Annotated in this window: 75 protein-coding genes, 10 tRNA genes, 1 other RNA gene and 1 riboswitch (1 of these 87 cut by a window edge); of the genes, 42 read left to right on the top strand and 44 right to left on the bottom strand. The window is 71.9% G+C overall.

The window, feature by feature from the left end:
• The coding region (locus tag ACFY0K_RS32050; protein ID WP_390642727.1) for a hypothetical protein at nt 1–213 on the top strand (213 nt) is incomplete at its 5' end.
• A gap of 320 nt (nt 214–533) precedes the next feature.
• Here the strand turns inward: ACFY0K_RS32050 and ACFY0K_RS32045 are convergent.
• Entirely contained in the window at nt 534–1,082 is a 549-nt protein-coding gene (locus ACFY0K_RS32045; protein ID WP_351960247.1) for a MarR family transcriptional regulator, read from the bottom strand.
• A gap of 153 nt (nt 1,083–1,235) precedes the next feature.
• On the opposite strand from ACFY0K_RS32045, the gene ACFY0K_RS32040 reads away from it, so the two are divergent.
• Nucleotides 1,236–2,510: an MFS transporter gene (locus ACFY0K_RS32040; protein ID WP_390642739.1), complete on the top strand. Its 1,275-nt coding sequence runs from the start codon at nt 1,236–1,238 to the stop codon at nt 2,508–2,510.
• 206 nt (nt 2,511–2,716) lie between these two features.
• Here the strand turns inward: ACFY0K_RS32040 and ACFY0K_RS32035 are convergent, their stop codons facing one another.
• Nucleotides 2,717–4,363, bottom strand: a complete 1,647-nt coding sequence (locus tag ACFY0K_RS32035) for a SpoIIE family protein phosphatase (protein WP_390642726.1) — start codon at nt 4,361–4,363, stop codon at nt 2,717–2,719.
• Nucleotides 4,364–4,555: 192 nt separating this feature from the next.
• The gene (locus ACFY0K_RS32030; protein ID WP_390642725.1) at nt 4,556–5,935 is read right to left on the bottom strand and encodes an NAD(P)/FAD-dependent oxidoreductase; all 1,380 of its coding nucleotides are present in this window, start codon (nt 5,933–5,935) and stop codon (nt 4,556–4,558) included.
• Between the two features lie 401 nt (nt 5,936–6,336).
• Between ACFY0K_RS32030 and ACFY0K_RS32025 the strand changes: the two genes are divergently transcribed.
• Nucleotides 6,337–7,119, top strand: a complete 783-nt coding sequence (locus tag ACFY0K_RS32025; protein ID WP_390642724.1) for a TetR/AcrR family transcriptional regulator — start codon at nt 6,337–6,339, stop codon at nt 7,117–7,119.
• 402 nt (nt 7,120–7,521) lie between these two features.
• Nucleotides 7,522–9,384 (top strand): sigma-70 family RNA polymerase sigma factor, encoded by a 1,863-nt coding sequence (locus ACFY0K_RS32020; RefSeq protein ID WP_390642723.1) that lies wholly within the window; start codon nt 7,522–7,524, stop codon nt 9,382–9,384.
• Here ACFY0K_RS32020 and ACFY0K_RS32015 read toward each other — a convergent pair.
• Nucleotides 9,371–12,667: a BTAD domain-containing putative transcriptional regulator gene (locus ACFY0K_RS32015; RefSeq protein WP_390642722.1), complete on the bottom strand. Its 3,297-nt coding sequence runs from the start codon at nt 12,665–12,667 to the stop codon at nt 9,371–9,373. The genes ACFY0K_RS32020 and ACFY0K_RS32015 overlap by 14 nt on opposite strands.
• Nucleotides 12,668–13,170: 503 nt before the next feature.
• Complete coding sequence (locus tag ACFY0K_RS32010; protein WP_390642721.1) at nt 13,171–15,249, bottom strand: asparagine synthase-related protein; 2,079 nt, start codon at nt 15,247–15,249, stop codon at nt 13,171–13,173.
• 748 nt (nt 15,250–15,997) lie between these two features.
• Here ACFY0K_RS32010 and ACFY0K_RS32005 point away from each other — a divergent pair.
• The 4 genes from ACFY0K_RS32005 (at nt 15,998) to ACFY0K_RS31990 (ending at nt 21,121) form a co-directional block, all read left to right on the top strand.
• The gene (locus ACFY0K_RS32005; RefSeq protein ID WP_093501181.1) at nt 15,998–17,422 is read left to right on the top strand and encodes an MFS transporter; all 1,425 of its coding nucleotides are present in this window, start codon (nt 15,998–16,000) and stop codon (nt 17,420–17,422) included.
• 172 nt (nt 17,423–17,594) lie between these two features.
• Nucleotides 17,595–18,824 carry an L-2-hydroxyglutarate oxidase gene (gene lhgO, locus ACFY0K_RS32000; RefSeq protein ID WP_390642738.1) on the top strand — a complete coding sequence of 410 codons (1,230 nt, stop codon included), beginning with the start codon at nt 17,595–17,597 and terminating at the stop codon, nt 18,822–18,824.
• A gap of 43 nt (nt 18,825–18,867) precedes the next feature.
• The gene (gene trmB / locus ACFY0K_RS31995) at nt 18,868–19,764 is read left to right on the top strand and encodes a tRNA (guanosine(46)-N7)-methyltransferase TrmB (RefSeq protein ID WP_390642720.1); all 897 of its coding nucleotides are present in this window, start codon (nt 18,868–18,870) and stop codon (nt 19,762–19,764) included.
• Between the two features lie 10 nt (nt 19,765–19,774).
• Nucleotides 19,775–21,121 carry a PrsW family intramembrane metalloprotease gene (locus tag ACFY0K_RS31990; protein WP_390642719.1) on the top strand — a complete coding sequence of 449 codons (1,347 nt, stop codon included), beginning with the start codon at nt 19,775–19,777 and terminating at the stop codon, nt 21,119–21,121.
• 112 nt (nt 21,122–21,233) lie between these two features.
• On the opposite strand, the gene ACFY0K_RS31985 is transcribed toward ACFY0K_RS31990, so the two are convergent.
• The 6 genes from ACFY0K_RS31985 to ACFY0K_RS31960 all read right to left on the bottom strand — a co-directional run bounded on the left by ACFY0K_RS31985 (nt 21,234) and on the right by ACFY0K_RS31960 (nt 27,198).
• Nucleotides 21,234–22,178 (bottom strand): aldo/keto reductase, encoded by a 945-nt coding sequence (locus ACFY0K_RS31985; RefSeq protein WP_390642718.1) that lies wholly within the window; start codon nt 22,176–22,178, stop codon nt 21,234–21,236.
• Between the two features lie 153 nt (nt 22,179–22,331).
• A complete protein-coding gene (locus ACFY0K_RS31980) occupies nt 22,332–23,369 on the bottom strand; it encodes a M23 family metallopeptidase (protein ID WP_390642717.1) in 1,038 nt (345 codons plus the stop codon).
• 7 nt (nt 23,370–23,376) lie between these two features.
• Nucleotides 23,377–23,537: riboswitch (cyclic di-AMP (ydaO/yuaA leader) on the bottom strand.
• Between the two features lie 250 nt (nt 23,538–23,787).
• Nucleotides 23,788–24,906, bottom strand: a complete 1,119-nt coding sequence (locus tag ACFY0K_RS31975) for a PP2C family protein-serine/threonine phosphatase (RefSeq protein WP_390642716.1) — start codon at nt 24,904–24,906, stop codon at nt 23,788–23,790.
• 267 nt (nt 24,907–25,173) lie between these two features.
• A tRNA-Met gene (locus tag ACFY0K_RS31970) sits at nt 25,174–25,247 on the bottom strand.
• Nucleotides 25,248–25,317: 70 nt separating this feature from the next.
• On the bottom strand, nt 25,318–26,112 hold the full coding sequence (locus ACFY0K_RS31965) for an MBL fold metallo-hydrolase (protein WP_390642715.1): 795 nt from the start codon (nt 26,110–26,112) through the stop codon (nt 25,318–25,320).
• Between the two features lie 60 nt (nt 26,113–26,172).
• Nucleotides 26,173–27,198 carry a nuclear transport factor 2 family protein gene (locus ACFY0K_RS31960; protein WP_390642714.1) on the bottom strand — a complete coding sequence of 342 codons (1,026 nt, stop codon included), beginning with the start codon at nt 27,196–27,198 and terminating at the stop codon, nt 26,173–26,175.
• A 149-nt stretch (nt 27,199–27,347) separates the two neighbouring features.
• On the opposite strand from ACFY0K_RS31960, the gene ACFY0K_RS31955 reads away from it, so the two are divergent.
• Complete coding sequence (locus ACFY0K_RS31955) at nt 27,348–28,382, top strand: helix-turn-helix domain-containing protein (RefSeq protein WP_390642713.1); 1,035 nt, start codon at nt 27,348–27,350, stop codon at nt 28,380–28,382.
• A gap of 66 nt (nt 28,383–28,448) precedes the next feature.
• On the opposite strand, the gene ACFY0K_RS31950 is transcribed toward ACFY0K_RS31955, so the two are convergent.
• Complete coding sequence (locus tag ACFY0K_RS31950) at nt 28,449–29,579, bottom strand: dihydrofolate reductase family protein (protein WP_390642712.1); 1,131 nt, start codon at nt 29,577–29,579, stop codon at nt 28,449–28,451.
• 113 nt (nt 29,580–29,692) lie between these two features.
• On the opposite strand from ACFY0K_RS31950, the gene ACFY0K_RS31945 reads away from it, so the two are divergent.
• The 4 genes from ACFY0K_RS31945 to ACFY0K_RS31930 all read left to right on the top strand — a co-directional run bounded on the left by ACFY0K_RS31945 (nt 29,693) and on the right by ACFY0K_RS31930 (nt 32,407).
• The gene (locus ACFY0K_RS31945; protein WP_390642711.1) at nt 29,693–30,220 is read left to right on the top strand and encodes a MarR family winged helix-turn-helix transcriptional regulator; all 528 of its coding nucleotides are present in this window, start codon (nt 29,693–29,695) and stop codon (nt 30,218–30,220) included.
• A gap of 136 nt (nt 30,221–30,356) precedes the next feature.
• On the top strand, nt 30,357–30,998 hold the full coding sequence (gene ribA, locus ACFY0K_RS31940) for a GTP cyclohydrolase II (RefSeq protein WP_390642710.1): 642 nt from the start codon (nt 30,357–30,359) through the stop codon (nt 30,996–30,998).
• 56 nt (nt 30,999–31,054) lie between these two features.
• The gene (locus tag ACFY0K_RS31935; RefSeq protein WP_390642709.1) at nt 31,055–31,471 is read left to right on the top strand and encodes an O-methyltransferase; all 417 of its coding nucleotides are present in this window, start codon (nt 31,055–31,057) and stop codon (nt 31,469–31,471) included.
• A gap of 360 nt (nt 31,472–31,831) precedes the next feature.
• Nucleotides 31,832–32,407, top strand: a complete 576-nt coding sequence (locus ACFY0K_RS31930) for a hypothetical protein (RefSeq protein WP_390642708.1) — start codon at nt 31,832–31,834, stop codon at nt 32,405–32,407.
• 15 nt (nt 32,408–32,422) lie between these two features.
• On the opposite strand, the gene ACFY0K_RS31925 is transcribed toward ACFY0K_RS31930, so the two are convergent.
• A complete protein-coding gene (locus ACFY0K_RS31925) occupies nt 32,423–33,799 on the bottom strand; it encodes an FAD-dependent oxidoreductase (protein WP_390642707.1) in 1,377 nt (458 codons plus the stop codon).
• A gap of 236 nt (nt 33,800–34,035) precedes the next feature.
• On the opposite strand from ACFY0K_RS31925, the gene ACFY0K_RS31920 reads away from it, so the two are divergent.
• A complete protein-coding gene (locus ACFY0K_RS31920) occupies nt 34,036–34,434 on the top strand; it encodes an ArsR/SmtB family transcription factor (RefSeq protein WP_390642706.1) in 399 nt (132 codons plus the stop codon).
• A gap of 140 nt (nt 34,435–34,574) precedes the next feature.
• On the opposite strand, the gene ACFY0K_RS31915 is transcribed toward ACFY0K_RS31920, so the two are convergent.
• On the bottom strand, nt 34,575–35,357 hold the full coding sequence (locus ACFY0K_RS31915) for an aquaporin (protein WP_390642705.1): 783 nt from the start codon (nt 35,355–35,357) through the stop codon (nt 34,575–34,577).
• A complete protein-coding gene (locus tag ACFY0K_RS31910) occupies nt 35,354–35,662 on the bottom strand; it encodes an ArsR/SmtB family transcription factor (protein ID WP_390642704.1) in 309 nt (102 codons plus the stop codon). Before ACFY0K_RS31910 ends, ACFY0K_RS31915 begins: the two co-directional genes overlap by 4 nt.
• 88 nt (nt 35,663–35,750) lie before the next feature.
• On the opposite strand from ACFY0K_RS31910, the gene ACFY0K_RS31905 reads away from it, so the two are divergent.
• Complete coding sequence (locus tag ACFY0K_RS31905; protein ID WP_390642703.1) at nt 35,751–36,164, top strand: arsenate reductase ArsC; 414 nt, start codon at nt 35,751–35,753, stop codon at nt 36,162–36,164.
• A 129-nt stretch (nt 36,165–36,293) separates the two neighbouring features.
• Here ACFY0K_RS31905 and ACFY0K_RS31900 read toward each other — a convergent pair whose 3' ends face one another.
• The 6 genes from ACFY0K_RS31900 to ACFY0K_RS31875 form a co-directional block, all read right to left on the bottom strand.
• Nucleotides 36,294–37,361, bottom strand: a complete 1,068-nt coding sequence (locus tag ACFY0K_RS31900; protein ID WP_390642702.1) for an STAS domain-containing protein — start codon at nt 37,359–37,361, stop codon at nt 36,294–36,296.
• 356 nt (nt 37,362–37,717) lie between these two features.
• Nucleotides 37,718–37,790, bottom strand: a tRNA-Lys gene (locus ACFY0K_RS31895).
• A 109-nt stretch (nt 37,791–37,899) separates the two neighbouring features.
• Nucleotides 37,900–39,438 carry an amino acid permease gene (locus ACFY0K_RS31890; protein ID WP_390642701.1) on the bottom strand — a complete coding sequence of 513 codons (1,539 nt, stop codon included), beginning with the start codon at nt 39,436–39,438 and terminating at the stop codon, nt 37,900–37,902.
• Between the two features lie 48 nt (nt 39,439–39,486).
• Nucleotides 39,487–42,609 carry an FG-GAP-like repeat-containing protein gene (locus ACFY0K_RS31885; protein WP_390642700.1) on the bottom strand — a complete coding sequence of 1,041 codons (3,123 nt, stop codon included), beginning with the start codon at nt 42,607–42,609 and terminating at the stop codon, nt 39,487–39,489.
• Between the two features lie 205 nt (nt 42,610–42,814).
• Entirely contained in the window at nt 42,815–44,998 is a 2,184-nt protein-coding gene (locus ACFY0K_RS31880) for a DEAD/DEAH box helicase (protein ID WP_390642699.1), read from the bottom strand.
• Nucleotides 44,999–45,556: 558 nt separating this feature from the next.
• Nucleotides 45,557–46,081: a hypothetical protein gene (locus ACFY0K_RS31875; protein WP_390642737.1), complete on the bottom strand. Its 525-nt coding sequence runs from the start codon at nt 46,079–46,081 to the stop codon at nt 45,557–45,559.
• A 139-nt stretch (nt 46,082–46,220) separates the two neighbouring features.
• Between ACFY0K_RS31875 and ACFY0K_RS31870 the strand changes: the two genes are divergently transcribed.
• Nucleotides 46,221–46,832 carry a hypothetical protein gene (locus ACFY0K_RS31870; RefSeq protein WP_390642698.1) on the top strand — a complete coding sequence of 204 codons (612 nt, stop codon included), beginning with the start codon at nt 46,221–46,223 and terminating at the stop codon, nt 46,830–46,832.
• Here ACFY0K_RS31870 and ACFY0K_RS31865 read toward each other — a convergent pair.
• Nucleotides 46,820–47,749: a hypothetical protein gene (locus ACFY0K_RS31865; protein WP_390642697.1), complete on the bottom strand. Its 930-nt coding sequence runs from the start codon at nt 47,747–47,749 to the stop codon at nt 46,820–46,822. The genes ACFY0K_RS31870 and ACFY0K_RS31865 overlap by 13 nt on opposite strands.
• 141 nt (nt 47,750–47,890) lie before the next feature.
• Here ACFY0K_RS31865 and ACFY0K_RS31860 point away from each other — a divergent pair, with 141 nt between their 5' ends.
• The 5 genes from ACFY0K_RS31860 to ACFY0K_RS31840 all read left to right on the top strand — a co-directional run bounded on the left by ACFY0K_RS31860 (nt 47,891) and on the right by ACFY0K_RS31840 (nt 50,225).
• Entirely contained in the window at nt 47,891–48,241 is a 351-nt protein-coding gene (locus ACFY0K_RS31860) for a metallopeptidase family protein (protein ID WP_352361908.1), read from the top strand.
• A 75-nt stretch (nt 48,242–48,316) separates the two neighbouring features.
• Complete coding sequence (locus ACFY0K_RS31855; RefSeq protein WP_390642696.1) at nt 48,317–49,861, top strand: metallophosphoesterase; 1,545 nt, start codon at nt 48,317–48,319, stop codon at nt 49,859–49,861.
• Between the two features lie 81 nt (nt 49,862–49,942).
• Nucleotides 49,943–50,015, top strand: a tRNA-Glu gene (locus ACFY0K_RS31850).
• A gap of 37 nt (nt 50,016–50,052) precedes the next feature.
• A tRNA-Asp gene (locus tag ACFY0K_RS31845) sits at nt 50,053–50,127 on the top strand.
• A 24-nt stretch (nt 50,128–50,151) separates the two neighbouring features.
• Nucleotides 50,152–50,225, top strand: a tRNA-Phe gene (locus ACFY0K_RS31840).
• Nucleotides 50,226–50,263: 38 nt separating this feature from the next.
• On the opposite strand, the gene ACFY0K_RS31835 is transcribed toward ACFY0K_RS31840, so the two are convergent.
• The gene (locus ACFY0K_RS31835; RefSeq protein ID WP_390642695.1) at nt 50,264–50,746 is read right to left on the bottom strand and encodes a PH domain-containing protein; all 483 of its coding nucleotides are present in this window, start codon (nt 50,744–50,746) and stop codon (nt 50,264–50,266) included.
• Between the two features lie 184 nt (nt 50,747–50,930).
• Here ACFY0K_RS31835 and ACFY0K_RS31830 point away from each other — a divergent pair, with 184 nt between their 5' ends.
• The 6 genes from ACFY0K_RS31830 to ACFY0K_RS31805 all read left to right on the top strand — a co-directional run bounded on the left by ACFY0K_RS31830 (nt 50,931) and on the right by ACFY0K_RS31805 (nt 59,432).
• Complete coding sequence (locus ACFY0K_RS31830) at nt 50,931–53,804, top strand: PKD domain-containing protein (protein WP_390642694.1); 2,874 nt, start codon at nt 50,931–50,933, stop codon at nt 53,802–53,804.
• An 18-nt stretch (nt 53,805–53,822) separates the two neighbouring features.
• Nucleotides 53,823–54,020 carry a DivIVA domain-containing protein gene (locus ACFY0K_RS31825; protein WP_390642693.1) on the top strand — a complete coding sequence of 66 codons (198 nt, stop codon included), beginning with the start codon at nt 53,823–53,825 and terminating at the stop codon, nt 54,018–54,020.
• Between the two features lie 68 nt (nt 54,021–54,088).
• Nucleotides 54,089–54,376 carry a hypothetical protein gene (locus ACFY0K_RS31820; protein ID WP_390642692.1) on the top strand — a complete coding sequence of 96 codons (288 nt, stop codon included), beginning with the start codon at nt 54,089–54,091 and terminating at the stop codon, nt 54,374–54,376.
• Nucleotides 54,377–54,643: 267 nt separating this feature from the next.
• Nucleotides 54,644–58,588 (top strand): ATP-dependent RNA helicase HrpA, encoded by a 3,945-nt coding sequence (hrpA, locus tag ACFY0K_RS31815; protein WP_390642691.1) that lies wholly within the window; start codon nt 54,644–54,646, stop codon nt 58,586–58,588.
• Nucleotides 58,589–58,682: 94 nt separating this feature from the next.
• A tRNA-Asp gene (locus ACFY0K_RS31810) sits at nt 58,683–58,757 on the top strand.
• A gap of 483 nt (nt 58,758–59,240) precedes the next feature.
• On the top strand, nt 59,241–59,432 hold the full coding sequence (locus tag ACFY0K_RS31805) for a DUF6274 family protein (protein ID WP_390642690.1): 192 nt from the start codon (nt 59,241–59,243) through the stop codon (nt 59,430–59,432).
• 501 nt (nt 59,433–59,933) lie between these two features.
• On the opposite strand, the gene bldC is transcribed toward ACFY0K_RS31805, so the two are convergent.
• On the bottom strand, nt 59,934–60,140 hold the full coding sequence (gene bldC / locus ACFY0K_RS31800; RefSeq protein ID WP_003949541.1) for a developmental transcriptional regulator BldC: 207 nt from the start codon (nt 60,138–60,140) through the stop codon (nt 59,934–59,936).
• A gap of 679 nt (nt 60,141–60,819) precedes the next feature.
• Nucleotides 60,820–61,662, bottom strand: coding sequence for a hypothetical protein (locus ACFY0K_RS31795; protein ID WP_390642689.1), 843 nt, complete (start codon nt 61,660–61,662; stop codon nt 60,820–60,822).
• Nucleotides 61,663–61,927: 265 nt separating this feature from the next.
• On the opposite strand from ACFY0K_RS31795, the gene ACFY0K_RS31790 reads away from it, so the two are divergent.
• Both ACFY0K_RS31790 and ACFY0K_RS31785 read left to right on the top strand, forming a co-directional pair.
• Nucleotides 61,928–63,019 (top strand): Leu/Phe/Val dehydrogenase, encoded by a 1,092-nt coding sequence (locus ACFY0K_RS31790; protein ID WP_390642688.1) that lies wholly within the window; start codon nt 61,928–61,930, stop codon nt 63,017–63,019.
• Nucleotides 63,020–63,319: 300 nt separating this feature from the next.
• Nucleotides 63,320–63,583 (top strand): DUF3073 domain-containing protein, encoded by a 264-nt coding sequence (locus tag ACFY0K_RS31785; RefSeq protein ID WP_046733692.1) that lies wholly within the window; start codon nt 63,320–63,322, stop codon nt 63,581–63,583.
• Between the two features lie 123 nt (nt 63,584–63,706).
• Here the strand turns inward: ACFY0K_RS31785 and purM are convergent, their stop codons facing one another.
• From purM to ACFY0K_RS31765, 4 genes are all read right to left on the bottom strand, one after another.
• Nucleotides 63,707–64,777, bottom strand: a complete 1,071-nt coding sequence (gene purM, locus ACFY0K_RS31780; protein ID WP_390642687.1) for a phosphoribosylformylglycinamidine cyclo-ligase — start codon at nt 64,775–64,777, stop codon at nt 63,707–63,709.
• Nucleotides 64,778–64,811: 34 nt separating this feature from the next.
• Nucleotides 64,812–66,341: an amidophosphoribosyltransferase gene (purF, locus tag ACFY0K_RS31775; RefSeq protein ID WP_390642686.1), complete on the bottom strand. Its 1,530-nt coding sequence runs from the start codon at nt 66,339–66,341 to the stop codon at nt 64,812–64,814.
• 231 nt (nt 66,342–66,572) lie between these two features.
• Entirely contained in the window at nt 66,573–66,902 is a 330-nt protein-coding gene (locus tag ACFY0K_RS31770) for an META domain-containing protein (protein WP_390642685.1), read from the bottom strand.
• A gap of 168 nt (nt 66,903–67,070) precedes the next feature.
• Nucleotides 67,071–67,868, bottom strand: coding sequence for a sterol carrier family protein (locus ACFY0K_RS31765; RefSeq protein ID WP_390642684.1), 798 nt, complete (start codon nt 67,866–67,868; stop codon nt 67,071–67,073).
• A 92-nt stretch (nt 67,869–67,960) separates the two neighbouring features.
• On the opposite strand from ACFY0K_RS31765, the gene ACFY0K_RS31760 reads away from it, so the two are divergent.
• Entirely contained in the window at nt 67,961–68,164 is a 204-nt protein-coding gene (locus ACFY0K_RS31760; protein WP_093501116.1) for a helix-turn-helix domain-containing protein, read from the top strand.
• A gap of 7 nt (nt 68,165–68,171) precedes the next feature.
• Entirely contained in the window at nt 68,172–68,636 is a 465-nt protein-coding gene (locus ACFY0K_RS31755; RefSeq protein ID WP_390642683.1) for a Clp protease N-terminal domain-containing protein, read from the top strand.
• Between the two features lie 23 nt (nt 68,637–68,659).
• Here ACFY0K_RS31755 and ACFY0K_RS31750 read toward each other — a convergent pair whose 3' ends face one another.
• Entirely contained in the window at nt 68,660–69,172 is a 513-nt protein-coding gene (locus ACFY0K_RS31750) for a GNAT family N-acetyltransferase (RefSeq protein WP_390642682.1), read from the bottom strand.
• 155 nt (nt 69,173–69,327) lie between these two features.
• Between ACFY0K_RS31750 and ACFY0K_RS31745 the strand changes: the two genes are divergently transcribed.
• A complete protein-coding gene (locus ACFY0K_RS31745) occupies nt 69,328–69,912 on the top strand; it encodes a Uma2 family endonuclease (RefSeq protein ID WP_390642736.1) in 585 nt (194 codons plus the stop codon).
• Nucleotides 69,913–69,972: 60 nt separating this feature from the next.
• Here the strand turns inward: ACFY0K_RS31745 and purL are convergent, their stop codons facing one another.
• From purL to purS, 3 genes are read right to left on the bottom strand one after another with little or no spacing between them, the layout of a single operon-like run.
• A complete protein-coding gene (purL, locus tag ACFY0K_RS31740) occupies nt 69,973–72,231 on the bottom strand; it encodes a phosphoribosylformylglycinamidine synthase subunit PurL (RefSeq protein ID WP_352361874.1) in 2,259 nt (752 codons plus the stop codon).
• Nucleotides 72,228–72,908 carry a phosphoribosylformylglycinamidine synthase subunit PurQ gene (purQ, locus tag ACFY0K_RS31735; protein WP_390642681.1) on the bottom strand — a complete coding sequence of 227 codons (681 nt, stop codon included), beginning with the start codon at nt 72,906–72,908 and terminating at the stop codon, nt 72,228–72,230. The genes purL and purQ overlap by 4 nt, the downstream gene beginning before the upstream one ends.
• The gene (gene purS / locus ACFY0K_RS31730) at nt 72,905–73,168 is read right to left on the bottom strand and encodes a phosphoribosylformylglycinamidine synthase subunit PurS (RefSeq protein ID WP_351706465.1); all 264 of its coding nucleotides are present in this window, start codon (nt 73,166–73,168) and stop codon (nt 72,905–72,907) included. Before purS ends, purQ begins: the two co-directional genes overlap by 4 nt.
• A gap of 384 nt (nt 73,169–73,552) precedes the next feature.
• Here purS and ACFY0K_RS31725 point away from each other — a divergent pair, with 384 nt between their 5' ends.
• The 8 genes from ACFY0K_RS31725 (at nt 73,553) to ACFY0K_RS31690 (ending at nt 78,047) form a co-directional block, all read left to right on the top strand.
• Nucleotides 73,553–73,870, top strand: coding sequence for an Lsr2 family protein (locus ACFY0K_RS31725; RefSeq protein WP_189262718.1), 318 nt, complete (start codon nt 73,553–73,555; stop codon nt 73,868–73,870).
• 136 nt (nt 73,871–74,006) lie between these two features.
• Nucleotides 74,007–74,078: transfer RNA gene (locus tag ACFY0K_RS31720), tRNA-Gly, on the top strand.
• Nucleotides 74,079–74,158: 80 nt separating this feature from the next.
• Nucleotides 74,159–74,234, top strand: a tRNA-Gly gene (locus ACFY0K_RS31715).
• Between the two features lie 144 nt (nt 74,235–74,378).
• The gene (locus ACFY0K_RS31710; protein ID WP_390642680.1) at nt 74,379–75,302 is read left to right on the top strand and encodes an ABC transporter ATP-binding protein; all 924 of its coding nucleotides are present in this window, start codon (nt 74,379–74,381) and stop codon (nt 75,300–75,302) included.
• Nucleotides 75,299–76,060 carry an ABC transporter permease gene (locus tag ACFY0K_RS31705; RefSeq protein ID WP_390642679.1) on the top strand — a complete coding sequence of 254 codons (762 nt, stop codon included), beginning with the start codon at nt 75,299–75,301 and terminating at the stop codon, nt 76,058–76,060. Before ACFY0K_RS31710 ends, ACFY0K_RS31705 begins: the two co-directional genes overlap by 4 nt.
• Nucleotides 76,061–76,084: 24 nt before the next feature.
• Nucleotides 76,085–77,341: a sensor histidine kinase gene (locus ACFY0K_RS31700; protein WP_390642678.1), complete on the top strand. Its 1,257-nt coding sequence runs from the start codon at nt 76,085–76,087 to the stop codon at nt 77,339–77,341.
• Nucleotides 77,338–77,952, top strand: a complete 615-nt coding sequence (locus ACFY0K_RS31695; RefSeq protein WP_351960320.1) for a response regulator transcription factor — start codon at nt 77,338–77,340, stop codon at nt 77,950–77,952. The genes ACFY0K_RS31700 and ACFY0K_RS31695 overlap by 4 nt, the downstream gene beginning before the upstream one ends.
• Nucleotides 77,953–77,974: 22 nt before the next feature.
• Nucleotides 77,975–78,047: transfer RNA gene (locus tag ACFY0K_RS31690), tRNA-Gly, on the top strand.
• Between the two features lie 96 nt (nt 78,048–78,143).
• On the opposite strand, the gene ACFY0K_RS31685 is transcribed toward ACFY0K_RS31690, so the two are convergent.
• From ACFY0K_RS31685 to ffs, 6 genes are all read right to left on the bottom strand, one after another.
• Nucleotides 78,144–79,043, bottom strand: coding sequence for a phosphoribosylaminoimidazolesuccinocarboxamide synthase (locus tag ACFY0K_RS31685; protein ID WP_390642677.1), 900 nt, complete (start codon nt 79,041–79,043; stop codon nt 78,144–78,146).
• A 106-nt stretch (nt 79,044–79,149) separates the two neighbouring features.
• Nucleotides 79,150–80,646, bottom strand: a complete 1,497-nt coding sequence (locus ACFY0K_RS31680) for a N,N-dimethylformamidase beta subunit family domain-containing protein (RefSeq protein ID WP_390642676.1) — start codon at nt 80,644–80,646, stop codon at nt 79,150–79,152.
• 284 nt (nt 80,647–80,930) lie between these two features.
• On the bottom strand, nt 80,931–82,832 hold the full coding sequence (locus tag ACFY0K_RS31675) for a hypothetical protein (RefSeq protein WP_390642675.1): 1,902 nt from the start codon (nt 82,830–82,832) through the stop codon (nt 80,931–80,933).
• A gap of 277 nt (nt 82,833–83,109) precedes the next feature.
• Nucleotides 83,110–84,366, bottom strand: a complete 1,257-nt coding sequence (gene purD / locus ACFY0K_RS31670; protein WP_390642674.1) for a phosphoribosylamine--glycine ligase — start codon at nt 84,364–84,366, stop codon at nt 83,110–83,112.
• A gap of 770 nt (nt 84,367–85,136) precedes the next feature.
• Nucleotides 85,137–87,260, bottom strand: a complete 2,124-nt coding sequence (locus ACFY0K_RS31665) for a DNA polymerase III subunit gamma and tau (RefSeq protein WP_390642673.1) — start codon at nt 87,258–87,260, stop codon at nt 85,137–85,139.
• 45 nt (nt 87,261–87,305) lie between these two features.
• Nucleotides 87,306–87,404: signal recognition particle sRNA small type (gene ffs, locus ACFY0K_RS31660), an RNA gene on the bottom strand.
• A 72-nt stretch (nt 87,405–87,476) separates the two neighbouring features.
• Between ffs and ACFY0K_RS31655 the strand changes: the two genes are divergently transcribed.
• Nucleotides 87,477–87,564 (top strand) — tRNA-Ser (locus tag ACFY0K_RS31655).
• 130 nt (nt 87,565–87,694) lie between these two features.
• Here ACFY0K_RS31655 and ACFY0K_RS31650 read toward each other — a convergent pair.
• On the bottom strand, nt 87,695–88,492 hold the full coding sequence (locus tag ACFY0K_RS31650; protein ID WP_390642672.1) for a hypothetical protein: 798 nt from the start codon (nt 88,490–88,492) through the stop codon (nt 87,695–87,697).
• Between the two features lie 276 nt (nt 88,493–88,768).
• Between ACFY0K_RS31650 and ACFY0K_RS31645 the strand changes: the two genes are divergently transcribed.
• Entirely contained in the window at nt 88,769–89,278 is a 510-nt protein-coding gene (locus tag ACFY0K_RS31645; RefSeq protein ID WP_351960332.1) for a DinB family protein, read from the top strand.
• 92 nt (nt 89,279–89,370) lie between these two features.
• On the opposite strand, the gene ACFY0K_RS31640 is transcribed toward ACFY0K_RS31645, so the two are convergent.
• From ACFY0K_RS31640 to ACFY0K_RS31625, 4 genes are all read right to left on the bottom strand, one after another.
• A complete protein-coding gene (locus ACFY0K_RS31640; protein ID WP_390642671.1) occupies nt 89,371–89,850 on the bottom strand; it encodes a general stress protein in 480 nt (159 codons plus the stop codon).
• Nucleotides 89,851–90,023: 173 nt separating this feature from the next.
• The gene (locus tag ACFY0K_RS31635) at nt 90,024–91,907 is read right to left on the bottom strand and encodes a copper resistance protein CopC (RefSeq protein ID WP_390642670.1); all 1,884 of its coding nucleotides are present in this window, start codon (nt 91,905–91,907) and stop codon (nt 90,024–90,026) included.
• 154 nt (nt 91,908–92,061) lie between these two features.
• Nucleotides 92,062–92,829 carry an SDR family NAD(P)-dependent oxidoreductase gene (locus ACFY0K_RS31630; RefSeq protein WP_390642669.1) on the bottom strand — a complete coding sequence of 256 codons (768 nt, stop codon included), beginning with the start codon at nt 92,827–92,829 and terminating at the stop codon, nt 92,062–92,064.
• Nucleotides 92,826–92,869, bottom strand: the 3' portion of a protein-coding gene (locus ACFY0K_RS31625) for a cupin domain-containing protein (RefSeq protein WP_351960402.1). Its footprint extends 451 nt past the window's final position; only the last 44 of its 495 coding nucleotides appear in the window; its start codon lies beyond the right edge, outside the window; the stop codon is at nt 92,826–92,828. Before ACFY0K_RS31625 ends, ACFY0K_RS31630 begins: the two co-directional genes overlap by 4 nt.

Here is a 92,869-nt window from a genome sequence, read left to right as displayed (position 1 = left end):
GCGTTGACTTTTGGCACGCTGTTGAGTTCTCAAGGAACGGTCGCTTCCTTTGTACTCACCCTCTCGGGCTTTCCTCCGGGCTTCCCTTCGGTCTTGCGTTTCCGACTCTATCAGATCTTTTCTCGACCCGATTTCCTCGGTGCTTTCCAGGTTCCCGCTCTCGCGTTTCCCTTTCCGGCGGTTCCGACTCTATCAGATCCTTTCGGCGTCTGATTCCCAGTCAGCGGGTGTCGCCTTCGCGGCTGTTGGGCCGTTCCGACGTCTCAAACCCTAGCGGATCCGCTCCGCGATTCCCAATCGGGCCTTGTGGTCCGACCGGGCACCACTGAGACCCGATATCGAATTGAATTCGGGCACGCCGAAATCAACCCGGTCGGGAGATCGTGCTGGTGGTTTGGGTGCCGCTCATGCGGCGGAGGTGCTGTCGCAGAACCGTTACGGCTCCGCGGCAACCCGAAGAACATTACGGGTCGTCCAGGGGGCTGTCAACCCTCCCCTGTCAAGATTTTTTCCGGGACCCGCGCGCCGCGACATCAGTCCAGGTCGGTGAGCCGGCCGCCGGCGTCGGGCTGGGCGTGCTCCACGCGGCGAAGCAGCCGGGTGAGGACCTCGCCGAGCACCGCACGCTCCGCCGGGGAGAGGTCCTGGAGCAGATCCTCCTCGAAGACGGAGGCGAGACGCATGGCCTCCAGCCACTTCTCGCGCCCTTCGGGGGTCAGCTCGACGATCACCCGGACACGGTTGCACTCGTCCCTCTCCCGGGTGACGAGGCCTTCGGCGACCATCCGGTCGATGCGGTGGGTCATCGCGGCGGGGGTGAGGCCGAGGCGCTTGGCCAGTTCGCTGGGGCCCATGCGGTAGGGGACCCCGGAGAGGACGAGGGCCTTCAGGACCTCCCACTCCGCGTTGCTGATGCCGAGGGCGCCGGTCTGCCGGCCGTAGGCGACGTTCATGCGGCGGTTGAGCCGGGACAGCGCCGAGACGATCTTCTCGACCTGGGGGTCGAGGTCCTGGAACTCGCGCTGGTAGGCGGCGATCTGCTCGTCGAGCGTCGGCTCGCCGGCGCCGGTGGTGTCGGCCATGGTCCGAAGTATCGCACGGACACGCTTGGCGTTGAAGTCCTTCACGATGTAGTCTTTAGCTTCGAACTTTAGCTTCGAACTTTAGCTTCAAAGTCTTCAGACTTCAGCAGTCCGTCGACTGACGACCTGAGAGAGGTGAACGTGACCAGGGCGATGGGCGCAGCGATGCGCCGGATCCACGTGGGCAACGCACTCAGCGCGTTCGGGCTCGGCTTCACCGTCCCCTACCTGTACGTCTATGTGGCGCAGGTGCGGGGACTCGGAGCCATGACGGCGGGTGTCGTGCTCGCCGTCTTCGCCGTGGCCGCACTGATAGTGCTGCCGTTCGCCGGCCGGGCGATCGTGCGGCGCGGCCCACTGCCGGTCCTTCTCACCGCCCTGGTGACAGCCGCTGTGGGTGCGCTGAGCCTGGGGCTGGCGGGGAGCGGTCCGGCGGTGCTGGCCGCCGCGGCGCTGCTCGGGGCCGGGCAGGCCGTGATGCAGCCGGCGCTGGCGACGATGATCGTGGACTGCTCGACTGCGGAGACCCGGTCCCGGGCCTTCGCGACGCAGTTCTTCCTGCAGAACCTGGGGCTGGGCGTCGGTGGCCTCATAGGCGGCCACCTCGTCGACACGACCCGGGTCTCCTCCTTCACCCTGCTCTTCGCGATCGAGGCGGCGATGTTCCTGCTGCTGATCGTCGTGATGGCGACGGTGCGGCTGCCGCACTCGCCGCGCATCGCGGACGCGCCGGCCGCGTCCTCGGCGAAGGGCAGCTGGAGGCAGCTGCTCGGGAACCGGGCGATGGTGCAGCTGTCCGTGCTCGGTTTCGTGCTGTTCTTCGCGTGCTACGGACAGTTCGAGTCGGGCCTGAGCGCGTACGGCGTGGAGGCGGCGGGGATATCCACGTCCGCGCTGGGCACCGCGCTGGCCGCCAACACGCTGATGATCGTCGTCGCGCAGTTCGCCGTGCTCAGGTTCGTCGAGCGTCGGCGGCGGTCGCGGGTGATCGCCGGGGTCGGGCTGATCTGGGCCGTCGCGTGGGCCGCGGCCGGGTACGCGGGGCTGGGGCACGGCAGCCAGGAGATGGCGACGGCCGCGTTCGTGTCTACGTACGCGCTGTTCGGGCTGGGTGAGGCGATGCTGTCGCCGACGGTGGCTCCGCTGGTCGCCGACCTGGCGCCGGAGGGGATGGCCGGGCAGTACAACTCGGCGTTCGCGCTGGTCAAGCAGCTGGCGCTGGCGGTCGGGCCGGCGGTGGGCGGGCCGCTGGGGGCCTCGCTGCCCGCGCCGTACGTCGTGACGTTCCTGCTGTTCTCGCTGGGGATCAGTGTCCTGGCGGTCCGGCTCGGCAAGCGGCTGACCGACGTCCAGGACCGGCCTTGGCTGGCCGCGAGGAGCAGGGTCGTGGCCCGGGGCGGGGCGACTGCGGAGTCCGTGTCCGCGTAGTGGCGGGCTGGGGGCGGGGGGTGTCACCTACGGCGCTGGCACGGTGCCGCTGCGCCCACCCGTGCCGCCCTGCGGCACGCCTGCCCGCAGCTGTGTATGCAGGACGCGGCGGGACAGCGCCCCTTTAAGGGCGCGTGGAACTGCGCGAGCAACCCCCACCCGCCTGCAGCCGAGACACAACAGCCGCACCCCCTACGGCGCTCCCGCTACCCCTTCGGCAGAACGAACTCGCACCACACCGCCTTCCCACCCCCGGGCGTCCTCCGTGACCCCCACCCCGAGGCGATCGTCGCCACGATGGCGATGCCCCGCCCCGACTCGTCGCCCGGTTCCGCGCGGCGGCGGCGCGGGAGATGGTCGTCGCCGTCCGTGACCTCGATGATCAGCCGGCGGTCGGTGCGGCGGAGCCGCAACCGCATGGGCGGGGTGCCGTGCTGGAGGGAGTTGGCGACGAGTTCGCTCGTGGCGAGGACGCCCAGGTCGTGGAGGTCGGCCGGGAAGCGCCAGCTGGTCAGCACGCCGGAGGCGAACGCACGGGCGCGTGGCGCCGCCTCGATGCCGCCGAGGAGTTCCAGCGCGGCGTTGCGGAACAGGTCGCTGTCCGGGCCCGTACGGGCCGGGTGCTGGAGGACGAGGACGGCGACGTCGTCGTCGTGGTCGGCCGTGACGCCGGCCGAGCGGACCAGACGGTCGCAGATGACCTGGGGGGTGCCGGTGGCGCCCGCCAGTGCGTGCTCCAGGGCCGCGATGCCCTGATCGAGGTCCTCGTCGCGGCGCTCCACCAGGCCGTCCGTGTAGAGGACGGCCGTCGAGCCGGGACTCAGCGGCACCGAGGCGGACGCGTGGACCCAGCCGCCGGTGCCGAGCGGCGGCCCCGTCGGTTCCTCCGTGCGCAGCACGCTGCCGTGCTCGTCGCGGACGAGGATGGGGAGGTGCCCGGCGGAGGCGTAGACCAGGCGCCCCTCGTTGGGGTCGTGGACGGCGTAGACGCAGGTGGCGATCTGGTTGGGGTCGATCTCGGTGGCGAGGCCGTCGAGGAGCTGGAGGACCTCGTGCGGGGGGAGGTCCAGGCGGGCGTAGGCGCGGACCGCCGTACGGAGCTGGCCCATGACGGCCGCCGCGCGGACACCGCGGCCCATGACGTCGCCGATGACGAGGGCGGTGCGGCCGCCGCCGAGGGTGATGACGTCGTACCAGTCGCCGCCGACCGCGGCCTCCGTGCCGCCGGGCTGGTAGGTCGCGGCGATCCGGAGGTCGTCGGGCTGTTCCAGTTCCTGCGGGAGCAGCGAGCGCTGCAGGGTCACGGCCGTCTCGCGCTGACGGCGTTCGCTGGCGCGCAGCCGCTCCGCCGCCTCGGCGTGGTCGGTGACGTCGGTGGCGAAGAGGAGGACGCCACCGTCGCGGTCGCCGTTCTCGGCGACCGGGGTGCAGGTGAACGTGTAGGTGCGGCCGTCGAGCGCCTTGCGGGACTTGAGGGTGCGGGGCTTGCCGCTGCGCAGGACCTGGTCGAGGAGGGGGAGGAGGCCGAGTTCCGCGAGTTCGGGCAGGGCCTCGCGGGCGGGGGCGCCCGGGGGGCGTGCGCCGAAGGCCGTCGTGTAGGCGTCGTTGACGTACGCGATGTGGTGGTCGGGGCCGTGGACGAGGGCGACCAGGGCCGGGACGTGGTCGAGGACGCCGCGGGCGGGCAGTTCGTCGACCGCGGGCACGCAGGGCGAGTCGTCGGTCAGTTGTTCGGCGCGGGCCGCGGGTACGGAGCCTTCCCCTCGTCGGTCCGGGGAGACCGCGTGCTCGGTCCGCGCTGCGGCGCGGCGCTGCGTTCCGGGGAGCCGGGCGCTCCAGCGCGTGAAGTTCACGAAACCTTGCCTCGTGTCGTCGTCTCCGGCCGGCTCGGGGAGCGGCCGGGGGCCGGGGGAGGTCCCCCGGTGCAGTTCTGGGGAGAAGCTGGGGATGAGCCTTGTGCTCGGTCGGGGGGCAGTCTGGCAGGGTGGCCGTCGGCGACGACATCCGTCAGACGCCGGGGCGGTCCGTGGAGTTCCTGAGTTCCGTCAGGACGACCCGTTCGAGTCGTCTGAGGGACTGTGAGGAGGCTTTCCACCGGCCGCGAGTTCGAACTCCGCTCGGGGATGTTCGAGTGATCCGAGCGAGACGATCTCCCGTTTGAAGAGCCCGGAGAGGGTCCATTCGGCGAGGACGCGGGCCTTGCGGTTGACGGTGGGCACCCTGCTCAGGTGGTAGACGCGGTGCATGAACCAGGCAGGGTAGCCCTTCAGCCTGCGCCCGTAGACCTGGGCGACGCCCTGGTGGAAACCGAGCGAGGCGACCGAGCCGGCGTACTTGTGGGCGTACGTGTCGAGGGGTTCGCCGCGCAGCGCGTGGACGATGTTGTCGCCGAGGACCCGGGCCTGGCGGACCGCGTGCTGGGCGTTGGGGGCGGTCTCGGTGCCGGGTTCGGCGGCGGTGACGTCGGGGACGGCGGCGGCGTCGCCCGCGGCCCATGCGTGGTCCACGCCGTCGATGGTCAGCTCGGCGGTGCATTTCAGCCGTCCGCGCGGGGTGCGCGGCAGGTCGGTGGCGGCGACCAGGGGGTGCGGTTTGACGCCGGCCGTCCAGACGACGGTGCGGGTCGGGAAGCGCTGGCCGTCACTGAGGACGGCGACGCGGTCCGCGCAGGACTCCAGGCGGGTGCCGAGCAGTACCTGGATGTTGCGGCGGCGCAGTTCGGTGACGGTGTACCGGCCCAGCTCGGGGCCGACCTCGGGGAGGATCCGGTCGGTGGCCTCGACGAGGATCCATTTCATGTCCTCGGGCTGGACGTTGTGGTAGTACCGCGCGGCGTAGCGGGCCATGTCCTCCAGTTCGCCGAGGGCTTCCACGCCCGCGTAGCCGCCGCCGACGAAGACGAAGGTGAGCGCCGCGTCGCGGATCGCGGGGTCGCGGGTGGAGGAGGCGATGTCCATCTGCTCGATGACGTGGTTGCGCAGGCCGATGGCCTCCTCGACGGTCTTGAAGCCGATGCCGTGCTCGGCGAGACCGGGGATGGGCAGCGTGCGCGCGATCGAGCCGGGCGCGAGGACCAGTTCGTCGTACTCCAGGAAAGTGGCGCCTTTTCGCTCCTCGGCGGTGGCGAGGGTGGCCACTTCGGCGGTGCGCTTGGCGTGTTCGATCGCGGTCACCTCGCCGATGACGACGTGGCACCGGTCCAGGACGCGCCGCAGGGGTACGACGACATGACGAGGGGAAATCGAACCCGCGGCCGCTTCGGGAAGGAACGGCTGGTACGTCATGTAGGGATCGGGGGTGACGACAGTGATGTCGACCTCCCCCCGGCTGAGCTCACGCTTCAGCCTCCGCTGCAGCCGCAGGGCCGTGTACATCCCGACGTAGCCGCCGCCGACAACGAGAATGCGCGCACGTTCCTTCACCATCCCATGACGCACCCGTGACTGTTGTTTGTCCACAGCCCCGGCAATTTGTGTGACCGGCGGGCCGCTTTCCGGGGCGCCGGGCGCGCGCCCCGGGCCGGACGAAAGGGACCAGGTCAGCGGGGGCGGGCAGGGGGGAACGAAGGCACCGAACCCGGAGGTATGCGACCCGTACTCCGATCGGGGGGCGCACCGTGCGGAACGTCCCCCTTCTGAATTGACAGCCTCTCAACTATGTTCGTGTGTCGACGGGGTGCAGAGGATGTGGTCGAACGGGTCGCGACGGGCGGTCCGCCCGGCCCGCGGTCCATGGATCGCATGGACCGGCCGTGGTTCCGCTCGCTCCGGCTTTCAGTGACGGGGAGAGTCTCCGGGGGGAGACGTCGTTAACCGGGGGAACACAGATGCATATTCAGGACACACATTGGTCATCGGCGTCCGCTCTTGCGGCCGGTGGCGGAACGGTGAGCGCGGCGGCGGGCAACGGACGCGGTGACGGGCCGCGGACGACGCCGCTGCGGGTGGACGCACAGCGCAATCTGGAGCACGTGCTGCGTGCGGCACGCGAGGTCTTCGGCGAGCTGGGGTACGGCGCGCCGATGGAGGACGTGGCACGGCGCGCGCGGGTCGGGGTCGGCACCGTGTACCGGCGTTTCCCGAGCAAGGACGTGCTGGTACGGCGGATAGCCGAGGAAGAGACCTCCCGGCTGACCGACCAGGCGCGGGCCGCGCTCGGGCAGGAGGACGAGCCGTGGTCGGCACTGTCGCGCTTCCTGCGGACGTCGGTGGCGTCGGGCGCGGGTCGGTTGCTGCCGCCGCAGGTGCTGCGGGTCGGGGTGCCGGAGGAGGTCGGCGGCGGTGCCGTGGCCGGGGCCGATGAGGCTCGGGTGCCGCAGCAGCGGACGCAGCCGGGTACCGGTGCCGGGGAGTTGCGGCTGGTGCCGGAGGAGCGGGAGCCGGTGGGCGACGTCGCCGACGACGCGGGGGCGGCCGCGCTGCTCGACGTCGTGGGGCGGCTGGTGGAACGGGCGCGGGCGGCGGGTGAGTTGCGGCCGGACGTCTCCGTGTCCGACGTGCTGCTGGTGATCGCCACGGCGGCGCCGTCCCTGCCGGATGCTGCGCAGCAGGCGGCGGCTTCGGCTCGGTTGCTGGAGATTCTGCTGGAGGGACTGCGGTCCCGAACCTGACGGCGTCCTTACCTGGCCGGTGGGTGACCTTCGCGGAAGCCTGTGCCGTGCGCCGACCATGGGCGGGTGCGGGTGCGTTGTGGCTTGTCGCGCAGTTCCCCGCGCCCCTTACGGGGCGCTGCCGTCCCGGTGGCAGTGAGGGTGGCCTGCGGTGCTCGCGGGAGCGCGGAAGCGTGTGCCGTGCGCTGACCGTGGGCGGGTGCGGGTGCGTTGTGGCTTGTCGCGCAGTTCCTCCCCCAGCCTTCGGCCGGGGGCACCCCCAGCGCCCCTTACGGGGCGCTGCGGTCCCGGTGTTTCCCCTTCCGGGTGACCGTTTCGTCACTCGGGGTCCTCGGCAAAAGACGGTGTGGCAGTCTGAGCCGGTGATTCGGTCGGTCGGGCAGGCATCGGGGGCGTTCCGCGATGAGCGTTGACGGGTGGGACGAGTCCGTCGGTGAGGAGACGGCCTCGCCGCAGGTGCCCAGCCAGGGCGGGCGCGCCTCGGTGCCGCCGGCCGGTGAACCGCCGGAAGGGAACGTTCCGGCACAGCGCGGCGGGAGCGTGCCGCCGCGCCGGAAGCTTCCGCATCCCGACAGCCAGTTGATCGAGCGCATGCGGGCCGGCGACGACTCGGCGTACGAGGAGCTGTACCGGCGGCACGCGGACGCCGTGCGGCGCTACGCGCGCACCTGCTGCCGGGACGGGCACACCGCCGACGACCTGACCGCCGAGGTGTTCGCCCGCATGCTGCAGGCGGTGCGTGGCGGGTCGGGGCCCGAGTACGCCGTGCGCGCGTACCTGCTCACCTCCGTACGCCGGGTCGCCGCACAGTGGACCAAGTCGGCCCGGCGTGAGCAACTCGTCGACGATTTCGCACTGTTCGCGGCACAGGCCGGGCGCGGCCCCGAGGTGCCGGACGCCGACACACTGAACCTCGGCGCGGATGTGCGCGCGATGCACGAGGCCGAGCAGTCGATGGCGATGCAGGCCTTCCGTTCGCTGCCGGAGCGCTGGCAGGCCGTGCTGTGGCACACCGAGGTCGAGGACGAGTCGCCGAGCGAGGTGGCCGTCCTCTTCGGGCTGGACGCCAACGGCACCCGGGTCCTTGCCAGCCGGGCCCGGGAGGGCCTCAAGCAGGCCTACCTCCAGGCCCATGTGAGCGCCGCCCTCATCGACGACGAGGAGTGCGCCCGCTACGCCGACCAGCTCGGCGGCTACGCCCGCCGCAAACTGCGGGTCCGCGCCGAACGGGGCCTGCGCAAGCACCTGGAGGAGTGCGCCAGGTGCCGGCTGGCCGCCGCCCAGATCGAGGAGGTCGCGAGCGGGATCCCGGCCGTCGTACCGGTCGCGGTCATCGGCTGGTTCGGGGCCGCCGGGTACGCCAAAGCGCTCGGGATCATCGCCGGGGGCGCAGGCGTGGGGGCCGCGGGCGCGGCCGCCGCGGCGGGCGGTTCGTCCGGCGGGGCGGGCGGCGGTGCCGGGGGCGCCGCGGCCTCGGAGGGGCTCGCGGGGCCCGTGAAGGCCGGTATCGCCGCCGGAGTGGTCGCGACGGCCATCGCCGTGGTGGCCCTCGCCCTGGCGAACGACGGCCATCCGGTCAAGGAGGCCGCCAGACCCGCCCCCTCCGCGCCGGCCGTGCGGCCCGAGACCCCGACCCCCACCCCCACACCCACCCCGCCGACGAGGAAACCCGAGCCCGAGCCGGTCGTCCTCGCCCCCGAACCGGCCCCGACGCCGACCCCGAGCCCGCGCCCCGCCCCCAGCCCGAAGCCGACCCCCACCCCGACACCCACACCCACCCCGCCGGAACCGACCCCCACCCCCACGCCGACGCCCACTCCGCCGCCCGCCCCGGCCGTCTACCAGTGGAGCGAGCTGCGCTTCGACGTCACCGGCGACGGCACCCGGCCGGAGATGCGGCTCGGCGACAGCAGCTGGGTGTGGCAACGGTACGGCGTGACGGTCGCCGGCAAGGAGTACGGCCACGGAGTCACCGTGCACGGCCGGTCCTCCGTCACCATCGACCTCAACCGGCAGTGCAGCGCCTACGACGCGATGGCCGGCGTCGACGACATGACCCTCGGCCTCGGCAAGGTCACCTTCGCCGTCTACGCGGACGGGGTGCGGCTGTGGCAGTCCGGGGTGGTCGAGGGCGGACAGGCCGCCGTACCCGTCCACGTGGACCTGACCGGGCACCGGACCGTGCGGCTGGTGGTCGAACCGCGGACCGCCTTCGACACGGTGGCGCTCGCCGACTGGGCCGAGTCGACGTTCACGTGCCGGTAGCGGCCGTCGGGGTTCTGCCCAGTTCGCGCAGCGCGTCCTCCTCGGTGAGGGAGGCACCGCGCGAGCGCTCGGCCGCGTAGCGCTGCGGGGTCAGCGAGGCGCGGGCGGCCGCGTCGACCTCCTCGGCGCGGGTGCGCTCCGGCTCGGGACGGACGTTCCCGGCACGCCAGTGCTCGGCGGCGGCGTACAGCCGTACCGCGCCCGCCAGGTCGCCGAGCCGGGCCAGCAGGTCGGCGCCGGTGTCCACCAGCGCCGCAGTGATCACCTCGGCGCACCGGTACGCCACCGCCTCACGCAGCCCTTCGGCCACGATCGGCAGCCCGCTCGCGGGGCCGTGCTCCAGGGCCGTGAGCATGGCCTCGACGGAGCGGATCGCGGCCGTGAACTGTGGTGGTGCGGAGCCGGCCGACGTGGCGGCGCGGGCCGTCTCGTAGTACTCGCGCGCCCGGGGCAGGTCCCCGTCGTGCTGGGCCAGGAGCGCCCGCAGCAGCGCCACGTACGCCTTCGACTCCGCCACCGCGTACCGGTCGGAGGCCTCGCCCGCCTGGTCCAGGACGGCCTGGGCACCCACCAGGTCGCCGGAGCGGAAGGCGATCTCGGCGAGCCGCGCGAGCAGGAACGGCGTCTCCGCGTACGCGCCCACCTCGTGGGCGAGGCGCAGCGCCTCCCGGTACTCGGCCTCCGCCGCCACGAACCGGCCGCGCGCCATGTCCGCCTCGCCGGCCGCGCTGCACACCTGGGCCCCCATCCAGCGGTCCCCGACCCGCCGGCTCAGGACGCGCAGCTCGGCCAGGTCCTCGTCGACGCCCCGCAGGTTGCCGGGCGAGTCGACCATGATGTGGGTCCGGTACATCAGGCTGACGCCGACCTCCCAGTCACCGCCGTACATCCGGCAGTTGGCGATCACCGCCGACATGTCCGGGCTGATGTCCACGGCGGAGCCGCCCATGGTCCACGCGGTGAGCGGCCAGATGAGGCCCGGCATCCGGGCGGCCCGGGGACCGCCCGCCTCGAAGGCGGCCCGGACGAGCGCGACGTAGCGCGGAGTCCGCTCGTCCGCCGCCAGGTCCGACGGGCCGGACTCGGACGCCAGGAACAGGTCGAGCAGCCTGAGGTCCATGCGCAGCTCGTACAGCGGGTGCCCGGCCTCGGCGCCGGGGGCGGCCAGGAGGGCGCCCACGGGGTCCGCCGCGGCGGCGAGAGCGCGCAGTTCGTCCGGGCCGGCGTCCTCGGGCAGGGCGTCCCGGGCGACGCCGAGGCGCAGCACCGCGCGTACCGAGGCGGTCGCCTCCTGGCGGTAGTTGCGCAGCCACCAGAACCAGCCGACGGCGAGGACGATCCGGCCCGCCCGCACCTCGTCGCCCGCGTGGACCGCCCGGTCGAGGGCGGCGCGGATGTTGTCGAGGTCGGCCTCCAGGCGGCGGATCCAGGGAAGCTGCTCCCCGGAGCGCAGTCTCGGCTCCGCCTCCTCGACGAGCGCGCACACCCACGCGCCGTGCCGTTGCTCGGCCGCCGCCCGCTGCCCGGGGACCTCGGCGGCGCGCTCGACGGCGTACTCGTGGATGGTCTCCAGCATGCGATAACGCATGCCGGCGGTGCCGTCCGTGCCGTCCGGGGTGGCGATGATCAGGGACTTGTCCACGAGCGCGCCGAGGAGGTCGGCGGCCGGTCCGGTGCAGACCGCCTCCGCCGCGGTGAGGTCCCAGCCGCCGGCGAAGACGGACACCTCGCGCAGCATCGTCCGCTCCCGTTCGTCGAGCAGGTCCCAGGACCAGTCGACGACGGCGCGCAGGGTCTGCTGGCGGGGCAGGACCGTGCGGCTGCCGGCGGTGAGCAGGCGGAAGCGGTCGTCGAGCCGGTCGGCGATCTGGCGGGGCGTCAGCAGCCGGAGCCGGGCCGCCGCGAGCTCGATCGCGAGGGGCAGACCGTCCAGGCGCCGGCAGATCTCGTCGACGGCCGCCGGGTCGCCCGGCGCGGCACCGGTCCCCGTCCCCGGGCGGACGGCGGCGGCGCGCTCCTCGAAGAGGCGGTGTGCCTGCTCGGGGGCGAGGGGTTCGACCGGGCGCACCGACTCGCCGGGGACGCCCAGGGGTTCACGGCTGGTGGCGAGGACCGTGAGGCCGGGGCAGTGGGTGAGCAGGGTTTCGGCGAGGGCGGCCGCTGCTTCGATGACGTGTTCGCAGTTGTCAAGGATCAGGAGTTGGCTGCGCTGGGCGCAGTACTCGACGAGCAGAGCCGTGGGGTCGGTCTGTACGGTCGCCAGCTCGTTGGTCATGAGCACGGTCTCGCGCAGACCGAGCGCGCTGACCACCGCGCCTGGCACCGCCTCGGGCCGGTCGAGCGGGGCGAGCTCGACGAGCCACGCCTGCGGGAGTCCGGCGGCGGCCTCCTCGGCGAGACGGGTCTTTCCGGAGCCGCCCGGTCCGGTGAGGGTGACGAGACGGGCCCTGTGCAATTCGGAACGAATGGCTTCGAGTTCGGGTTCCCGGCCCACGAAAGAGGTAAGGCGCGGACGGAGGTTGCCGGTGCGGGGCGGGGGTGCCTGCAGCGGGGTTGGTTCCTGCGTGAGCAAGGACGCGTGCAGGGCCTGGAGTTCCGGGCCGGGGTCGGTGCCGAGGCCTTCGGCGAGGGTGCGGCGGGCGGTCTCGTACGCGGCGAGGGCGTCCGCCGGGCGGCCGGTGTCGCGCAGGGCGCGGATGAGCAGGGCGTGCAGCGGCTCGTCGTACGGGTGGGCCGTGGTGAGCTCGGTCAGCTCCGGTACGGCGTCCGCGGCCCGGCCCAGGCGGAGGGCGGCTTCGGCACGGGCGCGGGTGGCCTCCAGCCGGAGCGCGTCCGGGCGGGCGGCGGCCGTGGCGCGGTCGGGGAGGTCGGCGAGGGCGGGGCCGTGCCAGAGGGCGAGGGCGTCGGTGAGCACGCGGTGGGCCGTCGCCGGGTTGCCGGCGGCCAGGGCGTCGGTGCCCTCGCGGACCTGCCGCTGGAAGACGTGCAGGTCGATGTCGTCCTCGGTCGCCGCCAGGCGGTAGCCGCCGGGGGCCGAGACGATGCTGTCCCTGCCGAGGACCCTGCGGAGCCGGCCGACGAGGGCCTGGAGGGCGGCCGGGGCGTCCTGGGGCGGGTCGTCGTCCGCCGCCCAGATCTCCCCGATGAGGGTCTCGGGGGTGAGGGTGCGGGCGGGGTGGAGGGCGAGGACGGTGAGCAGCGCGCGGAGGCGGGGGCCGCCTAGGGGTATGGGGGTGCCCTGGTCGTCGCTGGCTCGGGCCACGCCCAGGATTCGGTACCGCACCGGGTCATTGTCGCCGGGGGCGCGGTGAGCGGCACGGGGTTTCAGCGCCGGGAGTTTCATGGTGCCCGGGGTGGGTGCTGGGGGCGTATCGCTTACCGGCGCTGGCAGGGTGCCGCCGCGCCCACCCGTGCCGCCCCAGCGGCACGACTGCCCGCAGCTATGTAGGACGACGCGGCTGGGGGTCCCCCGGCCAAAGGCTGGGGGAGGAACTGCGCGACCAGCCACGACGGGCTCGCGGTCGCGCCACCGCACAAGCCCCTACGGCCGTGTGCGGCACGACTGCCCGCAGCTATGTGGCCTCGTAAAAGCCGGCACGACTGCCCGCAGCTATGTCTATGCGCGACTGCAGCGCCCCGTAAGGGGCGCTGGGGGTACCCCCGGCCGAAGGCTGGGGGAGGAACTGCGCGAGCAGCCCCCACCGGCCCGCGGCCGAAGCACAAGGGTCCCAACCCGATGCGGGGCCCGGGGGCGGCAGCCCCCGGATACGGCGGCCCCCGGCAGGGTCACGCCCCCGACGCCAGCGCCCCCCGCATCGGCCGTATCCCCGCAGGGACCGCACGCGCGCGTGCCGGCGTCCCCGTCCAGCACGTGCCGCGGCGGGAGAGGAGCCGGCGCAGCCACAGCTCCAGGGAGACCAGGTCGGCCAGCCCGTCCAGCGGCAGCGGCTCCCCCGCGGCCGCCGCGCGGAGCGCCTTGCGGACCACCCGCGCCTCCACCAGCCCCGCCTGCGCGAGCAGCGGTGTCGCGAAGAGGGAGATCAGGTCGTCGGCCGCCACGCGCAGCCCGGTGCGGGTGGCGGCCGCCGAGGAGGCGTGGGAGGGGGCGCCCCAGCCCGGCGGGAGGTCGGTGACCCCGGCGCCCTCCAGGACCCGGCGGAGGATCGCGGCGCGGGCGCCCGGCTGGACCCGCAGCGCTTCGGGGAGGTCGCGGCAGGCGCGGACCACCTGGTTGTCCAGGAAGGGGGTGTGGAGGCGCTGGGAGCGGATCTCGGCGGCCTGTTCCAGGACGCGGATGTCGGCCGCGTGGCGGGCCAGCACCGCACGCGCGCGGTAGTCCCCGGGGCGCTGCCCGGGGCCGACGCCGGAGCGGTTCGCCGAACCCTGGAGCAGAACCGATACTTCAGCCAGCGCCTCACCGGTCAGCCAGCGCGCCGCCGGGCCCGGTCTCGCCCAGGTGAGCGCCGCGAGGGACGCGCCCACCGCGCCTCCGGGGTCCTCGAAGCGGCGCCGCAGCAGGCGCTCGGCGAGGGACTCGACGCCCGCGCGGTACGGCGTGCGCGCCAGGCGGCGGGCCGCGCTGTACACGCGCGCGGGGACCATCACCGAGCCGTCGGCCTTGGCGAGCGCGGCGACCGGGCGGACGAGGTGACGGCGCTTGCGGTCCATCAGCAGGTCGGCGAGGCGCGCGGGGTGGGCGTCGAGGACCTGGCGGGCGCCGTAGCCGGTGAAGTGGTCGGCGCTGCCGGCGGCGAGCCGGGCGCGGTGCCGGGCCGCCGAGATCAGGGACGGCCCCGGTTCGTCGGTGAGGGGGCCGTCGAGGTCGGCGTACGGCAGCACCTCCTCGCCGCCGGTGACCACCACGTGGTGCAGGCGGGGGTTGGCGGCGAGGACGCCGGCGCGTTCGAGTTCGGCCTCGCGGCCGCCCACCGCCAGGTCGTTGAAGGTGACGGCGAGGAGGCGCTCGCCGGCGCCCGTGCCGTGGCCGAGGACCGTGCCGGGCATGCCGGGCAGGCCCGCGGCCAGCAGGGCCAGCGTCCCCGACGCCGGGCCGCCGGAGAGATCGGCGCCGATGCCAGGGACCGGCATCCCGCGCGCCGCGCGACGCTCCGCGGGGCCCATGCCGGGTACCGGACCAGGGTCGATGTCCGGGACGTGCCGGGGCGCCGACAGCCGCGCGCGTACCGCTTCTACGAGCGCGTCCCGTACGGCGTCCACCGCGCGGTCGGGGTCGGCGGAGGGTGCCGCGACCGCGAGCGAGGCGACCTGCTCGTACCCGGCGACCTCGCGCGCCCCGGTGCGCAGGATCAGCGCATGCCCCGGCGGAATGCGCCGCACGCCCTCGTACGGGGTCGAGTCGTGCAGCGCGGCCGGTACGTCAGGGACGGCGAGGAGGGCCGCGAGGTGGCCGTAGTCGAGGTTGGCCTCGATGAGGTCGGCGAGCGGGAGCGCGGCCGTGGCGTAGGCCGTCCCGCCTGCCCAGGGGCTGTAGAAGACCGGGCGGGCGCCCGCGAGGTCGCCGCAGACGGTGACCCGGCGGCCGACCTGGACGACCGCGGTGTAGCTGCCGGGCCAGGCGGTCAGATGCCGGAGTGCGCCCCCGCGCGCCGTGAAGAGGCCGAGGCGAAGTTCCTCGTCGGTGGCGCCGCAGGTGCCGAGGACGGCGATGCGGTTCTGCGCGTCGGCCTTGATGACGCGGACCTCGTCGGGGCGCCAGTCGCCGACGGCCCAGAGCGGGTCGGGGTCGCCCCACAGGAGCTGGGAGCCGACGGGGTGAACGGTCTCGCCGTCGTACCCCATGGCGCCGGCGGAGCCGATCGTGGCGGCACCGGAGATGGTGCTGCTCCATCCCACCAACCACCGCATCGACGCCTCCACAGGCTGTGGACAACCATGCACGGTACGAACCGGGTCCCCATGCTGCCATGAAGGGCGCGGTCAGGAGGGGCGGTGGGGCCGCCTTTGATCCCTGGAAGATTTCACGGAGTTGCCGTGGAGTTGCCGCAGGACCGGCCACGCGCGCGTGCCGCGGGAGAGCCGGGGCGGGAGCCGGCCGCCGTACGATACCGGGCGACCGCGACGCGAATGCGCCCCCTGTACGCTCCCCACGAACGCCGTTCGCGCCCTCAATTGCCGTGGTAGGAGCGTTGAGTCGCCGAAAACGGTGGGGGCGATTTTCGGCCAAATCAGAGACGGCCACGCGGACTTGCACACGCTCCGTACATGCTTTGCGCATCACACGCGCGCGTGCCCGGACGCGCACAGTCCGGGAGGCGGGCATCGCCTCCCGGACCGGTCCGCCACCCGCGGGGATGAAGGTGGCGGTGTCCCCCAGCCCACTGGATCCAGTACAGCGGGCCGACCCACGCATCAGCCATGGAACCGCTCCCCAGTTGGCCGGAGAAGAGCGCACGGACAGGCGCACGGCCACACGGCGGGGGCACGACGCGACAGGCCGAGCACGGTGCGTATATGGGCCGCACTCGCGTACGGACCACAATCCCGCCATCCGGAACAATGCCCCTTAACGCTTGGGATGCGGCGAACTACGCTGGGTTTACGAATGCCGCGTGGTTATGCCAGCGCGGCAGCCGTCTGTGTCGAGGGGTGGCGCATGTCCAGGGAGCAACGCGGGCCGAACGAAAAGCTCGGCGCCGTTCTCGCCCTCGCGGGAATCAGCAACGCAGGACTCGCGCGACGCGTCAACGATCTTGGCGCTCAACGCGGGTTGACTCTTCGCTACGACAAGACGTCGGTGGCGCGCTGGGTGTCGAAGGGCATGGTGCCGCAGGGCGCCGCGCCACACCTCATCGCCGCCGCGATAGGCCAGAAGCTCGGCCGCCCGGTGCCGCTCCACGAGATCGGCCTGGCGGACGCGGATCCCGCCCCCGAAGTGGGTCTCGCCTTCCCCAGGGACGTCGGCCAGGCGGTGCGGTCGGCGACGGAGCTGTACCGCCTCGACCTCGCCGGCCGCCGGGCCGGTTCCGGCGGCATCTGGCAGTCACTGGCCGGTTCGTTCGCAGTGAGCGCATACGCAACGCCCGCCTCGCGCTGGCTGATAACCCCCGCCGACAGCTCGGTCGCGCGCGAGGCGAACGCCGTGGACGGTTCGGGCGCACCGCTCAAAGTCGGCCACAGCGACGTGCAGAAGCTGCGGGAGGCCGCCGAGGACGCCAGACGCTGGGACTCCAAGTACGGCGGCGGTGACTGGCGGTCGTCGATGGTGCCGGAGTGTTTACGGGTGGAGGCGGCACCACTGCTGCTCGGCGCGTACTCCGACGAGGTCGGGCGGGCGCTGTTCGGGGCGAGTGCCGAACTGACGCGGCTTGCCGGGTGGATGGCCTTCGACACCGGACAGCAGGAGGCCGCGCAGCGGTACTACATCCAGGCGCTGCGGCTCGCCCGCGCGGCGGCCGACGTGCCGCTCGGCGGGTACGTCCTGGCATCGATGTCCCTGCAGGCCACGTACCGCGGCTTCGGTGACGAGGGCGTCGACCTCGCGCAGGCCGCCGTGGAGCGCAACCGGGGGCTGGCGACCGCGCGGACCATGAGCTTCTTCCGGCTGGTCGAGGCGCGGGCACACGCGCGTGCGGGGGACGCGCAGGCCGCGGGGGCCGCGCTGAAGGCGGCGGAGGGATGGCTGGAGCGGGCGCGGGAGGGGGACAACGACCCGTCCTGGCTCGGCTTCTACGGCTACGACCGGTTCGCCGCGGACGCGGCCGAGTGCTACCGGGACCTGAAGGCGCCGCGGCAGGTGCGGCGCTTCACGGAGCAGGCGCTGTCCAAGCCGACGGAGGAGTTCGTGCGGTCGCACGGGCTGCGGCTGGTGGTGTCGGCGGTCGCCGAACTGGAGTCGGGCAACCTCGACGCGGCCTGCGAGCAGGGGGTGCGGGCCGTGGAGGTGGCCGGGCGGATATCGTCCGCGCGGACGACGGAGTACGTGAAGGATCTGCTGCACCGGCTGGAGCCGTACGGGGACGAGCCGAGGGTGGTGGAGTTGCGCGAGCGGGCGCGGCCGTTGCTGATGGCGCCGGCGTGAGGGGCGCCCAGCCGTCTGCCGGGTCCTGTCCGGTCGGCGGGTGCGGGTGTGTGGGGACTGGTCGCGCAGTTCCTCCCCCAGCCTTCGGCCGGGGGTGCCCTCAGCGCCCCTTACGGGGCGCTTCACCAACCGTGCGTTTGAAGTGGCTGTCAGTGGCGCAGTGCACTATCGGATGCGGGAGGTGGTGCAGGTGTCTGCCGGGGTTGCGTACGACTGTGATGTGCTCGTCGTCGGGGGTGGGATCGTCGGGCTGTCCACCGCGTATGCGGTCACGCGGGCCGCGCCCGGGACCCGGGTCGTCGTGCTGGAGAAGGAGGCCGGTCCCGCGCGGCACCAGACCGGGCGGAACAGCGGGGTCATCCACAGCGGGATCTACTACCGGCCCGGATCGCTGAAGGCGCGGTACGCCGTCAAGGGCGCCGCGGAGATGGTCAAGTTCTGTGCGGAGTACGGCATCGCGCACGCCGTCACCGGCAAGCTGATCGTCGCCACCGAGCGCGACGAGCTGCCCCGGCTGCACGCGCTCGTGCAGCGCGGCCGGGAGAACGGCATACCGGTGCGGGAGCTCGGGGCCGCTCAGATCGGGGAGTACGAGCCCGAGGTGCGCGGGCTCGCCGCCATACACGTCGGGACCACCGGGGTCGCCGACTTCGTGGGCGTCGCCCGGCAGCTCGGGGAGGCCTCGGGGGCGGAGATCCGGTACGGCGCCCGGGTGGTCAGGGTGGACCGGCGGCCGGAGCGGGGCGTGGCCGTGCTCACCTCGCGCGGGGACGTCGTACGCGCGCGCGTGCTGGTCAACTGCGCGGGGCTGTACTGCGACGAGGTCGCCCGGCTGACCGGGGACGAGCCGGGGATGCGGATCGTGCCGTTCCGCGGGGAGTACTACGAGCTGGCGCGGCCGGAGCTGGTGCGGGGGCTGGTGTACCCGGTGCCGGACCCGGCGTTCCCGTTCCTCGGGGTGCATCTCACGCGCGGGATCGACGGCGGCGTGCACATCGGGCCCAACGCGGTGCCGGCGCTGGCCAGGGAGGGGTACGGGTGGGACGTCGTCCGGCCGCGGGAGGTCGCCGGGACGCTGGCCTGGCCGGGGTCCTGGGCGCTGGCGCGGCGGCACTGGCGGTACGGGGGCGGGGAGCTGCTCCGGTCGGTGTCGAAGAAGGCGTTCACGACGGCCGTACGGCGGCTGCTGCCCGCCGCGGAGGAGGGGGACCTGGTGCGGGCGGCCGCGGGGGTGCGGGCGCAGGCCGTGCTGCGGGACGGGACGCTGGTCGACGACTTCCTGATCAAGGAGGGGCCGCGGGCGGTCCACGTGCTGAACGCGCCCTCGCCCGCGGCGACCGCCTCGCTGCCGATCGGGCGGGAGGTGGCACGGAGGGCGCTGGAGGTGCTGGGCTCGGTGTGACACCCCGCGGGCCGTCCCGTGGGGGCCGTAAAATCGACGCACTGTGTCTGACTCCCGCAACGCCCCCGAAGCCCCCCGGCCCGCCGAGACCGGCCCCGCCGAGCACGTCCCCGGTGCGCACCCCGACCACGCCCCCGGGGTGTCCGTCCGGCACACCCGGGCCAAGGGGGAGCCGCGGTTCCCGGACGGGCCCAGGGCCGATCCGGCCGGGTCCCACTTCGAGCGGCGGATCCGCAGCTTCCAGCCGCGCCGCAGCCGGGTCACCGCCGGGCAGGCCGACGCGCTGCAGCGGCTGTGGCCCAAGTGGGGCCTGGACATCGACGGGCAGCGGGTCATCGACCTCGGCGAGCTGTTCGGCAACGACGACCCGGTGGTGCTGGAGATCGGGTTCGGGATGGGCGAGGCGACCGCGCAGATGGCCGCCGAGGATCCGGGCGTCAACATCCTCGCGGTCGACGTGCACACGCCGGGCCAGGGGAACCTGCTCAACCTCGCCGACCAGAACGGGCTGTCCAACGTCCGCGTCGGCAACGGCGACGCGATCATCCTGCTCCGGGAGATGCTCACGCCCGACTCGCTCGACGGGCTGCGGGTCTACTTCCCGGACCCCTGGCCGAAGAAGCGGCACCACAAGCGGCGGCTGATCCAGCCCGAGTTCCTCGACCTCGCCGCGACCCGGCTGCGGCCCGGGGCGATCGTGCACTGCGCGACCGACTGGGAGCCGTACGCCGAGCAGATGCTCGACGTGCTCGACGCCCATCCGGAGTTCGAGAACACGCAGGCCGAGGGCGGTTTCGCGCCACGTCCGGCGCACCGGCCGCTGACCCGTTTCGAGGGTCAGGGACTGGACAAGGGACATGTGGTGAACGATCTGCTCTTCCGTCGCGTACAGCACCGGGTGCCGCAGAGCGAGCAGCACCGTCAGGAGTCACCTCGTTAGGGTCGATGCCGTGGCCACCTTCCCGCCGCCGTACCCGCAGTACTCACCACAGCCGCCGCAGCCGCCGCAGCCGCCGTATCCGCACGACCCCGCCGGGCACGGTCTGCGGCATCCCCGCTGGTGGCAGCGGCGCTGGGTGCGGTACTCGGCGCTGAGCACACTGCTGGCCCTCTCCGGGCTGGTGATCCTCGCGCTGGTGCGGGAGCAGACCGGGACGGAGGGCTTCCTCGTCGGGCTCGGGCTCGCCGTGCTGCCCGTGCCGCTGCTCGTGGGCGCGTTCCGGTGGCTGGACCGGGTACAGCCGGGCCCCTGGCGGAACCTGCTGTTCGCCTTCGCCTGGGGCGCCTGCGCGGCCGCGCTGATAGCCATCGTCGCCAACAGCTTCGCGACGAGATGGATAGCGACGGCGACCGCGGACCCGAGCAGTGCGGACACGCTCGGGGCGACCGTGATAGCGCCGGTCGTCGAGGAGTCGGCGAAGGCGGCGGCCGTCCTCCTGGTGTTCCTGTTCCGCCGGCGGGACTTCACCGGGATCGTCGACGGGGTGGTGATAGCCGGGGTCACCGCCACCGGCTTCGCGTTCACCGAGAACATCCTCTACCTCGGCACGGCCTTCGGGACCGACCAGCTGACCGGGGACAGCGGCATCGCCTCCGTCACCGCCGCGACGTTCTTCGTGCGGATCGTGCTGTCGCCGTTCGCGCATCCGCTCTTCACCGTCCTCACCGGTATCGGCTTCGGCATCGCCGCGCTCTCCGGGGAGCGGCAGCGGGCGCGGCGGGTGCTGGTGCCGGTGGCCGGGCTGCTGCTCGCGATGAGCATGCACGCGTTCTGGAACGGGTCGTCCACGTTCGGGCAGTACGGGTTCTTCGCCGTGTACGGCATGTTCATGGTGCCGGCGTTCGGGCTGCTGACCTGGCTGGCCGTCTGGACGCGCCAGCGGGAGCTGCGGGCCGTACGCGAGGAGCTGCCGGCGTACGTCTACGCGGGGTGGCTGGGCGCGGCGGAGCCGTTCGTGCTCGGGTCGATGCGGGCGCGGCAGATGGCCCGGGAGTACACCGCGTACCACTTCGGGAAGGCGGCGGGGCGGGCGGTCGCCGAGTACGAGGGGTACGCGACGACGCTGGCGCTGCTGCGGCGCCGGGGGCGGCGGGGACGGGCGGGGGCCGACTTCGTGGCGCGGGAGCGGGAGTTGCTGACGGAGCTGTGGAGCCGACGGGAGCTGGTGCGGCCGGCCCTGGAGTACGCGGCCCGGACAGCCGCGCCGGGCGGGTGGCGGCCGGGGTACGCCGGTTACGCACCGCCGGCTTACGGGGCGGCGGCGCCGTATCCGGCCTACAATCCGTACCGGAGTTAGTGCATCGGGGTTGCGGACGGCTCGGCACCGCCGGAATACACCGCGCGGGCTGAGCACCGTCGCGGCGAAAAGGGTGCACCGGAGGAGCGGGAGGGGGCGGGCTCTCGGGCCGTCAGGCGGAAGCCGTTGTCAGCTTTGTCAGTTCCTCGGACGTCAGGGTCAGGTCGGCGACGCCCAGCAGCGGGGGGAGTTGCTCCAGCGTGCGGGCCGAGGCGATCGGGGCCATGATGGTGGGCTGGGCCGCAAGCCAGGCCAGGGCGACCGTGGGGATCGGGGCCTCGTGGGCCGCGGCGATCTCGTCCAGGGCCGCCAGCACCTTCTGGCCGCGCTCCGACTCGGCGTACTGGGCGGCCCGGCCCGCTCGCGCGCTGTCGACCGTCGTACCGGGGCGGTACTTGCCGGTGAGGAAGCCGGCGGCCAGCGCGAAGTAGGGGACGGCCGCGAGGCCGGTACGGGAGGCCAGGTCCTGGAGGGGGCCCTCGTAGGTGTCGCGGGAGACCAGGTTGTAGTGGGGCTGGAGGGCCACGTACCGGGCGAGGCCCTCGCGGTCGGAGAAGTCCAGGGACTCCTGGAGCCGCTCCGGCGTGATGTTGGACGCGGCGATGTGCCGGACCTTGCCCGCCCGCACCAGCTCGTCCAGCGCGCCGATGATCTCCTCGACCGGGATCTCGGGCTTGTCGAAGTGCGTGTAGTACAGGTCGATCCGGTCGGTGCCGAGACGGCGCAGGGACGCGTCGGCGGCGGCCTTGATGTTGGCGGCGGACAGGCCCTGGTACTCGGGGTGCTGGCTGACCTTCGTCGCGATGACGACGTCGTCGCGGTTGCCGCGCGCCTTCACCCACTTCCCGATGATGGTCTCGGACTCGCCGCCCTTGTTGCCCTCGATCCACGCCGTGTACGAGTCGGCGGTGTCGACGAAGTTGCCGCCCGCGGCGGTGTACGCGTCGAGGACGGCGAAGGAGGTGGCCTCGTCGGCGGTCCAGCCGAAGACGTTGCCGCCGAGGGCGAGCGGGAAGACCTCGAGGTCGGAGGAGCCGAGTTTGCGAAGAGCAGTCATGCTCCACTTCAACACGGGCCGCCCGGGGACCCATCCCCGTCGAGTACGAAGTTCTCGTAAAAGCGGAATCCGTGGTTCGGCACGCCGGCGGCCCTGACGCCGGGGGTTGTCGTCAGGGCCGCCGGGAGCCGGTCGGTGCGGTACGGGCCGGGGTCAGGGGTTGAGGCCCTTGCCGCGCAGCCAGGGCATGGGGTCGATGGCAGTGGCCTGGCCGTTCGGGTGGACCTCCAGGTGGAGGTGCGGGCCGGTCACGTTGCCGGTGGCGCCCACGCGGCCGATGACGTCGCCGGTGGCGACCTTCTGGCCGACCTTGACGCCGATCGAGGACTGGTGGCAGAACCACAGCTCGGTGCCGTCGTCGAGGGTGATGATCGTGCGGTAGCCGTAGGAGCCGGCCCAGCCCGCCTCGGTGACCGTGCCGCTGTGCACGGCCTTGATCAGCGTGCCGGTGGGCGCGGCGAAGTCGAGGCCGGTGTGGTAGCCGGAGGCCCACATGGAGCCGGCCTGGCCGAAGGTGCCGGTGATCGTGTACGAGACGACGGGCAGCGTGTACTGCTTGGCCAGCTCGGCGAGGCGGGCCTGCTCGGCCTTCTGCTTCGCGGAGGCCTCGGCCTTCTCCTTGGCGTCGGCGGCTTTGGCGGCGGCCGCCTTCTCCGCCTTGGCCTCGGCGTCCGCGATCGCCTTGTCGGCGGCGGCGACGGCCTTGGCACTGGCCTTGGTGTCGAGCTGGTTCTGCTGCTGCGCGGCCTGGGCGATGATCCGGCTGCGCAGCGCCTCGCCGGCGTCGGACGAGGAGGAGTCCGCGTCGGTGGCCGTCGTCGTGGTGACGCTGCTGAGCGCGGTCTGGGTGGCCTGGTGGCCGCTGCCCTCGCCGAGCAGGGCGTCGACCGAGGAGGGCAGGTCGGGCAGCGAGATGGAGACCGGCGGCTTGCCGGTGTTGGCGCTGGCCATGCCGCCCGCGCCGACGGCGGCTATGACGCCGACACCGAGAACCGTGGAGCTGCGGGCGAGCCCGCCGCCCTTCTGCTTGGCGACCCGGTGCCGGCCGCGGGCCGCGGAGAGGGACTCCTCGGTGGGGTTCCACTCCTCGAAGGGGCCCTCGTCGGCGCTGTAGCCGCCGTACGCGAAGGTCTCGGGCCGGCGCTGGCTGGGCACGAACGGGGCTGTCGGAGCAGGCGGGTTGGACGCCACGCGGGCGCACTCCTTTCCTTCCGCCGCCTACCGGGTTAGCTGACGGGTTCGGAGCGGGAAGGTCTCCTACGCGCGTATACCGGCCGTTTCCTACCCGGCGGTAGCCGTGCGATTCACCCCAAGGTGGTGGTTCCCCGGTTCCCTTGCGGGATTCGGCGCGTGCGCACGGAGCCGTCGCGGGTGACGGCTGGGACGACCGCGCTGCGTTATCGAACGTTAATAGACCCGGCTACCAGATTCCAAGCAGTTCGTCTTGATCATTAAGCTTTCAAAGCTTGGACTTACCTGCCGCGACCGGTCAAAATCGGTCGAGTCGACGGGGCGCGCTGCTCAGCTCAGGAGTCACACAGGTTTTGATGGTGACTCAGTTGTTATGCGCAGGGCGGTCGCTCGGACACCGAGCGTGACCGCCCGCCGTTCAGGGCCGTCGTACGGCGAGCAGCGCCATGTCGTCCGTCATGCCGCCGCCGGTGTGCCGGCGCACCTCGGCCGCGAGCCGGGCCACCAGGGCGCCGGGGGCGATGGCGGTACGGCCGGTCAGCCGCCGCTGCGGGTCGTAGAACCGGCCGTGCGCGTCCCGTGCCTCGGAGAGGCCGTCGGTGTGCAGCAGCAGCGTGGCGCCACTCGGGAACGCGTGCTCGGCCGCCCGGTCGGGCCACGTCCCCAACTCGCCCATCCCGAGCGGCAGCGCGGCCTCCGGCGCCCGCACCGGGCACACCTCGCCGTCGCCGTGCAGCAGCAGGGGCGGCGGATGCCCGCGGTTGACGAGCCGCAGCGTGCCGTCGCCGTGCGGGAGTTCGGCGAGTACGGCGGTGGTGAACCCCTCGTGGGCGTCGATGCCGCCGCGCCGGACGCCCTCGCGCGCCAGCGCCCGCTCCAGCCGGCCGGCCACCGCCTCCAGCGTGGCCTCCTGCTCGGCGGCCTCCCGGAAGGCGCCGATGACCACGGCGACGGCGGCGACCGCGCCCATCCCCTTGCCGCGGACGTCGCCGACGACCAGCCGCACGCCGTACGGGGTGTCCTGGACGGCGTACAGGTCGCCGCCGACGAAGGTGCCCTCCTGGGCCGCCTCGTACCGGGCGGCGATCTCGAAGCTGCCGATCCGCTCGGCCGGCTCGGGCAGCACGGCCCGCTGGGCGGCCTCGGCGACTTCGCGGGCCGTCGCGAGGCGCTGGTCGCCGAGGCGGACGATCCGGTTGATGCCGGCGGCGAGGGCGGAAACGGTGATCACCGTGAGGATCTCGGTGACGGCGTCGGCGTCCGGGAGCACGGCGAACCGCGCGTGCACGGCGTAGGTGGCCAGGAGCGCGGCCAGGCCGGTGAGGAGGGTGGTGCGCAGCGAGGAGAGGGGCGCGGCGATCAGCGGGGCAGCCGTGAAGAAGGGGACCGCGGTGAAGGGCGCGGGGGTGAGGAGGTCGTAACAGACGCCGGCGCAGATCAGCAGCGCGGGCAGGAAGCGGGCGAGGATCCGGGCGGCCGCCGGACCGCGCCGCTCCGCCTCCGCACGGCCCACCACGCGACCCCCCTGCCGTCCCATGTCCTCGATGCGGTCGCCGTGTGCGATGTCCTCGCCGCGCGCGATGTCCTCGCCGCGCGCGATCTGCTCGCCGCGCGCGATCTGCTCGCCGTGTTCGATGCGTCCGGTGTCTTCGATGCCTGTCCGTCCAGGTTTGCGGCTGCGAGCGGGTGGGGCGAACGGTGTGGGCCGGGCGGATGAGTGCGGAAGTGTGTGATGAGGAACACGTGCCCGGATACGACTCAGGGCCGGAATCCTCGAATCTCGGATTCCGGCCCTGGGTTTCAGTAGCGGGGACAGGATTTGAACCTGCGACCTCTGGGTTATGAGCCCAGCGAGCTACCGAGCTGCTCCACCCCGCGTCGGTGACACCAGCATACGCCATCGGAAGAGCGGGAGTCACACGGGTTAAGACTCACGCGCAGGAGCGGGTCAGTGCACGCCGAAGCGGCGGGCCCGCGCGGCCGCCTCGTGGGGGCCGCCGGCGAAGGGCTGACCGTGCCCCGGCAGCAGGACGGTGTCCCGGGAGAGACCGGCGATGGCGTCCAGCGAGGCGAGGGCGGCGGCGGAGTCGTGGGTGAAGGCGCGGCAGACCAGACAGGGGCCGGTGTGCCCGGTGAAGGCCTCCTGGGTGACCAGGGCGTCGCCGGTGAAGAAGAGGCCCTGGTCGGGGAAGTGGAAGCCGGTGCTGCCGGGGGTGTGGCCCGGCAGCGCGACGACGAGCGGCCGTCCGGGCACACCGTCCAGCCGCGCGCCGTCGCCGAACGTGCGCGCCCGGGCGGGCGGCGGCGCGGTGAACGCGCCCTGGCGGGCCATGGTCGCCATGGTGGCGAGCGCGGCCGGACGGCGGACGAGGTACGGCAGCGGGGAGCGTTCCGACTTGGCGTGGCGCATCGCCCTGCGCGGGCCGTCCATGAGCATGGCCCGATCGTCCTCGTGGACCCACACCTCCGCGCCGGCCCGCTGGAGCTCCGCCGTCAGGCCGGTGTGGTCGGGGTGGGCGTGGGTGATCAGGACGGCCCGGATGTCGGCCGGCCTCCGTCCGGCGGCGGTCAGGTGGCCGAGGAGCCCGCGCCGCTGTCCGGGCAGGCCGGCGTCGACGAGGGTGAGCCCGTCGGGGTGGTCCACCAGGTAGAAGTTGACGAGGGGGTCCCCCAGCCGGACAACACCGGGAGCCACCTCCTGGCCGGTGCCGGAGTGGGCGGATCGGGGGCGGGACCGGCTCATGGCGTTCTGCTCTCCGGGAGGGGGTCGGACGACGGGGAGGGGCGGGCGGGCACGGGCCGCTCAGAACATGCTGTTGCCGTTCACCGAGGTGGCCGGGACGGCCTGGGTGAGTGCCCAGTGCTCGACGATCCTGCCGTGGTGCACCCGGAAGATCTCGTACACCGAGGTGCCGAGGTCCGAGGGGCTGTTCTGGTCGTGGAGGTGGACCGCGACCAGATCGCCCTCGGCGACGGCCTTGGCGACGGTGGCCCGGTACTGCGGATGCGCGGCGAACAGGTCCGTGTAGGCCTGCTTCGACGCGGCGGCGCCGTCGGCGAGCGCCGGGTCGTGCTGGACCAGGTCCGGCGCGAGGTAACGGTCGACCGCGGTCACGTCCTTGCGCCCGGTCAGCTGCTGGACGTAGGCGCGTACGACCCGCTCGCTCGCGGCCGTGTGCGAGGCCGGGCCGGCCGCGTCGGTCTGCGGCGAGGTGAGCGTGCCGAACATGTCGTGGCCGTTGGCCGTGGTGGCGGGGACCGGCTGGATGGTGTCCCAGTGCTCCACGATCTTGTGGTGCTCGACCCGGAACACGTCGACGAGCCCGATGCCGCTGAAGGTGTCGGAGGTGCCCGCGTGCGTCTGGAGCAGGACGAGGTCGCCCTGCGCGATCACGTGCGTGGTGACCGAGCCGCTGCCGGGGGTGGCCGTCGCCTTCAGGTTCTCCACCAGCCGGCGCAGCGCTTCCGGACCGTTGGCGACGTTGGGGTTGTGCTGGATGTAGTCGGGCGAGACGTACTTGTCGATCACGGACGTGTCGTAATAAGTGAACAGCTGCTTGTAAACGTAGGTGACTAGCGCCTTGTTGGCCGCCGTCTCGCGGGCGGACACCGAGCCGGTGGTCGCGGCCCCGGTGGCCGCGGCCCCGGTGGCCGCGGTGCCCGTGGCCACGGTGCCTGCGGCCGCCGTGCTTTCGGCCGCCGTGCCCGTCCGCGCGGATCCGGCGGACCGCGGCACCGCCGTCGCGGGACCGGTCGCCAGCGCCGTCGCGGCCGCGACGGCGGCCACGGCCGCACCGATCCGTACAGCGTGCTGCCTGTTCATCGTCATCGCGGACTCCCGGCTCGGAAAACCCGCCCGCCCCTGCGGCAGGTCGGCGGGGCCGACACTAGGAGCGCCGGGCCGATCCGTCGTCGCCCTGTGAAGGGTGGTACTCACGGGGACAGGATCGCCGGGGCCGTGGCGCCTAGCCTGACCTCATGGCACAGGGCAGCAGCGACAAGCACGCGCCGGGGCCGCTCGGCGAGTACCTCCGTGCGCGCCGGGCCCTGCTGAGCCCGCAGCTGCTGGGACTGCCGGACGCGGGCCGCAGGCGGGTGCCGGGACTGCGCCGGCATGAGCTGGCGCTGCTGGCCGGGGTGAGCACGGAGTACTACATCCGGCTGGAGCAGGGCCGCAACCGCCATCCTTCCCCGCAGATCGTCGAGGCCCTCGCCGGCGCTCTGCACCTGGACGCGGAGGGCACCGCCCACCTCCGCCAGCTCGCCGCCCCGGCCCCGCCCAGGCGCTCCCGGCAGCGCGGCGAGCAGGTGCCCGCGGGCATCCGCATGCTCCTGGAGACGTGGTCCGCGCTGCCCGTGGTGGTGGCCGGGCGGCTGTGCGACGTACGGGCGGCGACCTCCCTGGCCGTCGCCCTCTCCCCCGCGCACCGGCCGGGCGCGAACCTGGCCCGGGAGGTGTTCCTGAACGACGCGTTGCGCACCCTGCACCGCGACTGGGACCTCGCCACCGCCAGCCTCGCGTCGACGCTGCGCGTGGCGGCCGGCGAGGATCCGGACGACCCGCGGCTTTCGGCCCTGGTCGGCGAACTGTCCGTGCGCAGCGCGCGGTTCCGGCATCTGTGGGCCCGCCACGACGTCCGTCCGAAGCAGAGCGGGCGGGCCCTGCTACGGCATCCGCAGGTCGGCGAGCTGGACCTGCGGACCGAGAAGCTGGCGATCCTGGGCACGAACAGCATGATCATGCTGTGCTTCCACGCCGAGCCGGGCAGCCCGTCGGCCGAACGCCTCGCCCTGCTCGCCAGCCTCACCGCGGCCGCGACTCCGGCCACCGGCCCGGCCACCGGCCCCGCCGCTGAACCTGCGACACCGGCCACCGACCCGGCCACGCCACCGGCCACCCGACCGACCATGCCACCAGCCGCCGACCCGACCGCGGCTGCGGCACCGTCTGCGACTCCGGCCGCGGAACCGCCTGCCGCTCCGGCCGAGCCGCCGCGTCACCGCCTCGCGTGAGCGGACACCCCGCCGACCCGGCCCCGCCCCCACCAGCCCCCCCGGCCCCCGGCCCCCACGCTCGGCTCAGCCGACGAGGTGCCCGTTCGGCGCCTTCGCCAGCCCCTCGTACTCCCCCAGCACCAGCACCTCCACCCCCGCCTCCCGCAGCATCCCCGTCCCGTCGGCCGCCGCCACGAACGTGTCCGGCTCGCGCCATGCCGTCACCACCCGTCGCACCCCGGCCCTGAGGATCAGCTCGGCGCAGGGGTGCGGGCGGGAGGCGCGGTGGGTGCAGGGTTCGAGGCTGGTGTAGACGGTGGCCGCGGCCAGCCGGGGGTCGTCCGCGGGGATCTTGGCCAGGGCCGCCTCCTCCGCGTGGACCACGGGGTCGCCGGCCTCGCGGGAGTGGCCGCGGGCCAGTTCCGTGCCGTCGGCCGCGACGACCACCGCACCCACGCTGAACGCGGTCCGGGAGGGCGGGCACTCGGCCGCCAGTTCGCAGGCGAGCCGCAGCCAGTGCCGGTCCGCGGCGGAGACCCACCCGCCGGTGCCGGGTTCCGTGGGCTCGTAGCGCAGGAGCACGACGTCCTCGATACGGCGGGTCTCCAGGAGCCGCAGCCGTCCGGCCTGGTACCCGCCGGGACCGAACAGGCGCGGCGCCTTCGGGTCGCCGACGAAGAGGGGAGCGAGCACCAGCTGGAGCTCGTCGGCCAGGCCCTGCTGGAGGAGCTGGGTGTGCACGGTGCCGCCGCCCTCGACCATCAGCCGCCGTACGCCCCGTACGTCGTGCAGGTGCTCCAGGAGCAGACGCCAGTCGAGGTCGGTGCCGAGGGAGACGGTGTCGGCGGCGATCCCGAGGGCTCGGGCCCGCCGCACGCCCTCGTCCGTCGTGTAGACGATCTTCTCGCCGCCGGTGTGCCAGAACTTCGCGTCCGGGTCGAGGTCGCCGGTCGCGGTGACCGTGACCTTGAGGGGGTACTCGGCCCGGCCGGCGGAGGTCCGGGCCGCGCGCCGCTCCGGGGAGTTGACCAGGAGCCGGGGGTTGTCCGCGCGGATGGTGCCGGCGCCGATCAGGATGGCGTCGGCCGAGGCCCGTACCTCGTCGACGCGGTCGAAGTCGGCGGGAGAGGAGAGCAGGAGCCGGTCGGGGCCGGTGTCGTCGAGGAAGCCGTCGAGCGAGACGGCGGCGGACAGCAGGACGTAGGGGTACGGCATCGGACGCGCTCACTCCTGGCGGCGGGCGGGCTGGCCGGCCGGGATCGGCGATCGGCCTGCCTGCTCTGACACGGACGCTTGGTTAAAGTTTGAAACAAACCTACACTGGTGGCATGACGACTCGCTGGCTCACTCCGAAGGAGCAGCGCGCCTGGCGCGCCTACATGGCGGCGACGCACCTCCTGGAGGACGCGATCGACCGGCAGCTCCAGCAGGACGCCGGCATGCCCCATCTGTACTACGGCATCCTGGCCAACCTCTCCGAGGCGCCGGAGCGCAAGCTGCGCATGACCGATCTCGCCGAGAAGTCGAAGATCACCCGAAGCCGGCTGACGTACGCCGTGACCCGGCTGGAGAAGGACGGGCTGATCCGGCGCGAGGACTGTCAGTGGGACAAGCGCAGCAGCTTCGCGATCCTGACGGACGAGGGCATGGCGGTACTGGAGCGCACGGCGCCCGGCCATGTGGAGACGGTACGGGCGGCGGTCTTCGACCATCTCTCCGCCGAGCAGGTGGAGCAGCTCGAGGAGATCGGCTCCGTGATCGCGCGGGCGCTGCAGGGTGACGAGTCGACTCCGCGGCCGACGTCGGACGAGCTGCCGTGGCGGCGCCGGTCGTCGTCGCCCTGTTCCGGTTCCTGACACCTTTCCGAACCCTTGCTTTCCCGAAACCGTACGGAAATCTGTTGCTTCAAATTTAAAGCATGAGGTAGGGTTCCAGCCGTGGATCTGCTTCAAATCTGAAGCAGGCACCCGCGACGTCCCACTGGAGATCCCGATGACCGACTTCCCCGCCGCCACCCAGCGCGCCCGCGTCCGGGTCCCGCTGCGCTTCAACGACGGCTACAGCGTCAACGCCGAACTCGTCACGTTCCATGGCCTGACCGACGGTCAGGAGCACGTCGCCGTCGTCCTGGGCGAGCCCGCCCCCGGCACCCTCCCGCTGGTGCGCCTGCACTCCGAGTGCCTGACCGGCGACGTCTTCGGCTCGGCCCGCTGCGACTGTGGACCCCAGCTGCGCGAGGCCGTCGAGCGCATCGGCGAGCGCGGCGGCGTCCTGCTCTACCTGCGCCAGGAGGGCCGCGGCATCGGCCTCTACAACAAGCTCGACGCCTACGCCCTCCAGGACCAGGGCCTGGACACCTACGAGGCGAACGCCGCCCTCGGCCTGCCCGAGGACGCCCGCGACTACACCGCCGCCGCCCAGATGCTGGCCGCCCTCGGCATCACCGACCTGGACCTGCTCTCCAACAACCCCGACAAGGCGGAGCAGTTGCGCGGACTCGGCGTCACCGTCCGGGACCGCGTCCCGACCGGCGTCTTCAGCACCGCCCACAACGTCCGCTACCTGCGCGCCAAGGTCCTGCACACCCAGCACACGCTGCCGCTGACCGAGCTGACGGAGCTCAACGCGGGCTGAGCACCGCCGGACGCGGTGTGCTACCAACGGCAGGCACACCGACGAGGGGAGCCTCCGTGGACGACCAGCCGGCGCGTGTTCTCGACGACCTCTACCAGGAGGGCCGGGCGCACGACGGCCCGCTGGCCGACCGGCTGCCGAGGCCGCGCGACATGACTCCGGACGCGGCCCGGCTGATCTCCACGCTGATCAGGGCCCGGCGCGCCACGTCCGTCCTGGAGATCGGCACCTCCAACGGCTACTCGGCGATCTGGTTCGCCGACGCCCTCCGCGACACCGGCGGCCGCCTGACGACCGTGGACACCGACGCCGCCCGGGTCACCGCGGCCTTGGCCAACCTGGAGCGGGCGGGAGTACGGGGGTACGCGGACGTCCGCCACGCCGACGGTGCCGAGACCCTGGCCGGCACCCCGGACGCGTCCGTCGACCTGGTCGTGCTCGACGCCGAGCGACCGGCGTACGCCGGCTACTGACCGCACCTGCGAGGCGTTCTCAAGCCGTACGGCATCCTCGCCGTCGACAACGCGGTCAGCCACCGCGACCAGGTGGCCGCCTTCCGCGAACTGCTCGCCACGTCACCCGAGTTCGCCGTCGACCTGCACGAGGTGGGCTACGGGGTGCTGACCGGGGTTCGGGTGCGCTGAGCATCACCCGCGCCGCGACCGGGCGCTGTTGCAGATGGGGAACACGCCGGATGACGCGCAGAGGACGGCGCACGGGTGACGCGCGGACCCGTATCCACCTTCGGGTGAATCCGCCGGGCGACGGCAACCGCGCAGCGTCCGCAGATGTCACACACGGCACATCCGTCAGCAAAACGGCCAGGGGGACCCATGAACGACCAGCAGCCCTACGGAGCACCGCCGTTCCAGGCGCAGCCGCCGCGGCGGAGGCCCGGCGCGGGCAAGATCGTGGGGCTCGGCTGTCTCGGCCTGGTCGGCCTGGTCGTACTGATCGGCGCGGTCGGCGCGGCGGTCGGCGGCTCCGGCCACGTCAAGGCCGCTGCGACGCCGTCGGCCACGAAGACCGGCGCCGCCGAAGGCAGGAGCAGCGCCGGGAAGGCCGAGGACGCCAAGCAGAACGGCACCCCGAAGAGCGACGCGCCCGCGCACACCGTCGTCTTCAAGGTGTGGGGCTCCGCCCCGGCCGGCGCCCTCGGCGGCCTCGACATCACCTACGGCTCCGACACCGACACCCGCAAGGGCACCTTCAGAAAAGGCAGGTTCGAGGCGACGCTGCCGCTGAAGGACCAGGCCCTGTACGTCGACGTGATGGCACAGCTGCAGGGATCCGGTGACATCAACTGCTCGGTCAGCGTCGACGGGAAAACGAAGAACGCGCACGCCTCGGGCGGCTACACCATCTGCAACGCCCAACTGAGCAGCGACCTCACGGGCGGCTGGCGGTAACGGCGGGGCCGGCAGTCAGCGGAGGACGCCGAGCTCCGAAAACGCCGCATCCGTAGCTCCGACGCCGATCCGGAGGGTGGCGGGGGCGGCGCAGCATGCGCCGCCGGACTGCTCGGTGTTGGCCGGCTCGTCGAAGAGGCCCGCTCCGCCGCACACCCCCGACTCGGGGAGGACCAGTTCGACGCGCTCGGCTGCCTCCCGGTCGCCGGCGATCGCGGCGGTGATGGAGCGGACCTGCTCGTAACCGGTCATCGCGAGGAAGGTCGGGGCGCGGCCGTAGGACTTCATGCCGACGAGGTAGATGCCCTGTTCGGGGTGGGAGAGCTCGCCCACGCCGTGCGGGTAGACGGTGCCGCAGGAGTGGACGTTGGGGTCGATGAGCGGGGCGAGGGCGGTCGGGGCCTGGAGGCGCTCGTCGAGGCCGAGGCGGACCTCGGAGAGGAAGGACAGGTCGGGGCGCAGGCCGGTCAGGACGATGACCTCGTCGACCGGGTCGAGGCGGCGGCCGTCCTCCGCGACCAGGACGAGCCGGTCGCCGTCCCGGTCCACAGCCTGTGTACGGAAGCCGGTGACCGCGCTTACGTGGCCGGCCTCGACTGCGGCCTTGGCGCGCCGGCCCAGGGCGCCTCGGGCTGGGAGCTGGTCGGCTTCGCCGCCGCCGTAGGTGTTCGCGCCGATGCCGCGACGCAGGATCCACACCGCGTGCGTGCCGCCCTCCTCCTTCGCGAGGTCGGCGAGGAGGGCGAGGGCGGTGAAGGCGGAGGCGCCGGAGCCGACGACGGCGGTGCGCCTGCCCGCGTAACGGGCGCGTATGGCCGGGTCGCCCAGGTCGGGGACGCGGTAGGTGATGCGGTCGGCGGCGGTCTTCTCGCCGAGGGCGGCCAGGCCGTCGGCGCCGGCGGGGCTGGGGGTGGACCAGGTGCCGGAGGCGTCGATGACGGCGCGGGCGGTGATCCGCTCCTCGCGTCCGTCGGCGTGCTGGATGTGGAGGGTGAAGGGCTGCTCCTCGCGGCCGGAGTCGACGATGCGGTCGCGGCCGGCGCGGGCGACACCGGTGACGGTGGCGCCGTAGCGGATCTTGTCGCCGAGGACGTCGGCGAGGGGCTGCAGGTACTGCACGGCCCAGTCGCCGCCGGTCGGGTAGGCGGAGCCATCGGGGCGGACCCAGCCGGTGGGGGCGAGGAGCTTCTCGGCGGCGGGGTCGGTGACCTCGGCCCAGGGGGAGAACAGCCGTACGTGTGCCCAGTCGCGAACGGCGGTACCGGCGGATGGTCCGGCCTCCAGGACCAGGGGTTCGAGACCGCGCTCCACTAGGTGGGCGGCTGCGGCCAGGCCGACGGGGCCGGCTCCGATGACCGCGATGGGCAGCTGGTGGGTGGCGGGCGCGTTCACGAGACTCCCCTTTGTTTCGACGTTTGTCGATGACTTGCGGCCCAGCGTGGCACCTGTTTCGACAAGCGTCAACATAGAAATTTCTCGAATTAGGCCGAGCGGGCGATCGGCGACAGTCGGCTGGATTGGTCGCGGAGCCTGCGGATGCCGCGGCACCGCCCGACGTCCGGCAGCCCGCTTCACTTGCGACCGGCCACGCCTCCCGCCCTTGCTTCGACATGTGTCAACATAGACGCATGTCGAATGCCCAGGTGCTGCCACTGGTCGAGTCCGAAGCGCCCGACGCCGTGGCGGCGTGCTGTCCGCCGCTCACCGAGCGTCCGTTCACGGCGGAGGAGGCCGACGTGGCGGCGCGGATGTTCAAGGCGCTCGGCGATCCGGTGCGCCTGCGGCTCTTCTCCTCAGTCGCCTCGCACGAGGGTGGCGAGGCGTGCGTGTGCGACATCTCCGACGTCGGCGTCTCCCAGCCGACCGTCTCCCACCATCTGAAGAAGCTCAAGGACGCCGGCCTGCTGACCTCCGAGCGGCGCGGCACCTGGGTGTACTACCGGGTCGAGCCGTCGGTGCTGGCCGCGATGGGAAGGCTCCTGACCATTGCGCCGACCACGATCCCGAGGCGACCGGCCACCGGCTGAGCACCGGGGACCGTCTTCACGCAGCTTCGGCAGACCGGGGGTGGCAGAGCTGGGCGTAGCGCTCCACCTCTTCAACCGCAGGGAGCTCGATGACGAGCCCGGCATGGGCGCCGTCGACCGGAGTCGCCGGGCAGCAGATGTCACTCGGCAGCTTTGCGGCCGGGCATGAAGATGAGGGCCACCAGGGCCAGTCCGACCACGGCGCCCACGAGTTGCACGCCGATGAAGCCCAGCACCGAACCCGGTGCGATGCCCGCGAAGGTGTCGGTGAAGGCGCGGCCGATCGTCACGGCCGGGTTGGCGAAGGACGTGGACGAGGTGAACCAGTAGGCGGCGCCGATGTAGGAGGCGACCGCGACGGGCGCGAAGCGCAGCTGGTCCGCCCGGGCCAGGCCGAAGATCAGCAGGATCAGACCGGCGGTGGCGACGACTTCGCCAAGCAGCAGGTGTCCGGCGGAGCGATCGTGCGTAGACCACTTCACCAGCGGCTCGCCGAACATCGCGTCCGCCAGGATCGCCCCCGCGATGGCGCCCACGATCTGCGCGGGCAGGTACACGGCCACCTCGCGCAGGGTGACCCCGGCCCCGCCACGTCGTGCCGTCCACCACTCGGCCAGCGTGACCACGGGGTTGAAGTGCGCGCCGGAGACCGGGCCGAGCAGGAGGATGAGGATGCCGAGGCCGAAGACGGTGGCCGTGGAGTTGGCCAGCAGCTGCAGACCGACGTCCTTGGTCAGCTCGGTGGCCTGGATGCCGGAGCCGACCACGACCGCCACCAGTGCCGCGGTGCCTGTGAGTTCGGCGGCGGCCCGGGCGACCAGCGGGGTGCGCGGCGGGGTCGCACCGGGCGCGGGCGCGACGGACTCGGCCGAAGGCGCCGCGGCCGCGGACTCCTCGGCCGGGACGGCTTCGGCGGCGGTCATGGACAGGCCCTCTTGTTCTCTGCGGCGGCGCGGGCGGACTCGGCCAGGTCGGCAAACTGACCGGCGAGCGAGGCGATGACGTCCGGACGCAGCTTGTAATACGTGAACCGGCCACACGGCTCCGTCTCCACGACCCCAGCCTCTCGCAGCACCTTCAGGTGGTTGGAGAGGTTGGTCTGTCTCGCGCCCGTCTCCTCCACGAGGTGCGTGGTGCACAGCGTCTCCTGGGCGAGCAGGGTCACGATCCGGAGCCTGAGCGGGTCGGCCAGAACCCGGATCAGATCAGTGTCGACTGACGTCAGCATGCGCTGATACTGTCACATCAGCGGTGACTGACACCATCGGGTACTGATATGTCGTGCCCGTTCTGTTGCGAGACAAGAGAGACCTCTGATGTCCGACAAGCCCTCCGTGCTGTTCGTCTGCGTCCACAACGCCGGCCGCTCCCAGATGGCCGCCGCGTGGCTGACCCACCTGGCCGGGCACCGCGTCGAGGTCCGCTCCGCCGGCTCCGACCCGGGCGCCAACGTGAACCCGGCCGCCGTCCAGGCCATGGCCGAGGTCGGCATCGACATCTCCGCCGAGGTCCCGAAGATGCTCACCGTCGACGCCGTCAGGGAGTCCGACGTCTGCATCACGATGGGCTGCGGCGACACCTGCCCCGTCTTCCCCGGCAAGCGCTACCTCGACTGGACCCTGGACGACCCCGCCGGCAGGTCCGTCGAAGACGTCCGCCCCATCCGCGACGAAATCGAACGCCGCGTCCGCGGCCTCCTCGACGACCTCGATGTCCCGGTAGAGCGCTGACCGCAGACGGTGAACCAAAAGGCTGTTCCCCGGACGAAGACTTGGAAAGCGTGGTGGGGGCGACCCCCGTGATGGGACCTCGGTGATCGTGCGATCCCGTACCGGGCTGCCTGGGGCTGCCCGCGCTCGTCACTCGCCGGAAACGGCGCTGTGGGAGTCGTGCGCCCGGCATGCTCCCGGTGTCTCCCAAGCTACGCCCGGCCTGGACCGGGCGGCCCGAGGCGCGGGCAGCGAAGATCCGCGCTCCCGGGACAGGGTCAGCACGCAAGGAGTACTCCGGCAGGGCAGCCCGACCAACTCCCCGTGGTTCCGCCAGCCCCAGGAGTCGTAGAGGGTCTGTCCGGCCCGGTCGGCCGGGTGGAGCAGGGCGACTCCGAGTTCGGCGCGCCCGTCGGTCAGCAGACGCTGTTGCAGACGGCGGCCGATGACCCGCTGCTGAGGGTGCTGGTGCGCCACGACCTGGGTGAGGAGCAGGAACCGGGAACAGCCGGTGAGCCGTTGAACACTCTCCTGCAGCCCCCGCTCGGACCGGCCTGCGGGGCCCACCGGAAATCCGAAGACGCACCCCACCAGCACCGTCGTCTCGGCCACCAGCACAGCGAAGCCAGGCCGTCGGGCGCTGACGGCAAGCCGCCGCAGAAAGTCGCCCCGCTCCCGGTACACCTTTCCGGTGAAGCCGACGGCGGACGCCAGGGCCAGGTCGGCGATGTCCTCTCGCATGTCCTCCGCCTGCCGGCGTGTCAGTCTGCGCAGCCGGATCCCGTCCTCGACGACAGGTGCACCGGCACGATCGTCGGACGTCTGCGTCCCCGGCGCTGACGGACCCGCCGCGGACGCGGCCGGCAGATCGCGGAGCAGGGCAGGCAGCACAGGATGTGCTGGGGTCGCGAGGAGCAGGGGTGCGGAGCCGGTGGCGGCGAGGAGCCGGGTGATCTGCGCGCACGGATGGTGGAGGTACAGGCAGGCGCGCACCCGGCCGGCCCGCCGTGACGCCGTCAGGAAGACGTCCAGGCCCTTGGCGTCACAGGAGTGGACCGTGGTGAGATCGACGTCTATGGCGGTCATTCCGTCACGCAGGCACTGCTCCAGCGCGGCCCGCAGCAGGGGCGTCGTGGCCGGCCAGATGTCACCGACGAGCGTCACGAGGGCGCGCTCCCCCCGGTCACGCCGGTGGATGTCCAGGCGCTGCACGGCCATCACCCCGCACTTCGGAAGGGCGGCGCAACGACCGGGGAGAGGTGCGAAGTTGTGGTGATCGCGGCGGGCATGACGCCGACCCGTCTCCGCACCGGCGCTCGGACGGCCCGGGGTTCGTCTCTCGCCGAGGACGACCCGGCAGGACAGCCGGAGTGCGTGATGCCCTCGGTACCTCCACCGTACGCCGTCGGCCGCCTCGACCCGGAGCACCGGCGGGCTCACCCGGAACGGGTGCACCGTTCCCGCTCACCTAACGCTCACGCAACGGCCCGAGAACGAGGCAGCGCCCGACCCGACCGAAGTCGGACCAGGCGCTGCACAGCAGGTCAGGGGTCATGTACCCCGCCCACCACCGGTAGGCCGTGTGGGACTCGAACCCACAACCAATGGATTAAAAGTCCACTGCTCTGCCAATTGAGCTAACGGCCCAGGCGATGTTGCCTCCCCGAGCATAGCCGGACGGAGGCGTCTGGCCGATCGGGTATCGGGGTCGTGGCCGCGTCGCGTGGCAGAAGTGGGACGGGCGGGGTCCGGTGGGTCAGAGATCGACCAGTTTGGCGGGGTCCTGGGAGCGTGCTCTGTCCGGGTTGAGGAACCAGTGGCGGGCCGATGCCTGCCACCAGACGGCGGCGAAGCCGAGGACGGCCAGGACGGCGACCGGGGCGTAGTTGAAGGACTTCCAGGTGACCGGGGAGACCTGCGGGAGCATGAAGAGGACGGTGATGATCACGACCCAGGTCACCGAGACCACGCCGACGACCTGCGACCACCGGCCCAGGTGCCAGGGGCCGCGCTCGAACGCGTCGCCCTTGCGCACCCGCAGCAGCGTCGGGATCACGTACGCCACGTACAGCCCGATCACCGCGATCGACGTCACGGCGGCGTAGGCCGTGTAGTTGATCAGGTAGGGCAGGCCCAGGGCGAGCGCGGAGAGGGCCGCCAGCCAGACCGCCGCCACGGGGGTGCGGGTGCGCGGGCTGACCGTGTGCCAGACGCGGGAGAAGGGGAGCGCGCCGTCGCGCGAGAAGGCGTAGATCATGCGGCTGTTGGCCGTCACCGAGGCCATTCCGCAGAAGAGCTGGGCGCCGATGACGACGAGGAGCAGGAGTTTGCCGGAGGTCGCGCCGAGCGCGTCCAGGAGGATCTGGGCCGGGGGCGCGCCGGTCGGGGACGTCAGTTCCTTGTCGTAGGACTGGATCGCGAACGTGAAGCCGAGGAGGAGGACGAAGCCGGCTATCCAGGACGTCCAGATCGAGCGGACGATGCCCTTCGGGCCCGCTGTCGCCGCGTCGTGGGTCTCCTCGGTCATGTGCGCCGAGGCGTCGTAGCCCGTGAAGGTGTACTGGGCCATCAGGAGGCCGAGGAGCACGACGTACGGGCCGCTGCTCCAGCCCGTCTCGTTCACGAACTTCGTGAAGACGAAGGACGCCGACTGGTGGTGGTCGGGGACGAAGGTCAGCGCGCCGACGATGACGGCGACACCCAGCACGTGCCACCACACGCTGACGCTGTTGAGGAAGGCGACTATGCGGACGCCGAAGGTGTTGAGGAGGCCGTGCAGGACGAGGATCGCCGCGAAGAGGAGGATCGTCCGGCCCGGGGTGACCGTGAAGTCGAACTGCAGGTTCAGGTACGCGCCCAGGAAGGACGCGGCGCCGAAGTCGATGCCCGCCGTCACCGCCACCTGGCCGAGCACGTTGAACCAGCCCGTGAACCACGCCCAGGCGGCGGCGCTGCGGGGCGGTGCCAGGCGGTGGGCCCAGAAGTAGAGGCCCGCCGAGGTCGGGTACGCCGAGCAGATTTCGGCCATCGAGAGGCCGACGAAGAGGGTCATCAGGCCTACGGCCACCCAGCCCCAGGTGATCACGGCCGGACCGCCGGTGATCATGCCGAAGAGGTAGAGGGTGAGACAGCCGGAGAGGACCGAGATGATCGTGAAGGAGACCGCGTAGTTCGAGAAGGCCGACATACGGCGGGCCAGGACCTGGGTGTAGCCGAGCTGGGCGAGCCGCTCCTCGTCGGAGAGCGCGCCGGGAGCCGGGCCGGAGAGCGACTTGGCTGTCGCGTCATCTGTCATGCCCCCAGCGATTCCCTCACCGGGGGCGTGACATGCGTCACAAGTTGGCTAGAAAAGGCCCTTGTAGCCCTGCCAGCCCGTCGCGATCTTCACCCGGGCCGCGAACGTCCCCTTGCCGCTGCCGCTCAGCCGGTACAGGTTCCCGGCCGTGTCGCGCGCGACCAGGTCGTTCCGCGCGTCCCCGGTGATGTCGCCGACGCCGACGACCGCGTTGTACGACGCCCCCCACCCGGTGGCGATCCGCACCCGGCTCCCGAAGGTGCCCTTGCCGGTGCCGTAGTACCGGTACAGGTTGTTCGCCCTGTCCTGCGCGACCAGGTCCCCGATGCCGTCGCCGTTCAGGTCCCCGGCGCCGACGACCTTCTTGTACGTCTTCCAGTTGCCGTACAGCTGCACGCGCGCGGAGAGCTTGCCCGTGCCGGTCGTCCTGTAGAGGTAGACCGCGCCGGTGGAGGCGTTGCGGGCGAGCAGGTCGGGGCGGCCGTCCTTGTTCAGGTCACCGGGCGAGGTGAGGACGTCGTACTGGTTCCAGCCGCTCGCCCCGAGGGTCGTGTACGGCGTCGACGAGGTGAGCGCGGCGCCGCAGGCGGGCTTGTAGGCGCGCAGCGCGCCGGCCGGCGTGCGGACCAGCACGTCGTTGCAGCGGTCGTTGTTCAGGTCGCCGTACGGCACGGCGAGCGTCTTCGTCGACCAGCCCTTCCCGGAGACCGTCCCCGCGAAGCCGCCCTTGCCGGTGCCCTGCTGGAAGGTCAGCGTCGACCCGGAGGAGTTGAGGGTGAGCAAGTCGCCGATGCCGTCGGCGCCGACGTGGTCGTGGCGTACCGGGCTGCCGGTCCCGATCCGCACCGAACCGGTCACCTGGAGGTTCGCCCCGGTCCCGTCGGCGGGCGTGACGGACAGCGTCCACGCGTACGCCCCGTTCGGCAGCGGCACGTCCCCGGGGGCCGTCCGGTCCATGCCGAACCAGCCGACCTTCAGCTCACCGCGCACCTCGGCGCCGCTGTTCGCGGTGTCCACGACCTTCCCGGTCGCCTTCGAACGCACGGTCAGCTGCCATCCCGCGGCCGGCTTCGACAGCAGCAGGGTGGTCAGGGTGTCCGCGGTCGTGTCGACCGGCGTCGGGTCGACCGAGGGCGCGTTCTGTGCCGGGGAGAGCAGTCGCAGCGGCTGCTGCGGCACCCCGGACGGGACGAGGTGGATCTGCTCCTCGTCATCGACGTAGGCCGCGTTCGCCCCGGACTCGTCGACCGTCCAGCGCACGTCCCGCTGCGGGACACCCGTGTCGGGCAGTTCGCCGATGACCCGGCTGACGGGGCTCCCGCCGGCGACGGCGGTCAGCACCAGCTGCCCGGCCTTCCTGTCGTGCGTGACGACGTACCCGTCCCCGAGCTTCGCCTCGTCGGCGGGCACGGGCACCGACTTCTTCGCCGTACGGTCGTAGACCCCGGCCGCCGTGCCGCCGCAGTTCCAGTACAGGTAGCGGCCGTTCGCCTGGAGTTCGGTGGGTGCGCAGCCGCCGTTGTCGAGGGTGAGCGTCTCGACGGTCTTCCTCGCCGCCAGGTCGTAGGCGCTGACCTGCCCGGGAGCCGTGGCGCTCGTCCAGAGCAGGTCGCCGGAGAGGGCGGCGGCGCCAGGGGTGCGGGTGACCTTGGGCCCCGCGCTGTCACCGATCTTGTAGACGTACTGCTGGGTGTCGGTGGTGTAGAGGACGTACTCGCCGGAGACGTCGGTGATCCGGCCGCCGACGGGGACGTAGTTCTCCCGGTAGGAGTACTGCCCGGGGCCGGCCGCCCGGAGCAGGGCGTAGGCGCCGGAGCCGCCGGCGTCGCGCTCCAGCCACACGGTCTGGCCCGAGGCCGTGCCGAACAGCTGCGAGCAGCCGACGTCCGTCGCCGAGCAGGTGCCCACCAGCACGTCCGTGCCGTCGTAGTTCGAGCGCGCGCCGTACGTGGGCGTGCCGGTCGCGGCGACGGTACGGCCGTAGGTGTCGCGTCCCCCGGAGTAGCTCTCGTCCGCCTCCACCAGCCGCCCCTGGTCCAGTGACAGCCCCTGGACCGGGTACGGCGGCTTCGGCAGCGGCTTGGCCATGGTGACGGCCGGCCTGCCGTCGGCGCCGGCGGTGATGTGCTGGATGCCCCAGTCGTCGGCGCCGGTGCGGCCGACCACGACCGCGCTGCCGTCCTGGGCGATCGAGATCCCGCTGTTCGAAGCGGCGAGCAGGGTGACCGGGTCGCCGCCCGCGATCGGTACGGCCGTGACCGGCCCCCGGCCTCCCGGCTGGTGGACGAGCCAGTCGCCGACGATCGCGATGCCGGTGGGCGACACCCCGTTGCTCGACGGGTTGTCCAGGGTGACCGCGACCGGGTCCGCCGACAGGTCGGCGCGGGAGTACACGTACGCCGTGGTGGCGTTGCCTCCGGTATAGGCGACGACGTGGTCGGGCGAGACCCTGACCCCGAGGGTGGATCCGGAGGGCAGGGCGGACGTCCAGCCCGTGACCTGACCGGTCTTCGGATCGACCTGGGCCAGGCGCGCAGAACCGTCCAGCGTGGCCCGGAAGACGAGCCCGTCCGCGTCTCCGCGCACCGGGCCGCCGAGGACCATGCCCTCCGGCGCCCCGCCCACGGTCACCTCGTTCGTCGTGCCGTCGGCGCCGGGGGTCAGCAGGCGCTTGATCCTGCCGGTGGTGCCGTCCGCGTAGGTGACGGTCTGGTTGGTGGCGACGGTGGTGCCGAAGACGCCGTAGACCGACTGGTCCGAGGGCACCTGGACGGTGCTCGTGGTGCCGTCGACGGCGTTCCAGAGGTCGATACGGCCGTCGCCGTGGCGGTAGGTGAGGACATCGCTGCCGGTGCCGGAGTTGTAGAACGTGCTGCCGCCCATGGCCGACGGCGTGTCGAAGGACGCGCCGTCCGAGTACCGCGTCCAGACCGCTCGTGAGTGGCCCTCCAGCCGGTGGAAGACGCCCTGCGCACCCGCGCCGTCGCCGCCGGCGAGGGAGTTGGTGTAGAGGACTGAGGCCGTGAGGTTCGAGCTGCGGTAGGTGGCCGGTACGACCGTCTCCTGCGCGGTGCCGACCGCGACCGCGGCGCCCACCGGACCGAAGGCGGTGACCAGCGCGGCGGACGCTGCGACGGCGACCGCCGCGGACACGAAGGCGTGACGCGCCAAGGTGGATCCTCCCCGTGGAAAGGAGGGACGCTCGCCGCTCGGTTGCCCTGCCCCCGGCTGTCATGTCCCCCGCTGAAGTGAGCCGATCTTACGGCCACTTCGGCGGAACACCGAGAGCGTTTTCCGATCCGATGTCCGGCCCCGGAAACGGCTGAGCGCCGCGTCCCGGTGCGGGGCGCGGCGCTCAGCCGTTCATGAAGGTGTGTCAGCCGTTGCGCTTCCAGCGCGGCTTGTCGTCGCGGCGGCCGAAGGAGCCGGAGGACGAACCGCGGTGGTCGTCGCGGCGGCCGAACGGGCGGTCGTGGCCGCTGTGGCCGCCGCTGCGGAAGCCCGGGCGGTCGTCGCGGCGGTCACGGTTGAACGGGCGGTCGCTGCCACGGTGACCGGACGGACGGTCGTCCCGGCGGAAACCACCGGACGAACGGTCGTCGCGGCGCTCGAAGGAACGGCCACCACGGTCGTCACGGTCCCGGTCGAACGGCCGACGCTCGTCACGGCGGTCGAAGGAACGGGCACCGCGGTCACCGTCACGACGGTCGTCCCGGCGGTCGTCACGACGGTCGTCGCGGCGGAAGCCACCGGACGGACGCTCGTCACGACGCTCGAAGGAACGGCCACCACGGTCGTCACGACGGAAGCCACCGCGGTCGCCGCCGTCCCGACGGTCGTCACGGCGGAAACCACCGGACGGACGCTCGTCACGACGCTCGAAGGAACGGCCACCACGGTCACCGTCACGGCGGTCGTCGCGGCGGAAGCCACCGGACGGACGGTCGTCGCGGCGGTCACGGCGCTCGTAGTTGCCCCGCTCGTCACGCTGCTGACGCGGACGCTCGTAGGAGGAGGACGAGGCGGACTCCTGACGGGCCGGCGCCTCGGCGGCCGGCTGCTCCGCGGCCGCCACCGCGACCGCGGCCTCGGCCACGGCGGCGGCCTCGGCGACCGCCGCCTCCGGGTCCTCGCCGCGCTCGCGGGCGACCCGGGCGACCAGGCGGTCGGCCTCGTCGCGCAGTTCGGCGGCCCGGCGCTGCGCCCGCTCCAGCTCCTTGGTGAGCTGGGCGACCTCGCGCTCGGCCTGCTGCGCCGCGTTGGCCGCGGACTCGGACTGGACCTCGGTCATCGAACGGGCGCCGGTGATCTCGGCGACCTCGGGCTCGAAGGCGGTACCGGAGTTGATGATGTGACGCCCGGCGTCGACGCCCGCGTCCTCCATGAGGCGGAAGATCTGGCGGCGCTGGTGCGGCAGGGAGAGCGAGACGACCGTGCCGGTGCGGCCCGCACGGGCGGTGCGGCCGGCCCTGTGCAGGTAGTCCTTGTGGTCGCCGGCCGGGTCGACGTTGAGGACCAGGTCGATGCCGTCGACGTGGATGCCGCGGGCCGCGACGTCGGTGGCGACGAGCGCGTTGACGTAACCGTCCTTGAAGTCGGCCAGCGTCCGGGTGCGGGCACCCTGGGTCATGCCGCCGTGCAGCGCGTCGGCCTTCACACCGGCGTCACGCAGCTGCTCGGCGATCCGGTCGGCGCCCAGCTGGGTGCGGACGAAGATGATCGTGCGGCCCTTGCGGGAGGCGATGGCCGCGGTGACCGGCGCCTTGTCCTTGGGCTTCACGATGAGGATGTGGTGGGACATCGTCGTGACGTTGCCCTGGGCGCTGTCGACCTCGTGCGTGACGGGGTTGTTCAGGTAGCGCTTGACCAGCGTGGAGATCTCGTTCTCCATCGTGGCGGAGAAGAGCATCCGCTGGCCGCCGGCCGGGATCTGGTCGAGCAGCTCGGTGACCTCGGGCAGGAAGCCCAGGTCGGACATCTGGTCGGCCTCGTCGAGGACGGCGATCTGCACGTCCTCGAGGGAGCAGGCGCCGCGGTTGATGATGTCGCGCAGGCGGCCCGGGGTGGCGACGAGGATGTCGACGCCGCGCTCCAGGGCGTAGATCTGGTTGCCCATGGACGTACCGCCGCAGACGACCTTCATCTTCAGGCCGAGGACGTCGCCGTAGGGCTGGAGCGCGTCGGCGACCTGCATCGCCAGCTCGCGCGTGGGGGTGAGGATGACGGCACGCGGCCGCTTCTTCTCGGTACGGCCGCCGGCCAGCGTGGCCAGGGTGGGCAGACCGAAGGAGAGGGTCTTGCCGGAGCCGGTGCGGCCACGGCCGAGGATGTCCTTGCCGACCAGGGCGTCCGGGATGGTCGCGGCCTGGATCGGGAAGGGGGTCGTCACGCCGTTCTGCGCGAGCTTGCGCACGACGCCCTCGGGGAGGCCGAGGTCGGCGAAGGTGGTCTGGGGGGTGGTGTCGGTGGTGTCAGCGGTCTCCTCGGAGACCTGGGTCACCAGCTCGTCGTCCTGGATGTTCTCGGGCACGACGATCTGATCATTACTGGACACGGACATGCGAATGCGAAACCTTCCGGAGTCTCTTCGGCACGCGCCCGTCAACTCCGTGATTCGCTCACGACCGCCTCAATGCGGTCCGCCACGGCAAGGGAGAGTACGCGCCACACGGCGCGCTCTGCGGTGGCGCCGGGCAAATGGGATCAAACGATCTACCACCATACGCACCCAACACCCACGAAGGCAAACCGAGCCGCAACCGCGCAGCTCACAGCAGGTTCACCACAGCCCCATCGACGCTCACGCCAATCCATCGACGCACAGATCACACAGATCACGTGCACCGGATCAGACAGACCGGACGCGTAGCCCTACAGGTCCCCCAACACCCGAGCCCACCGTCTTCTTCCCCCCGCCCGAGACCATCCCGAGACCACCTTCTCCGACCGCACTGAATGCGCCCGCCGACGTCGGACTCGCCACCCGGACCGCCGCAGCCGCCGTGGCTTCCCCGCCGGGCCGCCAGAAAGTTTTTTTCCCGCCGCAACGGCGCTCAGCCCCCGCGGCGCGGCCCGGCGGTGCAGAAACCACCCGCACCCCCGCGTCCGGCGCCGCCCCCTACGCCGGTTTCCCCGCCGCCGGTGCCGGCTCCCGCTGGACCAGTTGGGTCCCCGTGTCCTCGTGTGCCGACGAGGACGGCTCGGCGGACGGCGGATCCGTCGCCGGAGGCGGCGGGGTGGGGGAGTCCGGCGGCGGGGTGGGCGAGGCCGCCGGGGGCGCGGGGGTCGTCGGAGCCCCCGTCGGCCCGGCCGGCACCCCCGGCACCACGCTCCTGCCCGGCTTCGCCGGCACGGCAGGCGCCACGCTCGCCCCCTTCGTCGGCTTCGCGGACGCCGACGCCGACTCCCCCGGCTTCGCCTTCTCCCCGTGTCCGCGCTTCCCGTCGGCCACCACACCGCCGTACCCCGCACCTCCCTCGCCCGACACCCCCGACCCGCCGTCGGCCGCGTCACCGTCCCGGTGCCCCGCGGAGTGCGACGGCTTGGCCTTGCCCGCGTCGTCCCCCACGTTCACACAGCCGGCGGCGGCCGCGACCGCCATCACCGTGACGGCCAGACGGACGGGTACGTACAAGGGGCGCACGGCGGCCACCTCCGGGGCGGAGAGAGAAGTCAACCTGCCCAACTCCCGCCGCCCACAAGAGGACACGCCTCGCCGCCCGGCCGTCGCGGGGGCGCGGACGGGTGGTTCACCATGGGGTGTGCGATTCGACTCCGTTCCCATGCCGGCGAGCGTCGAGGCCAGACCTCGTGACAGCCGCGGCTACCCCGTGCCCGCCATCACCCCGTGGGAGGGCGACGCCCCCCAGTTCGCACTCACCGACTACGGGCGCAGTGCGGAGTGCGCCCGGAACAGGCGGTGTTCCGTCTGCGGCACCCTGATGCCGAGGGGCCCGGTGTGGCGGGTGGTCGGCGCCGCGGAGAGTGCCGCGATCCGCGACGCGCTGGCCGCCGGACGGCCGTACCGGAACCTCGCGCCGACCCTGGAGGGACCCGGGCACCGCGCGTGCATGCTCTACGCCTCGATGGTCTGCCCGTACTTGGCCCGTCCCAACGCCAGGCGGGGCACCAGCGCGGAAACCCCGGACGACATGACCGCGCATGTCGTCCGGGGTGCTGTGCGAGGGAAGCTGGGCGCCGTGGTGGGGTTCGCCGACTACGAGTTCGCCGTCACCAGGTCCCAGGTGCTGTTCCGTTTCCTCGACGTGGTCGAGTTCCTGCCGCACGACACGGCCGACGAGCACCTGGCGGCGCTGCGGGCCGAACTCGCCCGCTCGGACGCCGGCCCGGACGGCCGCTCCGGCAGCGGCCCGGATGGCGGTCAGCCGCGGTAGGCGGGCAGTCCCTTGTGCGTGGAGGCCTTGACCGGGTTGCCGAACCCGTGGCCGGACTTGGTGACGGTGTAGGTGCCGTTCGGGGTCCGGAACGCGATGGTCCTGCCGTTGGGCGACCAGGTGGGCTCGGTGTAGTCGGTGGTGGCGTGCGGGGTGATGTCCTTGACGGCGTTGGTGCCGGCGGTCAGGTCGTCCACGAAGAGGTGGTCGTGGCCGCCGACCGAGCGGACGAAGACGACCTCCTCCGAGTCCGGCGAGAGCGCGGGCTCGGACCCCTTGGTCAGCGGGCCGCCCTGCTGGCGCAGGTAGTCGTCCCGGATGTAGACCTCGCCGTTGTGCGTGTTCTCGTAGACGGCCGTGCCGTAGGACCCGCCGACGTTCGGCCAGGTGTTGTTCGTCTTCGGGAGCGCACCCGTCTCCGGGTCGTCGCTGTTGAGGCTGATCCTGGCCGGCTTGCCGTGGTTGCTGGTGGCCTTGACGCTCTCCAGCACGGTGCTGCCCTGGATCTTGGCGGAGAAGATGATGTTGTTCTTGGCGGGGATGCCGTTCGTCCGGTCGGCCGCGGCGACCTGCCAGGTCGGGTGGGACCAGGTCTGGTTGCCCGGGTTGGCGGCGACGGTGACCCGGTGGCTGCCGTCGGGGTCCGAGACGACGAGGTTGCCGTGGCCGTCGACGAAGGCGGCCTTGCTGCCGCTCGGGTTCCAGGCCAGGTCGCGGACGACGGTACCGAAGTCGATCGACCTGCCACCGACGAGGACGTGCCGGGTGCCGTCGCTGATGGTCAGCCCCCGGGGCACGCTCACCGCCTTGGCGGCGGGAGCGGCCGTCGCGGTGGCGGACAGGCCGGCCACGGCCAGCAGCGCGGCGACACCGGTGACGGCGGCCGCTGTGGTGCGACGACGGTAACGTGCGGACATCGGGTTCCCCCCAGGGTGCATGACCAGGTCGATGACAGAAGTGTTGCCAGGGGGGATGACGGAGCTGTGCGCACGCTGTCACAGGCGTGCAATAGAGACCGGAAACCTCCGTTGCGCGCGTTCGTCCCTGACAATGGCCCTGTGCTGGAGATGACCCGCGACGGGTTCGAAGAACTGGTGAGCGAGGCCCTGGACCGGATCCCGCCGGAGCTGACGCGGGTCATGGACAACGTGGCCGTGTTCGTCGAGGACGAGCCGTCCGCCGACGACCCGGAGCTGCTGGGCCTCTACGAGGGGACACCGCTCACCGAGCGCGGCGAGTGGTACGCCGGGGTCCTCCCCGACCGCATCACGATCTACATGGGACCGACCCTGCGGTACTGCGAGACGCCGGAGGACGTGGTCCACGAAGTCGCCGTGACCGTCGTCCACGAGGTGGCGCACCACTTCGGCATCGGGGACGCCCGCCTCCACGAACTGGGCTGGGGCTGACCCGCCCGGCTCCTGAACCCGTCGAGGGGCACGAACCGCCGCATATGAGCCGGTGATCCTGGGCATACGGCACCAATGGCCCGCGTCCGCACCCGAACCCGAGCCCGCCTGCCCGTCCTGGAACTCGCCCCCGAGGCACATGCGCCGCCCGTCTGGAGCCGCGTCCTCGGCCTGGCCGCCGTCGTGCTCGTCGGCGCCTGGCTCGGCCTGCTGATCGTCGGGAACGTCCGCGCCCAGGTCGGCCCGATGGACACGACGATGACGCTGCGCCCGTCCCTCACCGGCGGCACGAAGATCAACGTCTCCCCGCTGGGCGCCCTCTACCTGGACACCCACTCCGGCCCGGTCCGCCTCGACGTCAACGTGGACCAGCTCGACCCGGCCCGCTCCCAGGCCCTGGTCGACCACCCCGAGCGCCTCTCCGGGCTCCAGGACGAGGTCGCCCACGACGTCGAGCACGGCACCCTCGACCTGGCCGTACGCTCCTGCGTCGCCGTCGTCACCGGCGCCACCGCCCTCGGCCTGGCCGTCTACCGCCGCCCGCGCCGCGCCCTGGCCGCCGGCGGTCTCGCCCTCGCCCTGCTCGCCTCGTCCGGCGCGACCGCCTTCGCCACCTGGAACCCCGAGTCGGTCCTCGAACCGAGGTACTCCGGCCTGCTCTCCTCCGCCCCGGCGCTGGTCGGCAACGCGCGCAGCATCGTCACCGAATTCGACGTCTACCAGAAGGAACTGGCCCGCCTGGTGACGAACGTGACGAAGCTGTACGACGTCACGTCCACGCTCCCGGCCTATTCCCCGGACCCGGCCACCCTGCGCGTCCTGCACGTCTCCGACATCCATCTGAACCCGGCGAGCTGGAAGATCATCGCCTCGCTGGTGGAGCAGTACAAGGTGAACGTGATCGTCGACTCCGGCGACACCATGGACCACGGCACCGCGGCCGAGAACGGCTTCCTGGACCCCGTCGCCGACCTGGGCGTGCCGTACGTCTGGGTCCGGGGCAACCATGACTCCCGTACCACCCAGCACTACCTCTCCCGTATGAAGAACGTGCACGTCCTGGACGACGGCCTCGCCGAGACGGTCGCCGGGCTGCGCTTCGCCGGGATCGGCGACCCCCAGTTCACCCCCGACCGCACCTCCGTCCTCGGCGGCGACGCGTCCGAGGAACTGGCCGGGGACCGCCTCGCCACGGCCCTGCGCGAGCAGCGGGCGGCCGGCACCCCGGTAGACGTGGCGATCGTCCACGAGCCGTCGGCGGCCCGGATGACGGACGGCGAGGTGCCGCTGGTCCTGGCGGGCCACCTCCACCACGAGCAGACGGAGCTCCTGCCGCACGGCACCCGGCTCCGCGTGGAGGGCTCCACCGGCGGCAGCGGGCTACGGGCCGTCGAGGGGAAGTACCCGGACCCGATCGAGGCCTCGATCCTCTACTTCGACCGGGACAGCCACCGGCTCCAGGCCTGGGACGAGATCAGACTGGGCGGCCTGGGACAGACGACGGCCGAGGTCAGCCGTCACCTCCCGGAGGACAACCAACCGGGCGCGACCCCGTCCCCCTCGCGGAGCCCGTCACCCTCAGGGAGCACGACCAGCACACCCTCGCCCTCAGCGCCGTAAACCGTTTTGGCGATACTCCCCGCCATCCCATATGCTTCTCACGTCCCCGACGCGCTGACGAAGCGCCCAGGCGGGCCGATAGCCCTCATCGTCTAGCGGCCTAGGACGCCGCCCTTTCAAGGCGGTAGCACGGGTTCGAATCCCGTTGGGGGCACGCAAGATCGTGTGCGACACTGTTGCACACACAGCTTGGTCCTGTGGAGCAGTTTGGAGTGCTCGCCACCCTGTCAAGGTGGAGGCCGCGGGTTCAAATCCCGTCAGGACCGCTGGGGTTTCACGTGAAACCTCGTGGCTGGGTAGCTCAGTTGGTACGAGCGATCGCCTGAAAAGCGATAGGTCGCCGGTTCGACCCCGGCCCCAGCCACAACAGACAGCCCCTCCGGGATTCCGGAGGGGCTGTTCTCATTCCCCACCCCGTCCGCCGTGCTTCTTCCACTCCCGGCGCATCAGCTCCAGCTTTTCGTGGAAATCGGGATCCTCGGCGATCTTTCCCGAGGTGAAGGGGATGGGCAGCAGGAACGACGTGCCGTCGGTCCGGGTGACCCCGATCTGGGTGATGCTCCCGTTGCGCCCACGGCCCGCGAGCCCGTGGATGCTCTCGATGTCCTTCCAGGCCACGCGCCTGCGGCCGGTCATCCCGCGGGTGCGCAGGCCCTCCGCGTCGATGCGTGTCCACCCCGTCGGCATCCCCGCCAGCGGTACGAACAGCACGGTCGGTATCAGCCCGAACATGAACCACAGACCCACGGCAGAACCGGTCTGGCCGTCGGCCAGGTACCTGGCGGCACGCACGCTCACCGCCCCGGCCCAGACCGCCATCCCCAACGCGTAAGCCCAGATCGCCAAGCGCTGCCTGCGCGTGTACCGAAACACCGTCTCGTTCATCCGTGCAGTGTGACAGTGGCCCGCCAACCTGCTCCGCCGGCTTGCCTTTTGGGCAAGACCGGGGCGGAGTATGGCGTTCCTTTGGAGTCGGGCTGCGATCATGACGACTGCATGACAACGCTGAGCTGACCTGCCTCCTCCGGCGTTCTCGTGACCACACCCGCGAACGCTCCGTGGAGACCTCATGCACAGATCCCGCCCCGCCGTAGGACTGTCCCTCGCCCTGGTCGTCGCAGTGGGCGCGATGAGCGGCTGGGGGAGCGGCACGGCGACGGCGGCCCCCGAGGCCGACGGAACGCTGTACGTGAACCATGGCGTCGCGTGCAGCGACACCGGGACGGGGACGCAGAGCCTGCCCTTCTGCACCGTGCAGGCCGCCGCGGACGTGGTCGAGCCAGGGGACACGGTCCGGATCCTGGGGTCCTCCCTCTCCGCGTACTCGCAAGCGGTGACCCTCACCCGGTCGGGGACCAGCGACGAACCGATCACGTTCAGCGGGGCGCCCCTCCCCACGAGCCGTTCGCAGGCGGTCCTCGCCACGCCCGCCTCCGCACCGGCGCTGACGCTGAAGGGCGTGCACGACGTACGCGTCGAATCGCTGGCCTTCAGCGACGAGCACCACTCGGACGTGGTGGCGGTGACCGGGTCCGACCATGTGACCCTCGACCGGCTGAACGTCGCCAACTCCGCCCCGACGGTCCCCGTCACCGGGACGGCGATCGGTGTGGACGGCACGTCCTCGGACGTGACCGTGTCACGGACCTCGATCTACGCCGGCACCGCATACGGCGTGCGGGTCGAGTCGGGAGCGGCCCGGGTCACCGTGACGACCAACGTGATCCTCACGCAGCAGCAGGGCGGCATCGCGGTCTCGGGGGCGGCCGGCACCGACGTGACCAGCAACACGGTCTTCACGCCCTGCGCCGCCGGAATCTCGCTGGACGGCGGGAGTTCCGGGGTGGTGGAGAACAACGTGGCCATCACCCTCAACTCGAGGCAGAGCACGGCCTGCCCGGCGCCGACCGCTCCGCTCTACGCGGTGTCGGCCGACTCCACGAGCCGGGTCACCGCCGACTACAACGTGGCGGCGAGCGGGGGGTCCGCTTCCACCCCGGCCCGCACCGAGTACTCCTGGGCCGGCACCTCCTACGCCACCAGCGCGGCGTTCCGGGGCGGAACCGGCCAGGGCACCCATGACCTCGACGGGATCATCGCGCCCCCGGGGACGCCGTCCGAGCACTCCCCCCTGATCGACTCGGCCGACGCCACCGCGCCCGGCGAACTCACCACCGACCAGGAGGCCCACCCCCGGGTCGACGACCTGCTGGTCGCCGACACCGGCAACGGCACGAGCAGCCCCGACCGGGGCGCCCTGGAGCGGCAGGACACCCTCACCGTCTCCGCCGACGACGATCCGACGCCCCCGAAGGGGCTCGCGCCGCTCGGCATCTCCATGAAGACCGACGCCACCAGCGCCTGGGGCGCGCCGCTCGCCTACTCGGTCGACTTCGGCGACGGCAGCGACCCGGCCACGGGCACCCCCGGCATCCCGGTCGCCCACACCTACGCCACGCCGGGGCTGTACACCACGCGCATCACCGTCACCGAACCCGACGGGACGAGCGCCGAGAAGTCCTACGCCGGGGTGGCGGCGGGTACGGCCACCCCGCCCACAACCGCCCTGTCCGTCGCCCCGGACACCGCGAACGGACAGGTCGACGCCGGGTCCGCGCAGTTCACGGTGGCGGCCCCGGCCGACCCGTGGGAGGTCGCGTACCGCACCCTGGATTACGGCGACGGCACGCGGGAGAACCTGCTCTCCGACGTCCAGGAGCCGGCGCGGCCCGGGCACCAGTACGCGGCCCCCGGCACCTACACCGCCACCCTGACGCAGACGGACCTGTTCGGCCGGACCACGACCGCCAGGACGACCTTCCACGCCGCCGACGCCTTCGTCGCGACGACCCCGCAGTACGACACCGAGAAGACGATCGCCGCGCACGGCGTCCTGAAGCTCTCGGCGGCCACGCTGCGGGCCGACTCGAACGGCACGGACGCGGTGCAGCTCCAGCTCGCCACCAGCAACGCGAAGGCGAGCGGCGCGCTCACCCTCTACCCCCACGGCACCACCCGCCCGGGCACCGGCGACACCACCTTCGAGCCGGGCCGTACGACCACCGCCGAGACCACGGTGAAGGTCACCCCGACCGGTGCCGTCGACCTCTACAACGGCAGCTCCGGAGCGGTGACGGTCAACGTCGCCACGGTCGGCCTCCAGTCCCACGCCCAGTACGCCGACACCTACCACCCGGTCACCCCGGCCCGCCTGCTCGACACCCGCACCGGCACCGGCGGCACCCGGAGCCCGGTCGCGGGCAACCATTCGCTCACCCTGACCGTCGGCGGCACCCACGGCGTCCCGGCGGGCGCGGACGCGGTGGTCCTCGACGTCACGGCGACCACCACCAAGGCGTCCGGTGACCTCACCGTGGCCACGCACAGCACCAACGACTCCGTCGTGAACGGCCCCTACTGGACCACCGGCCAGACCGCCACCGCCCAGGTCGTGATCCCCGTGTACGACGGCAAGGTCGTCCTGCACAACGACAGCAAGGCGTCGGCGAACCTCGTGGCGGACCTCGCCGGCTGGTACGGCACCACCGCGAACGGCTCGGAGTTCCTGCCCGTCACCCCCGCCCGCATCCTCAACACCCGCACCGGAGCCGGCACCGGCAAGGTCGCCAGGCTCGCCGCCCACGCCACCCTCAAGCTCAAGGTCACCGGCGCCCACGGCGTCCCCGCGACCGGGGTCACCGCCGCCGACCTGAACCTCACGGTGCCGTCCGCGTCCGGCAGCGGCTACCTCGTCGCCTTCCCCGACGGCACCTCACGCCCCGGCGTCTACTCGCTGAGCTTCTCCAAGGGCCACACCACGACCGCCCGCGCCCTGGTCAAGGCCGGCACCGACGGCGAGATCGACCTCTACAACGCCGGTACCACCTCGGTGGACGTGTACGCGGACCTGCTGGGCGACTACGACGTCTTCCCGGCGCGCTGACCAAAGAGAGGGGACTTGATGGCACCCGAGGTCCACGGCTTCGAGATCGTCCGGCGCGGCTACGACCGCGCCCAGGTCGATGCCTACCTCGCACTCCTGGCCGCGGGTACGGCCCCGGACGCGCCGCCCGCCTTCGACATCATGCGCCGCGGATACGACCGCGCCCAGGTCGATGCCCGGCTGGCCGAGTTGAGGGCGGCGGGCGGACATACCTGAACCTCCTTGGCGGCGCGGTCCGCCGCCGCTAGGTTCTGGCGGGTCAACACGTCACCAGGGTGGGGAAGATGAACCGGGATCAGGACATACAGCTGGAGAAGGTCCGTGCGCGCTACGGCCTCCTCGCCGTCGTCATCAGCAACCTCGCGATCGCCGGGGTCGCGGTCTTCGGCGTCTGGCGGCTCAGCGGCAACGAGTCCGTGATCATCGGCGTCCTCACCGCCGCCTTCACGGCGGTGAGCAGCATGACCACGGCGTACCTGGGCATCAAGGCCGTGTCGAACACGGCAAAGTCCATCGCCGCGGCCTCCGCCCCGGCCCAAGCCCCTACGCCCCCGGCCCAGCGAACCCCCTGAGGTCTGTCACTCACCGGCGCCGACCGGGTGCGGCCACGCCCACCCGTGCCGCCCTGCGGCATGCCTGCCCGCGGCTGGGTGGCTGTGAAGCGGCCCCGTAAGGGGCGCTGGGGGTACCCCCGGCCGAAGGCTGGGGGAGGAACTGCGCGAGCAACCCCCACCCACCCGCACCCGAACCACCAGGGCCGCCCCCGGCACCGTCGGCCAAACCGCCGGAGGCAAAAGCGTTCGCCATGAATTTCCATGAGGTGAGATCCTGGATCGCGTATGTCTACGCATCCCGCCCCCGCCCTCGGCCCCCTCGCCCCCCGCCTGACCGAGCTCTCACTGCGCGACGCGCACCGGCTCGGGCGCAGGCTGGAAGGTGCGCGCAAGATCCGTAAGCCGGAGGCCCGGGCCGCCGTCCTCGCCGAGATCGAGGCAGAGGTGGCCAGGGCCGAGGAACGGATGGCCGCCCGGCGCGCCGTCGTGCCCGCCGTCACGTACCCCGAGCAGCTGCCCGTCAGCCAGAAGAAGGACGAGATCGCGGAGGCGATACGCGATCACCAGGTCGTGATCGTCGCCGGTGAGACCGGCTCCGGCAAGACCACCCAGATCCCCAAGATCTGCATGGAGCTCGGGCGCGGCGTGCGCGGCATGATCGGGCACACCCAGCCCCGCCGGATCGCCGCCCGTACCGTCGCCGAGCGGGTCGCGGAGGAGCTGCGGACGCCGCTCGGGGAGGCCGTCGGCTGGAAGGTCCGCTTCACCGACCAGGTGAACCCCGACGCCACCTTCGTCAAGCTGATGACGGACGGCATCCTGCTCGCCGAGATCCAGACCGACCGCGAGCTGCGCGCCTACGACACGATCATCATCGACGAGGCCCACGAGCGGTCCCTCAACATCGACTTCCTGCTGGGCTACCTCGCCCAGCTGCTGCCGCGCCGGCCCGACCTCAAGGTCGTCATCACCTCCGCCACGATCGACCCCGAGCGGTTCTCCCGGCACTTCGGCGACGCCCCGATCATCGAGGTCAGCGGCCGGACGTACCCGGTCGAGGTGCGGTACCGGCCGCTGCTCGAGGAGGACGCGGAGGACGCCGACCGGGACCAGATCACCGCCATCTGCGACGCGGTGGAGGAGCTCCAGGGCGAGGGGCAGGGCGACATCCTCGTCTTCCTCTCGGGCGAGCGGGAGATCCGGGACACCGCCGACGCGCTCACCAGGAAGAACTACCGGTTCACCGAGGTCCTCCCCCTCTACGCCCGGCTCTCGCACGCCGAGCAGCACCGGGTCTTCCAGCCGCACACCGGTCGCAGGATCGTTCTGGCGACCAACGTCGCCGAGACCTCCCTCACCGTCCCGGGCATCAAGTACGTCATCGACCCCGGCTTCGCCCGGATCTCCCGCTACAGCCACCGCACCAAGGTGCAGCGGCTGCCCATCGAGGCGATCAGCCAGGCCAGCGCGAACCAGCGCAAGGGCCGCTGCGGCCGTACCTCCGACGGCATCTGCATCCGGCTGTACAGCGAGGACGACTTCGTCTCCCGCCCGGAGTTCACGGACGCCGAGATCCTCCGTACGAACCTCGCCTCCGTCATCCTGCAGATGACCGCGGCCGGGCTCGGCGACATCGAGAAGTTCCCCTTCATCGACCCGCCGGACCACCGCAACATCCGGGACGGCGTGCAGCTGCTCCAGGAGCTGGGCGCGATCGACCCGGCCGAGAAGGACCCGCGCAGACGGCTCACCGACACCGGCCGCAAGCTCGCCCAGCTGCCGGTCGACCCGCGGCTCGCCCGCATGGTCCTGGAGGCCGACAAGAACGGCTGTGTCCGCGAGGTCATGGTCATCGCCGCCGCGCTCTCCATCCAGGACCCGCGCGAACGCCCGGCCGACAAGCAGACCCAGGCCGACCAGCAGCACGCCCGCTTCCGCGACGAGACCAGCGACTTCCTCGCCTTCCTCAACCTGTGGAAGTACGTCAGGGAGCAGCAGAAGGAGCGCGGCTCCAGCTCCTTCCGTCGCATGTGCAAGCAGGAGTACCTGAACTTCCTGCGCATCCGCGAGTGGCAGGACATCTACACGCAGCTGCGCACGGTCGCCAAGCAGATGGGCATCCACCTCAACGAGGAGGACGCCCCCGGCGACCGCGTGCACGTCTCCCTCCTGGCCGGCCTGCTGTCCCACATCGGCATGAAGGACGTGAAGGACGGCGCGAAGAACGAGTACCTGGGGGCGCGCAGCGCGAAGTTCGCGCTCTTCCCGGGCTCCGCGCTCTTCAAGAAGACCCCGCGGTTCGTGATGTCGGCCGAACTGGTCGAGACCTCGCGCCTCTGGGCCCGGGTCAACGCGAAGATCGAGCCGGAGTGGGTCGAGCCGCTCGCCGAGCACCTCCTCAAGCGGACGTACAGCGAGCCGCACTGGGAGAAGGACCAGGCGGCCGTGATGGCGTTCGAGAAGGTCACGCTGTACGGCGTACCGATCGTCGCCGACCGGAAGGTGAACTACGGCCGGATCGACCCGGAGACCAGCCGCGAGCTTTTCATTCGCAACGCACTGGTCGAGGGCGACTGGCGGACCCATCACAAGTTCTTCGCCGACAACCGCAGGCTGCTGAGCGAGGTCGAGGAACTGGAGCACCGCGCCCGGCGCCGGGACATCGTCGTCGACGACGACACCCTCTTCGACTTCTACGACCAGCGGGTGCCCGATCACGTCGTCTCCGGCGCCCACTTCGACTCCTGGTGGAAGCGGAAGCGGCACGAGCAGCCGGAGTTCCTGGACTTCGAGCGGGAGATGCTGATCCGCGAGTCGGCGGAGGCGGTCACCAAGGCCGACTACCCGGACTCCTGGCGGCAGGGGCAGCTGAAGTTCCGGGTGACGTACCAGTTCGAGCCGGGCGCGGACGCCGACGGCGTGACCGTCCACATCCCGCTCCAGGTCCTCAACCAGGTCAAGGACGAGGGCTTCGACTGGCAGATCCCGGGCCTCAGGGAAGAGGTGGTCACGGAGCTGATCCGGACCCTCCCTAAGCCCATCCGCCGCAACTACGTGCCCGCGCCGAACTTCGCGAAGCGGTTCCTGGACACCGCGGTCCCGCTCCAGGAACCCCTCACCACGACCATGGCGCGTGAGCTGAAGCGGATGGTCGGCGTGCCCTTCGAGGCCGAGGACTTCGACTGGACGAAGGTCCCGGACCACCTGAAGATCACCTTCCGGATCGTCGACGAACGGCGCCGGAAGCTGGCCGAGGACAAGGACCTGGAGGCGCTGAAGCTCCGGCTGAAGCCGAAGGCCCGCCAGGCCCTCTCCCAGGCCGCCGCGGCCACCGCCTCCCGCGAGGGCGGCGAGTCCCTGGAGCGCAAGGGCCTCACCGACTGGACGATCGGCACCCTGACGCGCGTCTTCGAGACCCGTCGGGCCGGTCAGCCGGTCAAGGCGTACCCCGCGCTCGTCGACGACGGCGACACGGTCTCGGTCCGCCTCTTCGACACCGAGGAGGAGCAGGCCGAGGCGATGTGGAAGGGCACCCGCCGGCTCATCCTCCGCAACATCCCGGTGAACCCGGCGAAGTTCGCGTCGGAGAAGCTGACGAACGCCCAGAAGCTCGCGCTGTCGGCGAACCCGCACGGCACGATCCAGGCCCTGTTCGACGACTGCGCGATGGCGGCGGCGGACAAGCTGATCGCCGACTTCGGGGGGCCGGCGTGGGACGAGGAGTCGTACCGGAAGCTGTACGACAAGGTGCGCGCCGAGATCGTCGACACGACGGTCCGTACGGTCGGGCAGGTGCAGCAGGTGCTTGCCGCCTGGCAGGCCTGTGAGCGCCGCCTGAAGGCCGTCCGGAGCCCTGCGCTGCTCGCAAACCTGACGGACGTCCGCAAGCAGCTGGACGCCCTCGTGAAGCCCGGCTTCGTGACGTGGGCCGGGATACGCCGGCTCCCCGACCTGATGCGCTACCTGGTCGCCGCCGACCGGCGCCTGCAGCAGATGCCGACGAACGTCCAGCGGGACACCACCCGCATGGAGAAGGTCCACGAGATGCAGGACGAGTACGCCTGGCTCCTGGAGCAGCTCCCGAAGGGCCGGCCGGTGCCGCAGCAGGTCCTGGACATCCGCTGGATGCTGGAGGAGCTGCGGGTCAGCTACTTCGCGCACGCGCTGGGCACGGCGTACCCGGTCTCGGACAAGCGGATCGTGAAGGCGATCGACAGCGCGGCTCCGTAACCGACCGGCGACGCTGGGTGAGTTCGACCAGGGCCCACCCCCTCCTGTACAGTCCTTCTCGCAGCACAGCGCAAGACAAAGTGCCGCGAAACCTGGTCCTGTGGAGCAGTTTGGAGTGCTCGCCACCCTGTCAAGGTGGAGGCCGCGGGTTCAAATCCCGTCAGGACCGCCCAACCGCCAAGGCCCGCATCCCCCAAGGGAAGCGGGCCTTTCGCGTACCCACAACCACACCCCGCGAGTCAGGCACCGCCGGGAACCGCCGTCGCGGCCGAGCGCCATCGCGGCGAAAAGACAAGCACCGGCCGCACCCCCACTCCCGCCGCCACGGCGGCCACCCCAACGGCGCCGACCGGCGGTGCCGGACCGGCCACAGCCGGCGGGTCAGGCACCGCCGGGAACCGCCGTCGCGGCGGGAGGAGAGGGCCGGCCGAGTCGGGGCGCGGGCGGCTCGGCAGAGGGGGTGCCTCTGAAGTAGGCGGGCAGAAAGAGGGCCGTATCGGAGGTGGTCGGCCTGAAAACGGGCTGGATCGGTCGCATGTGGTCGGCTTTGGACGCGCGGCGCGTGGTGGTCGGCGCCCTTGACGGCGTCACATTCGGTGGTTAACCAGGAGGGAGGGCTTGGTTGTTGTCGGCGCCCTTCTGGAGGTGGCGTATGGCGGCTTCGGTGCGGCACGAGACGCGGGCGTTGCTGAGGGCCCACCTGGCGGCCGCCTCGTCGTACCGGCATCTCACCCGCCACTGCGCGGTCTGCCACCAGTTGCTGCGGCTGGCCATGGACTCCGCCCCGCACGCCGCGGAGCCCCCCGAGGGCGCCACCGAGGACCAGGCCCCCGTCAGCCCGTGACGATGGGCCCAACCGCCGTTCCCCCAAGGGCCGGTGGAGCGCGAGACTCCTCTAGCGCACCCGGGGCAGTACAAACAACCCGTGCGGTATGTGACGGGTGTCACCGCATGAGTTTCCGAAAGGGCGGTACTTACCCCCTTCCTACAACTGGTCAATTTAATATGTGCAATTGCACCACCCTGGGAGCCCCGTACCGGACCTCGCCCCGGGCCCCCTCCGGTGCCCGCACAGCGGATCCGACAGTGATCCCCAGACTCCGACAAGGCTGCTCACAGAGGCGCCGGTCAGGGTCACCGAAGACGCCATGGGCGCACAAAAAAGATCGCGCTGGACCCGGCGGAGTCCAGCGCGATCTACGACGCACCCTGTGTCGCTTGCCTGAAAGTTCTTGTCGGCCTGGGCGTGGGCCCTGTTGGGGCAGGTCCCGCGTCGCTTGTAGCTAGGGTTCGGGGCACTTCGGCCAGTGGGGGGACCGGTCGGTTTGCCCGCTATTCAGTTGGATCAGGCTTCACTGCGCTGCTGCGGGATGCCCGCCAGCAGGGCGCGCACCTCAGCCTCGCGGTAGCGGCGGTGTCCGCCGAGCGTGCGGATCGACGTGAGCTTGCCGGCCTTCGCCCACCGCGTGACCGTCTTGGGGTCGACGCGGAACATCGTGGCGACCTCAGCGGGGGTCAGCAGCGGCTCGGCATCAGGGGTGCGAGCGGTCATGAGCGGCCTCCTCGGGAGAACCGAACCTTCTCGGTTCTTTCCTCTAAATTCTGCACCTTGACCCGCGTTGCCCGAAATGGCGGACGCGAGTCGAGTCGGTTATAGGACGAACGGCTTGTCCTCGGCACTACAACTACACCATCTGTCCAGCCGCGTCGGCCAAACCGATGGAATTGCCCTCCCAGGTAGGCATCAGCCGCGGAAGCCGATGGACCATGCCATAGCGGACAGTCACGCCACTGTGACGATCAGTCACAGGACGATCAGGAGGCACCAGACCCCCCAAAACACGTAATGCTGAGAATCCGCCCACAGTGCACCACACTTGGACGGATGGAGCCCTCCCCGGACTCCTTGTCCTATTTTGGCACGAGGAGTGGCAAGAGGCGCAAGAGCCGTGTAAGTGCTATCCGTCACCCTTGACGCAAAAGCCCGGATCAGGATCCAACGTCCAGTGCGTTCACTGAAGTGCCGTCAACGTACGTTGTTTCATGGCTTCTGGGCCGTGACGTACGTCACTCACCACACACACGTCACGCAGGTGTCATCCGGCGGTAAACCGCATCGGACGCCCCGTCACTCAGTACGGATCACTGGGCATCCGCGCTCAGACCGGTTCCCGGACCGGCCCTCAGACCGCCACACAGACCAGCCCTAGGACCGCCACGCAGACCGGCCCTCAGTTCGCCGAACGGCGGTCCCGTACCGTCCGCCACCGCTCCACCAGCCGCCCGTACGCCTCCCCGGCCGCCGCCCCGTCGCCCTGGCGCAGCGCCTCGATGCCGGCCGCCACGTCGGCCGCCGAATGGTCGTCCTCCAGGTCCCCGGCGGGCAGGGTGTGCACGAGGCCGCCGTAGTCCAGTTCGACCACCGAGCGCGGATGGAACTCCTCCAGCCAGCGGCCGACGTCCACCAGGCCGTCGATCAGCGGCCCTTCCTCCACGGTGTCCTTGAGCGTGCGCAGCGCCCGGGCCACCCGGCGCCGGGCCTGCACCATGGGCGTGCGGTAGCGCAGCATCGGCGGGATATCGGCGGTGCCCTTCTCGTACCGGCGCTCCTCGTCGGAGACCAGCACGAACCAGTTCAGCGGCACCTGCCAGGTCGCCGTGCGGATCCAGGGCCGGGAGTCGGGGTTGCGGGCCAGCCAGCGCTCGTAGTCCATCGCGGCCTGCCGGCGCACGACCGGCGGCAGCATCACGTCCAGGACCGGCTTCGGCAGCTCCTCGGAGAGCTCCTCCAGAGCCCGCCAGCCACGCAGCCGGGTCCGCCACGGACAGACGCAGACGACGCCGTCGACCTCCAGGACGAACGCGTCGCCGCTCTCCTGCACCGGCACCGCGATCGGCGGGGTGGGCAGCAAGTCGGCCAGGGAGCGCCGGAGTTCGTCCTGGTAGGAGGGGCGCTCCGGACGGCGGGCGTAGCGCGTCCAGTGGTCGCGCTCGCGGGCCGGGAAGGCTGCCAGCGGCTCGTACACACGCAGGTACGTCGCGTAGGGGACGACCACCGAGGACACCTTGGGCACGCCTGCTCCCTCCCCATCGGACCGGGCTCGAAACCAGCGGAACCCACGGCGGAGCCATGACGGAGCCGGCCGGGGCCGACCGCGGAAACCACAGCAAATCGTCCCACGCTCATACGTGCATACACGGCACGGGAGAGTGATCCTGAACACTGCGCGGATGGTGTACGGGCAATGGCTCTACGCTCATGCCAGGCCCCCGCCACCCTTACGGGAGCCCCCGCTTCCACCCCGCGCGACACACGCGACAAAACCGGGAGTCACCACAGTGACCGACGTTTCCACCGGCGTCCTGCACACCCTGTTCCACTCGGACCAGGGCGGGCACGAGCAGGTCGTGCTCTGTCAGGACCGCAAGAGCGGCCTCAAGGCCGTCATCGCCATCCACTCCACCGCACTGGGCCCCGCCCTCGGCGGCACCCGCTTCTACCCGTACGCCAACGAGGAGGAGGCCGTCGCCGACGCCCTCAACCTCGCGCGCGGCATGTCGTACAAGAACGCCATGGCCGGGCTCGACCACGGCGGCGGCAAGGCCGTGATCATCGGGGACCCGGACCGCGACAAGACCGAGGAGCTGCTGCTCGCCTACGGGCGGTTCGTGGCCTCGCTCGGCGGCCGGTACGTCACCGCCTGCGACGTCGGCACGTACGTCGCCGACATGGACGTGGTGGCCCGCGAGTGCCGCTGGACCACCGGGCGCTCCCCCGAGAACGGCGGCGCGGGCGACTCCTCCGTGCTCACCGCCTACGGCGTCTACCAGGGCATGCGGGCCAGCGCCCAGCACCTGTGGGGCGACCCCTCGCTGCGCGGCCGCACCGTCGGCATCGCCGGCGTCGGCAAGGTCGGCCACCACCTGGTGGAGCACCTGCTGGAGGAGGGCGCCCGGGTGGTCGTCACGGACGTGCGCCGGGATGCCGTCGGCCGGATCTCCGACCGCCACCCGCAGGTGCAGGTGGCCGTCGACACCGACGCCCTGATCCGCGTCGAGGGCCTCGACATCTACGCCCCCTGCGCGCTCGGGGGCGCCCTGAACGACGCGTCCGTGCCGGTGCTGACCGCCAAGGTGGTGTGCGGCGCGGCCAACAACCAGCTCGCCCACCCGGGCGTCGAGAAGGACCTCGCCGACCGCGGGATCCTCTACGCGCCGGACTACGTGGTGAACGCCGGCGGGGTCATCCAGGTCGCCGACGAGCTGCACGGGTTCGACTTCGACCGGTGCAAGGCGAAGGCGGCGAAGATCTTCGACACCACGCTCGCCATCTTCGCACGTGCGAAGGAGGATGGGATTCCGCCGGCCGCGGCGGCCGACCGGATCGCCGAACAGCGGATGCACGAAGCGGCAACGGCGGGCGGCCGCTGATCGAACACCGGATTTCCGGACGGATTTCCGGTACCCGCCGACGGGCACTTCGAGAGAACTCTCACGTTCGTCGGCGGGTCGTCCGCCAGGAAGTGGTTAAAATCGTGGTTGACCAGCGGGGACGGGGCGCCTCGCGGGTCGTGCAGCCAGGCGCGTGGTGCGGGCGACGTACCGTATGGGCGCGGGCTCAGGTACCGTGGAAGCCCTACGGACCGGTCTCTCCGAGGAGAGCCCGTTCCGGATCATGAACGCGTGTCAGACTCTGGGGCCGTCGAGCCCCGTCACCGAGGGGGTCGAGCCATGGGGCGCGGCCGGGCCAAGGCCAAGCAGACGAAGGTCGCCCGCCAGCTGAAGTACAACAGCGGTGGGACTGACCTGTCACGTCTGGCCAGCGAGCTGGGCGCATCGACTTCGAGCCAGCCGCCGAATGGCGAGCCGTTCGAGGACGACGACGAGGATGACGACCCGTACGCCCAGTACGCGGATCTCTACAACGACGACGATGAGGACGAGGACGAGGACGACCAGTCCGGTCCGCACTCCCAGCATCGTCGCGGTGCTTGACGCCTGCGGCTGCTTAGCCGCTTCACTTGCCCGGTCCGGGGTTTCAACGCCGGACCGGGTTTTGTGCTGGGCTCGCGGGGCTCCGCCCCGGACCCCGCTCCTCAAACGCCGGAGGGGCTGGGCTTATGCGTAGTCGCCCACCAGTTCCGCACCCGTGGTGTGTTCGCCGCGCTCGGTGATCTCGCCGGCCACCCATGCGTCCACCCCGCGGTCGGCCAGTGTGGTCAGCGCCACGTCCACCGATTCCTGCGGGACGATCGCGATCATGCCGACGCCCATGTTGAGCGTCTTCTCCAGTTCGAGCCGCTCGACGTTGCCGGTGCGGCCGACCAGGTCGAAGATCGGGCCCGGGGTCCAGGTGGCGCGGTCCACGGTCGCGTGCAGGTGGTCCGGGATCACCCGGGCCAGGTTTGCCGCGAGTCCGCCGCCGGTGACGTGGCTGAAGGCGTGGACCTCCGCCGTCCGCATCAGGGCCAGGCAGTCCAGCGAGTAGATCTTGGTCGGCTCCAGGAGTTCCTCGCCGAGGGTGCGTCCCAGGTCCTCGAGGTGCGCGTCGAGCGCGAGACCGGCCTGGTTCAGCAGTACGTGCCGGACCAGGGAGTACCCGTTCGAGTGAAGCCCGGAGGACGCCATGGCGATCACCGCGTCACCCGTACGGATACGATCCGCGCCGAGCAGCCGGTCGGCCTCCACCACGCCCGTACCGGCTCCGGCCACGTCGAAGTCGTCCGCGCCGAGGAGGCCCGGGTGCTCGGCCGTCTCGCCGCCCACGAGGGCGCAGCCCGCCAGTACACAGCCCTCGGCGATGCCCTTGACGATGGCGGCGACCCGCTCCGGGTGCACCTTGCCGACGCAGATGTAGTCGGTCATGAACAGCGGCTCGGCGCCGCACACCACGATGTCGTCCATGACCATGGCGACCAGGTCGTGGCCGATGGTGTCGTACACGCCGAGCTGACGCGCGATGTCGACCTTGGTGCCCACGCCGTCCGTCGCGGAGGCCAGCAGCGGACGCTCGTAGTTCTTCAGGGCGGAGGCGTCGAAGAGGCCGGCGAAGCCGCCGAGGCCGCCGAGGACCTCGGGGCGCTGCGTCTTCTTCACCCACTCCTTCATCAGCTCCACGGCGCGGTCGCCCGCGTCGATGTCGACGCCGGCAGCCGCGTAGGAAGCACCGGGAACAGAGTTCTCAGACATTGCCTGGGATCTTTCGGGTTGGTTTCTACGAGGCTTACGGGCGACGGATCGCGTCGGCCGCGGCCGTGGCTGCGGGACCCGCCGCCAGCTCGGTCTCCAGGAGCTGCTTGCCGAGCAGTTCGGGGTCCGGGAGCTCCATCGGGTACTCGCCGTCGAAGCAGGCGCGGCACAGGTTCGGCTTGGCGATGGTGGTCGCCTCGATCATGCCGTCGATGGAGATGTACGCCAGGGAGTCGGCGCCGAGCGAGGTGCCGATCTCCTCGATCGTCATGCCGTTGGCGATGAGCTCGGCGCGGGTGGCGAAGTCGATCCCGAAGAAGCACGGCCACTTGACCGGCGGCGAGGAGATCCGGATGTGGACCTCGGCCGCGCCCGCCTCCCGCAGCATCCGCACCAGGGCCCGCTGGGTGTTGCCGCGGACGATCGAGTCGTCGACGACGACCAGGCGCTTGCCCTTGATGACTTCCTTGAGCGGGTTCAGCTTGAGGCGGATACCGAGCTGCCGGATGGTCTGCGAGGGCTGGATGAAGGTCCGGCCGACGTAGGCGTTCTTGACCAGACCGTTGCCGAAGGGGATGCCGGAGGCCTCCGCGTAGCCGATGGCGGCCGGGGTGCCGGACTCCGGGGTCGCTATCACCATGTCGGCGTCGACCGGGGCTTCCTCGGCGAGCTTGCGGCCCATCTCCACGCGGGAGAGGTACACGTTCCGCCCGGCGATGTCGGTGTCGGGGCGGGCCAGGTACACGTACTCGAAGACACAGCCCTTGGGCTTCGCTTCCGCGAATCGAGAGGTGCGCAGGCCGTTCTCGTCGATGGCGACGAACTCGCCCGGCTCGATCTCGCGGACGAAGCTGGCGCCGCAGATGTCGAGCGCGGCGGACTCCGAGGCGACGACCCAGCCACGCTCCAGACGGCCGAGGACCAGCGGGCGGATGCCCTGCGGGTCGCGGGCGGCGTAGAGGGTGTGCTCGTCCATGAAGACGAGGGAGAAGGCGCCACGGACCTTCGGCAGGACCGCGTGCGCGGCCTCCTCGATGGTCAGCGGCTTGCCGTCGTCGTCGGTCTGGGCCGCGAGGAGGGCGGTGAGCAGGTCGGTGTCGTTGGTGGCCGCGACCCGGGTGGACCGGCCGTTGTGGTCCTTGGGGAGTTCGGCGACCATCTCGGCGAGCTGCGCCGTGTTGACGAGGTTGCCGTTGTGGCCGAGCGCGATCGAGCCGTGCGCGGTGGCGCGGAACGTCGGCTGGGCGTTCTCCCACACGGAGGCACCGGTGGTCGAGTAGCGGGCGTGACCGACCGCGATGTGACCCTGGAGCGAACCGAGCGAGGTCTCGTCGAAGACCTGGGAGACGAGGCCCATGTCCTTGAAGACGAGGATCTGGGAGCCGTTGCTGACCGCGATACCCGCGGACTCCTGGCCCCGATGCTGGAGGGCGTACAGCCCGAAGTACGTGAGCTTGGCGACCTCTTCACCGGGAGCCCAGACACCGAAGACGCCGCAAGCGTCCTGGGGGCCCTTCTCACCGGGGAGCAGATCGTGATTGAGGAGACCGTCACCACGTGGCACGGCACCGAGTGTAGGCGAGATCGACCACTGGTCCGAATTGGGGATACCCGGCCGTAATGGATCTACGATCACGGACGCGGTTGTGGCTTTCTCCATTTCCGCAGGTCAGCGCGGTGGGAGCTTTCTCCAGGTGGCGCCGGTTCGGTCGGAGCGGTGCTCGCGCAACCCCCTCACACCGTATCTCTGAGTGAGGTGTCGCACATCATTCGGGGGCCGCGCGGCCGCCGGGTGTCATGCGCTGGACAGCTGGACGCGGTCGCCGCCGCTCGCGGTGAGGGTGAGCTTCCCGCCCTCAACCGTCATGGTCAGCGGTCCGGAGGTGAGCGTGCGGGAGAGGGTGCGCTCGAAGGTCATCCGCGCGTTGTCGCAGGCCATCCGGGTGGTGCGGACGTGGCTCAGCCGGAACTGGTCGCCGGTGATCTGCGCGGTGCCGCTGAACTGGTTGCACCCGAAGCTGCCGGCCGCCCGGTCGTCCTCGATCTTCACGTGGGCGCGCGCCGGGGCGCGGAGGGTGGTGCCGTCGACGGTCACGCTGTCCACGGTCCAGTCGATCCCGGTCACGGCCGGCACAGTCCCCACGGTTCCGCCTCTCCCGCCGCCACAGGCCACCGCGAGCAGAGCGAGGAGAGCGGCGGCCACTGCCCTCGCCAGGGTCATACGGCGCATGCGCTGTTTCAACCCGTACCCGTACATACCGTTTCGACGGCGCGCCCCGGGTGATCGGTTCCCTCACCCCAGGACGGGCAGGTACGCCCCGAGGTCCGCCCGCTCCCCGCTGGCGCTGACCCTGGCGGACGCCAGTGCCTCCGTCCAGCCCAGCCGTCCGGTGGCCAGCCGGATCCAGGTCAGCGGGTCGGTCTCGACGACGTTCGGCGGGGTCCCCCGGGTGTGCCGGGGCCCCTCGACGCACTGCACCACGGCGTACGGCGGCACCCGCACCTCGGTCGACCCGCCGGGCGCCTTGACGGCGAGCGCGTCGGCGAGCAGCCGGGTGCAGGTGGCCAGGGCCTGCCGGTCGTAGGGGATGTCGAGTCCCGGGACCGCCGAGCCGAGGTCGTCGGTGTGGACGACCAGCTCGACGGCCCGGGTGACGAGGTAGTCGTCGAGGGAGAGCGCGCCGGCGCTGGTGGCGAGCAGCCGGGTGCCGGGATGCGTGTCGAGCAGGCCGCGGAAGCTGTCGTCGATGTCGGCGAGGTAGGCGTCGAGGTCGGGATGGGCGGCGGCGAGGCGCCGGGTGAAGTCGTCGATCGCGGCGGCGTTGCCGGAGGTCCCGGACGGCCAGTCGAGCAGCACCGCGTCCGCCTTCGCCGGCTCGGGCTGGTCAAGGGCCCGGTGGACGGCAGTGAGCGCCATGCCGATGTGGGCGACGAGGTCCCGTACGGTCCACCCCTCCAGCCGGGTGGGGAGCGCGAGTTGGTCGGGGGCGAGGGTGCGGACGGCGTCCCGCACGTTCGAGAACTGGGCGAGAACCGCCGCTCGGGTCTTGGCGGGGTCGTACGTCCTGGGGCGCTTCTTGGCGGGAGGCATGGCGGTGAGCGTATTGCCTCGGTCCGACAGACGAGGTCGGGAATTGTCAGTCTGGGTTGACAACCTCTGGCCGTCAACCCAGACTGACAGACATGGAGACACAAGAGCTCTCGGAACGCCTCAGGTCGCACGACCCCGCGGTGGGACTGCGGGCCGTGGGGGCCCTGCACCGGCTGGCCGAACAGGTCGAGGCGGCGGCGGTCGTGCGCGCCCGCGAACAGGGCTGGTCCTGGGAGCAGATCGGGGACGCCCTCGGGGTGTCCCGGCAGTCCGTCCACGCCAAGTACGGGAAGTGAGACGACCATGTTCGAACAGTTCGCGGCAGAGGCCCGGGCGACCGTCACGTCGGCGCTCGAGGAGACCACCCTGCGCGGCGACCGCCGCATCGGCACCGAGCACCTCCTGCTGGGGGTGCTCCACGACCCCGGCGCGGCCCGCGCCCTCGGCACCGACCTGGAGACCGCCCGCGCCGCCCTCGACACCCTGGACCGCTCGGCGCTGGCCGTGGTCGGCATCGACGTCCACGGCATCGACCGGTCGCCGATCCCCGCGTCCCGCAAACGAACCCCCTTCACCTCGGGCGCCCGCGCCGTCCTCCCCCGCGCCCTCGCCGAGACGAAAAAGGCGCACAGCCGCCGCATCACCCCGGAACACCTGCTACTGGCGCTGCTCGACTGCGAACACCCGGATCCGGTGGCGACGCTCCTCACCGAACTCGACATCGACCGCACCGCCGTCCGCACCCGCCTGAGGCAGCCGGGCCATTGAGCCGTCGGGCTCCGGCAGGGCGGTCAGGGGACGAGGTCGGAGGCCGGGGTGATCACCCAGTGGTTGCTGTGGATGACCCGGTCGGCGAAGTCAACGTCGATCTCGCCGAGGAGGCGGAAGCCGAGGGATCGGCAGATGCCGTTCGAGGGGCCGTTGGCAGTCGCCGGGAAGGCATGGATGTCGCCCCAGCGGTCCTCGTACCGGGCCTGTTCGAGGAGGGTGCGGGTGGCGAGCCTGCCGAGCCCGCGCCCCTGGAACTCGGGCAGCACCATCCACCCGATCTCCGAGACCGGCTCCCCTCCTTCGTCGTGCGCCCAGATGCACACGTTCCCCGCGACGACCTCGGGGGTGCCGGGATCAGGAACTATCATCTTGATCCAGGAGGTACCGGCCGCCGCCTCCGCCGCGTCCCGGCGCACCTTGTCCCTCATCCCGTCCCTGGGCAACGGACCGCCGAGGTCCTTCATCATCACGGGGTCACAGCGCATGCGGACATACGCGTCCACGTCGTCCGGGGTGACGTCACGCAAGTACATGCCAGAAGGATGCGGTGTCCGGCTCGAACCCGAAAGGTGCCGGGAGTCGGCTGCGACAGCCGGCAACGATCACCCGTGGGTGTGATCCGCGGCGGAACCCGCCCCGCACCGCCGGAGCCTGGCAACACTGGTCTTCGCCTGGAAGGGGGTGCAACCTGACGGTTATGGCCGAGCGCACGTCTCAGATGTCGGTGGAAGAGTTCGAAACGATTGCCTCCACTGCTCCCGAGACCGTCACGTTGGAGTTCATCGACGGACGGATCGGAGTCAAGAAGGTGACGGACGGGGACCACGACACCATCGTGTCTTGGCTGGCCCGGCGCTGTATGCAGACCAGGCCCGACCTGGACCTGTACTACGGCCGAGGGCTCCGGGTGGAGGCCTGTCGAGAAGGTAGGGCGAGGCCGGACGCAGTACTCGCGCCGGAGGCCCACTTCGCGGGATACGGCGAGTGGGCCGACCCGGATGGGGCGCTCATGGTCGTCGAGATCACCTCGTACGACTCGGAAACGGACCGACGGGACCGGCATGAAAAGCCGACCGCGTACGGTCAGGCCGGGATCCCGCTGTACCTCCTGATCGACCGGGACTCCTGCACGGTCACGGTGCACAGCGGCCCGGACCGGCAGGTCGGCGGGTACCGCACCGTCCAGACCTCGAAGTTCGGCGAGAAGGTGGTACTCCCCGATCCGATGCGCATCGAGCTCGACACGGAGATCCTCAAGAACTACGTCCGGTGAGCCGAGAAGGCCCCGCCCGGAAGCGCATCCGGGCGGGGCCTTCGTCCGTTCTGCGGCCGGTTACGCGAGCAGCGCCTCGATCGTGCCCTCGTGCGCCTCGCGCAGTTCGGACAGGGTGAGGCTGAACTCGCCCTGGATCTCCACCGAGTCGCCGTCCACGACGCCGATGCGGGTGACCGGGAGGCCGCGGGCGCCGCACATGTCGTTGAAGCGGACCTCCTCGGAGCGCGGGACGGCCACGAGGGCGCGGCCGGCCGACTCGGAGAGGAGGAAGGTGAAGGCGTCGAGGCCGTCCGGGACGACGAGGCGCGCGCCCTTGCCGCCGAGGAGCGCGGACTCCACGACCGCCTGGATCAGACCGCCGTCGGACAGGTCGTGCGCGGAGTCGATCATGCCGTCGCGGGAGGCGGAGATCAGGATCTCGGCGAGCAGGCGCTCGCGCTCCAGGTCGACCTTCGGCGGCAGGCCGCCCAGGTGGTCGTGGACGACCTGGGACCAGGCCGAGCCGCCGAACTCCTCGCGGGTGTCGCCGAGGAGGTAGAGCAGCTGACCCTCCTCCTGGAAGGCGACCGGGGTGCGGCGGGCCACGTCGTCGATCACGCCGAGGACGGCGACCACCGGCGTCGGGTGGATGGCCGCCTCGCCCGTCTGGTTGTAGAGCGAGACGTTGCCGCCGGTCACCGGGGTGCCCAGCTGCAGGCAGCCGTCGGCGAGGCCACGGATGGCCTCCGCGAACTGCCACATCACCGCCGGGTCCTCGGGCGAGCCGAAGTTCAGGCAGTCCGAGACCGCGAGGGGCTTGGCGCCGGTCGTCGCCACGTTGCGGTAGGCCTCGGCCAGGGCCAGCTGGGCGCCCGTGTAGGGGTCGAGCTTGGCGTAGCGGCCGTTGCCGTCGGTGGCGATGGCGACGCCGAGGCCGGTGGCCTCGTCGATGCGGATCATGCCCGAGTCCTCGGGCTGGGCCAGCACCGTGTTGCCCTGCACGAAGTGGTCGTACTGCGAGGTGATCCACTTCTTGGAGGCCTGGTTGGGGGAGCCCACCAGCTGAAGGACCTGCGCGCGGAGTTCCTCGCTGTCGGCCGGGCGCGGCAGCTGGTTCGCGTCGTCCGCCTGGAGGGCGTCCTGCCAGGACGGGCGGGCGTAGGGGCGCTCGTAGACCGGGCCGTCGTGGGCGACCGTGCGCGGGTCGACGTCGACGATCTTCTCGCCGTGCCAGAAGATCTCCAGACGGTCGCCGTCGGTCACCTCACCGATGACGGTGGCGATGACGTCCCACTTCTCGCAGATCTCCAGGAAGCGGGCGACCTTGGCCGGCTCGACCACCGCGCACATGCGTTCCTGCGACTCGCTCATGAGGATTTCCTCGGGCGAGAGGGTCGAGTCGCGCAGCGGGACGTCGTCCAGGGTGACGGTCATGCCGCCGGAGCCGTTCGAGGCCAGCTCGGAGGTGGCGCAGGACAGACCGGCCGCGCCGAGGTCCTGGATGCCGACGACCAGCTTCTCCCGGAAGGCCTCCAGGGTGCACTCGATGAGGAGCTTCTCCTGGAAGGGGTCGCCGACCTGGACGGCGGGGCGCTTGGAGGGCTTGGCGTCGTCGAAGGTCTCCGAGGCCAGGATCGAGGCACCGCCGATGCCGTCGCCGCCGGTGCGGGCGCCGTACAGGATGACCTGGTTGCCGGCGCCGGAGGCCTTGGCGAGGTGGATGTCCTCGTGCCGCATGACGCCGATGGCACCGGCGTTGACCAGCGGGTTGCCCTGGTAGCAGGCGTCGAAGACGACCTCGCCGCCGATGTTGGGCAGGCCCAGGCAGTTGCCGTAGCCGCCGATGCCGGCCACGACGCCGGGCAGCACGCGCTTGGTGTCGGGGTGGTCGGCGGCACCGAAGCGCAGCGGGTCGACCACGGCCACCGGGCGCGCGCCCATGGCGATGATGTCGCGGACGATGCCGCCGACGCCCGTGGCCGCGCCCTGGTAGGGCTCGACGTAGGAGGGGTGGTTGTGCGACTCGACCTTGAAGGTGACCGCGTAGCCCTGGCCGACGTCCACCACGCCCGCGTTCTCGCCGATGCCGACGAGCAGGGCGTCCGACTGGGGCGCCTTCTCGCCGAACTGGCGGAGGTGGACCTTGGAGGACTTGTACGAGCAGTGCTCGGACCACATGACCGAGTACATGGCGAGCTCGGCGCCGGTCGGGCGGCGGCCGAGGATCTCCACCACCCGCTCGTACTCGTCCTTCTTCAGGCCGAGTTCGGCCCAGGGCAGCTCGACGTCGGGGGTCGCGGCCGCGTGCTCGACCGTGTCCAGAGGCGTCCGGCTCATGCGTTGACCAGCTTCTTGAGGATCGAGGTGAAGAAGGGGAGGCCGTCCGTGCGGCCGGTGCCGATCAGCGGCTCGACGGCGTGCTCGGGGTGCGGCATGAGGCCGACGACGTTCCCGGCCTCGTTGGTGATGCCGGCGATGTCGCGGAGCGAGCCGTTGGGATTGAAGTCCAGGTACCGGAAGGCGACCCGGCCCTCGGCCTCCAGCTTGTCGAGCGTGTACTCGTCGGCGACGTACCGGCCGTCCATGTTCTTCAGCGGGATGTGGATCTCCTGCCCCGCGTGGTAGTCCGTCGTCCAGGCGCTGGAGGTGTTCTCCACGCGCAGCTTCTGGTCGCGGCAGATGAAGTGCAGGTGGTTGTTGCCGAGCATCGCGCCGGGGAGCAGGTGGGCCTCGGTGAGGACCTGGAAGCCGTTGCAGATACCGAGGACCGGCAGGCCGGCCTTCGCCTGCTCGATGACGGTCTCCATCACCGGCGAGAAGCGGGAGATGGCGCCGGCCCGCAGATAGTCGCCGTAGGAGAAACCACCGGGAAGGACCACCGCGTCGACCTGGTGGAGGTCCTTGTCCTTGTGCCAGAGGGCGACCGGTTCCGCGCCCGCGAGCCGGATCGCGCGCTGGGTGTCACGGTCGTCGAGGCTTCCGGGGAAAGTGACGACGCCAATACGAGCGGTCACTTCGCCGCCTCCGCGACTTCGTCGACGTGAACCGTGAAGTCCTCGATCACGGTGTTGGCGAGGAAGGATTCCGCAAGATCGTGGATGCGGGCGAGCGCGGCCTCGTCGACCGGCCCGTCAACTTCCAGTTCGAATCGCTTTCCCTGACGTACGTCGGAGATGCCTTCGAAACCCAGGCGCGGCAGCGCACGCTGGACCGCCTGGCCCTGGGGGTCGAGGATCTCCGGCTTGAGCATGACGTCGACTACGACGCGTGCCACTGGCACTCCCGGTGTTGTGGTGCTGACTGCTGAGCAGTTACCCGTGATACCCGTCGGTGGTCTCCGACCGGTGCCTTCAGACTACCCGCACAAAATTTCTACGCGGGTAGAGTTGTAGGAAACTACGTGAGCCGCATCACGATCGGGTGACAGCGGCCGATCCTCACGAAAAGTTCTGGGAAAGTTCCCCGGGTTCGTCCACGACATCTATTGCGCTGGGGACACGCGGACAGATTTAGTCGGGCTTCACTTTGTATTGCCAGGCACTGTACAAATGAATTGGCAATAGCCGATACTCGGCACGTCATCTTCCGCCGTCGCGGTCATCGCCGATGAGCTGTCGATGAGCTGTATAGACGTGCCACACGAAGGGACCGAATATTCGTGGCGCAGAAGGTCGTGGTCACTCTCTTTGACGACATCGACGGCTCGGAAGCGGCGGAAACGATCGCCTTCGGACTCGACGGCAAGTCGTACGAGATCGATCTGAATCAAGCCAACGCCAAGAAACTGCGCAAGGCCCTGGAGCCTTACGTGGTGGCCGGCCGCAAGCGGTCGAAGTCGGGCAAGGCGTACAAGCAGACGGAGGTCGCCCCCGACCCGGCGGCCGTCCGTGCCTGGGCGCAGGCGAACAAGATGGATGTCCCGGCCCGCGGCCGCATCCCGAAGAAGGTGTACGAAGCGTTCAGCGCCGCCCAGTGACAGGCGCGGCAGACTGCCCTCAGGGTGCGTCAGCCGCCCCTGGGGGCAGCCGACTTGCGCTACCCCCCTGCTGATCAGCTAATGTCTGGAGCACGCCGACGGGCCCGGCCGAAAAGCCGAAGCCCACGGAGTACATGCGGGTGTAGTTCAGTAGCAGAACATCCCCCTTCCAGGGGGAAGGCGCAGTGTGCAATTCCTGTCACCCGCTCTGCACCGCCGGTCCTGAGCAGCTTGTGGATCAGGTAGGCTGGTGCTCGCACCGATCGGTGGGAGCCGGTCGGGAGCAGTGCGGACGTAGCTCAGTTGGTAGAGCGCAACCTTGCCAAGGTTGAGGTCGCGAGTTCGAGCCTCGTCGTCCGCTCCAGCTCATAGAGGAAACCCCAGTCATATGACTGGGGTTTTTTCGTGCGCCCGCCTCCGGGTCGCCGGGACGCCCTCTGACATTTGTCATGGCGAGTGATGACACCGCGCACTGCTCGCCGGCTCCGGCCGCGGGGACGCTGGAGGCATGAACTACGAACACGTGATTGAGGTCACAGATCTCCGGCGTGTCTACGGGGGCGGGTTCGAGGCGGTCCGTGGAATCACCTTCTCCGTGGCCCGCGGGGAGATCTTCGCGCTGCTCGGCACCAACGGCGCCGGAAAGACATCGACGGTCGAACTGCTGGAAGGACTCGCACCGCCCGACGGCGGCCGGGTACGGGTGCTCGGCCACGACCCGCACCGGGAGCGGGCCGCCGTACGCCCGCGCACCGGCGTGATGCTCCAGGAGGGCGGCTTCCCCTCCGAGCTGACCGTCGGCGAGACGGTACGGATGTGGGCCGGCTGTACGACGGGAGCCCGGCCCCCGGCCGAGGCGCTCGGCCTGGTCGGGCTCAGCGGCCGGGCGGCCGTCCGGGTCAAGCAGCTCTCCGGCGGCGAGCGGCGCCGCCTCGACCTGGCCCTCGCGCTGCTCGGCAGGCCGGAGGTGCTGTTCCTGGACGAGCCGACCACCGGACTGGACGCCGAAGGACGCCGGGACACCTGGGAGTTGGTGCGCACACTGCGCGACGACGGAACGGCCGTCCTGCTCACCACGCACTACCTGGAGGAGGCCGAGGACCTCGCCGACCGGCTCGCGATCCTGCACGAGGGACGCATCGCGGCCGCCGGGACACCGGGCGAGGTGACCGCGGGCCGGCCCGCGCGGATGTCCTTCGAACTGCCCACGGGGTACTTCGTGGGCGACCTGCCGCCGCTCGCCGCGATGGGCGTGATCGAGCACGAGGTCGAGGGCGGGGTCGTACGGCTGCGCACCCGGGAGGTGCAGCGGACCGCCACCGGGGTGCTGGGGTGGGCCGAGCGGGCCGGGGTCGAGCTGCACAGGCTGGAAGTGCGGTCCGCCTCGCTGGAGGAGGCGTTCCTGGGGATCGCGAAGGAGGCTGCCGCATGAACTCGGTGGTCACGGCGCGGCTGCGCGCCCTCTCCCGCGCCGAGCTGCTCCTCTTCGGCCGCAACCGCAGCGCGGTGTTCACCGCGCTGCTCATGCCGCTCGTGCTGCCGGTCAGCGTGCGGCCCGCGATCGACCAGGCGGGCCTCAAGGGGATCGGCCTCGGCACCCTGACGCTGACCGCCGCGATCGGCTTCTCGTTCCTGTTCGCCGTCTACAGCTCGCTGGTCGGCGCGTTCGTCGCCCGCCGCGAGGAACTCGTCCTCAAGCGGCTGCGCACCGGCGAGCTGTCCGACGCGGAGATCCTGACCGGCACCGCCCTGCCCGTCCTCTGTCTCGGCCTGGCCCAGGCGCTGCTGCTGGCCGCCGGCTGCACGGTGCTGCTCGACGCGGGCGCGCCCAGGGCGCCGTACCTCACGCTGCTCGGGGTCGTCCTCGGCCTGCTGCTCAGCGCCGTGCTCGCCGCGCTCACCACGGCCGTCACCCGGACCACCGAGAGCGCCCAGATCACCGCGGCGCCCCTGGTCCTCGTGTCCATGATGGGTTCGGGCATCGCCGTCCCCGCGGACGTCCTGCCGCACCGGCTCGCCGCGGTCTGTGAACTCCTCCCGCTCTCCCCGGCGGTCCGCCTGGTCCGCGCGGGCTGGACCGGGGAACTGAGCGCCTACGAGGCACTGCGCGCGGTCGCCACCGCCCTGGCCTGGACCGTGGTCGCGGTGTTTGCTGTACGCCGGTGGTTCCGCTGGGAACCCCGGCGCTGAGGGGAACGAGGGGAACGGGACCGGATGAGCGGGGCAGCAGGCGGCTGGTGGCGGCGGAAGACCACCCCCGCCAAGGTCGAGACGTACACGCGCTGGTCGTTCCACTTCTTCGCGGTGATCGAGGTCGCGGCGATCGGGCTGCCGGCGTTCGCGCAGGCGGGGGCGGAGGTGGCCGGCTGGCTGGTGGGGATGGTCGTCGCTCACGCGGTGCTCTGCGCGCTGACCGCCTCCCGGGCGCTGGACTGGACGCGGGGTCGCCGGGAGCAGCCGGTGCGGCTGCTGTGGGTGCTGGGGGCGGCGACCTGCGTCTTCGCCGTCGCGGCTCTGGTTCTGCGCAGGCACGGCGGCGCAAGCGACGACACGGAGAACGCGACGGCGACCGTCTTCGCCATGGTCTTGGCTTTCGGGGCCGGCACCATGGCGCTGGGCGTACGGAGCCGGCGGCGCGTGGTGGCGCAGACCACGGGCTTCGCGTTCGGGGCGGCCGTGCTGTCCTTGCCGCTGGGCGTTCCTGGGCCTGAAGCAGTGGTCACGGCGTTCGTGGTGTTCCTCTCGGGCAGCTTCCTCGCCGCCACCTCGATCTTCTCCGTCTGGCTGCTGAACGCCGTCTACGAACTCGACGAGGCCCGCGAGACCCGCGCCCGGCTCGCCGTCGCCGAGGAGCGGCTGCGGTTCGGGCGGGACCTGCACGACGTCCTCGGCCGGAATCTCGCCGTCATCGCCCTCAAGAGCGAACTGGCCGTCCAGCTGGCCCGGCGCGAACGGCCCGAGGCCGTCGACCAGATGATCGAGGTGCAGCGGATCGCACAGGAGTCGCAGCGGGAGGTCCGCGATGTCGTACGGGGCTACCGGGAGGCCGACCTGGGAGCCGAACTCGCCGGTGCGCGGGGCGTGCTGACGGCCGCGGGCGTCGCCTGCGAGGTGACCGGCGAGGCCGCCGGGCTGCCCGCCGAGGTGCAGTCGGCGCTCGGCTGGGTGGTGCGGGAGGCGACCACCAACGTGCTGCGGCACGGGGACGCGGGACGGTGCACCGTGGGGCTGCGGGTACGGGAGGGATGCGTGGTGCTGACGGTCGAGAACGACGGAGTTGTGGTGCGCGGGGCTGGCAGGAGCGGCGGGGGCGGTGGTTCCGGGCTCGCCGGGCTGCGGGAGCGGCTCGCGGTGGTCGACGGCACGCTGGAGGCCGGGCCGGTCGGGACGGACGGGTTCCGGCTGGCGGCCTCGGTGCCACTGTCCGGTCGTACGACCGCCGACACGAGTGTGAGTGGAGCCACTTCATGACGTCTCCGGTACGGCTGTTGCTCGCGGACGACGAGCATCTGATCCGGGGTGCGCTGGCCGCTCTGCTGGGGCTCGAGGACGATCTGGTCGTTGTCGCGGAGGCCGCGAGCGGGCCCGAGGCGCTGGCCATGGCACAGGCCCACCGGCCCGACGTGGCGGTGCTGGACCTGCAGATGCCGGGCGCCGACGGTGTGAGGGTCGCCACATCGCTCCGCGCGGAACTGCCCGGCTGCCAGGTGCTGATCGTCACCGGTCACGGACGGCCCGGGCATCTGAAGCGGGCACTGGCCGCCGGAGTGCGCGGGTTCGTCCCGAAGACGGTGAGCGCGCAGCGGCTCGCCGAGATCATCCGGACCGTGCACGCGGGAAACCGGTACATCGACCCGGAGTTGGCCGCCGACGCGATCTCCGCCGGGGACTCTCCGCTGACCGCGCGGGAGGCGGAGGTGCTGGAGCTGGCGGCCGACGGGGCGCCGGTCGCGGAGATCGCCGAGCGGGCCGCGCTGTCGCCGGGGACCGTGCGGAACTACCTCTCCTCGGCCGTCACCAAACTCGGTGCGGAGAACCGTCATGCGGCAGTGCGTCTCGCACGGGAGCGAGGTTGGGTATAGTTGCTCTCGCGCCACGGCGCATGCGGACGTAGCTCAGTTGGTAGAGCGCAACCTTGCCAAGGTTGAGGTCGCGAGTTCGAGCCTCGTCGTCCGCTCAGAGGAGAAGGCCCCCGGTTCGTGCCGGGGGCCTTCCGCGTTGTCCGGGGCCTTCGCCGCTCCCGGACCCAGGGGCCCGGGGGACGCCGCCGTCGTCACGACCAGCTGTTGCCCGTCAGCCGCTCGTACGCCTCGATGTACTTCGCGCGGGTCGCCTCGACCACCTGCTCCGGCAGCGGCGGCGGGGGCTGCTCGCTCCTGCGGTCCCAGCCGGACTCGGCCGAGGTCAGCCAGTCGCGCACGTACTGCTTGTCGAACGACGGCTGGGCGCGCCCCGGCTGCCACTCGTCGGCCGGCCAGAAGCGCGACGAGTCCGGGGTGAGGACCTCGTCGGCGAGGACGAGCGTGTCGTTCTCGAAGCCGAACTCGAACTTCGTGTCGGCCAGCACGATCCCCCGGTCCCGGGCGATGTCCCGCGCCCTGCCGTACACCGCGAGGGTGGCCTGGCGCAGCTGGGCGGCGGTCTCGGCGCCGACCTGGCGGGCGACCTCCTCGTACGACACGTTCTCGTCGTGCTCGCCGACCTCGGCCTTGGTGGCCGGGGTGAAGATCGGGGCGGGCAGCTCGGAGCCGTCGACCAGGCCCTCGGGGAGGGCGAGGCCGCAGACCGTGCGGGACTCCTGGTACTCGGCGAGGCCCGAGCCGGTGAGGTAGCCGCGGGCCACGCACTCGACCGGGAGCATCTTCAGGGACTTGCAGATGAGGGTGCGGCCCGCCCAGTCGGCGGGGGCGCCCTCGGGCAGCTCGGTGCTGATGACGTGGTTGGGGACCAGGTCGGCGAGCTTGTCGAACCACCACAGGGAGAGCTGGGTGAGCACCCGTCCCTTGTCGGGGATCTCGGTCGGCAGCACCCAGTCGTACGCGGACAGGCGGTCGCTGGCGACCATCACGAGGTCTCCGGCCGCGTTCTGGTACAGCTCGCGCACCTTGCCGGTGTGCAGATGCACCAGGCCCGGCACCTCCACGGGCTCGGGCTTTTCGACGAATCCGGACACGGTTCCTCCCCGTGGTTCTGTACAGGTGCCCTCGATTCTCCCGTATGCCGGGTTGCGCACGGACAGCGGGGCCGCGCGGACACCTGTGCGAGACGGCGCGCCCACGTCAGTCGTGCTTGCAGATGCGGTCCAGGAGGTTGGCGGTGGCCCGCTGGACACGGGGGTCGACGTGGCCTGGGCGGTCCAGGGCCGGTGACCAGGCGAAGGTGCCGGCGGCGAAGACCAGGGCGCCGGAGGGGGCGCGGTACAGGGAGGTCTCCTGGTGGCGCAGGACGCCGTCGTTGTCGGTGTAGGGGGAGTGGGCGAGCAGGATGCGCTCCTCGTGCTCGGGCAGCGCGGTGCGCGGGAAGTAACGGTCCGCCTCGCCGGCCACCAGGCCCGGGAGTTCGTCGCCCTCGTGCGCGCCGGTGGCCTCCCAGAGCCAGTGCCCCGCGTTCCGCACGATCAGGGGGGACGGCTCGGGCACCCGGCCCGCGTACTGGATGCCGACCGTCTGCTGTTCGGGCCGGTCGATCTCACGCCAGAGCACGGGCTTTCCGGGGCCCTTGCGTTTTCGGCAGGTCAGCAGGCGGTCCGCGACCCCGGACGGGGAGGGGCCCAACTCCACCTGCCAGTACATGGTGTTGGCGGAGAGGAAGACGAGGCTGGTGCCGCTGTCCCGGGCCAGCTCGACGGTGCGGCGCATCTGCGGCGACCAGTACTCGTCGTGGCCCGGAAAGACCAGGCCCCGGTAGCGGGTCGGGTCGACGCGGCCGGCGTGCAGGTCGCGGGCGTCGGCGTAGGCGAGGTCGTAGCCGTAGCGCTCGGCCCAGCGGATGAAGTCGTAGGCGTGGCCGACGTGCAGGGGCAGGCCGGCGCCCGCGTACGGCCGGTCGAAGGAGACGGTGGTCGCCGCGTCGGCCTCGCCGAGCAGCCGGCCCCGCTCGTCCCAGGCGTGGTAGAGGCTGGCGCCGGTGTGGCCGTCCTCCGGGTAGAGGTTGTACGCCTGCCAGGTGATGTCCGGCAGCAGGAGCAGCAGGTCGGCCGGGTGGTTGTCGCGGATCGTGAAGGGCACGTGGGAGCGGTACCCGTCGGCCGTGGTGAGCACGGCGACGTACGCGCCGATGCTCCAGTACGACGGGACCTGCAGCCGCCAGGAGAGCCACCAGTGGTGGCAGGAGACCGTGCGGTCGGCGGCCAGCGGCGGGGGCTGGACGATGCCGGACAGCCGGGGACTGGTGGTGATCTTGGACGCGCCGTCGCCGCCGTAGTGACCGATGCGGTAGATGTCGACGCTGAACTCCTGCGGCGGGTCGACGGTGATGTGGAAGTCGACGGCCTCGCCCGGGGTGACCGCGCCGGTCGAGGTGAACCCCTTGATCTGGCGGTGCACGTCGTCCGCGGAACGCGGACCGCCGTCGGCGGAGCGCGGTGCCGGGACCCGCGGGTTCTCGCCGGTGGGCTGTGGCCTGCCGGGGTCCACGTACCAGGGGACGACATGACCGGTGTCGTCGAAATAGGTCTCGCTGCCGCGCAGCCAGGGGACGGGCCCCTGACCGAAGGGGTCCGTGACGGCGTGCGCGAGTGCTCCCGACTCCCAGCGGCGGATCTGGTCCGATGCCATGGTGGCTCCCCTCCCTCGTGCCCCCGTGAAGTGTGCTGATACGAGCCGATGTGCGATGTGTGCGATGCGTACGCCGTGCCGTGCTGTTCCGTGCCGTGGTGTTCCGTGCCGTGCTGTTCTGTGCTGTTCCGTGCCGTGACTGTGGCGTCTGTCTTATGTCGGATGCGCTTGCCACACCCGCAACGGTCCCAGCACATCACATAACGCACGCGTACGGTCACGGTTCGTCGCGAATTCGCCTGAAGTGGAACACTTTGCTCCGCTAAAGCGCCGAAACGCCGAGGTCAGACCAGCCGGACCGGTTTCTCGGGACGTATTCCGGACTCGACCAGCCAGGCCCGCAGCGGGGCCGGGTCTCCCTCCTCGATGAGGCTGAGGATTCTGGGCGTCAGGTCGGCGGCCCGCTCGCCGTCGACCAGCAGGGCCGGACCGTCGAGCCAGTCCAGGCCGGGGGTGGCTCCGGCGGTGTCCACGGCCGCGCAGCACACCATCGCCTTGACGTGGTCGGCGAGGAGTTCGCGGGCGGTGCGCGGGGGCTGGAGCGGGAAGAGGGGCAGTGCCCCGTCGTCCCAGAGGGGACTGCCGGGGCCGCCCTGGCCGCCGGCGGCCGCTGGGCAGCCGGGGCGCGTGGGGCCGGCCGTGCTCGCGTGCGCTCCCTCGTGCTCCTCGCGGGCGAGGGCCGCGGTGAGGCCGGCGGCGAGGGCGGCGCTGCGTTCGGTACCGGTGGGCTCGCCGTCCGCCTCGTCGTCGTAGCCGGGGATGCGGACGTCGTGGCCAGGGGTGCGGTGGTCTTGGCCGGAGGCGCGGGGATCGCCCTCGGAGGTGCGCGGGCCGTCGTCGGGGGTGCGCGCGCCGTCGTCGTACGCCGGGAGGCAGCGGGGCCTGTCGGAGGCGGCGGCGGTCGGGTCGGTCAGGTGGTCCAGGACCCGGGCCAGGGTGGGGCCGCCGGGGTCCGGGGCGCCGGGGTCGAGGGTGGCGCGGACCCCGAGGGCGTCCAGGACGCGGTGCAGGCGGGCCGCCTCGGTGCGCCAGGTGCGGTCGACGACCTCGTCCGGGTACTCCTGCCAAGCCACCGGCGACCAGGCCGGTCCTGGCTCGGCGGGGCCGCCGTGGAAGAGGCGGGCGGCGAGCAGCGAGGCGGCCTCGTCCACGAGGCCCGGTTCCTCCAGCAGGTCGCAGGCGGGCCGCTCGCCCAGCCGGGAGGCGAAGCCCTCGGCCAGCCGGTCACGCCGGGACAGCTCGGTGAGGGCCGCGACCACCCCCGCGTCCAGCCGGGAGGGCCAGCGGCCCATCCGCCAGGCGGGCAGCGCGACCCGGGTGAGCAGCCGGTCCCAGCCGGCGTAGGCCAGGCCGACCTGTTCCTGGGCGACGATCCGCAGGCCGTAGTCCACGGCCTGGGCCCGCTCGGCGGCCGCGGCGGCGACCCCGCGCTCCATCAGCGCCGCGTGCTCCCGGCAGCCCCGCAGGAGCAGCCGGGCCACCCAGGCGATGCCCCCGCACACCAGGCGGGTGGCCGGGCGTCGGGCGGGCGCCGCGGTGACCGCCACCGCCGCGTCCAGGCCCCGAACGAACCGGCGGGCGGCCGCTATGTCCGGGTGCGCCGAGGGTCCGGTACCCGCGACGACCGGGGCGAGGACCGCGCGGAGCTCGCCGACGCGCATCCACCACAGGAACGGGGAGCCGATGACGAGGACGGGGGCGGCGGGGGTGCGGCGGTGCAGGCCGGGGGTGCCGAGCTCGTCACCGCCCTTGGGCGCGGGCGGCCCGTGGGCCGGGTGGGTGCGGTCCTCCAGCCAGCTGTCGCAGTCCGGGGTGAGCGCTATGGCGGAGGGCGCCGGCACGTCGAGACGGTCGGCCAGGTCGCGCACCATCCGGTACAGGTCGGGGGCGGACTCCTCCTTGATCGGCACCGTGGGGCTCACTGCCGGGCGGGCGCGGGCCACGACCAGGGCGACGCCGGCGGCGGCCAGCAGCACGACGACCGCGAGGGCGCCGACGGTCCAGCGGGCGGTGTCCCAGCCGCGGCCGACGAAGTGGCCGGTGGAACCGCCGGCCAGCAGGATCACCGTGGCCGCGGCGGGCAGCAGCGCCACGGCCAGGGCACGGCCGCGGATGCGCAGCACGGCGAGGGCCCGGGTACGCGCTGCCTGCGCTCCCGCCTCCGCACCGATTCCGGTACTGGTCACGTCCCGACCTCACCCCCTCCCTGCTGTCCTCGGCCCGTCCTGGCTGTTGCTCACTCCCCCACTGTGGCACTCGCCACTGACATCGCAATGCCGGTGGGCCAAGTGCCGGAACGCCTGCGCCGCACCCTAGTTGGGGGTTCGGCCCCCGTCAGCCGGATAGGACATCGGTCACTCGATGGAATGGCTTTGGTCAGAGGTGATCGACAGACAGCAACGATCAGGCCCCGGATTTCTGGTCCGGGGCCTGATCAGGAACGGGTCTGCGGAGGCGGCGGGGTCAGGCCTCCTGGGCCGCCGCCTTCGCGGCGATGTCCGTACGGTGCTGGGAGCCGTCGAGGCCGATCCGCGCCACCGCCGCGTACGCCCGCTCACGGGCCTGGGTCAGGTCCGCGCCGGTCGCCGTGACGGAGAGGACCCGGCCGCCCGCGCTGACGACGTCGTCACCGGCGCGCTTCGTGCCCGCGTGCAGGACGTAGGCGTGCGGCGCGTCCTCGGCCGCGACCGCGTCGAGGCCGGTGATGGGATCGCCGGTGCGCGGGGTGCCCGGGTAGTTGTGCGAGGCGACGACGACGGTGACGGCCGCGTCGTCGTGCCAGCGCAGCGGCGGGAGGTCGGCGAGCGTGCCGTTCGCGGCGGCGAGCAGGACACCGGCCAGCGGGGTCTTCAGGCGGGCGAGGACCACCTGGGTCTCCGGGTCGCCGAAGCGGGCGTTGAACTCGATGACCCGCACACCGCGCGAGGTGATCGCGAGGCCGGCGTAGAGGAGACCGGAGAACGGGGTGCCGCGGCGCCGCATCTCGTCGACGGTCGGCTGCAGGACGGTCTGCAGGACCTCGTCGACGAGCTTCGGGTCGGCCCAGGGCAGCGGGGAGTAGGCCCCCATGCCGCCCGTGTTCGGCCCCTCGTCGCCGTCCAGGGCGCGCTTGAAATCCTGCGCGGGCTGGAGCGGGAGGACCGTCTGGCCGTCGGTGATCGCGAAGAGGGAGACCTCGGGGCCGTCCAGGAACTCCTCGATGACGACGCGGTCGCAGGCGGCGGCGTGCGCCTTGGCGGCGGCCAGGTCGTCGGTCACCACGACACCCTTGCCGGCCGCGAGCCCGTCGTCCTTCACGACGTACGGCGCACCGAAGGCGTCCAGCGCCTCGGCGGCCTCCTCGGCGTTTGTGCAGACGTACGAACGGGCGGTGGGGACTCCGGCCCCCGCCATCACGTCCTTGGCGAACGCCTTGGATCCCTCGATCTGCGCGGCCTCCCCGGAGGGGCCGAAGACCGGGACACCCGCCTCGCGCACGGCGTCGGCGACCCCGGCGACCAGGGGGGCCTCCGGGCCGACGACCACCAGCTCGGCGCCGAGTTCCAGGGCGAGCGCGGCCACGGCCCCGCCGTCCAGGGCATCGACCTGGTGCAGCTCGGCCACCTCGGCGATGCCGGCGTTGCCGGGGGCGCAGTGCAGCGCGGTGACGTCGGGATCGAGGGACAGAGAGCGGCACAGGGCGTGTTCGCGGGCGCCGCTGCCGATGACGAGGACCTTCACGGGGGCCAGCGTAGCCGGGTGGGCCGACTGGAGGTTCCTCCAAGGGGGCCAGGCCGAGCAGTGACCCCTACCGACGCGTCCCTCGGGGGCTGCCGCCCCCAAACCCCCGCTTCGGCCTGAACGGCCTCGTCCTCAAACGCCGGACGGGCTGGGGGGTGACTACTGCCTCAATCACCGGACGGGCCGGGGGGTGATTGCTGCCTCAAACGAGCGACGGGCTGGAGGGGGACGGTTGCTGCCTCAAAAAACGCCGGACGGGCCGGGAGGCGTGATTGCCGCCTCAAACGCCGGAGGGGCTGAGGGGGTCGCTGCTGCCCCAAACGCCTGACAGGCCGAGAGGCGTGATGGCCACCTCATACGCGCGACCGGCTGAGGGGGGCGGTTGCTGCCTCGAACGCCGGACGGGCCGAGAAACGTGATCGCCACCTCATACGCGCGACCGGCTGAGGGAGGTGGTTGCTGCCTCGAACGCCGGACGGGCCGAGAAACGTGATCGCTGCCTCAAACGCGCGACCGGCTGAGGGGGGCGGTTGCTGGCTGGATCGTCTGACGGGCCGAGGGGCAGCGCCCCGTAAGGGGCGCGGGGAACTGCGCGGCCGGCCACGACGGCGCCGCAGTGGGCCGACGGCGTCTCGCGGCACTTCCAGTGGACCGGACGCCGGACGGGACGGGAGCCTTCGCTCTACTGCGCTGGATGCGCTGAGAAACCGGCCCGCAGCCGCCTGCGTGGCTGCACCCCGTGTCTCCGGGCCGTCGGCGGCCGCCACGCGTCACTCGTTCTGGATCTCCTCGACCACCGTCGCCCCCAGTTCCTTCACGATCAGTTCGTGACCGGAGAGGGCCGACTCGTCGAGGTCGGGGTCGTCCTCCTCGGGGATGTCGTCCTCGGGGGACACCGGCGGCGGCTCCGGGGCGGACGGCGCGGGGGCCGGGGCCGTTGCCCTCGGGGCGGGCGGCGGCGGGCTCTGGGCCGGGGCGGCAGCCGCCGGGGCCTGCTGGACGGGCGCAGGGCGGGCCGAGGCCGCAGGGGCCGCGCCGTATCCGGCGGGCGGAGCCGCGCCACCGCCACCCGTCGGGTCGACGACCGCCTCGATCCGCCACTGCACGCCGAACTGCTCGCCCAGTGCCTGCCGCAGCACGTCCTCGCTGCCACTGCTGGCGAAGTTGTCACGGGCACCGGCGTTGACGAAGCCGATCTGGAGGGTGGTGCCGTCGAAACCGACGACCTGGGCGTTCTGGCTGAGCAGGATCCAGGTGAAGCGGCGGCGGTTCTTCACCGCTTCCAGGATGTTCGGCCAGAGCACCCGGGGGTCGAGGCCACCGGCGGGGGCGGCGGCAGCCGGGGCCGGGGCGGCTGCCCGGGCCGCCGAGGGCTGCGGGGCCTGCTGGGGTGCCGGAGCGGCGGTGGCGCCGCCCGTGGCCGTGGGCCAGCCGCCGGGGCGACGGGTGCCGCCGCCGCCCGCGGGAGCCGCCGTCGGCCAGGCACCGGGCGCGGGAGCGCCCGGGACGGGCGGTGCCGGGGCCGGGGCGGCGGCCGGAGCCGGAGGCTCTGGAGTCGGCGCAGGGGCCGGAGCGGGAGCCGGGGCCGGGGTCGGGGCCGGCGCCGCTCCCCCTCGTACGGCCGCCCGGGCCGCCGCCGGGCCGCCCCCCTGCTGTACGGGCGCCGGAGGCTGGACGTGCGCCTCGGGACCGGGGACGTACCCCATGGCGGGCGCGCCGGCCCCGCCCGAGAAGTTGACGCCCCGCTCCAGGCGGTCGAGGCGGGCCATCACGGAACGCTCGTCGCCGTACGCGGCCGGCAGCAGCACGCGGGCGCAGATCAGCTCCAGCTGGAGGCGCGGGGAGGTGGCACCGCGCATCTCGGTCAGGCCCTGGTTGACCAGGTCGGCGGCGCGGCTGAGCTCGGCGGCGCCGAAGGTACCGGCCTGGGCCTGCATCCGTTCGAGGACGTCGGCGGGGGCGTCGAACAGCCCCTTCTCCGCGGCGTCCGGCACGGCGGCGAGGATCACCAGGTCCCGCAGCCGCTCCAGCAGGTCGGCGACGAAGCGGCGCGGGTCGTTGCCCCCCTCGATGATCCGGTCGACGACCTCGAAGGCGGCGGCGCCGTCCCCGGTCGCGAAGGCCTCGACGACGGAGTCGAGCAGCGACCCGTCCGTGTACCCGAGGAGGGACGTGGCCATGGCGTACGTCACACCCTCCGCGCCCGCCCCGGCGAGCAGCTGGTCCATGACGGACATGGAGTCACGCACGGACCCGGCACCGGCGCGCACGACGAGCGGGAGCACCCCCTCCTCGACGGGGATCTGTTCCTTGCCGCACACCTCGCCGAGGTAGTCCCGCAGCGTGCCCGGCGGCACCAGCCGGAACGGGTAGTGATGGGTCCTCGACCGGATGGTCCCGATGACCTTCTCGGGCTCGGTCGTGGCGAAGATGAACTTGAGATGCTCCGGCGGCTCCTCGACGACCTTCAGCAGCGCGTTGAAGCCGGCCGACGTGACCATGTGGGCCTCGTCGATGATGTAGATCTTGTAGCGGCTGGAGGCGGGCCCGAAGAAGGCCTTCTCGCGCAGTTCACGGGCGTCGTCCACACCACCGTGAGAGGCCGCGTCGATCTCGATGACGTCGATGGAACCGGGGCCGTTCCTCGCCAGGTCGCGGCAGGACTGGCATTCCCCGCACGGAGTCGGCGTCGGGCCCTGCTCGCAGTTGAGGCACCGGGCGAGGATTCGCGCGCTGGTCGTCTTGCCACACCCACGCGGGCCGCTGAACAGGTACGCGTGATTGACCCGGTTGTTCCGCAGCGCCTGCTGCAGCGGGTCGGTGACATGCTCCTGCCCGATGACCTCGGCGAACGACTCCGGGCGATAGCGGCGGTACAGCGCGAGAGACGACACGCATACGAGGTTATAGGCGCCCACTGACAACCAGTCCCGCCCACAAACGCAAGCGCCCCCCACGCACCCGCCAGAGCCAACCTACCCTTGCTGCCTTCCGGCCCTGGGGGAGTTCAGTCAGATAGCGCCGCGTGAGGGGCTCTGCATAGAGTACCCGACGTCAGCGGGTGGGAACGAGTTCGCGAGCACTCCTCCCGGTCATGTAATGTCTCCAGCGGAGGATTCGCCTAGAGGCCTAGGGCGCACGCTTGGAAAGCGTGTTGGGGGCAACCCCTCACGAGTTCGAATCTCGTATCCTCCGCCAGTGCCTCACCGGGCACGTTGTCGAAGGGCCCCACCGCGAGGTGGGGCCCTTCGGCGTTGTCCTCGGAATCTCGTTGCCCTGGTTTCAGCCCGGCCCTGGTTTTCCACACCCCACAGATCGCGGCCGCCGGCTACGGTCCGCCGTCGAAGAAGCCGGACTTCAGGTCCCCGATGACGGCGTCGAGCGGATGCCCGCTGACGATGAACGGTCCGCTCCAGGGCGCGGTGAGTGCGAAGAGCAGTGCCAGGCTCAGCCCGACCACACTCGCGATCCCCACGATGAGCAGCGACGTTCGCAGACTGCTGCGGAAGACGAGTGCGCCCGAGTTCACGATCAGAGCCACACCGCTGACCACAAGCGTGACGACGTAGAGCGTGGGAACGTCGCGCGAGGCGGCGGCGACGCGGGCGCGACGGCTGCTGGTGACACCGTCGAGGGAGAGCAGCAGCTCCGCGCCTGTCGGGATGCCCACCTCGGGGCGGGCCGCCTCGGTGCGCACGCCCCGTTCCAACCGTGCGATCGCACGAGCGGTGGCCGGGTCGTCACCGGACGCCGCCGCCGTACCCTCCCACTCCCTGGCCCGCGTGGTCTGCAGGTAGTCCACCAGTGCCGCATGGATCGGCTCCGACCGGACGTGCGGACTCGTCGCCGCCCACGCCAGCCGGGAGGCCGCGGCCGCCTCCTCGCTCACCAGCCCCTCGGCCGCGCGCAGGTAGCCGGCCTCGCTGGCGAGTGACAGTGCCGCAAAGATCGCGAAGGCGGCGCCGAGCGTCGGCATCAGGGGCGTGGCGATCTGCGGCACCCGATCCCGTTCCCCGGCCGGTACGAGCGCCCGGACGCCGACCCGCGCCACTGCCGCGACCAGGAGGGCGAGCAGGAGTCCGCCCACAACCAGCACCACCGCCGGCAGCGAGGTCAGCCAGTTCACCGCATCACCTGCGGCGCGTTCCGGCGAGCGCCCCGCGGCGGCGGCGCGTCGGGCACCGCGACCTGGAGCTCCACATCGACCACTTTTCTCCGCATCGATCACTTTTGACGACCGCTCCATGATCACAGGTCGAACGCCTCTGACGCTCGCGACGCCCGGCACCGCATCTCTCTTCGTCGGCCGAACAGCCCATGCGGACCGCCGGTCGGCTGGATACTGCTGCCGCGCCCGGGATGCGGGAGCGGATGATCGGTGAACGGACGAGGAGTACGGCCAGTGACCAGCGACCCCCGCACGGGACCGCCCAGCTTCGGCAGTGAACGCGAGATGCTGCGGGCTTTCCTCGACTACCACCGCGCGACCCTCGCGATGAAGTGCGAGGGGCTCACCGACGAGGAGCTGCGGCGGCCGTCGATGCCGCCGTCCACGTTGTCGCTGCTGGGTCTTGTACGGCACCTGGCGGAAGTGGAACGCGCCTGGTTCCGCCGGGTGTTCGAGGACAAGGACGCGCCCATGGTGTGGTCCGACGAGATCGACTTCCAGGCGGCGTACGACGCGAGCGGGTCGACCAGGGCGGAGGCGTTCGCCGCCTGGGAGGCCGAGGTGGAGACCTCGCGCCGGATCGAGCGCGCTGCCGCCTCCCTGGACCAGGCCGGATACCAGCCGAGGTGGGAGGAGGAGGTGTCGCTGCGGATGGTGATGCTGCACGTGCTGCTGGAGTACGGCCGCCACAACGGGCACGCCGACTTCCTGCGCGAGGGCGTCGACGGCACCGTGGGCGCCTGAGCGGAGCAGCCGGGCCGGACGGCGGCCGGCCGCCGGTGCCCGCTTCCGGGCCCGCTCCGCCGAGTGGGCCCGGGGGTGGCCACGGGCTCCGCTCAGCCTTCGCGCCAGCCGAGCTTGATGAGGAGGTTCTTCGCCTCCTCGGCGACCTCGGCCTGGGCGACCACGTCGTAGCGGGCGGCGACGATCTGGCTGCGGGACGCGAAGTCGCGGCGGCCACCGGTGAAGGCGTGGCCGGCGAAGCCGAAGAGGGCGCCGAAGATCGCGCCGTAGAACAGGCCGCTGATCATCAGGACCAGGATGTGGTGGTTGCCCGCGGCGAACAGCGACAGGAGCAGGCCGACGAGCAGCCCGAACCAGGCACCCGAGCCCGCGCCGGCCAGGGCGGCCCGGCCGCGGGTGAGGCGGCCGAGCACCGTCTCGACCATCCGCAGGTCGGAGCCGATGATCGCGGTGTGCTCCACCGGGAACTTGCTGTCGGAGAGGAAGTCGACCGCACGCTGCGCGCCCTCGTAGGTCGGATACGAGCCGACGACCGGCCGGTCGAGCGGCGCCGTGGGCGGTTGCTGGGTCATCGCTGGACTCCCTTCCTCACCGCCCCCGTCGAACAGCCTGCTGCGGGGCGGTGGCCGCCGCAAGGCGGAACGCGACCGACACGCACGCGCGGTGGACGGCGCTGCCCCGGCGAGGTGATCCGCCGGCACCCCGACGACAAGGCCGGAGCCTCGCCGGAGGTTTTTGCCGACGGCTAGGCCGCGATCCGCACCTTCTTCGTCACCGTCACCTGGTCCAGGTCGGAGACCCGTACCGTCACCGACATCGTCCACTCGCCCGCGATGGGGAGGTTGACGGAGTCGGCGGCCCAATACCCGCCGCGGTCGGTCACGTTCGCCGGGAGCGGGCCGATCTTCTGGGCGGCGAGGGTGAAGGAGAGGCGGAGTTCGGGGACGGCGGAGATGCCGCCGTCGGGGCCGAAGACGACCGCCTGCACGGAGTTCGCGCCGACCCGTCCCGGGTCCAGGGTGATCTGCACCTTGCCGTGGCCGTTCGGGGTGCCGACGTCGAAGGGGACGAGGGCGACGACGGCCGCGGGGATGCCGGCCGAGGCGGCCGGCGCCGTTCCCGACCCGGCCGCCTCGGCCGCGGCCCGGCCGGGGAGGGTGCCGGTGAGGATCGTGGTGATGCCCAGGACGGCGACGCCGACGGCCACTTCGGCGAGCACCGAACGGCGCAGAGCGGCCTGGTGGCGGCCGGCGGGGGTGGACCCGGGCTCGTCGGGAGTGGCCCCGGGTTCGTCGCGTGTGGCGGGAGGCTCGTCGGGGCGTGGTGCGTCCTGCCTCTCGGCCGGTGGGTCCGCCGGGCCTCCTCCGACCGGCAGTGGGACGCGCTCGGGGGCGGGCACGGCCGGGGCCTGCGCCAGCCTCGCCGTCCAGCGCCGGGACTGCGAGGCGGCCGCCAGCAGCAGGGTCACCCCGGCGAGCTTGACGAGCAGGAGCCTGCCGTACGACGTGTCAGTGAGGGCCTGCCAGGAGCCGAGGCCGCGCCAGGACTGGTAGACGCCGGTGACGACGAGGACCGTCACCGCGCCGAAGGCCGTGCGGGAGAAGCGGGTGACCACCGCGGCGGGCAGGGGCACTGCGGAGCGCTGGAGGGTGATCAGGAGGGCCGCGAGGCCGCCCATCCAGAGCGCCATCGACAGCAGGTGCAGCACCGACGACGTCATCGCCAGCGGGACCTGGATACCGGCCGAGGCGTGTTCCGCCGCCGCCCAGGTCAGGGCCAGGGCGACGGAGAGGGCGGCTGCCGCGGCGAGCAGGGGGCGTGACGGGCTGGACGGAAGGTCGCGGCCCGTGCGCCTGCGGAGCAGGAGGTGGAGGGCTGCGGTGAGCGCCAGCAGGGCCACCCTGGCCAGCAGGGCCAGACCCGGGCGGCCGGACGCGGACCTGGCGAGGGCGGAGAGGTCGAAGGCCGCCGCCGGGGAGGTGCCCTCCTCGTACGGGGAGCGCAGGACGAAGAGGAAGAGGGTGGCGGCGAGGAGCGTCCACCACGCCGTGCGGACCGGGGTGCGCAGGGGGGCGGGGTCCGGCGGGCGGCAGACGGCCAGGAAGGCGACGGTGCCTGTCAGCAGGGCCATGGCGAGGTACGCGACGTAGCGGCCGATGTTGTAGAGGCTGCCGGTGAGCGGGTTCTCGACGGGGCCGGCGGAGACGGTCGCCGCGGTCGCCGACGGCTTGCCCACGGAGAAGGTGAGGGCGCCGGAGACGGGGTGGCTGTCCGCCGAGACGACCCGCCACGCCACGGTGAACGTGCCGGTGCCCAGCTTCTTCGGGAAGGTGATCCGCGCGGTGTCCGAGCCGGCCTGCCCGTGTCCGGCCTCGCTGGTGTCCACCCGGTGGTTGGTGGGGTCGTACACCCGGAACGAGTCGTCGAGCAGGCCGACGGCCTCGGTGAAGGTGAGGGTGACGGATGCCGGGGACGACTTGAGCACGGCGCCGTCGGCGGGGTCGCTGCCGCGCAGGGCGGCGTGCGCGGAGGCGGGGGCGGCCGATGCGAGGAGGAGGGCGGCGAGGAGGCTGCCGAGGAGCGTGAGGGCACGCAGGGCTCTGTGGTTCCTGAGGTTCCTGCTGTTCATGCAATTCGTGCGGTTCCTGTGGTTCCTCTGGTTGCCGGTCGGCGCCTGCCGCTTGTCGTGTCCTTCGCTCACGTCACCCGCTCCGAGTTCGGAAACACGCGTTCCTGGGTCATACGGCTGGGAGGCTTGTGGCGCTCATTGTGTCTGCGGGGCGCTACCACGTCGGGCGTGCCGACACCCCGCCGTCGACCACCAGGTCGTGGCCGGTGATCCAGGACGCGAGCGGTGAGGTCAGGAAGACCACCGCGTTCGCCACGTCGTCCGCGTTGCCCAACCGGCCCGTGGGCACCGCCTCCTGCCACCGCCGTACCCCCTCGGGCCAGTCATCCGCCAGCCCTTCCCGGTCGATGAGGCCCGGGGAGACGGTGTTGACGCGGATGCCGGAGCGGCCGTACTCGAGGGCCGCCGCCCGCGCGTGCATGACCACCGCGGCCTTCGCCGTGCTGTAGTGGGCGTGGCCGACGGCCGGGTGGGTCGCCTCGATGGACGCGATGTGGGTGACCGTGCCGCCGCCGGGCAGGCCGCGCATGATCTCGGCGGCGGCCTGGGTGCAGGCGAAGACGCTGGTGAGGTTGGTGTCGACGACCGCACGCCAGTCGGCCGCGGTCATGCCGGGCAGCGGCTGTACGGGCTGTACCGCCGCGTTGTTGACCAGGGCCGTCAGCCGTCCGCCGCCCCACTGCGCGGCCTCCCGGACGACACGGTGGCAGGTCTCCTCGTCGCTCAGGTCTCCCTGTACGACCGTCGCCCTGCCGCCGAGGTCCTCGATGTCCGCCGCCGTCTCCCGCGCCGCCCGTACCGCCGTGCGGCAGTGCACGGCCACCGCCGCGCCCTCCTCCGCCAGGCGCCGGGCGACGGCCCGGCCGATGCCGCCGCTTGCGCCCGTGACCAGGGCGGTCTGTCCGTCGAGCAGAGGGGTCATGGACGGCAGAGTCCCGTGATGCGGGCGGCTTCGGAGGGGT

This window comes from Streptomyces sp. NPDC001507 (assembly GCF_042894765.1).
Taxonomy (GTDB): Bacteria; Actinomycetota; Actinomycetes; order Streptomycetales; family Streptomycetaceae; genus Streptomyces.
The sequence above is the reverse complement of the archived record's forward strand: the minus strand, read 5'-3'. Positions and strand labels throughout refer to the sequence as shown.

Coding starts and splice junctions, on each gene's coding strand:
- ACFY0K_RS32045 (WP_351960247.1), bottom strand. CDS start 1,082: ATGGCCGACACCACCGGCGCCGGCGAGCCGACGCTCGACGAGCAGATC.
- ACFY0K_RS32040 (WP_390642739.1), top strand. CDS start 1,236: ATGGGCGCAGCGATGCGCCGGATCCACGTGGGCAACGCACTCAGCGCG.
- ACFY0K_RS32030 (WP_390642725.1), bottom strand. CDS start 5,935: ATGGTGAAGGAACGTGCGCGCATTCTCGTTGTCGGCGGCGGCTACGTC.
- ACFY0K_RS32025 (WP_390642724.1), top strand. CDS start 6,337: ATGCATATTCAGGACACACATTGGTCATCGGCGTCCGCTCTTGCGGCC.
- ACFY0K_RS32020 (WP_390642723.1), top strand. CDS start 7,522: ATGAGCGTTGACGGGTGGGACGAGTCCGTCGGTGAGGAGACGGCCTCG.
- ACFY0K_RS32010 (WP_390642721.1), bottom strand. CDS start 15,249: ATGCGGTGGTTGGTGGGATGGAGCAGCACCATCTCCGGTGCCGCCACG.
- ACFY0K_RS32005 (WP_093501181.1), top strand. CDS start 15,998: ATGTCCAGGGAGCAACGCGGGCCGAACGAAAAGCTCGGCGCCGTTCTC.
- lhgO (WP_390642738.1), top strand. CDS start 17,595: ATGCGGGAGGTGGTGCAGGTGTCTGCCGGGGTTGCGTACGACTGTGAT.
- ACFY0K_RS31985 (WP_390642718.1), bottom strand. CDS start 22,178: ATGACTGCTCTTCGCAAACTCGGCTCCTCCGACCTCGAGGTCTTCCCG.
- ACFY0K_RS31975 (WP_390642716.1), bottom strand. CDS start 24,906: ATGGGACGGCAGGGGGGTCGCGTGGTGGGCCGTGCGGAGGCGGAGCGG.
- ACFY0K_RS31965 (WP_390642715.1), bottom strand. CDS start 26,112: ATGAGCCGGTCCCGCCCCCGATCCGCCCACTCCGGCACCGGCCAGGAG.
- ACFY0K_RS31960 (WP_390642714.1), bottom strand. CDS start 27,198: ATGACGATGAACAGGCAGCACGCTGTACGGATCGGTGCGGCCGTGGCC.
- ACFY0K_RS31955 (WP_390642713.1), top strand. CDS start 27,348: ATGGCACAGGGCAGCAGCGACAAGCACGCGCCGGGGCCGCTCGGCGAG.
- ACFY0K_RS31950 (WP_390642712.1), bottom strand. CDS start 29,579: ATGCCGTACCCCTACGTCCTGCTGTCCGCCGCCGTCTCGCTCGACGGC.
- ACFY0K_RS31945 (WP_390642711.1), top strand. CDS start 29,693: ATGACGACTCGCTGGCTCACTCCGAAGGAGCAGCGCGCCTGGCGCGCC.
- ribA (WP_390642710.1), top strand. CDS start 30,357: ATGACCGACTTCCCCGCCGCCACCCAGCGCGCCCGCGTCCGGGTCCCG.
- ACFY0K_RS31930 (WP_390642708.1), top strand. CDS start 31,832: ATGAACGACCAGCAGCCCTACGGAGCACCGCCGTTCCAGGCGCAGCCG.
- ACFY0K_RS31920 (WP_390642706.1), top strand. CDS start 34,036: ATGTCGAATGCCCAGGTGCTGCCACTGGTCGAGTCCGAAGCGCCCGAC.
- ACFY0K_RS31915 (WP_390642705.1), bottom strand. CDS start 35,357: ATGACCGCCGCCGAAGCCGTCCCGGCCGAGGAGTCCGCGGCCGCGGCG.
- ACFY0K_RS31910 (WP_390642704.1), bottom strand. CDS start 35,662: ATGCTGACGTCAGTCGACACTGATCTGATCCGGGTTCTGGCCGACCCG.
- ACFY0K_RS31905 (WP_390642703.1), top strand. CDS start 35,751: ATGTCCGACAAGCCCTCCGTGCTGTTCGTCTGCGTCCACAACGCCGGC.
- ACFY0K_RS31900 (WP_390642702.1), bottom strand. CDS start 37,361: ATGGCCGTGCAGCGCCTGGACATCCACCGGCGTGACCGGGGGGAGCGC.
- ACFY0K_RS31890 (WP_390642701.1), bottom strand. CDS start 39,438: ATGACAGATGACGCGACAGCCAAGTCGCTCTCCGGCCCGGCTCCCGGC.
- ACFY0K_RS31880 (WP_390642699.1), bottom strand. CDS start 44,998: ATGTCCGTGTCCAGTAATGATCAGATCGTCGTGCCCGAGAACATCCAG.
- ACFY0K_RS31870 (WP_390642698.1), top strand. CDS start 46,221: ATGCCGGCGAGCGTCGAGGCCAGACCTCGTGACAGCCGCGGCTACCCC.
- ACFY0K_RS31865 (WP_390642697.1), bottom strand. CDS start 47,749: ATGTCCGCACGTTACCGTCGTCGCACCACAGCGGCCGCCGTCACCGGT.
- ACFY0K_RS31855 (WP_390642696.1), top strand. CDS start 48,317: ATGGCCCGCGTCCGCACCCGAACCCGAGCCCGCCTGCCCGTCCTGGAA.
- ACFY0K_RS31835 (WP_390642695.1), bottom strand. CDS start 50,746: ATGAACGAGACGGTGTTTCGGTACACGCGCAGGCAGCGCTTGGCGATC.
- ACFY0K_RS31830 (WP_390642694.1), top strand. CDS start 50,931: ATGCACAGATCCCGCCCCGCCGTAGGACTGTCCCTCGCCCTGGTCGTC.
- ACFY0K_RS31825 (WP_390642693.1), top strand. CDS start 53,823: ATGGCACCCGAGGTCCACGGCTTCGAGATCGTCCGGCGCGGCTACGAC.
- ACFY0K_RS31820 (WP_390642692.1), top strand. CDS start 54,089: ATGAACCGGGATCAGGACATACAGCTGGAGAAGGTCCGTGCGCGCTAC.
- hrpA (WP_390642691.1), top strand. CDS start 54,644: ATGTCTACGCATCCCGCCCCCGCCCTCGGCCCCCTCGCCCCCCGCCTG.
- ACFY0K_RS31805 (WP_390642690.1), top strand. CDS start 59,241: ATGGCGGCTTCGGTGCGGCACGAGACGCGGGCGTTGCTGAGGGCCCAC.
- bldC (WP_003949541.1), bottom strand. CDS start 60,140: ATGACCGCTCGCACCCCTGATGCCGAGCCGCTGCTGACCCCCGCTGAG.
- ACFY0K_RS31785 (WP_046733692.1), top strand. CDS start 63,320: ATGGGGCGCGGCCGGGCCAAGGCCAAGCAGACGAAGGTCGCCCGCCAG.
- purM (WP_390642687.1), bottom strand. CDS start 64,777: ATGTCTGAGAACTCTGTTCCCGGTGCTTCCTACGCGGCTGCCGGCGTC.
- ACFY0K_RS31765 (WP_390642684.1), bottom strand. CDS start 67,868: ATGCCTCCCGCCAAGAAGCGCCCCAGGACGTACGACCCCGCCAAGACC.
- ACFY0K_RS31760 (WP_093501116.1), top strand. CDS start 67,961: ATGGAGACACAAGAGCTCTCGGAACGCCTCAGGTCGCACGACCCCGCG.
- ACFY0K_RS31755 (WP_390642683.1), top strand. CDS start 68,172: ATGTTCGAACAGTTCGCGGCAGAGGCCCGGGCGACCGTCACGTCGGCG.
- ACFY0K_RS31750 (WP_390642682.1), bottom strand. CDS start 69,172: ATGTACTTGCGTGACGTCACCCCGGACGACGTGGACGCGTATGTCCGC.
- purL (WP_352361874.1), bottom strand. CDS start 72,231: ATGAGCCGGACGCCTCTGGACACGGTCGAGCACGCGGCCGCGACCCCC.
- ACFY0K_RS31710 (WP_390642680.1), top strand. CDS start 74,379: ATGAACTACGAACACGTGATTGAGGTCACAGATCTCCGGCGTGTCTAC.
- ACFY0K_RS31705 (WP_390642679.1), top strand. CDS start 75,299: ATGAACTCGGTGGTCACGGCGCGGCTGCGCGCCCTCTCCCGCGCCGAG.
- ACFY0K_RS31700 (WP_390642678.1), top strand. CDS start 76,085: ATGAGCGGGGCAGCAGGCGGCTGGTGGCGGCGGAAGACCACCCCCGCC.
- ACFY0K_RS31695 (WP_351960320.1), top strand. CDS start 77,338: ATGACGTCTCCGGTACGGCTGTTGCTCGCGGACGACGAGCATCTGATC.
- ACFY0K_RS31680 (WP_390642676.1), bottom strand. CDS start 80,646: ATGGCATCGGACCAGATCCGCCGCTGGGAGTCGGGAGCACTCGCGCAC.
- ACFY0K_RS31640 (WP_390642671.1), bottom strand. CDS start 89,850: ATGACCCAGCAACCGCCCACGGCGCCGCTCGACCGGCCGGTCGTCGGC.
- ACFY0K_RS31635 (WP_390642670.1), bottom strand. CDS start 91,907: ATGAACAGCAGGAACCTCAGGAACCACAGAGCCCTGCGTGCCCTCACG.
- ACFY0K_RS31630 (WP_390642669.1), bottom strand. CDS start 92,829: ATGACCCCTCTGCTCGACGGACAGACCGCCCTGGTCACGGGCGCAAGC.